The 115343-nt window shown below is 48.4% G+C and carries 108 protein-coding genes, 10 tRNA genes, 9 rRNA genes, 1 other RNA gene and 3 other annotated features (2 of these 131 cut by a window edge); of the genes, 117 read left to right on the forward strand and 11 right to left on the reverse strand.

The window, feature by feature from the left end; all coding sequences use genetic code 11:
* The 25 genes from NST70_RS00290 to rrf (NST70_RS00410) all read left to right on the forward strand — a co-directional run.
* On the forward strand, positions 1-461 hold the 3' portion of the coding sequence (locus tag NST70_RS00290) for a VWA domain-containing protein (RefSeq protein ID WP_014096556.1). It extends 277 nt beyond the left edge of the window; the window shows 461 of its 738 coding nt (coding positions 278-738); its start codon lies beyond the left edge, outside the window; its stop codon occupies positions 459-461.
* Positions 427-1416, forward strand: coding sequence for a serine/threonine protein kinase (locus tag NST70_RS00295; RefSeq protein WP_014096555.1), 990 nt, complete (start codon positions 427-429; stop codon positions 1414-1416). The genes NST70_RS00290 and NST70_RS00295 overlap by 35 nt, the downstream gene beginning before the upstream one ends.
* Before the next feature lie 457 nt (positions 1417-1873).
* Positions 1874-3310: a tRNA lysidine(34) synthetase TilS gene (gene tilS / locus NST70_RS00300; protein ID WP_014096554.1), complete on the forward strand. Its 1437-nt coding sequence runs from the start codon at positions 1874-1876 to the stop codon at positions 3308-3310.
* Positions 3294-3842, forward strand: a complete 549-nt coding sequence (gene hpt / locus NST70_RS00305) for a hypoxanthine phosphoribosyltransferase (RefSeq protein WP_014096553.1) — start codon at positions 3294-3296, stop codon at positions 3840-3842. The genes tilS and hpt overlap by 17 nt, the downstream gene beginning before the upstream one ends.
* 166 nt (positions 3843-4008) lie before the next feature.
* Positions 4009-6021 (forward strand): ATP-dependent zinc metalloprotease FtsH, encoded by a 2013-nt coding sequence (ftsH, locus tag NST70_RS00310; RefSeq protein WP_014096552.1) that lies wholly within the window; start codon positions 4009-4011, stop codon positions 6019-6021.
* Between the two features lie 151 nt (positions 6022-6172).
* Positions 6173-6943 (forward strand): type III pantothenate kinase, encoded by a 771-nt coding sequence (locus NST70_RS00315; protein ID WP_017550860.1) that lies wholly within the window; start codon positions 6173-6175, stop codon positions 6941-6943.
* A gap of 15 nt (positions 6944-6958) precedes the next feature.
* Entirely contained in the window at positions 6959-7840 is an 882-nt protein-coding gene (hslO, locus tag NST70_RS00320) for an Hsp33 family molecular chaperone HslO (RefSeq protein ID WP_017550859.1), read from the forward strand.
* A gap of 334 nt (positions 7841-8174) precedes the next feature.
* Positions 8175-9101: a cysteine synthase A gene (gene cysK, locus NST70_RS00325; RefSeq protein ID WP_014096549.1), complete on the forward strand. Its 927-nt coding sequence runs from the start codon at positions 8175-8177 to the stop codon at positions 9099-9101.
* Between the two features lie 227 nt (positions 9102-9328).
* On the forward strand, positions 9329-10165 hold the full coding sequence (gene folP, locus NST70_RS00330) for a dihydropteroate synthase (RefSeq protein ID WP_014096548.1): 837 nt from the start codon (positions 9329-9331) through the stop codon (positions 10163-10165).
* Entirely contained in the window at positions 10143-10511 is a 369-nt protein-coding gene (gene folB, locus NST70_RS00335; RefSeq protein ID WP_014096547.1) for a dihydroneopterin aldolase, read from the forward strand. Before folP ends, folB begins: the two co-directional genes overlap by 23 nt.
* On the forward strand, positions 10504-11022 hold the full coding sequence (gene folK, locus NST70_RS00340; RefSeq protein WP_017550858.1) for a 2-amino-4-hydroxy-6-hydroxymethyldihydropteridine diphosphokinase: 519 nt from the start codon (positions 10504-10506) through the stop codon (positions 11020-11022). The genes folB and folK overlap by 8 nt, the downstream gene beginning before the upstream one ends.
* 330 nt (positions 11023-11352) lie before the next feature.
* Positions 11353-12840, forward strand: coding sequence for a lysine--tRNA ligase (gene lysS / locus NST70_RS00345; protein ID WP_046721998.1), 1488 nt, complete (start codon positions 11353-11355; stop codon positions 12838-12840).
* A gap of 395 nt (positions 12841-13235) precedes the next feature.
* Positions 13236-14789: ribosomal RNA gene (locus tag NST70_RS00350) — 16S ribosomal RNA — on the forward strand.
* 318 nt (positions 14790-15107) lie between these two features.
* Positions 15108-18040 (forward strand): 23S ribosomal RNA (locus tag NST70_RS00355).
* 242 nt (positions 18041-18282) lie between these two features.
* Positions 18283-18398 (forward strand): 5S ribosomal RNA (gene rrf / locus NST70_RS00360).
* An 8-nt stretch (positions 18399-18406) separates the two neighbouring features.
* Positions 18407-18482 (forward strand) — tRNA-Val (locus NST70_RS00365).
* Between the two features lie 7 nt (positions 18483-18489).
* Positions 18490-18562: transfer RNA gene (locus NST70_RS00370), tRNA-Lys, on the forward strand.
* Between the two features lie 70 nt (positions 18563-18632).
* A tRNA-Gly gene (locus NST70_RS00375) sits at positions 18633-18707 on the forward strand.
* 12 nt (positions 18708-18719) lie between these two features.
* Positions 18720-18808 (forward strand) — tRNA-Leu (locus NST70_RS00380).
* 10 nt (positions 18809-18818) lie between these two features.
* Positions 18819-18892 (forward strand) — tRNA-Arg (locus NST70_RS00385).
* A 7-nt stretch (positions 18893-18899) separates the two neighbouring features.
* Positions 18900-18976, forward strand: a tRNA-Pro gene (locus tag NST70_RS00390).
* A gap of 9 nt (positions 18977-18985) precedes the next feature.
* A tRNA-Ala gene (locus NST70_RS00395) sits at positions 18986-19061 on the forward strand.
* 120 nt (positions 19062-19181) lie between these two features.
* Positions 19182-20735 (forward strand): 16S ribosomal RNA (locus tag NST70_RS00400).
* Between the two features lie 318 nt (positions 20736-21053).
* Positions 21054-23986: ribosomal RNA gene (locus NST70_RS00405) — 23S ribosomal RNA — on the forward strand.
* 408 nt (positions 23987-24394) lie between these two features.
* A 5S ribosomal RNA gene (gene rrf / locus NST70_RS00410) occupies positions 24395-24510 on the forward strand.
* Together the 16S, 23S and 5S rRNA genes with 7 tRNA genes alongside form the textbook arrangement of a ribosomal RNA operon.
* A 247-nt stretch (positions 24511-24757) precedes the next feature.
* On the opposite strand, the gene NST70_RS00415 is transcribed toward rrf (NST70_RS00410), so the two are convergent.
* Positions 24758-25684: a YaaC family protein gene (locus NST70_RS00415; protein ID WP_035183007.1), complete on the reverse strand. Its 927-nt coding sequence runs from the start codon at positions 25682-25684 to the stop codon at positions 24758-24760.
* A 122-nt stretch (positions 25685-25806) separates the two neighbouring features.
* Here NST70_RS00415 and guaB point away from each other — a divergent pair, with 122 nt between their 5' ends.
* The 6 genes from guaB (at position 25807) to NST70_RS00445 (ending at position 32375) form a co-directional block, all read left to right on the forward strand.
* Complete coding sequence (gene guaB / locus NST70_RS00420) at positions 25807-27273, forward strand: IMP dehydrogenase (RefSeq protein ID WP_013858032.1); 1467 nt, start codon at positions 25807-25809, stop codon at positions 27271-27273.
* Between the two features lie 246 nt (positions 27274-27519).
* On the forward strand, positions 27520-28839 hold the full coding sequence (locus NST70_RS00425; protein WP_014096543.1) for a serine hydrolase: 1320 nt from the start codon (positions 27520-27522) through the stop codon (positions 28837-28839).
* A gap of 143 nt (positions 28840-28982) precedes the next feature.
* Positions 28983-29864: a pyridoxal 5'-phosphate synthase lyase subunit PdxS gene (pdxS, locus tag NST70_RS00430; protein WP_013858035.1), complete on the forward strand. Its 882-nt coding sequence runs from the start codon at positions 28983-28985 to the stop codon at positions 29862-29864.
* 11 nt (positions 29865-29875) lie between these two features.
* Positions 29876-30448, forward strand: a complete 573-nt coding sequence (pdxT, locus tag NST70_RS00435) for a pyridoxal 5'-phosphate synthase glutaminase subunit PdxT (RefSeq protein ID WP_014096542.1) — start codon at positions 29876-29878, stop codon at positions 30446-30448.
* A gap of 51 nt (positions 30449-30499) precedes the next feature.
* Positions 30500-30716, forward strand: a binding site (T-box leader).
* A gap of 50 nt (positions 30717-30766) precedes the next feature.
* Entirely contained in the window at positions 30767-32047 is a 1281-nt protein-coding gene (serS, locus tag NST70_RS00440; protein ID WP_035190751.1) for a serine--tRNA ligase, read from the forward strand.
* Positions 32048-32285: 238 nt separating this feature from the next.
* A tRNA-Ser gene (locus tag NST70_RS00445) sits at positions 32286-32375 on the forward strand.
* Positions 32376-32547: 172 nt separating this feature from the next.
* On the opposite strand, the gene NST70_RS00450 is transcribed toward NST70_RS00445, so the two are convergent.
* From NST70_RS00450 to NST70_RS00465, 4 genes are all read right to left on the reverse strand, one after another.
* Positions 32548-33216 (reverse strand): deoxynucleoside kinase, encoded by a 669-nt coding sequence (locus NST70_RS00450; RefSeq protein WP_013858038.1) that lies wholly within the window; start codon positions 33214-33216, stop codon positions 32548-32550.
* Positions 33203-33841 (reverse strand): deoxynucleoside kinase, encoded by a 639-nt coding sequence (locus NST70_RS00455; protein WP_013858039.1) that lies wholly within the window; start codon positions 33839-33841, stop codon positions 33203-33205. The genes NST70_RS00450 and NST70_RS00455 overlap by 14 nt, the downstream gene beginning before the upstream one ends.
* A gap of 344 nt (positions 33842-34185) precedes the next feature.
* On the reverse strand, positions 34186-35475 hold the full coding sequence (locus tag NST70_RS00460; RefSeq protein WP_035190750.1) for a glycoside hydrolase family 18 protein: 1290 nt from the start codon (positions 35473-35475) through the stop codon (positions 34186-34188).
* 195 nt (positions 35476-35670) lie between these two features.
* The gene (locus tag NST70_RS00465) at positions 35671-35853 is read right to left on the reverse strand and encodes a hypothetical protein (protein WP_035190747.1); all 183 of its coding nucleotides are present in this window, start codon (positions 35851-35853) and stop codon (positions 35671-35673) included.
* Positions 35854-35966: 113 nt separating this feature from the next.
* Here NST70_RS00465 and tadA point away from each other — a divergent pair, with 113 nt between their 5' ends.
* From tadA to NST70_RS00530, 13 genes are all read left to right on the forward strand, one after another.
* Positions 35967-36476 carry a tRNA adenosine(34) deaminase TadA gene (gene tadA, locus NST70_RS00470; RefSeq protein ID WP_014096537.1) on the forward strand — a complete coding sequence of 170 codons (510 nt, stop codon included), beginning with the start codon at positions 35967-35969 and terminating at the stop codon, positions 36474-36476.
* Between the two features lie 87 nt (positions 36477-36563).
* An RNA gene (gene ffs / locus NST70_RS00475) (signal recognition particle sRNA large type) lies at positions 36564-36828 on the forward strand.
* A gap of 155 nt (positions 36829-36983) precedes the next feature.
* The gene (dnaX, locus tag NST70_RS00480) at positions 36984-38675 is read left to right on the forward strand and encodes a DNA polymerase III subunit gamma/tau (protein WP_342475478.1); all 1692 of its coding nucleotides are present in this window, start codon (positions 36984-36986) and stop codon (positions 38673-38675) included.
* Positions 38676-38691: 16 nt separating this feature from the next.
* Complete coding sequence (locus tag NST70_RS00485; protein ID WP_014096535.1) at positions 38692-39018, forward strand: YbaB/EbfC family nucleoid-associated protein; 327 nt, start codon at positions 38692-38694, stop codon at positions 39016-39018.
* A gap of 14 nt (positions 39019-39032) precedes the next feature.
* Positions 39033-39629, forward strand: coding sequence for a recombination mediator RecR (recR, locus tag NST70_RS00490; RefSeq protein ID WP_013858045.1), 597 nt, complete (start codon positions 39033-39035; stop codon positions 39627-39629).
* 20 nt (positions 39630-39649) lie between these two features.
* Entirely contained in the window at positions 39650-39862 is a 213-nt protein-coding gene (locus NST70_RS00495; protein ID WP_014096534.1) for a YaaL family protein, read from the forward strand.
* Between the two features lie 76 nt (positions 39863-39938).
* Positions 39939-40205, forward strand: coding sequence for a pro-sigmaK processing inhibitor BofA family protein (locus tag NST70_RS00500; RefSeq protein WP_014096533.1), 267 nt, complete (start codon positions 39939-39941; stop codon positions 40203-40205).
* A gap of 347 nt (positions 40206-40552) precedes the next feature.
* A 16S ribosomal RNA gene (locus NST70_RS00505) occupies positions 40553-42106 on the forward strand.
* A 102-nt stretch (positions 42107-42208) separates the two neighbouring features.
* Positions 42209-42285 (forward strand) — tRNA-Ile (locus NST70_RS00510).
* A 13-nt stretch (positions 42286-42298) separates the two neighbouring features.
* Positions 42299-42371 (forward strand) — tRNA-Ala (locus NST70_RS00515).
* An 89-nt stretch (positions 42372-42460) separates the two neighbouring features.
* Positions 42461-45393: ribosomal RNA gene (locus NST70_RS00520) — 23S ribosomal RNA — on the forward strand.
* A 242-nt stretch (positions 45394-45635) separates the two neighbouring features.
* Positions 45636-45751 (forward strand): 5S ribosomal RNA (gene rrf / locus NST70_RS00525).
* A gap of 299 nt (positions 45752-46050) precedes the next feature.
* Positions 46051-46524, forward strand: coding sequence for a DUF3969 family protein (locus tag NST70_RS00530; protein WP_342475481.1), 474 nt, complete (start codon positions 46051-46053; stop codon positions 46522-46524).
* Here the strand turns inward: NST70_RS00530 and NST70_RS00535 are convergent.
* Genes NST70_RS00535 through NST70_RS00545 form a run of 3 tightly spaced genes read right to left on the reverse strand, consistent with a single transcriptional unit; the run spans position 46485 to position 49191 of the window.
* Positions 46485-47285 (reverse strand): AAA family ATPase, encoded by an 801-nt coding sequence (locus NST70_RS00535; protein ID WP_168985736.1) that lies wholly within the window; start codon positions 47283-47285, stop codon positions 46485-46487. The genes NST70_RS00530 and NST70_RS00535 overlap by 40 nt on opposite strands.
* Entirely contained in the window at positions 47278-48630 is a 1353-nt protein-coding gene (locus NST70_RS00540) for a DDE-type integrase/transposase/recombinase (RefSeq protein WP_014096191.1), read from the reverse strand. The genes NST70_RS00535 and NST70_RS00540 overlap by 8 nt, the downstream gene beginning before the upstream one ends.
* 42 nt (positions 48631-48672) lie before the next feature.
* On the reverse strand, positions 48673-49191 hold the full coding sequence (locus NST70_RS00545; protein ID WP_225620988.1) for a DUF6431 domain-containing protein: 519 nt from the start codon (positions 49189-49191) through the stop codon (positions 48673-48675).
* A gap of 513 nt (positions 49192-49704) precedes the next feature.
* Between NST70_RS00545 and NST70_RS00550 the strand changes: the two genes are divergently transcribed.
* The 66 genes from NST70_RS00550 (at position 49705) to NST70_RS00875 (ending at position 104438) form a co-directional block, all read left to right on the forward strand.
* Positions 49705-50166, forward strand: coding sequence for a CtsR family transcriptional regulator (locus tag NST70_RS00550; RefSeq protein ID WP_328228661.1), 462 nt, complete (start codon positions 49705-49707; stop codon positions 50164-50166).
* Positions 50167-50185: 19 nt separating this feature from the next.
* Positions 50186-50731: a UvrB/UvrC motif-containing protein gene (locus NST70_RS00555; protein WP_014096530.1), complete on the forward strand. Its 546-nt coding sequence runs from the start codon at positions 50186-50188 to the stop codon at positions 50729-50731.
* The gene (locus NST70_RS00560) at positions 50731-51798 is read left to right on the forward strand and encodes a protein arginine kinase (RefSeq protein ID WP_014096529.1); all 1068 of its coding nucleotides are present in this window, start codon (positions 50731-50733) and stop codon (positions 51796-51798) included. Before NST70_RS00555 ends, NST70_RS00560 begins: the two co-directional genes overlap by 1 nt.
* Positions 51799-51814: 16 nt before the next feature.
* Entirely contained in the window at positions 51815-54265 is a 2451-nt protein-coding gene (clpC, locus tag NST70_RS00565; protein ID WP_342475485.1) for an ATP-dependent protease ATP-binding subunit ClpC, read from the forward strand.
* 232 nt (positions 54266-54497) lie between these two features.
* Positions 54498-55868 carry a DNA repair protein RadA gene (radA, locus tag NST70_RS00570; RefSeq protein WP_035182978.1) on the forward strand — a complete coding sequence of 457 codons (1371 nt, stop codon included), beginning with the start codon at positions 54498-54500 and terminating at the stop codon, positions 55866-55868.
* A gap of 346 nt (positions 55869-56214) precedes the next feature.
* Entirely contained in the window at positions 56215-57300 is a 1086-nt protein-coding gene (locus NST70_RS00575; RefSeq protein WP_014096525.1) for a PIN/TRAM domain-containing protein, read from the forward strand.
* A 66-nt stretch (positions 57301-57366) separates the two neighbouring features.
* A complete protein-coding gene (ispD, locus tag NST70_RS00580; RefSeq protein WP_014096524.1) occupies positions 57367-58047 on the forward strand; it encodes a 2-C-methyl-D-erythritol 4-phosphate cytidylyltransferase in 681 nt (226 codons plus the stop codon).
* 2 nt (positions 58048-58049) lie between these two features.
* Positions 58050-58526, forward strand: a complete 477-nt coding sequence (gene ispF, locus NST70_RS00585) for a 2-C-methyl-D-erythritol 2,4-cyclodiphosphate synthase (RefSeq protein WP_014096523.1) — start codon at positions 58050-58052, stop codon at positions 58524-58526.
* Between the two features lie 396 nt (positions 58527-58922).
* Positions 58923-60383 (forward strand): glutamate--tRNA ligase, encoded by a 1461-nt coding sequence (gene gltX / locus NST70_RS00590; RefSeq protein ID WP_061565121.1) that lies wholly within the window; start codon positions 58923-58925, stop codon positions 60381-60383.
* A 44-nt stretch (positions 60384-60427) separates the two neighbouring features.
* Positions 60428-60657: a binding site (T-box leader), on the forward strand.
* A 128-nt stretch (positions 60658-60785) separates the two neighbouring features.
* Positions 60786-61454 carry a serine O-acetyltransferase gene (gene cysE, locus NST70_RS00595; protein WP_014096521.1) on the forward strand — a complete coding sequence of 223 codons (669 nt, stop codon included), beginning with the start codon at positions 60786-60788 and terminating at the stop codon, positions 61452-61454.
* Positions 61435-62832: a cysteine--tRNA ligase gene (gene cysS / locus NST70_RS00600; RefSeq protein WP_061565122.1), complete on the forward strand. Its 1398-nt coding sequence runs from the start codon at positions 61435-61437 to the stop codon at positions 62830-62832. The genes cysE and cysS overlap by 20 nt, the downstream gene beginning before the upstream one ends.
* On the forward strand, positions 62829-63242 hold the full coding sequence (locus NST70_RS00605; RefSeq protein ID WP_026684124.1) for a Mini-ribonuclease 3: 414 nt from the start codon (positions 62829-62831) through the stop codon (positions 63240-63242). The genes cysS and NST70_RS00605 overlap by 4 nt, the downstream gene beginning before the upstream one ends.
* The gene (rlmB, locus tag NST70_RS00610) at positions 63242-63985 is read left to right on the forward strand and encodes a 23S rRNA (guanosine(2251)-2'-O)-methyltransferase RlmB (protein WP_035182964.1); all 744 of its coding nucleotides are present in this window, start codon (positions 63242-63244) and stop codon (positions 63983-63985) included. Before NST70_RS00605 ends, rlmB begins: the two co-directional genes overlap by 1 nt.
* A gap of 1 nt (position 63986) precedes the next feature.
* Positions 63987-64496: an NYN domain-containing protein gene (locus tag NST70_RS00615; protein WP_026104597.1), complete on the forward strand. Its 510-nt coding sequence runs from the start codon at positions 63987-63989 to the stop codon at positions 64494-64496.
* A gap of 111 nt (positions 64497-64607) precedes the next feature.
* On the forward strand, positions 64608-65213 hold the full coding sequence (gene sigH / locus NST70_RS00620) for an RNA polymerase sporulation sigma factor SigH (RefSeq protein WP_052123306.1): 606 nt from the start codon (positions 64608-64610) through the stop codon (positions 65211-65213).
* Between the two features lie 312 nt (positions 65214-65525).
* Positions 65526-65672: a 50S ribosomal protein L33 gene (gene rpmG, locus NST70_RS00625; protein ID WP_017551231.1), complete on the forward strand. Its 147-nt coding sequence runs from the start codon at positions 65526-65528 to the stop codon at positions 65670-65672.
* Positions 65673-65707: 35 nt separating this feature from the next.
* Positions 65708-65893 carry a preprotein translocase subunit SecE gene (gene secE, locus NST70_RS00630; RefSeq protein ID WP_017551230.1) on the forward strand — a complete coding sequence of 62 codons (186 nt, stop codon included), beginning with the start codon at positions 65708-65710 and terminating at the stop codon, positions 65891-65893.
* Positions 65894-66042: 149 nt separating this feature from the next.
* Positions 66043-66576 carry a transcription termination/antitermination protein NusG gene (nusG, locus tag NST70_RS00635; protein ID WP_061565123.1) on the forward strand — a complete coding sequence of 178 codons (534 nt, stop codon included), beginning with the start codon at positions 66043-66045 and terminating at the stop codon, positions 66574-66576.
* 360 nt (positions 66577-66936) lie between these two features.
* Positions 66937-67362 (forward strand): 50S ribosomal protein L11, encoded by a 426-nt coding sequence (gene rplK, locus NST70_RS00640; protein WP_014096513.1) that lies wholly within the window; start codon positions 66937-66939, stop codon positions 67360-67362.
* 107 nt (positions 67363-67469) lie between these two features.
* Positions 67470-68171 (forward strand): 50S ribosomal protein L1, encoded by a 702-nt coding sequence (rplA, locus tag NST70_RS00645; RefSeq protein ID WP_061565124.1) that lies wholly within the window; start codon positions 67470-67472, stop codon positions 68169-68171.
* A 46-nt stretch (positions 68172-68217) separates the two neighbouring features.
* Positions 68218-68364: a sequence feature (ribosomal protein L10 leader region), on the forward strand.
* Between the two features lie 35 nt (positions 68365-68399).
* Positions 68400-68900, forward strand: coding sequence for a 50S ribosomal protein L10 (gene rplJ / locus NST70_RS00650; protein WP_061566909.1), 501 nt, complete (start codon positions 68400-68402; stop codon positions 68898-68900).
* 48 nt (positions 68901-68948) lie between these two features.
* Positions 68949-69314, forward strand: coding sequence for a 50S ribosomal protein L7/L12 (gene rplL, locus NST70_RS00655; RefSeq protein ID WP_013858068.1), 366 nt, complete (start codon positions 68949-68951; stop codon positions 69312-69314).
* Positions 69315-69402: 88 nt separating this feature from the next.
* Positions 69403-70005, forward strand: coding sequence for a class I SAM-dependent methyltransferase (locus NST70_RS00660; protein WP_061577350.1), 603 nt, complete (start codon positions 69403-69405; stop codon positions 70003-70005).
* Positions 70006-70241: 236 nt separating this feature from the next.
* On the forward strand, positions 70242-73802 hold the full coding sequence (rpoB, locus tag NST70_RS00665) for a DNA-directed RNA polymerase subunit beta (RefSeq protein ID WP_046721145.1): 3561 nt from the start codon (positions 70242-70244) through the stop codon (positions 73800-73802).
* Positions 73803-73934: 132 nt separating this feature from the next.
* Positions 73935-77528: a DNA-directed RNA polymerase subunit beta' gene (gene rpoC / locus NST70_RS00670; protein ID WP_035182958.1), complete on the forward strand. Its 3594-nt coding sequence runs from the start codon at positions 73935-73937 to the stop codon at positions 77526-77528.
* A gap of 158 nt (positions 77529-77686) precedes the next feature.
* Positions 77687-77935: a 50S ribosomal protein L7ae-like protein gene (locus NST70_RS00675; RefSeq protein ID WP_014096505.1), complete on the forward strand. Its 249-nt coding sequence runs from the start codon at positions 77687-77689 to the stop codon at positions 77933-77935.
* A 96-nt stretch (positions 77936-78031) separates the two neighbouring features.
* Positions 78032-78451 carry a 30S ribosomal protein S12 gene (rpsL, locus tag NST70_RS00680; RefSeq protein WP_014096504.1) on the forward strand — a complete coding sequence of 140 codons (420 nt, stop codon included), beginning with the start codon at positions 78032-78034 and terminating at the stop codon, positions 78449-78451.
* Positions 78452-78487: 36 nt separating this feature from the next.
* Entirely contained in the window at positions 78488-78958 is a 471-nt protein-coding gene (gene rpsG / locus NST70_RS00685) for a 30S ribosomal protein S7 (RefSeq protein WP_013858074.1), read from the forward strand.
* A 49-nt stretch (positions 78959-79007) separates the two neighbouring features.
* A complete protein-coding gene (fusA, locus tag NST70_RS00690; RefSeq protein ID WP_026684118.1) occupies positions 79008-81086 on the forward strand; it encodes an elongation factor G in 2079 nt (692 codons plus the stop codon).
* Between the two features lie 124 nt (positions 81087-81210).
* Entirely contained in the window at positions 81211-82398 is a 1188-nt protein-coding gene (gene tuf / locus NST70_RS00695) for an elongation factor Tu (RefSeq protein ID WP_014096502.1), read from the forward strand.
* A gap of 320 nt (positions 82399-82718) precedes the next feature.
* Positions 82719-83027 (forward strand): 30S ribosomal protein S10, encoded by a 309-nt coding sequence (gene rpsJ, locus NST70_RS00700; RefSeq protein WP_013858078.1) that lies wholly within the window; start codon positions 82719-82721, stop codon positions 83025-83027.
* Positions 83028-83064: 37 nt separating this feature from the next.
* A complete protein-coding gene (gene rplC / locus NST70_RS00705; protein ID WP_017551220.1) occupies positions 83065-83694 on the forward strand; it encodes a 50S ribosomal protein L3 in 630 nt (209 codons plus the stop codon).
* Between the two features lie 24 nt (positions 83695-83718).
* The gene (rplD, locus tag NST70_RS00710) at positions 83719-84342 is read left to right on the forward strand and encodes a 50S ribosomal protein L4 (RefSeq protein WP_014096499.1); all 624 of its coding nucleotides are present in this window, start codon (positions 83719-83721) and stop codon (positions 84340-84342) included.
* On the forward strand, positions 84342-84626 hold the full coding sequence (rplW, locus tag NST70_RS00715) for a 50S ribosomal protein L23 (protein WP_026684117.1): 285 nt from the start codon (positions 84342-84344) through the stop codon (positions 84624-84626). Before rplD ends, rplW begins: the two co-directional genes overlap by 1 nt.
* A 35-nt stretch (positions 84627-84661) precedes the next feature.
* Positions 84662-85492: a 50S ribosomal protein L2 gene (gene rplB / locus NST70_RS00720; protein WP_014096497.1), complete on the forward strand. Its 831-nt coding sequence runs from the start codon at positions 84662-84664 to the stop codon at positions 85490-85492.
* Positions 85493-85552: 60 nt separating this feature from the next.
* Positions 85553-85831: a 30S ribosomal protein S19 gene (rpsS, locus tag NST70_RS00725; RefSeq protein ID WP_017551218.1), complete on the forward strand. Its 279-nt coding sequence runs from the start codon at positions 85553-85555 to the stop codon at positions 85829-85831.
* Between the two features lie 17 nt (positions 85832-85848).
* A complete protein-coding gene (rplV, locus tag NST70_RS00730) occupies positions 85849-86190 on the forward strand; it encodes a 50S ribosomal protein L22 (protein ID WP_013858084.1) in 342 nt (113 codons plus the stop codon).
* A gap of 3 nt (positions 86191-86193) precedes the next feature.
* Positions 86194-86850: a 30S ribosomal protein S3 gene (gene rpsC, locus NST70_RS00735; RefSeq protein WP_026104594.1), complete on the forward strand. Its 657-nt coding sequence runs from the start codon at positions 86194-86196 to the stop codon at positions 86848-86850.
* A gap of 2 nt (positions 86851-86852) precedes the next feature.
* Complete coding sequence (rplP, locus tag NST70_RS00740) at positions 86853-87287, forward strand: 50S ribosomal protein L16 (protein ID WP_013858086.1); 435 nt, start codon at positions 86853-86855, stop codon at positions 87285-87287.
* Positions 87277-87480 (forward strand): 50S ribosomal protein L29, encoded by a 204-nt coding sequence (gene rpmC / locus NST70_RS00745; protein ID WP_013858087.1) that lies wholly within the window; start codon positions 87277-87279, stop codon positions 87478-87480. The genes rplP and rpmC overlap by 11 nt, the downstream gene beginning before the upstream one ends.
* Positions 87481-87500: 20 nt before the next feature.
* A complete protein-coding gene (rpsQ, locus tag NST70_RS00750) occupies positions 87501-87764 on the forward strand; it encodes a 30S ribosomal protein S17 (protein WP_013858088.1) in 264 nt (87 codons plus the stop codon).
* 47 nt (positions 87765-87811) lie between these two features.
* Positions 87812-88180, forward strand: coding sequence for a 50S ribosomal protein L14 (gene rplN / locus NST70_RS00755; RefSeq protein WP_013858089.1), 369 nt, complete (start codon positions 87812-87814; stop codon positions 88178-88180).
* A gap of 38 nt (positions 88181-88218) precedes the next feature.
* Entirely contained in the window at positions 88219-88569 is a 351-nt protein-coding gene (gene rplX, locus NST70_RS00760) for a 50S ribosomal protein L24 (RefSeq protein WP_014096496.1), read from the forward strand.
* Positions 88570-88574: 5 nt separating this feature from the next.
* Complete coding sequence (rplE, locus tag NST70_RS00765) at positions 88575-89114, forward strand: 50S ribosomal protein L5 (RefSeq protein ID WP_014096495.1); 540 nt, start codon at positions 88575-88577, stop codon at positions 89112-89114.
* Between the two features lie 28 nt (positions 89115-89142).
* On the forward strand, positions 89143-89328 hold the full coding sequence (locus tag NST70_RS00770; RefSeq protein ID WP_014096494.1) for a type Z 30S ribosomal protein S14: 186 nt from the start codon (positions 89143-89145) through the stop codon (positions 89326-89328).
* A gap of 29 nt (positions 89329-89357) precedes the next feature.
* The gene (rpsH, locus tag NST70_RS00775) at positions 89358-89756 is read left to right on the forward strand and encodes a 30S ribosomal protein S8 (RefSeq protein WP_013858092.1); all 399 of its coding nucleotides are present in this window, start codon (positions 89358-89360) and stop codon (positions 89754-89756) included.
* A 29-nt stretch (positions 89757-89785) separates the two neighbouring features.
* Positions 89786-90322, forward strand: a complete 537-nt coding sequence (gene rplF, locus NST70_RS00780) for a 50S ribosomal protein L6 (RefSeq protein WP_017551217.1) — start codon at positions 89786-89788, stop codon at positions 90320-90322.
* Positions 90323-90353: 31 nt separating this feature from the next.
* Positions 90354-90716, forward strand: a complete 363-nt coding sequence (rplR, locus tag NST70_RS00785) for a 50S ribosomal protein L18 (protein ID WP_014096492.1) — start codon at positions 90354-90356, stop codon at positions 90714-90716.
* Between the two features lie 23 nt (positions 90717-90739).
* Positions 90740-91240 carry a 30S ribosomal protein S5 gene (gene rpsE / locus NST70_RS00790; RefSeq protein ID WP_013858095.1) on the forward strand — a complete coding sequence of 167 codons (501 nt, stop codon included), beginning with the start codon at positions 90740-90742 and terminating at the stop codon, positions 91238-91240.
* 13 nt (positions 91241-91253) lie between these two features.
* Positions 91254-91433: a 50S ribosomal protein L30 gene (gene rpmD, locus NST70_RS00795; RefSeq protein WP_014096490.1), complete on the forward strand. Its 180-nt coding sequence runs from the start codon at positions 91254-91256 to the stop codon at positions 91431-91433.
* 30 nt (positions 91434-91463) lie between these two features.
* A complete protein-coding gene (gene rplO / locus NST70_RS00800; RefSeq protein WP_013858097.1) occupies positions 91464-91904 on the forward strand; it encodes a 50S ribosomal protein L15 in 441 nt (146 codons plus the stop codon).
* Positions 91904-93196 carry a preprotein translocase subunit SecY gene (gene secY / locus NST70_RS00805; protein ID WP_179234124.1) on the forward strand — a complete coding sequence of 431 codons (1293 nt, stop codon included), beginning with the start codon at positions 91904-91906 and terminating at the stop codon, positions 93194-93196. The genes rplO and secY overlap by 1 nt, the downstream gene beginning before the upstream one ends.
* 49 nt (positions 93197-93245) lie before the next feature.
* Positions 93246-93896: an adenylate kinase gene (locus NST70_RS00810; RefSeq protein WP_035189293.1), complete on the forward strand. Its 651-nt coding sequence runs from the start codon at positions 93246-93248 to the stop codon at positions 93894-93896.
* A gap of 567 nt (positions 93897-94463) precedes the next feature.
* Complete coding sequence (infA, locus tag NST70_RS00815) at positions 94464-94682, forward strand: translation initiation factor IF-1 (RefSeq protein WP_013858101.1); 219 nt, start codon at positions 94464-94466, stop codon at positions 94680-94682.
* Between the two features lie 102 nt (positions 94683-94784).
* Positions 94785-94898, forward strand: coding sequence for a 50S ribosomal protein L36 (gene rpmJ / locus NST70_RS00820; protein WP_003156543.1), 114 nt, complete (start codon positions 94785-94787; stop codon positions 94896-94898).
* Between the two features lie 21 nt (positions 94899-94919).
* Positions 94920-95285, forward strand: coding sequence for a 30S ribosomal protein S13 (gene rpsM / locus NST70_RS00825; RefSeq protein ID WP_013858102.1), 366 nt, complete (start codon positions 94920-94922; stop codon positions 95283-95285).
* Between the two features lie 21 nt (positions 95286-95306).
* Positions 95307-95696, forward strand: a complete 390-nt coding sequence (gene rpsK / locus NST70_RS00830; protein WP_013858103.1) for a 30S ribosomal protein S11 — start codon at positions 95307-95309, stop codon at positions 95694-95696.
* 182 nt (positions 95697-95878) lie between these two features.
* A complete protein-coding gene (locus NST70_RS00835; protein WP_014096487.1) occupies positions 95879-96823 on the forward strand; it encodes a DNA-directed RNA polymerase subunit alpha in 945 nt (314 codons plus the stop codon).
* A gap of 48 nt (positions 96824-96871) precedes the next feature.
* A complete protein-coding gene (gene rplQ / locus NST70_RS00840) occupies positions 96872-97288 on the forward strand; it encodes a 50S ribosomal protein L17 (RefSeq protein ID WP_014096486.1) in 417 nt (138 codons plus the stop codon).
* Positions 97289-97813: 525 nt separating this feature from the next.
* On the forward strand, positions 97814-98662 hold the full coding sequence (locus tag NST70_RS00845) for an energy-coupling factor ABC transporter ATP-binding protein (RefSeq protein WP_035189294.1): 849 nt from the start codon (positions 97814-97816) through the stop codon (positions 98660-98662).
* Entirely contained in the window at positions 98638-99507 is an 870-nt protein-coding gene (locus tag NST70_RS00850; RefSeq protein WP_035189295.1) for an energy-coupling factor ABC transporter ATP-binding protein, read from the forward strand. The genes NST70_RS00845 and NST70_RS00850 overlap by 25 nt, the downstream gene beginning before the upstream one ends.
* Entirely contained in the window at positions 99504-100313 is an 810-nt protein-coding gene (locus NST70_RS00855) for an energy-coupling factor transporter transmembrane protein EcfT (RefSeq protein ID WP_014096482.1), read from the forward strand. Before NST70_RS00850 ends, NST70_RS00855 begins: the two co-directional genes overlap by 4 nt.
* Complete coding sequence (gene truA, locus NST70_RS00860) at positions 100310-101047, forward strand: tRNA pseudouridine(38-40) synthase TruA (RefSeq protein WP_014096481.1); 738 nt, start codon at positions 100310-100312, stop codon at positions 101045-101047. Before NST70_RS00855 ends, truA begins: the two co-directional genes overlap by 4 nt.
* 200 nt (positions 101048-101247) lie before the next feature.
* Positions 101248-101685 carry a 50S ribosomal protein L13 gene (gene rplM / locus NST70_RS00865; RefSeq protein WP_014096480.1) on the forward strand — a complete coding sequence of 146 codons (438 nt, stop codon included), beginning with the start codon at positions 101248-101250 and terminating at the stop codon, positions 101683-101685.
* 21 nt (positions 101686-101706) lie between these two features.
* Positions 101707-102099 (forward strand): 30S ribosomal protein S9, encoded by a 393-nt coding sequence (rpsI, locus tag NST70_RS00870; RefSeq protein WP_013858111.1) that lies wholly within the window; start codon positions 101707-101709, stop codon positions 102097-102099.
* A gap of 281 nt (positions 102100-102380) precedes the next feature.
* Positions 102381-104438, forward strand: a complete 2058-nt coding sequence (locus tag NST70_RS00875; protein WP_328220524.1) for a catalase — start codon at positions 102381-102383, stop codon at positions 104436-104438.
* A 173-nt stretch (positions 104439-104611) separates the two neighbouring features.
* On the opposite strand, the gene NST70_RS00880 is transcribed toward NST70_RS00875, so the two are convergent.
* The gene (locus NST70_RS00880) at positions 104612-106564 is read right to left on the reverse strand and encodes an alkaline phosphatase family protein (RefSeq protein WP_328220526.1); all 1953 of its coding nucleotides are present in this window, start codon (positions 106562-106564) and stop codon (positions 104612-104614) included.
* Between the two features lie 604 nt (positions 106565-107168).
* On the opposite strand from NST70_RS00880, the gene sat reads away from it, so the two are divergent.
* The 6 genes from sat to NST70_RS00910 all read left to right on the forward strand — a co-directional run bounded on the left by sat (position 107169) and on the right by NST70_RS00910 (position 113158).
* Positions 107169-108323 (forward strand): sulfate adenylyltransferase, encoded by a 1155-nt coding sequence (gene sat / locus NST70_RS00885; RefSeq protein ID WP_019722045.1) that lies wholly within the window; start codon positions 107169-107171, stop codon positions 108321-108323.
* Positions 108324-108356: 33 nt separating this feature from the next.
* Positions 108357-108962, forward strand: a complete 606-nt coding sequence (gene cysC / locus NST70_RS00890; RefSeq protein WP_035182946.1) for an adenylyl-sulfate kinase — start codon at positions 108357-108359, stop codon at positions 108960-108962.
* Positions 108963-109161: 199 nt separating this feature from the next.
* On the forward strand, positions 109162-110643 hold the full coding sequence (locus NST70_RS00895; RefSeq protein ID WP_014096474.1) for an amino acid permease: 1482 nt from the start codon (positions 109162-109164) through the stop codon (positions 110641-110643).
* A gap of 118 nt (positions 110644-110761) precedes the next feature.
* On the forward strand, positions 110762-111205 hold the full coding sequence (locus NST70_RS00900; protein ID WP_014096473.1) for a YbaK family protein: 444 nt from the start codon (positions 110762-110764) through the stop codon (positions 111203-111205).
* 91 nt (positions 111206-111296) lie between these two features.
* Entirely contained in the window at positions 111297-112010 is a 714-nt protein-coding gene (gene cwlD / locus NST70_RS00905) for an N-acetylmuramoyl-L-alanine amidase CwlD (protein ID WP_014096472.1), read from the forward strand.
* 95 nt (positions 112011-112105) lie between these two features.
* Positions 112106-113158, forward strand: coding sequence for an Mrp/NBP35 family ATP-binding protein (locus NST70_RS00910; protein ID WP_014096471.1), 1053 nt, complete (start codon positions 112106-112108; stop codon positions 113156-113158).
* 31 nt (positions 113159-113189) lie between these two features.
* Here the strand turns inward: NST70_RS00910 and gerD are convergent, their stop codons facing one another.
* On the reverse strand, positions 113190-113744 hold the full coding sequence (gene gerD / locus NST70_RS00915) for a spore germination lipoprotein GerD (RefSeq protein WP_014096470.1): 555 nt from the start codon (positions 113742-113744) through the stop codon (positions 113190-113192).
* Positions 113745-113998: 254 nt separating this feature from the next.
* On the opposite strand from gerD, the gene NST70_RS00920 reads away from it, so the two are divergent.
* A complete protein-coding gene (locus NST70_RS00920) occupies positions 113999-114634 on the forward strand; it encodes a KinB-signaling pathway activation protein (RefSeq protein ID WP_276210777.1) in 636 nt (211 codons plus the stop codon).
* 258 nt (positions 114635-114892) lie between these two features.
* Here NST70_RS00920 and NST70_RS00925 read toward each other — a convergent pair whose 3' ends face one another.
* Positions 114893-115343: the 3' portion of a C45 family peptidase gene (locus NST70_RS00925; RefSeq protein ID WP_340714039.1), read on the reverse strand. Its footprint extends 614 nt past the window's final position; the window shows 451 of its 1065 coding nt (coding positions 615-1065); the start codon falls outside the window, past its right edge; it ends in the stop codon at positions 114893-114895.

A 115343-nucleotide genomic window follows, 5' to 3' on the forward strand; every position in this document is an offset into this window, starting at 1 on the left:
GAATCGTGAACAAGGAATTAAAACATATTTTGGGAAGTAACGGATCCATTGAAGCACTGCCGCCTGAAAAACGCGGCGATGTGTTGGAGGTGGTAGATGAACTGGGGGAAACAGTGGATTTGGACATTCTCGTGCTCGTCGATACAAGCGCAAGTATGAAACCGAAGCTCGAGACTGTAAAAGAAGCTTTGCTTGATTTGTCTTTAAGCCTGAATGCGCGAATGGGGAATAACCAATTTTCAGTTTTTATATTTCCTGGGAAAAGGAAAGAAACGGAGAAACTGCTTGACTGGACACCGAAACTGGAATCGCTCGTGGCCATATTTCCGAAACTGCAGACAGGCGGGATTACGCCGACAGGGCCGGCCATTCATGAGGCGATCCGCCATTTTGACCGGAAAAGGAAGCTGAGGGGATATCATACGCATGATGACGGACAATACTTTGAAGAATCCATTTAATGATCCGCCGGGTACGGTTGTGACGGGGAAATGGCATAAAAACCGGTACAGATTGCTAAAGCGCCTCGGGGCCGGTGCAAATGGCGCTGTTTATCTGGCGGAATCGGCGGCCGGTCCGGTTGCATTAAAAGTCGGTGTGAGCACTGCCCAGGTGGCATCCGAGTCCAGCGTACTAAAAACCATATCCAAGGCCCGGGGGCAGTCCCTCGGGCCTTCCTTTTTGGAAGCGGATGACTGGGAGCGCGGGCGGGAGATCATTCCTTTTTATGTCATGGAATATATAGACGGCCCGGATCTGCTTTCCTTTGTCACCGGGAAAGGTTTTTCCTGGGCGGCAGTGCTTGTGATCCAGCTTCTTTCCGATTTACAACATTTGCATGAACAGGGCTGGATTTTCGGAGATTTGAAGCCCGAAAACTTGCTGGTTGGAACCCCTGGAAACAGGATCCGCTGCATTGATCCGGGCGGGATGACAAAGATCGGACGTTCAGTAAAAGAATTTACGGAGTTTTTCGACAGAGGTTACTGGGGGTTGGGATCGCGGAAAGCCGAGCCTTCCTATGATTTGTTTTCCGTTGCAATGGTAATGATCAATCTTGCCTATCCGAACCGGTTTTTAAAAAAACAGGCAAATGGTTTCCCACAACTGATGGCGGCGGTCAGGCAACATGCCGGGCTGTGCAAATTTGAGGCGGTGCTGCGGAAAGCGCTGGGGGGAGGATATCGGACAGCTTTTGAGATGAGGCAGGACATGCTTATGCTGCTGACTTCGCATAGAGAAAAGAAGAAAGCCAAAACAACGCACAGGCCGGAAAAATCAAAACTCGGACAGTCGCGGGCAAAAAGACGGAGGTTTAGAAAATTTAAAAAGTTCATGGCTGCCATGATGATCATCTTGATGATCTCTGTGTTATACTGGTATTATACTTACGGACAAATCAGCATCCCTTTTTAAATATCCACAAATTTATGCCGGAAAAATGCGGCGGCCTCCTAATCCGGGATTACAGCATGGCCGAAAATAAGTGCGCAGCGACAACGAGCGCAGCACTGGCAAGGATGGCAAGTCTATGCTTTTTTCAGGACGGGCGCCTTTTTATAAAGAAAGCATAAATTTCCGGCCGTTTGCCTTATGATGAAAATGCTATATAAAATGAACAAAATATTGCCGCTCTGTTGCCTGCCGCAAAAAGTAGTTCTCGTAGAAATCGATGGTCGGGCTTGATGGAAAAACTGAAGTTCCTTTTTATAGCGCAAATTTTACGCAAACGTCCATGCAAGCAAAAGGATGGAAATGAATATTCAGGATAAATACACCGGCACAAATTCTTTAAAGCAGAATATGTTTAGAAATTTGGAAACGCCCATGTTACAATGGAAATAACAAAACGGTACCGAAAAGGACAGGTTTTATGCTCGCATTTGAGGACAATGTATTCCATTTTATCAGGAAACACAGGCTGATTGAGGCGGGAGACCATTTGCTCGTAGCGGTTTCCGGCGGGCCGGATTCACTTGCGCTCCTCCACTTTCTCACTTCGCGAAGGGAGCGCTTCCGTGTAAAGATAACAGCCGCTCATGTTAACCATATGCTAAGGGGGGAAGCGTCCTGTAAAGACCTTTTGTTTGTCAAAAGCTTTTGCGAATCTCACCGTATCGGTTGTGAAGCGGCAGAAATCCCGGTGCTGGAAAAAGCGAAGGAAGAAGGCCTTGGCATTGAAGAAGCAGCGAGAAAATACCGGTATGCTTTTCTCGCTGAAGCAATGGAGAAAACCGGCGCCAATAAAGTTGTATTAGGCCACCACGGCGATGACCAGATGGAAACGGTACTGATGCGGCTTACAAGGGGCGCAGGCGGAAAGGGAAGGGCAGGCATTCCGTTTCGCCGGCCGTTTGCAAAGGGAGAAATCATCCGTCCGCTATTGGGCACGGCCAAAAAAGAAATCATAGATTACTGCGCCCATTATCATCTCGAACCACGCACCGATGAAAGCAACGCATCCCCCGACTTTGCAAGAAACCGGTTTCGTGCGTCCGTCCTGCCTTTTCTAAAGAAAGAAAACCCGCGGGCCCATTTGCATTTTCAAAGATTCAGCGAAGAGCTTTTGGAAGATGAAATCTATCTTTACGGGCTGGCGCAGGAAAAATTAAAGCAGATGGCGGAAACAGGGTCCGGAACTTGCACGCTCGATCTCCGGAAGTTCAAAGGGATGCCTATGCCTTTACAAAGGCGGGCGATTCATCTAATATTAAAATATCTTTACAATGAAGACATAAAAGACGTCACAGCGATACATACAGATGCCGTTTTAAAACTGGCTTCAGGCTCCAATCCGTCCGGGAGCGCCGATCTCCCCGGCGGCTTAAAGGCTGTAAGGGACTACGGGCGCATGGCCTTTTCTTTTGGGCGCCGCCCCGCCCGTTCTGCATATCAATATGTCTTGGATGAAGGGATGAAGATTGATCTGCCGAACGGGTATACGATAAAGCTTGTAAAAAGCAAAATTTCATATTCATCCCTGCCAAAGAATATGCTATTATTACACATAAACGACACTTCTCTCCCCCTTATTGTCCGTACAAGGAAACCGGGGGACAGAATTGAAGCAAAAGGACTAAATGGTTCAAAAAAGGTAAAAGATATATTTATTGATGAGAAAATTTCAAAGCCGGAGCGGGATTTGTGGCCGGTTGTAACCGATTCAAAAGGGAACATCCTGTGGCTTCCGAATCTGAAAAAAGCAAAGTTTGAATCCGGGCTTATTTTACCTGATGAAACCTACTATGTCGTGCACTATTGTAAGCAAACAACTTCTAGGGGGCAATCGCAAGATGAATCAGGATATTGAAAAAATCCTCATTACAGAAGAGGAAGTCCAGCGAAAAGTAAAGGAATTGGGGGAGCAGCTGACGAAAGAGTATGATGGCAGATTTCCGCTTGCGATCGGGGTATTAAAAGGCGCCATGATGTTTATGGCCGATCTTGTCAAGCATATGGATACATATTTGGAAATGGATTTTATGGACGTATCGAGCTACGGGAATTCTACTGTTTCATCCGGAGAAGTCAAAATCTTAAAAGACTTGGATACCTCGGTGGAAGGGCGCGATGTCCTGATTATCGAAGACATTATTGACAGCGGGATGACGCTCAGTTACCTGGTTGAATTGTTCCGTTACCGGAAAGCAAAATCCATTAAAATCGTCACATTGCTCGACAAACCATCGGGTCGGAAAGCGGACATCCAGGCTGACTATGTCGGATTCATTGTCCCGGATGAATTCGTTGTCGGATACGGCCTTGACTATGCGGAAAAATACCGCAACCTTCCGTATATCGGCATCCTGAAGCCAGCTGTTTATACCCATGAGGGGGAGTAAGAATTCCGAAAAAAGAGGACTATCATTGTGAAATTCAGGCTATATGTATGGAAAAGCAAACGGTCTGTGAAAAAAAGATGAAAAACGGGTGCAAAATATTGTTAAATTAAAAACCACTATAGTACTATTGAATATAGTTTTTTAAGACCGTGGGAGGAGGTAAGGAATGAATCGGATCTTCAGAAATACAATTTTCTACGTATTATTATTTGTCGTCCTGATCGGGATCGTAAGTTTTTTTAACCGCAGCAGCGAAACGACGGAAACGATATCCTATGATCAATTTGTTTCTTATTTGGATAATGGCAGTGTAAAGAGTATAACAACGCAGCCTTCAAGGGGCGTTTATGAGATCCGGGGCCTGCTGAAAGACGGCAATAAACAGTTTATTACGTATGTTATGGATGACCAGGCCATGCTGAACCGGATCGATAAAGCGGCGCACGATCAAAAAGTGAAAGTCGATGTCCTCCAGGCAAAAGAAACGAATGGATGGGTTTCTTTCCTGACATCCATTATTCCGTTTGTGATTATTTTCATTCTGTTCTTCTTCCTGATGAACCAGGCACAGGGCGGGGGCGGCCGTGTCATGAATTTCGGGAAGAGCAAAGCAAGGCTTTACAATGACGACAAAAAGAAAGTCCGTTTCCGTGACGTTGCCGGCGCGGATGAAGAGAAACAGGAACTTGTCGAAGTCGTCGAATTCTTAAAAGATCCACGCAAGTTTTCCGAACTGGGTGCCCGTATCCCGAAAGGCGTACTGCTTGTCGGGCCTCCGGGAACCGGTAAAACATTGCTGGCAAGGGCAGTTGCAGGTGAAGCAGGCGTTCCTTTCTTCTCCATCAGCGGTTCTGATTTTGTCGAAATGTTTGTCGGTGTCGGTGCAAGCCGGGTTCGTGATTTATTTGAAAACGCGAAAAAGAACGCGCCTTGTATTATCTTTATTGATGAAATTGACGCAGTCGGGCGCCAGCGTGGTGCAGGGCTCGGCGGCGGCCATGATGAACGTGAACAGACGTTGAACCAGCTGCTCGTTGAAATGGACGGATTTAGCGCCAATGAAGGAATCATTATTATTGCGGCAACAAACCGCCCGGATATTCTTGATCCTGCGCTTCTGCGGCCGGGACGCTTTGACCGTCAGATTACGGTTGACCGACCGGATGTCCACGGGCGTGAAGCTGTGCTGCGTGTCCATGCGCGCAATAAGCCGCTTGACCCGTCCGTCGATTTAAAAGCGATTGCCCAACGGACACCAGGTTTTTCCGGAGCCGATCTGGAAAACCTGCTTAATGAAGCAGCGTTGATTGCGGCAAGGGCTTCCAAGAAAAAAATTGACATGCAGGATATTGATGAAGCGACAGACCGCGTCATTGCCGGACCGGCGAAAAAGAGCCGGGTCATTTCGGAAAAAGAACGCAATATTGTGGCCTTCCATGAATCCGGGCATACCGTTATCGGGCTTGTGCTCGATGAAGCGGAAATTGTCCAGAAAGTGACCATTGTGCCGCGCGGACAGGCCGGCGGGTACGCGATGATGGTACCGAAAGAAGACCGTTATTTCATGACAAAACCAGAATTGCTCGATAAGATTACGGGGCTTCTCGGCGGCCGTGTATCCGAAGAAATTACGTTCGGTGAAGTGTCAACGGGCGCATCCAACGACTTTGAACGCGCAACCGGCATTGCGAGAAGGATGGTAACTGAATTTGGGATGAGCGATAAGCTTGGCCCTCTCCAGTTCGGGTCTTCGCAAGGCCAGGTATTTTTGGGCAGAGATATTAACAATGACCAAAATTATTCCGATAAAATTGCCTACGAAATTGATACAGAGATTCAAAATATCATTAAAACCTGTTATGAACGGGCACGGCAGATCTTGCTTGAACACCGCGATAAGCTGGAACTGATCGCAAAAACGCTGCTTGAAGTGGAAACATTGGATGCAAAACAAATCAAGCATCTGTTTGAACATGGCACGTTGCCTGAACAGCCTGCGAAATCCCAGGATCCGGCTGAAATCGGTGGAACCGAGCCGCGCGTGAACCTGCAGTCGAAGCAGGGCGGCATCAAAGAAGTGGATCCGGGTGCCGGAAATAATTCGGATACCGGGATGCCAGATGAAAAACGGCCGGGGAAACTGGGACCATCAAGACCGGCAGATGATGATCAACTTTGATAGGTTGCAAATCATTTAAAAAAGCACCGTCTGAAAAAAAAGGCGGTGCTTTTTTATGGCTAGGGAACCAAATGAAAGCATTCTCTAAATCACGGAGATTATGGTATGATGGTTGCATAAAAACTAACAGAAAAACAAAGTGGTGAGCATAATGTTATTGGTGATCGATGTGGGGAATACAAACATTGTATTAGGTGTATACGATAAAGATGAACTAAAATATCATTGGCGCATTCAAACCGTCCGGGATAAAACGGAAGATGAATACGGCATGTCTATGAAAGCCTTGTTCCGCCATGTCGGCATTCACTTTAACGATATTACTGGCATTATTATTTCTTCTGTGGTGCCTCCAATTATGTACGCACTGGAGCGGATGTGCAGCAAATATTTCCACGTTTCGCCGCTTATCGTCGGCCCAGGGGTGAAAACAGGGCTCGACATCAAATACGATAATCCGCGTGAGGTGGGGGCGGACCGGATTGTCAATGCGGTCGCCGGCATCCACGAATACGGCAGTCCGTTAATTATTGTCGACTTCGGGACAGCGACTACTTATTGTTATATTAACGAGGAAAAGCAGTATATGGGGGGGGCGATTGCGCCGGGCATCAGCATCTCAGCGGAAGCCCTGTACTCGAGAGCAGCCAAACTGCCCCGGATAGAAATCGCGAGCCCGGATGATATTATTGGCCGGAACACCGTTAGTGCCATGCAGGCAGGCATTGTTTTCGGCTATGTCGGACAGGTTGAAGGTATCGTGTCCCGGATGAAAGCAAAAAGTAAAAAAGACCCGGTCGTCATTGCAACAGGCGGGCATGCACCCCTCATTGCAAAAGAATCAAAAAGCATTGATATCGTCGACCAATTTTTGACTTTAAAAGGGTTGCACTTGATTTATAACCGAAACTTACAGCATTAAAGGAGGATTTTTCTTTTGGCGGATTATTTAATTAAAGCATTAGCGTATGACGGGCAGGTCCGGGCATACGCTGCGGAAACAACGGAAACCGTTGGAGAAGCCCAACGGAGGCACTACACTTGGCCGACAGCTTCCGCCGCGCTGGGCAGAACGTTGACAGCGGGGGCGATGATGGGGGCCATGCTGAAGGGGGATGAAAAAATTACGATCAAAGTGGAAGGCGGCGGACCGATCGGTGTCATTCTGGTAGACGCGAATGCACACGGGGAAGTCCGGGGCTATGTTACCAATCCGCAAACCCATTTTGATTTAAACAAAAAAGGAAAGCTGGATGTCCGGCGTGCAGTCGGGACAGATGGGACGCTTACCGTTGTAAAAGATCTCGGGCTTCGTGAGAATTTTTCAGGCCAGGTTCCGCTTGTATCCGGCGAGCTCGGCGAAGATTTTACGTATTATTTTGCCGCTTCCGAACAAGTGCCATCTGCAGTCGGTGTCGGTGTGCTGGTTAATCCCGACAACACGATTCTGGCTTCCGGCGGGTTTATCATCCAGTTGATGCCGGGAACAGACGAGAAAGTCATCTCGGAAATTGAAAATAAAATTTCTGATACCGCCCCGATTTCCGACCTTATCCGCCAGGGGCTTTCGCCGGAAGAAATATTGGCAAATCTGCTCGGCGAAGAAAATGTGCAGATATTGGAGAAAATGGCAGTACGGTTTGAATGCACCTGCTCCAAAGAAAAATTTGCTTCTGCTATGATCGGCCTCGGCAAACAGGAGCTCAGGGACATGATCGAGGAAGACGGGCAAGCTGAAGCCGTCTGCCATTTCTGTCGTGAAAAATACCATTTTAGCCGTGAAGATCTGGAACAAATGCTGGAAGAAGCAAAGGGGTAAGGCGAAAGCCGTGAGGGCAGGATGATTTTCGGCAAAACGGCCTTCCTTTTCAGATGAATGCGGGCCCCTTGAGCGCGAATGGGCAACTTTTAACCAAGTTGTCTAATCGGGGCTGGCCTGTTTGATTGACGGAAGCTTGCCCCCGTCCCGTTGCAATAGCCGTCGCTTGATCAAGAAGCCCAGCGTCAGTGGCTAAAAAAGCGATATTGCCGGCATTGTTTCTTAGGCACTTTGTCATAGAATAGCAAGGCATTTTGGTTGACAATTGCGTAAAAAGATGTTAATTTTTAGATATTAAACCAATAAAAATACTCGGAATATGGGGTGGATGATTTTGGCAAAGTATGTGAACTCTGTTGCTGAATTGGTCGGCAACACACCGGTTGTAAAAGTAAACCGTCTGACAAATGAAAATGATGCAGAAGTGTATTTGAAGCTGGAATATTTCAATCCGGCCAGCAGTGTAAAAGACCGGATTGCCCTCGCGATGATTGAAGACGCTGAACAAAAAGGACGCTTAAAACCGGGCGACACCATTGTTGAACCGACAAGCGGCAACACGGGAATCGGGCTTGCCATGATTGCGGCTGCAAAAGGATACAAAGCTGTCATTGTCATGCCGGAAACAATGAGTATGGAACGTCGCAGCCTACTGCGTGCATACGGGGCAAAGCTTGTTTTAACCCCGGGCTCTGAAGGCATTAAAGGCGCAGTAAATAAAGCGGAACAACTCGTGAAAGAAAACGGCTATTTTATGCCACAGCAATTCAAAAACCCGGCCAACCCGGAAATCCACCGTTTGACAACCGGTAAAGAAATCATTGAACAAATGGGAGATCAGCTCGATGCTTTTGTTGCCGGCGTCGGCACCGGCGGAACGATTACAGGGGCTGGCCAGGCGCTGCGCGAAGCTTATCCAGGTATCAAAATTTATGCTGTTGAACCGGATGACTCCCCGCTGTTGTCTGAAGGCAAACCGGGCCCGCACAAAATTCAAGGTATCGGCACCAACTTTGTCCCTGAAACACTTGATAAAGAAATTTACGATGAAATTATCCGTGTCACAACGGATCAGGCTTTCAAAGCGGCAAAAGATACAGCGGCAAAAGAAGGCATTCTCGGCGGGATTTCTTCCGGTGCTGCCGTTTACGCTGCCCTTGAAGTGGCGAAAAAACTCGGCAAAGGCAAAAAAGTGCTTGCCATCATTCCGGATACCGGCGAACGCTATTTGAGCACCCCGCTTTACCAGTTTGAAGATTAAAAACGATAAAACCCGCGGAGAAACGCCCCGCGGGTTTTTCTTTTCACAGCCTATCTATGCTGGTTTGAAACGCCAGCCTCTAGTTGGCATCCAGCAGCTTTTTTAGTAGGGCGCCCGGGGTGATCCCGGATCTGCTCCAGCGACCCACATCTTTGTATTCCGTATTAATCGATGGCCGCGGATGTGATAGACTATAATTATTGAACTGAAAAAGGGGAGAACAGCAGTTGAAGTGTGGTTCGTTTACGTTCGATTTTACCCGTAAAACCTATGTAATGGGCATATTAAATGTAACGCCCGATTCTTTTTCGGACGGAGGGAATTTTTTTCAGCCTGAGAAAGCGGTGGAACATGCGTATCAGATGGTAGAGGACGGTGCCGATCTGCTCGATATTGGCGGAGAGTCGACAAGGCCGGGGCATCAGCCGGTGTCAGCAGAGGAAGAACTGGAGAGAATCTTGCCGGTCATTCACGCGGTGGCAGGAAAAATCCAGGCGCCGCTTTCTGTCGATACGTATAAAGCGAGAACTGCGGAAGAAGCAATAAAAGCAGGCGCACATATCATCAATGATGTATGGGGGGCAAAACGGGATCCGGAAATCGCCGATGTTGCCGCACAGTACAACGTTCCGATTATTTTAATGCATAACCGCGAAAAGCCGCAGTATGAACATTTTATGCGGGACTGTCTGAACGATCTGTATGAAAGCATCACGATTGCAAAAAAAGCAGGCGTCGAGGACCGGCAAATCATCCTCGATCCGGGTATCGGGTTTGCGAAAGGTTTTCAGGAAGACATGGAAATGATGCGAAACCTCGACAAACTTGTTGGACTCGGCTATCCCGTTCTGCTTGCTGCCTCAAGGAAGCGCATGATCGGAAGCGTGCTCGGGCTGCCGACGGGCGAAAGAATGGAAGGCACTGGGGCGGTATGCTGCTTTGGCATCATGAAAGGCTGCCATATGGTCCGTGTCCACGATGTAAAACCTGTAAGCAGAATGGTGAAAATGATGGACGCCCTCGTCGGAAAAGGGGAACAGGATGGACAAAATTTATATTCATGATATGGAATTTTACGGTTACCACGGCGTATTGCCCGAGGAAAATAAACTGGGCCAGCGCTTCCGTGTATCCATCGTGCTTGGTTTGGACTTAAAGCAGGCGGGCGAAACCGACCGGCTGGAAGAAACCGTCAGTTATGCGGATGTCTATGCATGCGTGAAAAAAATTGTTGAAGGGCAGCCTTTCAAGCTCCTTGAAGCTGTCGCAGAAAAACTGGCTGCTTCCATTCTCGCTTTATACGAAAAAGTTGCGGAAGTCACAGTCAAAGTAACCAAACCGGACCCGCCCATTCCCGGCCATTACAAGTCCGTTGCGGTCGAAATTACAAGGAGAAGAAAGAATGGATAATCTCGCTTATTTGGCACTCGGATCCAATATTGAACCGCGATTTGATTATCTTCAGCACGCCATCCGGTTACTTAGAAACAACCCGGACATAAAGGTTTGCAAAGTTTCATCCATTTATGAAACCAATCCTGTCGGTTACACCGAGCAGGGACAGTTTTTAAATATGGCTGTTCAAATTGAAACGCGGTTATCCCCTTTTGACCTGCTCGCTGCCTGCCTTGAGATTGAAAAAAAGTTACGGAGAAAAAGGGAAATTCATTGGGGACCGCGGACAATAGACCTTGACATTTTGTTGTATAATCAGGAAAATATGAAAACAGAGAATCTTACCATTCCGCACCCGCGCATGCATGAACGGGCATTTGTTTTGGTTCCCCTCGCGGAATTGGACCATGCACTTTGCGACCCTGTAACCAAAACCCCGTATGCGGAACTGCTGAAAAAGTGCACAGACAAAGATGGTGTCCGGCTGTGGAAACAGATCACAGGGGATACTGCTTTCTTGCCATAAAGGGTACCCCCGGGCATTTTAAACAACCCGGCGGCGGCTTTATACTGAAATACGGATTGGTGTATAACCGGTACGGAAACAACGACAGGCCATGTAACGGAGTACTGCCGGAGGAATCCCGGCAGTACTTGCTTGTATACATACAAAGAAAAAACCTGGTGAAAGGATGTCTGAACGCGAAAGATTGTGTACAATAATAGAGGTATACGTCTATAATGGCTAATGTTGGGCGGCAGAACCTTTCATACTTGAAGAGGGCGGAAAATAAGGAAAGGCGTCTTTCCTTTTCTATCATATTGGCCGGCATTTTTAACGATTGGAGGAAAAAAGATGAGTGGCGAAAATATAAATGAACAGTATCTGGTCCGGAAAGAAAAAATGGAGGCGCTCCGCGAAAAAGGGGTGGACCCGTTCGGCAAGCGTTTTGAACGGACAACCGACACGGAAGAATTAAAACAAAAATACGGCGAATGCACGGAAGAACAACTGGAAGAAAAAGAGATTCCAGTTGCCATTGCCGGGCGGATCATGACAAAACGGCGGAAAGGAAGGGCCGGGTTTGCCCATATCCAGGACTTGAAAGGGCAAATCCAGTTTTATATTCGCCAGGACGCAGTCGGCGAAGAACAGTACGAGTTATTCAAAAGCACGGACCTTGGCGACATTGTCGGGCTTAAAGGCACGGTTTTCCGGACAAAAGTGGGCGAATTGTCCGTCAAAGTCAAAGAATTTATTCTGTTAACAAAAGCGCTGCGCCCGTTGCCGGATAAATTCCACGGCCTGCGGGACATCGAGCAGCGGTACCGTCAGCGTTATCTCGACCTGATTATGAGTGAAGAAAGTAAAAACACGTTCATTACAAGAAGCCGCATTATCCAGTCCATCCGCAATTATTTGGACAAGAACGGCTATTTGGAAGTCGAAACGCCGATGATGCATGCCATTGCAGGTGGGGCGGCTGCACGGCCGTTTATCACCCATCACAATGCGCTCGATATCGACCTTTATATGCGGATTGCGATTGAACTCCACCTGAAACGGTTGATTGTCGGCGGGTTGGAAAAAGTCTATGAAATCGGCCGCGTTTTCCGCAATGAAGGAATCGATACCCGCCATAACCCGGAATTCACGATGCTTGAGCTGTACGAAGCATATGCGGATTTTAACGATATTATGCAGCTGACTGAAAACATGATTGTGCACACAGCAAAAGAAGTACTCGGCACCACCGCCATCCGGTACGGCGAACATGAAGTAAATCTTGAACCGGAATGGTGCCGCCTGCATATGGTCGATGCAATTAAAGAATATACGGGCGTCGACTTCTGGAATGTGACAAGCACCGAAGAAGCAAGGGCACTTGCAAAAGAACACCATATTGAAATCACGGAACATATGGAATACGGGCATATCGTCAATGAATTTTTCGAGCAAAGGGTAGAAGAAAAACTGATCCAGCCGACTTTCGTTTACGGGCACCCGGTCGAAATCTCGCCGCTTGCTAGAAAAAATGAAAAAGACCCGCGGTTTACAGACCGGTTTGAACTGTTCATTGTCGGCCGTGAACATGCCAATGCCTTCACCGAACTGAATGACCCGATCGACCAGCGCGAACGTTTCGTGAACCAGCTGAAAGAGCGCGAGCAGGGGAATGACGAAGCGCACCAAATGGATGAAGACTTTATTGAAGCATTGGAATACGGCATGCCGCCAACAGGAGGACTCGGCATCGGCGTTGACCGGCTTGTCATGTTGCTGACCAATGCCCCGTCTATCCGGGACGTGCTGCTCTTCCCATTAATGAAAAGCAGGGATTAAGCAAAGCAAAACTTACAAAAAGCAGCGGGGCAGGAACCGCTGCTTTTTGAAAACATTATTTTAATATAATATTAACGTTCAAGTGGCCAGTTTCTTGGGAATGGATGTTTGTTATGGCCAACCATAAGCTTTTTTCCTGCTTTGGTGAAAGGAAGCAGGCTTCAGCTTGTTTGAAAAATAAATGGCGAAAAACTATTGCATTCGTGCCAAATGCATGGTATAGTAATATTCGTTGGCTAATTAAATGCCTACTGAAATACAGATTTGAAAAAGTTGTTGACAATAGTATTCGTTTGTAGTAGAATATTAAAGTCGCTTAGAAAGCAACACAGATTGTTCCTTGAAAACTGGACAAAACGAAACGTCAAATTCTTTTTGAGCTTTTATCAAACATCTTTACTGAGAGTTTGATCCTGGCTCAGGACGAACGCTGGCGGCGTGCCTAATACATGCAAGTCGTGCGGACCTTTTAAAAGCTTGCTTTTAAAAGGTTAGCGGCGGACGGGTGAGTAACACGTGGGCAACCTGCCTGTAAGATCGGGATAACGCCGGGAAACCGGGGCTAATACCGGATAGTTTTTTCCTCCGCATGGAGGAAAAAGGAAAGACGGCTTCGGCTGTCACTTACAGATGGGCCCGCGGCGCATTAGCTTGTTGGTGGGGTAACGGCTCACCAAGGCAACGATGCGTAGCCGACCTGAGAGGGTGATCGGCCACATTGGGACTGAGACACGGCCCAAACTCCTACGGGAGGCAGCAGTAGGGAATCTTCCGCAATGGACGAAAGTCTGACGGAGCAACGCCGCGTGAGTGAAGAAGGCCTTCGGGTCGTAAAACTCTGTTGCCGGGGAAGAACAAGTGCCGTTCGAACAGGGCGGCGCCTTGACGGTACCCGGCCAGAAAGCCACGGCTAACTACGTGCCAGCAGCCGCGGTAATACGTAGGTGGCAAGCGTTGTCCGGAATTATTGGGCGTAAAGCGCGCGCAGGCGGCTTCTTAAGTCTGATGTGAAATCTTGCGGCTCAACCGCAAGCGGTCATTGGAAACTGGGAGGCTTGAGTGCAGAAGAGGAGAGTGGAATTCCACGTGTAGCGGTGAAATGCGTAGAGATGTGGAGGAACACCAGTGGCGAAGGCGGCTCTCTGGTCTGTAACTGACGCTGAGGCGCGAAAGCGTGGGGAGCAAACAGGATTAGATACCCTGGTAGTCCACGCCGTAAACGATGAGTGCTAAGTGTTAGAGGGTTTCCGCCCTTTAGTGCTGCAGCTAACGCATTAAGCACTCCGCCTGGGGAGTACGGCCGCAAGGCTGAAACTCAAAGGAATTGACGGGGGCCCGCACAAGCGGTGGAGCATGTGGTTTAATTCGAAGCAACGCGAAGAACCTTACCAGGTCTTGACATCCTCTGACCTCCCTGGAGACAGGGCCTTCCCCTTCGGGGGACAGAGTGACAGGTGGTGCATGGTTGTCGTCAGCTCGTGTCGTGAGATGTTGGGTTAAGTCCCGCAACGAGCGCAACCCTTGACCTTAGTTGCCAGCATTCAGTTGGGCACTCTAAGGTGACTGCCGGTGACAAACCGGAGGAAGGTGGGGATGACGTCAAATCATCATGCCCCTTATGACCTGGGCTACACACGTGCTACAATGGATGGTACAAAGGGCTGCGAGACCGCGAGGTTAAGCCAATCCCAGAAAACCATTCCCAGTTCGGATTGCAGGCTGCAACCCGCCTGCATGAAGCCGGAATCGCTAGTAATCGCGGATCAGCATGCCGCGGTGAATACGTTCCCGGGCCTTGTACACACCGCCCGTCACACCACGAGAGTTTGTAACACCCGAAGTCGGTGAGGTAACCTTTACGGAGCCAGCCGCCGAAGGTGGGACAGATGATTGGGGTGAAGTCGTAACAAGGTAGCCGTATCGGAAGGTGCGGCTGGATCACCTCCTTTCTAAGGGGAAAAGCGTAGGGCGCTCGTTCATCGGCGTACGGATTTCGTAGTCTTCGACTGAGATAAAGGAAACACGATGAGCCTTAAAGGCGAATCGATGTTGACTTATCGTAGGGAGAAGACGTAGAAATACGCTAGCCGATAGCGCCCGGAGCTAGACAGAAAAGGAAAACTTCGTTTTCCAAAATCAAGTTTGACGTTTCCGTTTTGTTCAGTTTTGAAGGTTCAATCCTTCAACATGTGTTCTTTGAAAACCGGATAGGAGAAACAAACCAAGTAAACCGAGAATCGCTTATTTTTGGATTTAAACCTTTTTATGGTTAAGTTAGAAAGGGCGCACGGCGGATGCCTTGGCACTAGGAGCCGATGAAGGACGGTACAAACACCGATATGCTCCGGGGAGCTGTACGTAAGCTTTGATCCGGAGATTTCCGAATGGGGAAACCCCCTGTCTTTAATCGGACAGGATTCCTGCCTGAATCCATAGGGCAGGAAGGGCACACCCGGGGAACTGAAACATCTCAGTACCCGGAGGAAGAGAAAGCAATTGCGATTTCCCAAGTAGCGGCGAGCGAACAGGAAACAGCCCAAACCGGAAGGCTTGCCTTCCGGGGTTGTAGGACACTCATATGGGAGTTACAAAAGAACGGGGTAAGTGAAGCGGCCTGGAAAGGCCTGCCGGAGAAGGTAAAAGCCCTGTAACTGAAACTTCGTTCTCTCCCGAGTGGATCCTGAGTACGGCGGGACACGAGGAATCCCGCCGGAATCCGGGAGGACCATCTCCCAAGGCTAAATACTCCCTAGTGACCGATAGTGAACCAGTACCGTGAGGGAAAGGTGAAAAGCACCCCGGGAGGGGAGTGAAAGAGATCCTGAAACCGTGTGCCTACAAGTAGTCAGAGCCCGTTAACGGGTGATGGCGTGCCTTTTGTAGAATGAACCGGCGAGTTACGGTCTCATGCAAGGTTAAGCTGAAGAAGCGGAGCCGCAGCGAAAGCGAGTCTGAACAGGGCGAAAGAGTATGAGGCCGCAGACCCGAAACCAGGTGATCTACCCATGTCCAGGGTGAAGGCAAGGTAACACTTGCTGGAGGCCCGAACCCACGCACGTTGAAAAGTGCGGGGATGAGGTGTGGGTAGCGGAGAAATTCCAATCGAACTTGGAGATAGCTGGTTCTCTCCGAAATAGCTTTAGGGCTAGCCTCAAGCGAAGAGTTTTGGAGGTAGAGCACTGTTTGGACGAGGGGCCCTCATCGGGTTACCGAATTCAGACAAACTCCGAATGCCAAAAACTTATGCTTGGGAGTCAGACTGTGAGTGATAAGATCCATGGTCGAAAGGGAAACAGCCCAGACCGCCAGCTAAGGTCCCAAAGTATACGTTAAGTGGAAAAGGATGTGGCGTTGCTTAGACAACCAGGATGTTGGCTTAGAAGCAGCCATCATTCAAAGAGTGCGTAATAGCTCACTGGTCGAGTGACGCTGCGCCGAAAATGTACTGGGGCTAAACGTATCACCGAAGCTGCGGATGGACACCGTATGGTGTCCGTGGTAGGAGAGCGTTCTAAGGGCGTTGAAGCCGGACCGGAAGGACCGGTGGAGCGCTTAGAAGTGAGAATGCCGGTATGAGTAGCGAAAGAAGGGTGAGAATCCCTTCCACCGAATGCCTAAGGTTTCCTGAGGAAGGCTCGTCCGCTCAGGGTTAGTCGGGGCCTAAGCCGAGGCCGAAAGGCGTAGGCGATGGACAACAGGTTGATATTCCTGTACCGCCTCTTCACCGTTTGAACGATGGGGGGACGCAGGAGGATAGGGCAAGCGCGACACTGGTTGATCGCGTCCAAGCAGTTAGGCCGGTGCGGAGGCAAATCCTTCGCGCCAAGGCGGAGCTGTGATGGCGAGGGAAATTTTAGTACCGAAGTTCCTGATTCCACACTGCCAAGAAAAGCCTCTAGTGAGGTGAAAGGCGCCCGTACCGCAAACCGACACAGGTAGGCGAGGAGAGAATCCTAAGGTGAGCGAGAGAACTCTCGTTAAGGAACTCGGCAAAATGACCCCGTAACTTCGGGAGAAGGGGTGCTTTTTGGGGTGTATGCCCCGGGAAGCCGCAGTGAATAGGCCCAGGCGACTGTTTAGCAAAAACACAGGTCTCTGCGAAGCCGCAAGGCGAAGTATAGGGGCTGACACCTGCCCGGTGCTGGAAGGTTAAGGAGAGGGGTTAGCCGTCAGGCGAAGCTCTGAACTGAAGCCCCAGTAAACGGCGGCCGTAACTATAACGGTCCTAAGGTAGCGAAATTCCTTGTCAGGTAAGTTCTGACCCGCACGAAAGGTGTAACGATCTGGGCACTGTCTCAACGAGAGACTCGGTGAAATTATAGTACCTGTGAAGATGCAGGTTACCCGCGACAGGACGGAAAGACCCCATGGAGCTTTACTGCAGCCTGATATTGAATTTTGGTACAGCTTGTACAGGATAGGTAGGAGCCTTGGAAACCGGAGCGCCAGCTTCGGCGGAGGCATCGGTGGGATACTACCCTGGCTGTATTGAAATTCTAACCCGCACCCCTTACCGGGGTGGGAGACAGTGTCAGGCAGGCAGTTTGACTGGGGCGGTCGCCTCCTAAAAGGTAACGGAGGCGCCCAAAGGTTCCCTCAGAATGGTTGGAAATCATTCGCAGAGTGTAAAGGCATAAGGGAGCTTGACTGCGAGACTTACAAGTCGGGCAGGGACGAAAGTCGGGCTTAGTGATCCGGTGGTTCCGCATGGAAGGGCCATCGCTCAACGGATAAAAGCTACCCTGGGGATAACAGGCTGATCTCCCCCAAGAGTCCACATCGACGGGGAGGTTTGGCACCTCGATGTCGGCTCATCGCATCCTGGGGCTGTAGTCGGTCCCAAGGGTTGGGCTGTTCGCCCATTAAAGCGGTACGCGAGCTGGGTTCAGAACGTCGTGAGACAGTTCGGTCCCTATCCGTCGCGGGCGCAGGAAATTTGAGAGGAGCTGTCCTTAGTACGAGAGGACCGGGATGGACGCACCGCTGGTGTACCAGTTGTCTTGCCAAAGGCATCGCTGGGTAGCTATGTGCGGAAGGGATAAGTGCTGAAAGCATCTAAGCATGAAGCCCCCCTCAAGATGAGATTTCCCACAGTTTATACTGGTAAGATCCCTGAAAGATGATCAGGTTGATAGGTCCGGGGTGGAAGCGCGGCGACGCGTGGAGCTGACGGATACTAATCGATCGAGGACTTAACCAATAGAAAAGCGGAAGCGCCTTGGTCATCGGCGTACGGATTTCGGAGCTTTCGACTGAGATAAAGGAAACACGGCGAGCCCCTAAAGGCGAGCCGATGTTGACTTATCGTAGGGAGAAAGCGCAGAAATACGCTAGCCGATAGGCGCTGGAGCTAGACAATTCTCAAAGTTAGAAACGCGTTCTCCGTTTACAGTTTTTTCTCCCATCCGGTTTTCAGGGAACACATCCCAAAAATTATACAGGTCCGGTGATGATGGCGGAAAGGTCACACCCGTTCCCATCCCGAACACGGAAGTTAAGCTTTCCAGCGCCGATGGTAGTTGGGGGTTTCCCCCTGCGAGAGTAGGACGTTGCCGGGCCATAATACGGAGGATTAGCTCAGCTGGGAGAGCGTCTGCCTTACAAGCAGAGGGTCGGCGGTTCGATCCCGTCATCCTCCACCATAAATATGAGCCATTAGCTCAGTTGGTAGAGCATCTGACTTTTAATCAGAGGGTCGCAGGTTCGAATCCTGCATGGCTCATCATATTTAGCAGGAAATAAGAATTTCAGCCTGTTCAAAGACGGCCTGAAATTCTTTGACCTGAATTTTTGCGGAAGTAGTTCAGTGGTAGAACATCACCTTGCCAAGGTGGGGGTCGCGGGTTCGAATCCCGTCTTCCGCTCCATTTTTTTCTCTTGCCGGGGTGGCGGAATTGGCAGACGCACAGGACTTAAAATCCTGCGGTAGGTGACTACCGTACCGGTTCGACTCCGGTCCTCGGCACCATTCGATATATGCGCCCATAGCTCAATTGGATAGAGCGTTTGACTACGGATCAAAAGGTTAGGGGTTCGACTCCTCTTGGGCGCGCTATATACGGGAAGTAGCTCAGCTTGGTAGAGCACATGGTTTGGGACCATGGGGTCGCAGGTTCGAATCCTGTCTTCCCGACCATTCAAATTCGGGGCCTTAGCTCAGCTGGGAGAGCGCCTGCTTTGCACGCAGGAGGTCAGCGGTTCGATCCCGCTAGGCTCCACCAAAAAAAGTATTGACTTCTAAATAAATAAGTGTTATACTTTAAAAGTTGCTGTTTGTGATTGTTCCTTGAAAACTGGACAAAACGAAACGTCAAATTCTTTTTGAGCTTTTATCAAACATCTTTACTGAGAGTTTGATCCTGGCTCAGGACGAACGCTGGCGGCGTGCCTAATACATGCAAGTCGTGCGGACCTTTTAAAAGCTTGCTTTTAAAAGGTTAGCGGCGGACGGGTGAGTAACACGTGGGCAACCTGCCTGTAAGATCGGGATAACGCCGGGAAACCGGGGCTAATACCGGATAGTTTTTTCCTCCGCATGGAGGAAAAAGGAAAGACGGCTTCGGCTGTCACTTACAGATGGGCCCGCGGCGCATTAGCTTGTTGGTGGGGTAACGGCTCACCAAGGCAACGATGCGTAGCCGACCTGAGAGGGTGATCGGCCACATTGGGACTGAGACACGGCCCAAACTCCTACGGGAGGCAGCAGTAGGGAATCTTCCGCAATGGACGAAAGTCTGACGGAGCAACGCCGCGTGAGTGAAGAAGGCCTTCGGGTCGTAAAACTCTGTTGCCGGGGAAGAACAAGTGCCGTTCGAACAGGGCGGCGCCTTGACGGTACCCGGCCAGAAAGCCACGGCTAACTACGTGCCAGCAGCCGCGGTAATACGTAGGTGGCAAGCGTTGTCCGGAATTATTGGGCGTAAAGCGCGCGCAGGCGGCTTCTTAAGTCTGATGTGAAATCTTGCGGCTCAACCGCAAGCGGTCATTGGAAACTGGGAGGCTTGAGTGCAGAAGAGGAGAGTGGAATTCCACGTGTAGCGGTGAAATGCGTAGAGATGTGGAGGAACACCAGTGGCGAAGGCGGCTCTCTGGTCTGTAACTGACGCTGAGGCGCGAAAGCGTGGGGAGCAAACAGGATTAGATACCCTGGTAGTCCACGCCGTAAACGATGAGTGCTAAGTGTTAGAGGGTTTCCGCCCTTTAGTGCTGCAGCTAACGCATTAAGCACTCCGCCTGGGGAGTACGGCCGCAAGGCTGAAACTCAAAGGAATTGACGGGGGCCCGCACAAGCGGTGGAGCATGTGGTTTAATTCGAAGCAACGCGAAGAACCTTACCAGGTCTTGACATCCTCTGACCTCCCTGGAGACAGGGCCTTCCCCTTCGGGGGACAGAGTGACAGGTGGTGCATGGTTGTCGTCAGCTCGTGTCGTGAGATGTTGGGTTAAGTCCCGCAACGAGCGCAACCCTTGACCTTAGTTGCCAGCATTCAGTTGGGCACTCTAAGGTGACTGCCGGTGACAAACCGGAGGAAGGTGGGGATGACGTCAAATCATCATGCCCCTTATGACCTGGGCTACACACGTGCTACAATGGATGGTACAAAGGGCTGCGAGACCGCGAGGTTAAGCCAATCCCAGAAAACCATTCCCAGTTCGGATTGCAGGCTGCAACCCGCCTGCATGAAGCCGGAATCGCTAGTAATCGCGGATCAGCATGCCGCGGTGAATACGTTCCCGGGCCTTGTACACACCGCCCGTCACACCACGAGAGTTTGTAACACCCGAAGTCGGTGAGGTAACCTTTACGGAGCCAGCCGCCGAAGGTGGGACAGATGATTGGGGTGAAGTCGTAACAAGGTAGCCGTATCGGAAGGTGCGGCTGGATCACCTCCTTTCTAAGGGGAAAAGCGTAGGGCGCTCGTTCATCGGCGTACGGATTTCGTAGTCTTCGACTGAGATAAAGGAAACACGATGAGCCTTAAAGGCGAATCGATGTTGACTTATCGTAGGGAGAAGACGTAGAAATACGCTAGCCGATAGCGCCCGGAGCTAGACAGAAAAGGAAAACTTCGTTTTCCAAAATCAAGTTTGACGTTTCCGTTTTGTTCAGTTTTGAAGGTTCAATCCTTCAACATGTGTTCTTTGAAAACCGGATAGGAGAAACAAACCAAGTAAACCGAGAATCGCTTATTTTTGGATTTAAACCTTTTTATGGTTAAGTTAGAAAGGGCGCACGGTGAATGCCTTGGCACTAGGAGCCGATGAAGGACGGTACAAACACCGATATGCTCCGGGGAGCTGTACGTAAGCTTTGATCCGGAGATTTCCGAATGGGGAAACCCCCTGTCTTTAATCGGACAGGATTCCTGCCTGAATCCATAGGGCAGGAAGGGCACACCCGGGGAACTGAAACATCTCAGTACCCGGAGGAAGAGAAAGCAATTGCGATTTCCCAAGTAGCGGCGAGCGAACAGGAAACAGCCCAAACCGGAAGGCTTGCCTTCCGGGGTTGTAGGACACTCATATGGGAGTTACAAAAGAACGGGGTAAGTGAAGCGGCCTGGAAAGGCCTGCCGGAGAAGGTAAAAGCCCTGTAACTGAAACTTCGTTCTCTCCCGAGTGGATCCTGAGTACGGCGGGACACGAGGAATCCCGCCGGAATCCGGGAGGACCATCTCCCAAGGCTAAATACTCCCTAGTGACCGATAGTGAACCAGTACCGTGAGGGAAAGGTGAAAAGCACCCCGGGAGGGGAGTGAAAGAGATCCTGAAACCGTGTGCCTACAAGTAGTCAGAGCCCGTTAACGGGTGATGGCGTGCCTTTTGTAGAATGAACCGGCGAGTTACGGTCTCATGCAAGGTTAAGCTGAAGAAGCGGAGCCGCAGCGAAAGCGAGTCTGAACAGGGCGAAAGAGTATGAGGCCGCAGACCCGAAACCAGGTGATCTACCCATGTCCAGGGTGAAGGCAAGGTAACACTTGCTGGAGGCCCGAACCCACGCACGTTGAAAAGTGCGGGGATGAGGTGTGGGTAGCGGAGAAATTCCAATCGAACTTGGAGATAGCTGGTTCTCTCCGAAATAGCTTTAGGGCTAGCCTCAAGCGAAGAGTTTTGGAGGTAGAGCACTGTTTGGACGAGGGGCCCTCATCGGGTTACCGAATTCAGACAAACTCCGAATGCCAAAAACTTATGCTTGGGAGTCAGACTGTGAGTGATAAGATCCATGGTCGAAAGGGAAACAGCCCAGACCGCCAGCTAAGGTCCCAAAGTATACGTTAAGTGGAAAAGGATGTGGCGTTGCTTAGACAACCAGGATGTTGGCTTAGAAGCAGCCATCATTTAAAGAGTGCGTAATAGCTCACTGGTCGAGTGACGCTGCGCCGAAAATGTACCGGGGCTAAACGTATCACCGAAGCTGCGGATGGACACCGTATAGTGTCCGTGGTAGGAGAGCGTTCTAAGGGCGTTGAAGCCGGACCGGAAGGACCGGTGGAGCGCTTAGAAGTGAGAATGCCGGTATGAGTAGCGAAAGAAGGGTGAGAATCCCTTCCACCGAATGCCTAAGGTTTCCTGAGGAAGGCTCGTCCGCTCAGGGTTAGTCGGGGCCTAAGCCGAGGCCGAAAGGCGTAGGCGATGGACAACAGGTTGATATTCCTGTACCGCCTCTTCACCGTTTGAACGATGGGGGGACGCAGGAGGATAGGGCAAGCGCGACACTGGTTGATCGCGTCCAAGCAGTTAGGCCGGTGCGGAGGCAAATCCTTCGCGCCAAGGCGGAGCTGTGATGGCGAGGGAAATTTTAGTACCGAAGTTCCTGATTCCACACTGCCAAGAAAAGCCTCTAGTGAGGTGAAAGGCGCCCGTACCGCAAACCGACACAGGTAGGCGAGGAGAGAATCCTAAGGTGAGCGAGAGAACTCTCGTTAAGGAACTCGGCAAAATGACCCCGTAACTTCGGGAGAAGGGGTGCTTTTTGGGGTGTATGCCCCGGGAAGCCGCAGTGAATAGGCCCAGGCGACTGTTTAGCAAAAACACAGGTCTCTGCGAAGCCGCAAGGCGAAGTATAGGGGCTGACACCTGCCCGGTGCTGGAAGGTTAAGGAGAGGGGTTAGCCGTCAGGCGAAGCTCTGAACTGAAGCCCCAGTAAACGGCGGCCGTAACTATAACGGTCCTAAGGTAGCGAAATTCCTTGTCAGGTAAGTTCTGACCCGCACGAAAGGTGTAACGATCTGGGCACTGTCTCAACGAGAGACTCGGTGAAATTATAGTACCTGTGAAGATGCAGGTTACCCGCGACAGGACGGAAAGACCCCATGGAGCTTTACTGCAGCCTGATATTGAATTTTGGTACAGCTTGTACAGGATAGGTAGGAGCCTTGGAAACCGGAGCGCCAGCTTCGGCGGAGGCATCGGTGGGATACTACCCTGGCTGTATTGAAATTCTAACCCGCACCCCTTACCGGGGTGGGAGACAGTGTCAGGCAGGCAGTTTGACTGGGGCGGTCGCCTCCTAAAAGGTAACGGAGGCGCCCAAAGGTTCCCTCAGAATGGTTGGAAATCATTCGCAGAGTGTAAAGGCATAAGGGAGCTTGACTGCGAGACTTACAAGTCGAGCAGGGACGAAAGTCGGGCTTAGTGATCCGGTGGTTCCGCATGGAAGGGCCATCGCTCAACGGATAAAAGCTACCCTGGGGATAACAGGCTGATCTCCCCCAAGAGTCCACATCGACGGGGAGGTTTGGCACCTCGATGTCGGCTCATCGCATCCTGGGGCTGTAGTCGGTCCCAAGGGTTGGGCTGTTCGCCCATTAAAGCGGTACGCGAGCTGGGTTCAGAACGTCGTGAGACAGTTCGGTCCCTATCCGTCGCGGGCGCAGGAAATTTGAGAGGAGCTGTCCTTAGTACGAGAGGACCGGGATGGACGCACCGCTGGTGTACCAGTTGTCTTGCCAAAGGCATCGCTGGGTAGCTATGTGCGGAAGGGATAAGTGCTGAAAGCATCTAAGCATGAAGCCCCCCTCAAGATGAGATTTCCCACAGTTTATACTGGTAAGATCCCTGAAAGATGATCAGGTTGATAGGTCCGGGGTGGAAGCGCGGCGACGCGTGGAGCTGACGGATACTAATCGATCGAGGACTTAACCACGAAAAGCGGAAGCGCCTTGGTCATCGGCGTACGGATTTCGGAGCTTTCGACTGAGATAAAGGAAACACGGCGAGGTATCGAGCCGATGTTGACTTATCGTAGGGAGAAAGCGTAGAAATACGCTAGCCGATAGGCGCTGGAGCTGGACAACAGAAAAGCGGAGGTGCCTTGTTTAGCCCCGACAAGCGAATGTTCTGACCGGCATGGAGCCGTCTTTTGGCTCCGTGACGGGCAGGTTATTCGACCTCGAGGGGCTAGGCACCGGAGCTGGACAATAGAAAAGCGGAGGTGCCTTGCCAAAGGCGCTGGAGCTAGACAATTCTCAAAGTTAGAAACCAAAGCTATTCTCCGTTTACAGTTTTTTCTCCCATTCGGTTTTCAGGGAACACATCCCAAAAATTATACAGGTCCGGTGATGATGGCGGAAAGGTCACACCCGTTCCCATCCCGAACACGGAAGTTAAGCTTTCCAGCGCCGATGGTAGTTGGGGGTTTCCCCCTGCGAGAGTAGGACGTTGCCGGGCCAAATCAAAACCGCAGACGATTTGTCTGCGGTTTTTGCGTGTTAATGTACTCGGCTCATTGCTTTTTTTCGGAATGCAGGGCCGTTTTGCTTAAAGTTATTATATGAAGCGACAGAAAGGGATTTTTTAACTTTCGTGGTCTTCTTGATGACAGAAATCAGCCGAAAAGCACAGATAGCCGGTGAATCGTTCCATTTTGCTCTTGTCCATAAGCATCGGTTTCACCCTGACATTTGCATAGCTTGTTTTACTGCCTGCCGTTAAGAAACTGTAGGCAGAGGAACGGGCCTTTTTCGATTGCTGTCTGGAGAAAAAGGCGGATGGCCGGAAAGTCAATTGTTTCCCGGTTTTTAAGCAGCTCTGCCCACCATTCTGTTTCGTAGCGGGAAATCATGCTCAAATTATACAAAAGCAGGTAATGGACCAATATATCGGGAAGGTCGTTTTCCGGTTGTAATTTATACGGAAAGTAAATTTGATTTGTAAAGAAATGATAACGGAATGGCGGAGGGAGACAGCCGCGGGCGGAAAACGAGAAGGCGTCTTCTTCCGCTTCCATTTCCAAAAGTCTGTCCTGAAGTTTTTCGGACAAATATTGTGAAAACCTGCCCGCTGTCATATGATAGCCATCAAGGACCGCAAAAGGAAGCCGGTACTTCCCGTTCTTTTCTTCTACCGGCAAAAAATATTTCCGGCGGGGGAAGGCCGTTTCAAGTTCTGGGATTTGCCGAAGCAGGCTCTGCATGGTGTATTTATTGCCTTCGAGCGGGCCGAGTCCGAACATTTTATGGGCGAAATGGCCGCATAAACCGGTTTTTTGAATTTTAACCTCGTCTTCGCCAAACCGGTAGTTTTGTTTTTTCTTTTTTCGCGATGTCACCCCATGGGCAAGGACGGAAGTGGTTTCAGGATATAGCGGGTCGCATGACAGCAGGCAGGCTTTTAATAAATGAATGAAGCCGTAAAAAATCAAAACAGGCTGAATCGAAACGGGCGCCTGCACAGCCTGGCGGTAATAAGCTTCACCGTGTTCGAGATAATACATAAAAGCATAACAGTTCTCATAGCTTTTGGCGGCGCTTTGGCTAAAATCCGAAGCCTCATAGCGGGCTTTCAAATAGCGCTGCGTATATTCTGCGGATTGAAATAAAATCAAGTGATCCCATTGGTCCATAAAAGACAATATTTCGCCCTCCGAATTAACTGAATAGTATTATATGTTTTGGAGACCTTGACAGTATTATGTCCAATTGATAACCTACAAATAATATTTTTATCAATCCAGGAGGGGTTTGCATGTGGGAAACGAAGTTCGTAAAAGAAGGTCTTACGTTTGATGATGTATTACTGATTCCGGCAGAGTCGGAAGTGCTGCCGAAAGATGTCGATACAAGTGTCGCCCTAACGGAAACCTTGAAGTTGAACATTCCGATCATCAGCGCCGGCATGGATACGGTAACCGAAGCGGAAATGGCGATCGCCATGGCAAGGCAGGGCGGCCTCGGGATTATCCACAAAAACATGAGCATTGAACAACAGGCGGAGCAGGTGGATCGTGTCAAACGGTCGGAAAACGGCGTTATCACCAATCCGTTTTTCTTAACACCTGATGAGCAGGTGTTTGCAGCGGAACATTTAATGGGCAAATACCGGATTTCCGGCGTGCCGATCGTGAATAACCGTGACGAGCAGAAACTGGTCGGGATTTTGACCAACCGCGACATGCGTTTTATTGAAGATTACTCCACCCGGATTTCAGATGTGATGACGAAAGAGAATCTTGTGACGGCGCCTGTCGGTACGACGTTGAAAGAGGCGGAACAGCTTTTGCACCGGCATAAAATTGAAAAGCTGCCGCTTGTCGATGAGAACGGCGTATTAAAAGGGCTTATTACGATTAAAGATATCGAAAAGGTTATTGAGTTCCCAAATGCAGCCAAAGATGACCAGGGCCGCCTTCTTGTTGGTGCGGCAGTCGGCGTGACAAGCGACGTAATGAAACGGGTGGAATTGCTCGTTGAAGCGGGAGTGGATGCGGTTGTTATCGATACGGCGCACGGCCACTCAAAAGGGGTGCTGGAAACCGTCGCAAACATCCGCAAATCTTACCCTTCCTTAAATATTATCGCCGGAAATGTTGCGACGGCAGAAGGTACGAAAGCGCTGATAGACGCGGGCGCGGATATTGTAAAAGTCGGTATCGGGCCGGGCTCCATCTGTACGACAAGAGTGGTTGCCGGGGTTGGTGTACCGCAAATTACAGCGGTTTATGATTGTGCGACAGAAGCAAGGAAGTACGGAAAAGCGATTATTGCAGACGGTGGCATTAAATTCTCAGGCGATATTGTAAAGGCGCTGGCTGCCGGTGGACATGCTGTAATGCTCGGCAGCCTGCTTGCAGGGACCTCGGAAAGCCCAGGCGAAATGGAAATCTATCAAGGGCGGCAATATAAAGTTTACCGCGGCATGGGGTCCATCAGCGCAATGGAAAGCGGATCGAGGGATCGTTACTTCCAGGAAGGCGCGAAAAAACTGGTGCCAGAAGGAATCGAAGGACGCGTGCCGTTTAAAGGGAGCCTTCAGGATGTCATCTACCAATTAATCGGCGGGCTCCGGTCCGGCATGGGTTATTGCGGCGCGAAAGATATGATTTCATTGCGTGAAGAAGCGCAGTTTATCCGCATGACAGGGGCAGGCCTGCGGGAGAGCCATCCGCATGATATCCAGATTACAAAAGAAGCTCCGAATTATTCTTTGTCTTAACATCGATTTTGAATGGGAAAAAATGGCAGGCATAGGTTTCCTGCCATTTTTTTCTGCCATTTAATAGATTTGCAACTCTATATCTGGCTTGTCGGACTCGGAAAAATCGCCGCCATTCAGTACCCCCGGCTGCCCTGCATTTTCGGAAAAAGTTGACAAATGCGGCAAACACTATGCATCTACTTTTTCAACCGGAACTATGTTAAAATAGGCAAAGTGTATACATATCTTGATGGAGGGTTGAAAGTGAAAAAAAGCTTGCAAAAAATGGCGTTTGCGTTTCTGGCGCTGCTGCTAACGGCAGGGGTTGTGCAGCAGGTGCCGAAAACAGTCCATGCGCAGGATCAGTTGGATATTCATGCAAAAGCAGCCATCATTGTCGATGCGGATAACGGACAGATTTTGTATGAAAAAAATGCCAATCAGGCACTGGGCATTGCTTCCATGAGCAAAATGATGACGGAGTACTTGTTGCTTAAAGCCATTCATGAGAAAAAGGTTTCGTGGAACCAGAAAGTGACAATCAGCGATTATGCGTATCGCATTTCCCAAAACAGGGCACTTTCAAACGTGCCGTTAAGAAAAGGCGAAAAGTACACGGTTAAAGAGCTCTTCCAAGCGATGGCGATCTATTCGGCAAATGGCGCAACGATTGCGATTGCAGAAACGCTCGGCGGAACGGAAAAAAACTATCTGAACATGATGAACAAACAGGCGAAAGCATTCGGCCTCACCGATTATAAATTTGTGAACGCAACCGGGCTGAACAATGAGGATTTGCAAGGCATGCAGCCGGAAGGAACAGGCAGGACGGAAGAAAACCTTGTCTCAGCAAAATCCGTTGCAAAAATCGCCTACCATTTGATCCACGACTATCCGGAGATTTTACAAACAACGAGCACAGCTAAAATGAAATTCCGGGCCGGGACAGATGATGAAATTGCGATGCAGAACTGGAACTGGATGCTTCCGTCCCTTGTTTACGGGCGGCAGGGCGTTGACGGCTTGAAAACCGGGAACACCGACAATGCGGGATACTGCTTTACAGGCACGGCCAAGCAAAACGGCATGCGCATCATTACCGTTGTTCTTCATGCAGAGGATGCGAACGGGAACAGCACCATCAAGTCCCGGTTTGATGTCACAAACAAATTAATGGACTATGCTTTTAGTAATTTCACGGAAAAAACCCTTTACCCGAAAGGCTATCAGGTGAAAAAGACGGTAACGGTGAAGTCCGGCAAAGAAAAACAGGCTTCCGTTGTCACGAAGGCGCCGCTTAAAGTGGCTGTGAAAAACGGTGAAGGCAAAATGTATACCCCTGTTGTGAAATTTGATTCGAAGCAAATCAAGGCTCCGGTGAAAAAAGGGACAAAGGTTGGCACATTGTATGCCCGGCATAAAGACGGGCAGGAACTTGGCTATTTGTACGGCCCGAATACAGCGCATACCGCCTTGGTCACCAAAACTGATATTGAAAAAGCCAACTGGTTTGTGCGCATGATGCGCGGAATTGGCGGATTTTTCGGGGGCATTTGGGATCATACAGTCGGCAAATTATTTTAAGTAAAACAGGACAAGGGCGCTTGTCCTGTTTTTCACTTTAACGTGGAAAAATTAGTACCTTGACAAGCATTCGTTTTTGGTGTTAATTTAAATTATTATACATATAATAAGAATTTTTAATTTTATAAAGGGGCGTACAAAAAATGAAAACAGGAACAGATCTAGTGAAACGCGGGATGGCGGAAATGCAAAAGGGCGGCGTCATCATGGACGTGGTCAATGCCGAGCAGGCAAAACTCGCTGAAGAAGCAGGCGCTGTTGCCGTCATGGCATTGGAACGTGTTCCGTCTGATATCCGGAAAGCCGGAGGGGTTGCCCGTATGGCGGATCCTTCCATTGTGGAAGAAGTTATGAACGCCGTCAGCATTCCGGTAATGGCAAAAGCAAGGATCGGCCATATTGTTGAAGCGCGGGTGCTCGAAGCGATGGGCGTCGATTATATTGACGAAAGCGAAGTTTTAACGCCGGCCGACGATGAGTTCCATATCAATAAAAAAGAATTCACAGTGCCGTTTGTGTGCGGCTGCCGTGATTTGGGGGAAGCGGCTCGAAGAATCGGGGAAGGCGCCTCGATGCTCAGGACAAAAGGCGAGCCGGGAACCGGGAATATCGTTGAAGCGGTAAGGCATATGCGGAAAGTGAATGCGCAGGTCCGCAAAGTGGTCAACATGAACGAAGATGAACTGATGACGGAAGCTAAACAGCTCGGTGCCCCGTATGAAGTGCTGTTGCAAATTAAAAAAGAAGGCCGGCTGCCGGTTGTGAACTTTGCTGCAGGCGGTGTTGCAACGCCGGCGGATGCGGCGTTGATGATGCAGCTCGGTGCGGACGGCGTTTTTGTCGGATCGGGGATTTTCAAATCAGAAAACCCGGCGAAATTTGCGAAAGCGATTGTTGAAGCAACGACCCATTACCAAGATTACAAACTGATTGCCGAATTGTCGAAAGACCTTGGAACAGCAATGAAAGGCTTGGAAATTTCAACATTGCCGGCTGAAGCAAGAATGCAGGAGCGCGGCTGGTAAGGAGAATCAGCATGAAAAAAATTGGTGTACTCGGCCTCCAGGGGGCTGTGGAGGAACATATCCGCGCAGTGGAAGCCTGCGGTGCGGAAGGTGTTGTCATTAAGAAAAAAGAGCAGTTGGACGAAATCGGCGGGCTCATCCTGCCGGGCGGAGAAAGCACGGCAATGCGGCGGCTCATTGACCGCTACGGTTTTATGGCGGAACTGAGACAGTTTGCCGAAAGCAAGCCAGTCTTTGGCACATGCGCAGGGCTGATCCTGCTTGCAAAGCATATTGAAGGCCAGGAAGATGCACATATCGGGGCAATGGATATTACGGTGGCGCGCAATTCTTTCGGCCGCCAGCGGGAAAGTTTTGAAGAAACCATCCGTGTGAACGGCATCGCGGAAGATTTTCCAGCTGTTTTTATTCGCGCGCCCCATATCGTCTCCGTTTCAGATCATGTTGAAGTGCTGGCCGAGTGCCGCGGGCGGATTGTTGCGGTTCGCCAAGGAAATTTGCTCGGCTGCTCCTTCCATCCGGAGTTAACGGATGACCTGCGTATGACCGAATATTTTTTAAGTATGGCACGGATTCCGGTATAGTCTGTTGCAAAACGGATAAAATTGTAGTACATTAAGGTGTACGTGAAGACTGAAAAAGCAATGACAGGAACCAGTAGCAGAACGCTTTTCCTAAAGAGAGCCGGTGGGTGGTGGAAACCGGCGGAAAGCTTCTGTGAATCCATCCTTGAGCGGGTTGCTGAAAGCCGGGCGAGTAGGCATCCACGGGATAAAAACCCGTTATCCTTACAAAGCGGAAAACTCTTGTTTTCAATTTGGGTGGCAACGCGGGTTCACTCTCGTCCCTGTTTTCGGGGCGGGAGTTTTTTATTTGAATTTCGATAAAAGGAGAAGGATAGCATGTTGGACATCAAATTTTTGCGTGCGCATTTTGATGAAGTCAAAGAACGAATGCAGCACCGCGGAGAAGATTTGACCGATTTTGAGAAGTTCAGCGGGCTGGACCAAAGACGGCGCGAACTGATCATGGAAAGCGAAGCGTTGAAAAACAGACGGAATGAAGTCACGCAGCAAGTTGCGGCACTGAAACGCGAAAAGAAAGATGCAACAAAGCTGATCGAGGAAATGCGCGGCGTCGGTGAAAAAATTAAAGCACTGGATGCCGAGTTGAAACAAGTCGAATCAGAACTTGAAATGCTGATGCTTTCTATCCCGAACATTCCGCATGAAAGTGTGCCGGTGGGAGATAGCGAAGAGGACAATGTCGAAATCCGGAAATGGGGTGAAGTGCCGGCATTTGGATTTGAACCGAAACCGCATTGGGATATTGCCACTGACCTCGGCATCCTTGATTTTGAAAGGGCAGCCAAAGTGACCGGCAGCCGGTTCGTCTTTTACAAAGGGCTCGGCGCCCGCCTTGAACGTGCGCTTTATAATTTTATGCTTGATCTGCACGTCGAAGAACACGGCTATGAAGAGGTATTGCCGCCGTATATGGTGAACCGCGCCAGCATGACAGGAACGGGGCAGCTGCCGAAATTTGAAGAAGACGCTTTTCTTGTCAATGAAAAAGACTATTTTCTGATTCCGACTGCCGAAGTGCCGGTGACAAATTATCACCGTGATGAAATTTTAAACGGTGACGACCTGCCGATCAATTATGTGGCGTTCAGTGCCTGTTTTCGTTCGGAAGCGGGTTCTGCCGGGCGCGATACACGCGGGCTGATCCGCCAGCACCAGTTTAACAAAGTGGAACTTGTGAAATTTGTCAAACCGGAAGATTCCTATAATGAACTCGAAAAACTGACCGGCCATGCGGAAAAAGTGCTGCAGCTTCTGGGCCTGCCTTATCATGTGATGAGCATGTGCACGGCGGACCTCGGGTTTACGGCAGCGAAAAAATATGATATTGAAGTATGGATGCCAAGCCAGCACGTATACCGCGAGATTTCTTCGTGCAGCAACTTCGAAGCCTTCCAGGCAAGGCGTGCGAACATCCGCTTTCGCAGGGAACCCAATGCGAAACCGGAACATGTCCATACACTGAACGGGTCCGGACTTGCCATCGGGCGTACCGTCGCAGCCATCCTCGAAAATTACCAGCAGGCTGACGGCAGTGTGGTGGTGCCTGAAGTGCTCCGCCCGTATATGCGTACTGATATCATCAAACCGGAATCATAAAAAAATCCCCGGCTTTTTTACATGAAAAGCCGGGGATTTGAAACATGTTTTCCGGAAGCTTCCGCATTTTTTAGGGCGGGATTTTACTCAAAAGGGCGGACAAGAGAAAAACGGCCATATCTAAATGTGCGTTCCGGGGCCTTCCCTTGGCTAAAATTCAGATGGCTTTCCGCAGTAGAAAATCTTGATGTGCTTGACTTGTTTTGATCGTGTAGGTTATAATCTTTTTTGTCAAAATGGAGGAATACCCAAGTCTGGCTGAAGGGATCGGTCTTGAAAACCGACAGGCGGGTTACACCGCGCGGGGGTTCGAATCCCTCTTCCTCCGCTTGAAAAATGAAAAGGACTATGATTGAAAGCCTGCGGCACCCTGAAATGGCGGGAGCTGTGGGCTTTTTTCGTGGAGTAAGGACAAGACACCACATTTTTTGCATGCCCGTGATCCCTCCGTAAATCATTAAAAAGCCCGTTACGCGATGGTAACGGGTTTTTAGCCGCCATTATTTTTTTACGGCTGCTGCCTGTGCGAGCATGTAGCCGATCCGCTCGACAATCGGTTCGACGGCATCTTCATGTTCAAACAGGTCGTATTCGTCAATGTTCAGCCTGAGAACCGGGCAGGCATGGAAAGAGTCGATCCACTGCTCGTACCGTTTCTGCATTTCAATCCAGTATTCAACAGGGGTATCTTGTTCCATTGGACGGCCGCGTTTTTTGATCCGTTCCAAAATGTTTTCCAGCTTGCCTTCCAAATAAATCATCAGGTCGGGATGCGGAAAATACGGGGTCATCACCATGGCATCAAACAAGTTTGTATAGGTTTCAAAATCAATGGCAGACATATTGCCTTTTTCATAATGCATCCGGGCAAAAATGCCGGTATCCTCATAAATGGAGCGGTCCTGGATAAAACCGCCGCCGTATTCAAACATTTTTTTCTGCTCCTTGAACCTTTCCGCCAGAAAATAAATTTGAAGATGGAAACTCCACCGTTTAAAATCGCTATAAAATTTTTCCAAATACGGATTGGTGTCGACTTTTTCAAAGGACGCCCGGAAATGGAGCGCCTTCGCGAGCGCACGGGTTAAAGTCGATTTTCCGACGCCGACAGTACCTGCAATGGTGATCACAGCGTGGTTCGGAATTTGATATTTCTCACGAAGTTCCATGGGTATGTACTCCTTTTTGTAAGGTTTGCGCGATTTCTTGCAGCATGTATGTCAGGTCATGTTCATGCCGGATAAAATCAAGTGTATCACAGTCGAACTTTAATACCGGGATGTCCGGATGGCCGGCTTCGAAGCGGCTCATAAACCGGCCGTAGTCTGCGGATAGTTTTTGTAAATACGTTTCCTGCATATTTTTTTCAAATGCCCGCCCTCTTATTTCAATTCTCTTGAGGAGCGTTTCCAGGCTTGCGTGCAAATAAATGATGACGTTCGGCTGCGGCATATCGGCTGTTAAAATGCCGTAAATTTTCATAAATTTTTCAAACTCATGCGTTTTTAGCGTCCGCCGGGCAAAAATCAAGCTTTTAAAAATATGGTAATCTGCAACGACAGGCTGCCTATGCCGTTTAAGGTCTTCCAGCTGTTTGTAGCGATTGCAGAGAAAAAACATCTCGGTTTGGAAACCCCATTCTTCTTTATTGGTATAAAATTTTCCAAGAAAAGGATTTTCATCCACAATTTCTTTCAAAAGCTGAAACGAAAAGTATGATGAAATGGCTTTTGCCAATGACGTTTTGCCAACGCCGATCGGTCCCTCGATTGCAATAAACGGTACCCTTTTCATAACGCCCTCCCGCTGAAGCGATTGTTCATTGATGCACACTGTTGCTATTTTAGCACAAGTCTCCGCCGGTTGGCATGCGGGAAAAAAAGCGATCATGTGTCCCGGCGTTCTGCTTCCGGCTGTTTCCTGGGTTGGTTTTAACAAACATTTTCCAAAAAATGGAACTCAAATGTGACTGGTGCTTGCTCTGTGTATCGGATCAGGCCTGCATCCGGACCGTCCAGTTGGCGCCGGCATAAATGCGGGGAAAGGACTTCGCAATCCCGTCCGTGCGGCGCAGCGGGTTCCGGGTAAAAAGTAGCGGGATTCCGGGGCAAAAGAAAAAAGCAACGGAACCCGCTGCTTCAGGAAGGGCGTTTGACTACATCAAAGCGATCGGCGATTAACAGCCAGTTTTGCGGAAAAGAGAGGCCGAGTTTCCAGTAGCTCATGCCCCTTAACCCGAGTTCAGTAAGCAAATTAAATTTTGCCTCAATGGAACGGGCATCTTCAAACCAGACGGTGTGCCGCCGGTTGTTTTCATCTGTATAGTTAAAATGAGGGGCCTGGGATGTTGTGTCATACAGGATCGGCACATTGTGCGCACCCGCGAGCCGGATGGCCTGCTGCGGGCTGACGGCTCTTGCTGTTGTGCCAGTTTGATAGGGCAATGTCCAGTCATAGCCATACAGATTTTGCCCCATCAAAATCTTATTGGGCGGCATTTCTGTGATGGCATAGCGGAGCACATCCCGGACCGGCCCGATCGGAGACACCGGCATGGGCGGGCCGCCGCTATACCCCCATTCGTAGGTCATAATGACAACAAAATCGGCAATTTCGCCATGCGCCCTGTAATCGTGTGCCTCATACCAGCGCCCGGCCTGGGTGGCGCTCGTTTTCGGAGCGAGCGCGGTGGACATGAGCCAACCTTCCCGGCTGAAGCGCGTTTTTGCTTTTCTTAAAAACCGGTTGTAAGCTTCCCTGTCCTGCGGGCGCAAATACTCAAAGTCAAAATGAATATCACGGAAACCGAGCCGGCTTGCGGTTTGAACAATTTCATTTAAAAACCGGTTCTGGACGGTTTCGTCGTTCAAAAGGATCCGCCCGAGTTCATCGCTGAACTGGCCGTTTTCCTGATTACAGATCACCATCATTAAAATGGCGTTTTGGGCATCGGCAACCGCCCGCAAATTTCCAAGCGGCGGGGCAACAAGTGTGCCGTCTCGGTTTACCCGGAATGCAAACGGGGCAAGATAGGTCAAATACGGGGCCGCTTTTCGCGCACTTGTTTCAAGAGACGCTGAAACCGTGTTCCCGAATGGTTCAACATACGCATTAAATTCTGCTCTTTTTTTCGGGGAAGGCGGCAGATAAAGGCGCAACCCGGGCCGGAGCTGCTGATGGACAGAAATGCCGTTGATGCGGGCAAGTTCCTGGTAAGATATCCCTGCTTGTTGTGCAATGGAATATAAGCTGTCCCCCGGCCGGACCCAATAAAACCTCCCGGTGATCGGGATGACCATCGCCTGTCCGATGACAAGCCGGTCCGGATCCGGAAGTTCATTTGCCGAAATGATTTCTGAAACCGGGACGCTGTATCTTTGTGCAAGATTTGAGACCGTGTCATTTCTTTCGACAACATGGATTTGCAAACGAGTCCCCCCTCGTGTCAGCCATCGCTATTGTTATCTTTATGCGGCGTTTTTTAAAACATGCCCGCTTTTTATGTGCGCTTTTTCTCGCGGAATCATAAAGCAAACCTTTTTGCGGTATTGCTGAACGCCACGGCCGGTGGAAGCAAATGATTTTTTTCGGCGCTTCTTAACGTAACATAAAGGCGCTCTGGGTTAAGAAAGCGGAATTTTTTGTGGGGTTGCTTCGCATAGAGGAGGGGGCTTTAAGTGAAGGAAGCGAACGTTTTTTCGGCGCTTCTTAACGCAGGAGCCCTCTAAGTTGGGAAAGTGAACGTTTTTTGCAATGTTACCTAACATATAAGTGCTCAGTAACGAAAGAGCATCCAATTTCTTCATGTTAGGACCCTCCTGCCCGAAGAAAGCCGGTGTAAAACTTATGGCCAAACCCAGTGTGATTTTTTTCAAGGCTGTGTTACGATAAGGCTACGATACCTTTCGGAGGAGTTAGGATGGAAAATCGCGATGAATATTATATGCGCCTTGCCATTCAGGAAGCTGTAAAAGCACAGCGTCTCCGTGAAGTGCCAATCGGGGCGGTGATTGTGCTCGATGAAAAAGTGATTGCTGCAGCCCATAATCTGCGTGAAACCACCCAGCGTGCTGCCGCCCATGCGGAACTTCTGGCCATCGAAAAAGCATGTGAAGTGACCGGATCATGGCGCCTTGAAAATGCCGAGCTGTATGTCACACTGGAACCGTGCCCGATGTGTAGCGGTGCCGTTTTACAATCGCGGATCAAGCGGGTCGTTTACGGGGCAAAAGATCCGAAGGCGGGCTGTGCGGGAAGTTTGATGAACCTGCTTGAGGACGGCCGTTTTAACCACCGGAGTGAAGTCGTAAGCGGCGTGCTTGAAACGGAATGCGGAGAATTATTGCGGTCCTTCTTCCGGTCTTTAAGGGAGAAAAAAAAGAAGGAAAAACTTGCGGCAGAGGAAGATGGAAAAAGCTCCACCAATTAACAGGCGGGAGAGATTGCTTTTTTTTAAAAAGGCATGTATACTTAGTTATGCGTTAGTTTTTAACGCTTAAAACTGGTATCAATTTTGCCGCGCTAGGTGGGGAGGCAGCGGTGCCCTGTACCCGCAATCCGCTCTAGCGGGACTGAATCCCTTTCCGAGGCCGGCTGCTTGTAGGGCCAGCCTTAAGTAAGTGGTGTTGACACCCGGGTCCTGCGCAATGGAACCCCGCGAACCATGTCAGGTCCGGAAGGAAGCAGCATTAAGCGGGTCATTCCATGTGCCGCAGGGCAGCCTGGGTCGAGCTAACTGCTTAAGTAACGCTTATGAGGGTCGGTCGAAGAAAGGTGCGCGGCAGTTTCATTACATAAAAAACAAAACTCATCCTGATCCGGGATGGGTTTTTTCCATATTTAAATGCTTTTTAATTCAGGATGTAAAATCGCTTTTCCTAAGGTATAATAAAAGAAATGTATGAATCGGAAGCAAATCTGGCCGGGAGGATTGAACATGGCTTATCAGGCGTTATACCGCACATGGCGGCCGCAGCGGTTTGCGGATGTCGTCGGGCAGGAGCATGTGACAAAAACATTGCAGCACGCCCTCCTGCAACAGAAAACAACGCATGCTTATCTTTTCTCGGGCCCACGGGGTACAGGAAAAACAAGTGCCGCTAAAATTTTGGCAAAGGCGGTGAACTGCGAACATGCTCCGACTGGGGAACCGTGTAACGAGTGCGCTGTTTGCCGGGGGATTACAGACGGCACGATTCCAGATGTCATCGAAATTGACGCGGCGTCGAATACAGGCGTGGATGACATCCGCGATATCCGCGACAAAGTCAAATACGCGCCAAGTGTTGTAAAATATAAAGTATATATTATCGACGAAGTCCATATGCTGTCGATTGGCGCATTTAACGCGCTTTTGAAAACCCTAGAGGAGCCCCCGAAACACGTCATTTTTATTCTGGCAACAACCGAGCCCCATAAAATTCCGCTTACGATCGTTTCCAGATGCCAGCGGTTTGATTTTAAACGCATCACATCCCGTGATATTTTTAAACGCCTGGCTTATATTGCAGGCGAAACCGGTATTGCATATGATGAACAGGCGCTCAATATTATCGCCCATGCTGCGGAAGGTGGGATGCGGGACGCGCTCAGCCTGCTTGACCAGGCCGTCTCGTTTAGCGAGGGGAAAGTCAGAGTGGAAGATGCGCTCACGGTAACGGGTTCCATTTCTCAGAATGATTTTACCCGCCTTGCCCAGGCCATTCAAAAGAAGGATGCCGCAGAGTGCCTTGACCTTGTCGGTTCTCTTCTCCAGCAGGGAAAAGATCCCTCAAGGCTTGTGGAAGACTTCATTCTTTATTTCCGCGATCTGCTTTTGTATAAAACTGCCCCGCAGATGGAGGAAGCGGTTCAAAGGGTATATTTAGATGAGGCATTTAAAGAAATGAGCCGCTCGCTTCAAACGCAGGAAATTTACCGTTTTATTGACATCCTGAACCAAACGCAGCAGGATATGCGTTTTTCCAATATGGCCCGCGTTTATTTGGAAGTGGCTTTTATCAAACTGTGTGAAGAAAAAGCGCCGGATCCCGGGGAAAATGATCTCGTCCGGAAGCTTGCCGAAAAAATCGAACGGCTCGAATCAGAACTCGAGTCTCTCAAGCAAAACGGGGTTCCGGAGGCCGATGAAACGGAACCTGCGCCAAAACGGCAGGCTCAGAGAAAAATTCCGCGCACTTCGAAAGGTTTTAAGGTACAAGTCGGAAGGATTCATGATATATTAAAAGAAGCGACAAAAGAGGACCTCAAACGGATTAAAAACAGCTGGAACGATATGATTGAGACGCTCAACAGCAGGCAGATGCGGTCGCAGGCGGCGCTTTTAAACGAAGCGGAACCGGTGGCGGCGTCGCCGAACGCTTTTGTCATCAAATTCAAATATGAGATCCATTGCCAGATGGCGATGGAAAACGAGAAATTTTTACAAGCGATTTCGAGCGTGCTCAGTGAATTAACTGGAACCGGGTATCAGGCGGCAGGCGTTCCGGAAAATGAATGGAATACGATCAGGGAAAATTATATCCACCACCATAAAGAAGAAGCAGAGGAAGAAAAACCGCAGGATGATCCGGTTGTAACCGAAGCAATCAAATTGTTTGGGCCTGAATTAATTGAAATAAAAGACTAAAACTGGAGGGTTTCATATGCGAGGAATGGGCAATATGGGCAATATGCAAAAAATGATGAAACAAATGCAAAAGATGCAGAAAGAAATGATGGAGGCACAGGAGCAGCTTGGCGAACAGAAAGTGGAAGGTACGGCAGGCGGCGGCATGGTAACCGTTGTCGTTTCTGGCCATAAAAAAGTGCTGGAAGTGCGCATCAATGAAGAAGCCGTCGATCCGGACGATGTCGAAATGCTGCAGGACATGATCCTTGTCGCCACCAATGACGCCCTGGATAAAGCCGAACAGCTGACAGAGCAGACAATGGGCAAGTACACGAAAGGCTTCAATATTCCGGGATTTTAAAGGTGTGATCAACAATGCAATACCCTGAACCAATCACAAAATTAATGGAAAGCTTCATGAAACTGCCAGGCATTGGGCCGAAAACCGCGGCCCGGCTGGCATTTTTTGTTCTTGATATGAAGGAAGACAGCGTCCTTGCATTTGCCAAGGCGCTTGTCGATGCGAAACGGGACCTGACGTACTGTTCTGTTTGCGGGCATATCACCGATACAGATCCGTGCTATATTTGTGCCGATCCGCGCCGCGACAGAAGCGTGATCTGCGTTGTCGAGGAGCCGAAAGACGTCATTGCCATGGAAAAAATGAAAGAATACAACGGCCTTTACCATGTTCTGCATGGTGCCATTTCTCCAATGGACGGAATCGGCCCTGAAGACATCAGTGTGCCGGATCTGCTCAAACGCCTGCGCGATGAAACCGTCCAAGAAGTGATTCTTGCAACCAATCCAAATATCGAAGGCGAAGCAACAGCCATGTATATTTCGCGGCTTTTAAAACCGTCCGGCATTAAAGTGACACGGATTGCACACGGGTTGCCAGTGGGCGGAGATCTCGAGTACGCCGACGAAGTCACCTTATCAAAAGCACTGGAAGGCCGAAGAGAAATTTAACCTGACACGGGGTGGATACAATGTTCAGCAAGAAGCAAAAACTCAGGAAAGAATACGATGCGCTTCTTCTCGATTTGGTCACAAACGTAAAAAATGAATGGGTACAGCAAAACGCCCTCCAGCATCTAAGTTTTGAATTTAACGAAGAACTTTACTACCGCACCAAAGTGGCCGAAGCGAAGTATGTGTTTCTTTTTCGGGAAGTGAAAAGAAGAAACATCCGCCTCCAGTAAGGGTAGCACGGCTCAAGTTCTTTTTTGGACAACTCCTTCATAAAAATAAAGCAGCTGGAAAAAAGGGGTGATTCACTTGAGCTCAACCATCATCATTATTGCGATTGTCGGCCTGATCCTTTTGCTGCTGTTTTCCGCAGCTTTAACCAAACCGCTGCGATGGGCGGGAAAGTTATGCATCAAAGCCATCATCGGGGCTATACTCCTTTTCTTTTTAAACCAAGTGGGCGGCCGGTACGGACTGCATGTCCCAATCAATGCAGCCACCGTATCCGTTTCCGGGCTGCTCGGCATACCCGGGGTGATCGGCCTGACTGTCATCCAGACATGGATTCTGTCTTGACAAAAGCAGCGCTCGAACCGCCATCAGCAGACAACCAGCGCCAAAGAAATGATCCATCATTTCTTTGGCGTATTTTTTATGTTCATTCGAAGAAACTAGAAGCTTAGGCTGAAAGAAGCATGGGCGCCCACGAAAAAGCAGGCATATAAAAAAAGGATTGACTACACTTCGTTATACTAGTATAATAGTTTTCGTCGCCGCATCCGGCATCAAACTTCTTAAAAAAGTAGTTGACATGTTGGTTGCGTCGTGGTATGATATAAAAGTCGCTGAAAAACAAAGCGATTGTTCCTTGAAAACTGGACAAAACGAAACGTCAAATTCTTTTTGAGCTTTTATCAAACATCTTTACTGAGAGTTTGATCCTGGCTCAGGACGAACGCTGGCGGCGTGCCTAATACATGCAAGTCGTGCGGACCTTTTAAAAGCTTGCTTTTAAAAGGTTAGCGGCGGACGGGTGAGTAACACGTGGGCAACCTGCCTGTAAGATCGGGATAACGCCGGGAAACCGGGGCTAATACCGGATAGTTTTTTCCTCCGCATGGAGGAAAAAGGAAAGACGGCTTTTGCTGTCACTTACAGATGGGCCCGCGGCGCATTAGCTAGTTGGTGGGGTAACGGCTCACCAAGGCAACGATGCGTAGCCGACCTGAGAGGGTGATCGGCCACATTGGGACTGAGACACGGCCCAAACTCCTACGGGAGGCAGCAGTAGGGAATCTTCCGCAATGGACGAAAGTCTGACGGAGCAACGCCGCGTGAGTGAAGAAGGCCTTCGGGTCGTAAAACTCTGTTGCCGGGGAAGAACAAGTGCCGTTCGAACAGGGCGGCGCCTTGACGGTACCCGGCCAGAAAGCCACGGCTAACTACGTGCCAGCAGCCGCGGTAATACGTAGGTGGCAAGCGTTGTCCGGAATTATTGGGCGTAAAGCGCGCGCAGGCGGCTTCTTAAGTCTGATGTGAAATCTTGCGGCTCAACCGCAAGCGGTCATTGGAAACTGGGAGGCTTGAGTGCAGAAGAGGAGAGTGGAATTCCACGTGTAGCGGTGAAATGCGTAGAGATGTGGAGGAACACCAGTGGCGAAGGCGGCTCTCTGGTCTGTAACTGACGCTGAGGCGCGAAAGCGTGGGGAGCAAACAGGATTAGATACCCTGGTAGTCCACGCCGTAAACGATGAGTGCTAAGTGTTAGAGGGTTTCCGCCCTTTAGTGCTGCAGCTAACGCATTAAGCACTCCGCCTGGGGAGTACGGCCGCAAGGCTGAAACTCAAAGGAATTGACGGGGGCCCGCACAAGCGGTGGAGCATGTGGTTTAATTCGAAGCAACGCGAAGAACCTTACCAGGTCTTGACATCCTCTGACCTCCCTGGAGACAGGGCCTTCCCCTTCGGGGGACAGAGTGACAGGTGGTGCATGGTTGTCGTCAGCTCGTGTCGTGAGATGTTGGGTTAAGTCCCGCAACGAGCGCAACCCTTGACCTTAGTTGCCAGCATTCAGTTGGGCACTCTAAGGTGACTGCCGGTGACAAACCGGAGGAAGGTGGGGATGACGTCAAATCATCATGCCCCTTATGACCTGGGCTACACACGTGCTACAATGGATGGTACAAAGGGCTGCGAGACCGCGAGGTTAAGCCAATCCCAGAAAACCATTCCCAGTTCGGATTGCAGGCTGCAACCCGCCTGCATGAAGCCGGAATCGCTAGTAATCGCGGATCAGCATGCCGCGGTGAATACGTTCCCGGGCCTTGTACACACCGCCCGTCACACCACGAGAGTTTGTAACACCCGAAGTCGGTGAGGTAACCTTTACGGAGCCAGCCGCCGAAGGTGGGACAGATGATTGGGGTGAAGTCGTAACAAGGTAGCCGTATCGGAAGGTGCGGCTGGATCACCTCCTTTCTAAGGAAATTAAGGAAAACTTCGTTTTCCAACATTAAGTTTGACGTTTCCGTTTTGTTCAGTTTTGAAGGTTCAATCCTTCCTTATATTTCCTTTCATTAAGGGCCTGTAGCTCAGCTGGTTAGAGCGCACGCCTGATAAGCGTGAGGTCGATGGTTCAAGTCCATTCAGGCCCACCATTCCTTAATGATTGGGGCCTTAGCTCAGCTGGGAGAGCGCCTGCTTTGCACGCAGGAGGTCAGCGGTTCGATCCCGCTAGGCTCCACCTTTATAAATGTGTTCTTTGAAAACCGGATAGGAGAAACAAACCAAGTAAACCGAGAATCGCTTATTTTTGGATTTAAACCTTTTTATGGTTAAGTTAGAAAGGGCGCACGGTGAATGCCTTGGCACTAGGAGCCGATGAAGGACGGTACAAACACCGATATGCTCCGGGGAGCTGTACGTAAGCTTTGATCCGGAGATTTCCGAATGGGGAAACCCCCTGTCTTTAATCGGACAGGATTCCTGCCTGAATCCATAGGGCAGGAAGGGCACACCCGGGGAACTGAAACATCTCAGTACCCGGAGGAAGAGAAAGCAATTGCGATTTCCCAAGTAGCGGCGAGCGAACAGGAAACAGCCCAAACCGGAAGGCTTGCCTTCCGGGGTTGTAGGACACTCATATGGGAGTTACAAAAGAACAGGTTAAGTGAAGCGGCCTGGAAAGGCCTGCCGGAGAAGGTAAAAGCCCTGTAACTGACACTTCGTTCTCTCCCGAGTGGATCCTGAGTACGGCGGGACACGAGGAATCCCGCCGGAATCCGGGAGGACCATCTCCCAAGGCTAAATACTCCCTAGTGACCGATAGTGAACCAGTACCGTGAGGGAAAGGTGAAAAGCACCCCGGGAGGGGAGTGAAAGAGATCCTGAAACCGTGTGCCTACAAGTAGTCAGAGCCCGTTAACGGGTGATGGCGTGCCTTTTGTAGAATGAACCGGCGAGTTACGGTCTCATGCAAGGTTAAGCTGAAGAAGCGGAGCCGCAGCGAAAGCGAGTCTGAACAGGGCGAAAGAGTATGAGGCCGCAGACCCGAAACCAGGTGATCTACCCATGTCCAGGGTGAAGGCAAGGTAACACTTGCTGGAGGCCCGAACCCACGCACGTTGAAAAGTGCGGGGATGAGGTGTGGGTAGCGGAGAAATTCCAATCGAACTTGGAGATAGCTGGTTCTCTCCGAAATAGCTTTAGGGCTAGCCTCAAGCGAAGAGTTTTGGAGGTAGAGCACTGTTTGGACGAGGGGCCCTCATCGGGTTACCGAATTCAGACAAACTCCGAATGCCAAAAACTTATGCTTGGGAGTCAGACTGTGAGTGATAAGATCCATGGTCGAAAGGGAAACAGCCCAGACCGCCAGCTAAGGTCCCAAAGTATACGTTAAGTGGAAAAGGATGTGGCGTTGCTTAGACAACCAGGATGTTGGCTTAGAAGCAGCCATCATTCAAAGAGTGCGTAATAGCTCACTGGTCGAGTGACGCTGCGCCGAAAATGTACCGGGGCTAAACGTATCACCGAAGCTGCGGATGGACACCATTTGGTGTCCGTGGTAGGAGAGCGTTCTAAGGGCGTTGAAGCCGGACCGGAAGGACCGGTGGAGCGCTTAGAAGTGAGAATGCCGGTATGAGTAGCGAAAGAAGGGTGAGAATCCCTTCCACCGAATGCCTAAGGTTTCCTGAGGAAGGCTCGTCCGCTCAGGGTTAGTCGGGGCCTAAGCCGAGGCCGAAAGGCGTAGGCGATGGACAACAGGTTGATATTCCTGTACCGCCTCTTCACCGTTTGAACGATGGGGGGACGCAGGAGGATAGGGCAAGCGCGACACTGGTTGATCGCGTCCAAGCAGTTAGGCCGGTGCGGAGGCAAATCCTTCGCGCCAAGGCGGAGCTGTGATGGCGAGGGAAATTTTAGTACCGAAGTTCCTGATTCCACACTGCCAAGAAAAGCCTCTAGTGAGGTGAAAGGCGCCCGTACCGCAAACCGACACAGGTAGGCGAGGAGAGAATCCTAAGGTGAGCGAGAGAACTCTCGTTAAGGAACTCGGCAAAATGACCCCGTAACTTCGGGAGAAGGGGTGCTTTTTGGGGTGTATGCCCCGGGAAGCCGCAGTGAATAGGCCCAGGCGACTGTTTAGCAAAAACACAGGTCTCTGCGAAGCCGCAAGGCGAAGTATAGGGGCTGACACCTGCCCGGTGCTGGAAGGTTAAGGAGAGGGGTTAGCCGTCAGGCGAAGCTCTGAACTGAAGCCCCAGTAAACGGCGGCCGTAACTATAACGGTCCTAAGGTAGCGAAATTCCTTGTCAGGTAAGTTCTGACCCGCACGAAAGGTGTAACGATCTGGGCACTGTCTCAACGAGAGACTCGGTGAAATTATAGTACCTGTGAAGATGCAGGTTACCCGCGACAGGACGGAAAGACCCCATGGAGCTTTACTGCAGCCTGATATTGAATTTTGGTACAGCTTGTACAGGATAGGTAGGAGCCTTGGAAACCGGAGCGCCAGCTTCGGCGGAGGCATCGGTGGGATACTACCCTGGCTGTATTGAAATTCTAACCCGCACCCCTTACCGGGGTGGGAGACAGTGTCAGGCAGGCAGTTTGACTGGGGCGGTCGCCTCCTAAAAGGTAACGGAGGCGCCCAAAGGTTCCCTCAGAATGGTTGGAAATCATTCGCAGAGTGTAAAGGCATAAGGGAGCTTGACTGCGAGACTTACAAGTCGGGCAGGGACGAAAGTCGGGCTTAGTGATCCGGTGGTTCCGCATGGAAGGGCCATCGCTCAACGGATAAAAGCTACCCTGGGGATAACAGGCTGATCTCCCCCAAGAGTCCACATCGACGGGGAGGTTTGGCACCTCGATGTCGGCTCATCGCATCCTGGGGCTGTAGTCGGTCCCAAGGGTTGGGCTGTTCGCCCATTAAAGCGGTACGCGAGCTGGGTTCAGAACGTCGTGAGACAGTTCGGTCCCTATCCGTCGCGGGCGCAGGAAATTTGAGAGGAGCTGTCCTTAGTACGAGAGGACCGGGATGGACGCACCGCTGGTGTACCAGTTGTCTTGCCAAAGGCATCGCTGGGTAGCTATGTGCGGAAGGGATAAGTGCTGAAAGCATCTAAGCATGAAGCCCCCCTCAAGATGAGATTTCCCACAGTTTATACTGGTAAGATCCCTGAAAGATGATCAGGTTGATAGGTCCGGGGTGGAAGCGCGGCGACGCGTGGAGCTGACGGATACTAATCGATCGAGGACTTAACCAATAGAAAAGCGGAAGCGCCTTGGTCATCGGCGTACGGATTTCGGAGCTTTCGACTGAGATAAAGGAAACACGGCGAGCCCCTAAAGGCGAGCCGATGTTGACTTATCGTAGGGAGAAAGCGCAGAAATACGCTAGCCGATAGGCGCTGGAGCTAGACAATTCTCAAAGTTAGAAACGCGTTCTCCGTTTACAGTTTTTTCTCCCATCCGGTTTTCAGGGAACACATCCCAAAAATTATACAGGTCCGGTGATGATGGCGGAAAGGTCACACCCGTTCCCATCCCGAACACGGAAGTTAAGCTTTCCAGCGCCGATGGTAGTTGGGGGTTTCCCCCTGCGAGAGTAGGACGTTGCCGGGCAAACAGAAGGCCAGCTGAATCAGCTGGCCTTTTTGAATGTGTAAATAAGGGAGATATAAAAATTTCCATAAGAAAAACGACAAAGATTTACCTTTTGAATCTGATTATATTACTAACCTGATAATAATTTTTTAAAAATTTTAAAAATATATTGACGGCGGTAATAAAATTGTGCATAATTAGGGCTTGCTGAATAAGCAAAATTCCTAGATTTGGCAAGGATGCTAACAGGTTCGGAAAAAATTAAATGCAAGGATTTTATAAAATGTTAAAACTAAGAAAGGCTGGAGTGTTAAAAAATGATTAATAAAAATACCGAAGAAAAAGATATATTGTTGAATGTTTTAGGTATAATCGAGGCTGTATATAATAAGAAAATTTCGATAGAAGAAGCTGAGAAAAGATATTTTAATTACCGTATCATTGATTCTTTGAAGGAAAAAAATTACTCAAATGAATTAATAGAAATTTTGGAACTGGGTACAGAAATTGATGATATTAATGATTTACTACCTGACAAGTTAGATGAAAACATAATTGATTTAAAAAATAGAGTTCTTCTTTTGTTAGATAGAGAAATAAAAGTGTTACTGGCGCCCCAAAATGGCAGGAAATTGACGGTGTTATTTGTCCAGAAATTGACGGAATTGTTGTCAATTAAGGGGGAAGCCAGTTTGCGCTTTATTGTGGCTTCCCCTATGAGTTTAATACTTAAATTTAAATCATTGTCATTTCACGAAAGTTCCCCTTCAATCACACGTTTTACCATATGATCGTCAATGATTCGATGCCTGTTTTGTGCTCCGTAAAGTAGACAGTGGGTACAAATCTTGTTGATGATCCTTGCGGCTCCCCCGGAAAAACGATGGATTTCATCTAAAGCTACATCTGTGAAAATTTGCTCAGTTACTCCTGAATATTGTAAATGCATGGCAATATATTCTGCAGATTGAGCTCTGTCGTAATGCCCCAGTTTGAATTGAATATCAATCCTTTGGCGGATTGCTGTGAAGGATTGGAGGCGCAGGCGGTCCCATAATTCACTTTGTCCGACAAGAATCAGGCTCATAGGGCTTTGGGCATCCATTTTGAAGTTCAGCAGGAATCTGACTTCCTCCAACATTTCCCGATCAAGAAGATGGGCCTCGTCCACGACCACTACCGGCTGAACACCATGAATTCCTCTCATAAGCTCAATTTCCCGATGAAGCTGCCGTTTTGCATCGCCTCTATAAAATTTAGACTCGCACCCGAGTTGTTCCAACAACCCTTTGTAAAAATGCCGAGGCGTTAATTTGGAATCAGACAAGTACAGTACTTTATATTGTCCATCATCAAGCCGGTCAACAAATTTACGGATAGTCGTCGTTTTCCCAGTCCCACAATCGCCTGTTAAAACCGCGAATAACTGCCTTTCAGCCGTATATTTTAACCGCCCCAGTATTTCCTGCATCATAGGAGAATCATAAAGCTTTTTAGTCGGAATATCCCGTGAAAAAGGCGTATGAGTCATACCGTAGAAGGCTTCAAACATTCTCACCGTCCTCCTTCCATACAGCCCGGAAGGAGACGGCTGGTGTTTGTTCCATCTGTCGTTCCTGATACTTTTGTTCCGCAGCTTTTAATAATCTTGATGAATCGGCTTCCTGTGGCTGAAGATGATCAGGAAGGGGTGGCCTTTTCCCTGACCTTTCACCAATTTCAAGTTTATGAGCTTTCCATGGCGAATACCCTTCAAACTCAATGGTGAGTTCCTCCAGATCCGCAGGATCATAGATAACTTCGACTTTCTGCCCAATAAATGCCAGGCCTACTTCGTATTTTTGATCCATGAAACTGATACAGCCGGATTTATCTACCTTGCGTGTTTCGCAATGCAGGAATGCATCCGCCAACGTATCTGGCTCAATGAAACGAAGTGCTTTTCTGTCACTCCTAAATGCCGATCTTGGGCTTATCTTTTCCCCAAGCGCAGAATGCGGCTTCTCCTGATAACACTCTGTCAGCCAGACTTGAAACAGTTCATTTAACCGTTCTAATGTCTTCGGCTTTTCTAGTGAGACTTCCCCCAGAAAAGAATCAATGAGCCGGTTGAATTTTTCAACCTTGCCTTTGCTTTCTGGCGAAAATGGCTTCGCGTAAACCAGCCGGGTTCCAAGTTTTGAACAGGTTCTCCCCATCCATTTCGTCCTGTATTGTTTGCCATTATCAAAGTAAACGGCTTCGGGAGCACCATATTTTTGCACTGCTTGTCGAAAAGCATCCTCCACAATCCGGGAATCAAGTGTCGGATAAAATTCACCGTGTAAAACATACCTCGTCGCATCATCAATAATGGCGACCAAGTATACCTGCTTCTTGGCACCATTTGGGCCAATCGGTAAATACGGGCCATATTTGATATCAGACTGCCAAAGCTGATTCCGATGTCTTTTTTGAAACCTTCTGGCTGCCACTCCTGATTGCGAATAAAGCCTCATCTGCCTGGAACTGTATCCTCTCTCTGATAGCTTTTCCTGAAGGGTTGAACGTTTGATTTGCCCGGGTTCTGCAAGACCTTCCCATTCAAGTATCTGTATGATTTGTGAAACACTTCGGCTGGGGGCCTCTCTTCTAAGTAGAATGGCCTGTTCTATGATATGTGGCGGGACTGCCTCAGGCTTGGTTTGGGACTGCTTTCCTTTGGGCTTCAATCCTGAAAATCCTTCTTTTCGAAACTGCGTTAAATAACGCCTGATAGTCCTTTCAGAAAGGCCGGAGGCCTTACAAATTTGTTCCTTTAATTCCTTCGCTTTTCCGGCATCCAATCCATCCGCCAATAATGGAGAAATGAGTTGAAACCTTTGGGCTGCCATTTCATCTGCTTTCTTGTGATCCATTCATGATAGACTCCTTTCCTATTTATCTACCATGAGTGTAAATCAACCCCCGCCGGACAAGAATGCAGAACGGGTATGTACCCATAAATAAAAATTTACAACGGGTCGGACAACACGCGCCAGCCATCCGGAGGCATTGCCCACCAATCGCCCTAATCTTTGGAGTGCGGTCCCCGAAGTTTCGGGCAAAACTTTCAGGTCGTCCCCATCTTGTTTGGTCTGATGTTTAATGGAAACAAGGCAATGGATCCAGTATTCTACATAAAAATAAAACCAGTCTATCCAACGATAAAGTGTTGATTCATCTGCCGGAATATCATGATTGGAACGATTAGTCAAAACCGTTTCAATACATTCCGATTTATATCTTTTATAAGGCACCAGAAATTCTGGAAGTTCGTGATGAATCTTTCCACATTGTTCACATTGTAAACGTCTGATATTATAAATATGCTTCTTTCCAGATCTATCAATGGCTTTTCGATCTCTTGTCCCAATAACCTTCATATGTTTACCACAACAAGGGGAAGGTACTTTTTCCGCACCCCTAACCAAAAACACCAAGTTGAGTATTTTCAATTAGCTTATAATCTGATACAATAACCATAATCGTTATTTTTGGTGGGACATTCCCCGTATAGCTGATGGTACAGTTATACATCATGGGGGATGTCCTTTTCCTTTCTCAAGAATAAATACGAGGACATTATACTCGTCAAATTCCGGACAGGCAATACCGTCAACTTTCGGTTATTTTTGGATGTCAGAAACAATAAAAGCATAAAAATAGTCCCCGCAGACACAAGGGCTTTTTAATTTGTCCTGCCGTAGCAGTAAAAGCTTTTCAAAGCGCTTGACCTCCAATGAACCCGCACCCGCAATCTGTCTGGGTTAATCTTTACCGCTCGCTGCACACGCAGTCCCATCGGGTGGTCCGTGAACATCCGATTGTCTCCCCAAACAGAAATGCTGAAAAAAGGGGCAGTTTTCCTAGTTGCATTTTCTGTAAGGAATCCTGTATAATTAAAGTCAAATATAGTCAAAGTCAAAAGAAGGTGTCAGGAGGTGGCTTTGATGAAAAATATATCGGATATCATAGAGGAATATTTGAAACGGATTCTGGAGCTGAATGAAACAGAAATCCTTGAAATAAAACGCAATGAGATTGCCGATAAGTTCCAATGTGTCCCCTCACAAATTAATTATGTCATCAATACGCGGTTTACGATTGAAAGAGGGTATATTGTTGAAAGTAAAAGGGGCGGCGGCGGCTATATCCGAATCATGAAAGTGCGGCCTGAAAGCGATGCGGAACTGATTGACCAGCTGCTTGTGCATATCGGCAATGTCATCTCCCAGTCGAATGCGGAAGCCATCATTCTCCGCCTCGTTGAAGAAGAGGTGATCTCAAGGCGGGAGGCAAAAATCATGCTCAGCGTGATGGACCGCTCCGTGCTCTACATCCAGTTGCCGGAACGGGATGAACTGCGTGCCAGAATGTTGAAATCGATGTTAACGACCTTAAAATACAAGTAACAATAGAGGTGAGTATGCCGTGATTTGCCAGGAATGCAATGAAAGGCCGGCAACGATGCATTTTACTAAAATTATAAACGGTGTGAAAACGGAATTCCATCTTTGCGAGAAGTGCGCGCAGGAGAAGGGGGAAAAGTTTTCATCGGATTGGGGGAAAACCTTTTCCTTCGATAATCTGCTCGCGGGCCTTTTTAATTTTGATCCGGCCATCCAACTTTTCAAACAGGAAACAGCACCTGACCCGGATGTGCTTCGCTGCAACCATTGCGGGATGACATTGAACCAGTTTTTAAACACAAGCCGGTTAGGCTGCCCGCATTGCTATGAGACGTTTCAGCACCAGCTTGTTCCGATTTTGCAGCGCCTTCATGGCGGCAACGTTGCGCATGAAGGAAAAATACCTGCACGGATTGGCGGTGCCATTTATACAAAGAAAAAATTGCAGGAATTAAAGGCGGCGTTGCAGGAAGCCATCAGCCAGGAAGAATTTGAAAAAGCAGCAGAACTCCGCGATCAAATTCGCGCACTTGAAGGTTCTTCTCAAGCAAAAGGAGGGGAACAATAATGTCTTTAGAACATTTTTTGCACAAAGCGTCCAGCTCCTGGATGAACGAGCAAGGGCCTGAATCGGAAATTGTGCTGACGACACGGGTTCGTCTGGCAAGAAATTTAAAAAATTACCGGTTCCCGTCCTTGTTTACCAGCGAGGAAGCAAGGGAAATTATGAAAACAATCCAGGATATCGCCCGAAATCATTTTCCGGCTGAAATGCAGGCTGAATTTTTAAAAATGGACGAATTAAAACCGCTCGAAAAAAGGGTGCTTGTGGAGAAACACCTGATTAGCCCGCAACTTGCCGAAGAAGCGGGTGACGGGGCAGTTATTTTGTCAAGCGGCGAAGATATTAGTATTATGATAAATGAGGAAGATCATTTACGCATACAATGTCTTTCTCCAGGGCTTCAATTGCATGAAACGCTTCAGAAAGCCAATCAGCTTGATGACCTGCTTGAAAATTGGGTCGATTATGCTTTTGATGAAACGCTCGGTTACTTAACCAGCTGCCCGACAAATGTCGGAACGGGCATCCGCGCATCGGCCATGATGCATTTGCCGGGACTTGTGCTGACACAGCAAATTAAACAAATCATTCCGGCGATTCATCAGCTTGGTTTGGTGGTAAGAGGAATATATGGCGAAGGAAGCGAAGCCATCGGAAATATTTTTCAAATTTCCAACCAGGTGACACTCGGAACATCGGAAGACAATATTGTCTCGGATTTAACCAGTGTCATCCGGCAGATCATTACACAGGAAAGATCGGCAAGGGAAGCATTGGTGCAGACTTCAAACATACAATTAGAAGACAGGGTTTACCGTTCGCTCGGTGTCCTGCAAAACAGCAGGATCATTGAAACAAAAGAAGCGGCCCGTTGTTTGTCCGATGTCCGGCTGGGAATTGATCTGGGCTATATTCAAAACATTTCGAAACAAATTTTAAATGAATTGATGATTTTAATGCAGCCGGGTTTTTTACAGCTTTATGCCGGAAGAGCGCTCAGCCCGTATGAAAGGGATATCCGGAGGGCTACACTGATAAGAGAACGTTTGAGGCTTGAGGAGACCAAATGAACAGGAGGAATGACAGATGATGTTTGGAAGATTTACAGAGAGAGCCCAGAAAGTGCTGGCCCTTTCCCAGGAAGAAGCAATCCGCCTGAAACATAACAATATCGGAACGGAACATATTTTGCTCGGACTTGTCCGCGAAGGGGAAGGCATCGCGGCAAAAGCGCTGTACGGCCTGGGTTTAAGCGCCGAAAAAATCCAGGAAGAAGTGGAAACCCTGATCGGGAACGGCCAGGAAATTTCCCAAACGATCCACTACACGCCAAGGGCCAAAAAAGTGATTGAACTGTCAATGGATGAAGCGAGAAAACTCGGGCACTCCTATGTTGGAACGGAACATATCCTCCTCGGGCTGATCCGTGAAGGTGAAGGCGTGGCGGCACGCGTGCTGACAAATCTCGGCGTTAGCTTAAATAAAGCAAGGCAACAGGTGCTCCAATTATTGGGAAACAGTGAAGCGTCCGTACAGGGCGGTTCGGCGGCCAGCGTCAGCACACCGACACTGGACAGTCTGGCCCGCGATTTAACAGCGATCGCACGGAAAGATTCCCTTGATCCTGTAATCGGGCGCAGCAAAGAAATTCAACGCGTCATTGAAGTACTGAGCCGGAGGACAAAAAACAACCCTGTCCTTATCGGGGAACCGGGCGTTGGGAAAACGGCCATTGCAGAAGGCCTTGCCCAGCAAATTGTGCATAATGAAGTGCCGGAAACGCTGCGTGACAAACGGGTTATGACGCTTGATATGGGTACGGTTGTGGCCGGTACAAAATACCGTGGCGAATTTGAAGACCGCCTGAAAAAAGTCATGGATGAAATCCGCCAGGCCGGTAATATCATTCTTTTCATCGATGAATTGCATACCTTAATTGGGGCCGGCGGTGCGGAAGGAGCCATTGATGCTTCCAATATTTTAAAACCGTCGCTTGCCCGCGGCGAACTGCAGTGCATCGGGGCTACAACACTGGATGAATACCGGAAATATATTGAAAAAGATGCTGCACTGGAAAGAAGGTTCCAGCCGATCCAGGTCGATGAGCCGACGATTGATGAGTCGATCCAGATTTTAAAAGGGCTGCGCGATCGCTATGAAGCACACCATCGCGTCTCGATTACCGATGAGGCGATCGAAGCCGCTGTAAAACTTTCGGACCGCTATATCGCAGATCGGTTCCTGCCGGATAAAGCGATTGACTTAATCGATGAAGCCGGATCGAAAGTGCGTCTTCGTTCCTTTACAACGCCGCCGAATTTGAAAGAACTGGAATTGAAACTGGAAGAGGTACGCAAGGAAAAAGATGCGGCCGTCCAGAGCCAGGAATTTGAAAAAGCGGCTGCGTTAAGGGATACCGAACAGAAACTGCGCGAACAGCTGGAGGAAACGAAGAAAAACTGGAAGGCAAAACAAGGCCAGGAAAACAGTGAAGTCACAGTCGATGATATAGCGCTTGTTGTTTCGAGCTGGACGGGAGTTCCGGTGACGAAACTGGCACAAACCGAAACGGAAAGGCTTCTGCACCTTGAAGAGATCCTTCATTCCCGGGTGATCGGGCAGGAAGAAGCGGTACTTGCAGTGGCGAAAGCAGTCCGCCGTGCACGGGCAGGATTAAAAGATCCGAAACGCCCGATCGGTTCCTTCATTTTCCTCGGGCCAACAGGGGTCGGAAAAACAGAACTGGCGCGGGCGCTTGCGGAAGCGATGTTCGGCGATGAGGATGCCATGATCCGGATCGACATGTCCGAATACATGGAGAAACATTCGACTTCCCGCCTCGTAGGTTCGCCGCCTGGATATGTCGGTTTTGAAGAAGGCGGGCAGCTGACGGAAAAGGTACGGAGAAAACCGTATTCGGTTGTGCTGCTTGATGAAATTGAAAAAGCGCACCCGGATGTGTTCAACATTTTGCTCCAGGTACTGGATGACGGCCGGCTGACCGATTCCAAGGGCCGCACGGTTGATTTTAGCAATACGATTGTCATCATGACATCGAATGTCGGCGCAGATGCTTTAAAACGCAACAAGAGCGTCGGGTTCACCATTCAGGATACCGTCGAGGCCGATTATAAAGACATGAAGGACAAAGTGCTCGAGGAACTGAAAAAAGCGTTCCGGCCTGAGTTTTTGAACCGTGTTGATGAAACCATTGTGTTCCATTCGCTCGAGAAGAAACAGTTGAACGAAATTGTCACGTTGATGGCGAAAGAATTGTCGGACCGGTTAAAAGAGCATCATATCGAACTTGTGCTGACGGATGCCGCAAAAGAAAAAGTGGCGGAAAAAGGCTACGATCCGGAATACGGCGCGCGGCCGCTGCGCAGATCGATTCAGAAAAACATCGAAGACCGCCTTTCGGAAGAAATGCTGAAAGGCAATATAAAAGAAGGGCAAAAGGTATTGGTCGATGTAAAAGACGGCGAATTTACTTTTGCCAGTGTGGCAGAGTCGGAAGCTGTATCGTCCAATTCTTAATGCCGAAAGCAGGAAAGGGTACAATGGTTTTGGCGATTGTACCCTTTTTTTCACATATATAAAATTTCGCGCCAAAATCAATGGCGATTAGGATAACATTGCTTCTGGCAACACATAAAGAAGGAGTAATGTTTCTTTCAACCTATGTGGCGGTTTCTTATACGATTTTAATTCAATTTCAAGATACTTTGTTTACACTTATACACATAGATATGAGGGAAAGGGGTTTAAGATGGCAAAAAAAACCGTGAAGTTTGTTTGCCAAAACTGCGGCTACGAGTCGCCAAAATGGATGGGAAAGTGCCCGCAATGCAGCCAGTGGAACCAGATGGTGGAGGAAGCGGAGACGCCAAAACGGAGGGGCTTTTTTTTACATCCGGAGCCTGGAAATGAAACCAAAGCGGCACCTATTACGTCTATAGAGTCTAAAGAAGAAAAAAGGACAAAAGTGGATTTTGGAGAGCTGAACCGTGTCCTCGGAGGCGGCATTGTTGCCGGATCACTTGTTTTGATCGGCGGGGATCCCGGGATCGGCAAATCAACGCTGCTTTTGCAAGTGTCATCACAACTGGCAAAGCACGGGTTAAATGTACTGTATATTTCCGGGGAGGAATCGGCGAAACAGACGAAGTTAAGGGCGGATCGGTTAAACATCCATACCGACCATCTTTATGTGCTGCCGGAAACGGACCTTTCCGTGATCCAGCAGGCGATAGATGAACTGAATCCCGGCTTTGTTGTCATTGATTCCATCCAGACGATTTACCATCCGGAAATCCAGTCTGCGCCGGGCAGTGTGTCGCAAGTGAGGGAAACGACTGCACAGCTGATGCGGACGGCAAAAACAAAAAACGTGGCCATCTTCATTGTCGGCCACGTGACAAAAGAAGGCTCCATTGCCGGTCCGCGCGTGCTTGAACATATGGTGGATACGGTCCTGTATTTTGAAGGTGAACGCCATAACGCCTACCGGATATTAAGGGCGGTCAAAAACCGCTTTGGTTCGACGAATGAAATTGCGATTTTGGAAATGAAAGAATCCGGTTTGGAAGAAGTCCAGAACCCTTCCGAAATTTTTCTGGAAGAACGGACAAAAGGTGCAGCCGGTTCTACCGTGGTGGCTTCCATTGAGGGGACGCGCCCGGTCCTTGTCGAGATCCAGGCGCTGTTGGCCCCGACGTTTTTCAATATGCCGCGGCGGATGGCATCCGGGATTGACTATAACCGTGTCACGCTGATTATGGCGGTGCTTGAAAAACGGGCCGGTCTTTTGATTCAGAACCAGGATGCTTATTTAAAAGTCGCCGGCGGCCTGAAAGTGGATGAACCGGCAGTGGATTTGGCAGTTGCTGTCAGCGTGGCATCCAGTTTTCGCGACAAGCCGACAAATGCGGATGACTGCATTATCGGAGAGGTCGGGCTGACGGGGGAAGTCAGGCGGGTGTCCAGGATTGAGCAGCGCGTCCAGGAAGCGGCAAAACTTGGTTTCCGGCGGGCGATCATCCCGAAAAATAATATGGGCGGGTGGACGCCGCCAAAAGAGATTCAAGTGATCGGCGTCTCCACAATCCAGGAAGCTTTGCAAGCGGCACTCGGCGGATGAGAAAGGGAACAAATTTCCGTGCCTTCTATGTGTTCTTTGGATCAGTGCGTGAGGGTACCGGAGGAAGCGGAAGGCACTGGGAAGTGAAGGAAAGCGTGGAAAAAAACGGAACCCACTTGATAAGCAAATAACTGCCGCAAATCTGCGTTTACAGGATCCGTTATGATGTAAAGACAGAAAAGACAGCGGCTGGCAGGATACAAATTTTAAAAGAAAGCAGGGGATGTGCATGAAGCCTGAAAATGCCCGGAGAAAACCGCGGCGATTAACTGGCTCGGTAGGGAAAAATACGAAGGCAAACGTTTTAAACCATATTTTTTGTTTATAATGTATAAAGGAGGTGAACATGTTGTTAAGACGGCTTATACAAATTTGTTTGGTACTGATTGGCGGCACGCTCGGTGTTTTCCTGCTGCCTGATTTTTACAAGCTTGTGAAAGTGGATTATGTGTTAATCAACAACCCGTATGTTTCAGCGCTGTTGGGGGCTATTATCTTTTATCTTATTACTTTCTGGTCCATTCATTATATCGTTGATTTTGTCGATTGGTTTGAGGATTCACTGGTAAAAGTCCCGATGACGGAAATTTTTTCCGGCACCTTTGGCCTTGTGCTCGGCCTGATTATTGCTTATCTGGCAAGCATTCCGGTGCGGGGAATTCCGATTGTCAATACAATTGTGTCGATTACACTTACAGTATTGCTCGGTTATATCGGATTTCAGGTCGGTTTTAAGAAAAGAGAGGAAATTTTCAATTTGTTTTTCAACCGGCAGCATAGACGGAAAGGCGGGACAGAGCAAGAAGGGCATCCGCAGCCTGGAAAACAGGTGAAGATTCTTGATACAAGCGTTGTCATCGACGGACGGATTGCGGATATTTGCCAGACCGGTTTTCTTGACGGGCCGATTGTGATTCCGCTCTTTGTGCTTGAAGAATTGCAGCATATTGCCGATTCTTCGGATGCTTTGAAAAGAAACCGGGGCCGGCGTGGGCTTGATATCTTGAACCGGATACAGAATGAACTGCCGATCGAAGTGCAAATGTATGAAGGCGATTTTGAAGATATCCAGGAAGTTGACAGCAAGCTCATTAAACTGGCAAAATTGATGAACGGGATTGTCGTGACGAATGATTATAATTTAAATAAAGTATGTGAATTCCAGAAAGTCAAGGTGCTCAATATCAATGACCTTGCCAACGCCGTAAAACCGGTTGTGCTCCCCGGCGAAGAGCTCAATGTGCAACTCATTAAAGACGGGAAAGAGCATCACCAGGGGATTGCCTATTTGGATGACGGCACGATGATTGTTGTCGAAGAAGGCAAAAATTACATTGGCAAACGCATTGATGTGCTCGTGACAAGCGTCCTGCAGACTTCGGCGGGCCGGATGATTTTTGCCAAGCCGAAACTGCTTGAAAAAGCGTTATAATGCAGCCTGGAACACCCGCGGCGCCGGACGCGGGAAGTTCATACAGGATGCCGGGGGAGATTGGATTTGACAGATTATGAGGTGATTATACCGGCAGCCGGATCGGGGAAGCGGATGGGCGCAGGGTTCAACAAATTATTTCTTGAACTGAACAAGCGCCCGGTCATTGCGGTTACAGCAGAAGTTTTTTTGGCCGATCCGTCCTGCAAAAAGTTGATACTTCCCGTGCAGCCGCATGATAGGGAAGAGATGAAGCGTATTTTGCCCCGCTCGGAAAAAATAGTATTTGCCCGCGGCGGTTCTGAACGGCAATATAGCGTACGGAACGGGCTGGAACTTGCCGGAAGCTGCAGTGTCATTCTTGTGCATGACGGTGCAAGGCCGTTTATCAGCGCCGGATCCATTGCAGCGCTGGCGGCAATGGCCGGGGAAAAAGGGGCGGCGATAGCGGCTGTTCCGGTAAAAGACACGATCAAAAGAGCAAAAGACCAGATTGTAACCGAGACGATTGAGCGGAGCAGCTTGTGGCAGATCCAAACGCCACAAGCTTTTCGCACGTCTGTCTTGAAAAAAGCGCATGAAGCGGCGGAACGGGACGGCTTTCTCGGAACGGATGAAGCCTCACTGGTCGAACGGATCGGCCATCCTGTACATATTGTGCCGGGAAGTTATGATAATATTAAAATTACGACACCGGAAGATCTTTATTTCGCAGAAGCGATTTTAAAAAAGCAGGGGGGAGGATGAAGATGTTCAGGATCGGACAAGGCTTTGACGTGCACCGGTTCGGGGAGGGACGTCCCTTGATGATTGGGGGAGTTGAAATTCCATATGAAAAAGGTTTGCTCGGCCACTCCGACGCGGATGTGTTGCTTCATGCCGTAGCGGATGCCTGTCTCGGGGCCATTGGGGAAGGGGATATCGGCCGGCATTTTCCGGATACAGATGCGGCATTTAAAGATGCGGATTCTGCGGCGCTTTTGGCGCATGTTTTTCAGCTTGTGAAACAAAAAGGATACAAGCTCGGCAATCTTGATTGCACGATTATTGCCCAAAAGCCGAAAATGGCGCCCTATATCGGGAAAATGCGGGAAACGATCGCGCGCATTTTGGAAGCGGAGATCGGGCAGGTCAATGTCAAGGCGACCACGACGGAAAAACTCGGCTTTGCCGGGCGCGAAGAGGGCATTGCGGCGCAGGCGGCGGTACTGCTGGAGCAGGCTTAACCGGCGTGGCTGCAAGGGTGCTGGAACAAGCCGGGCAGTTTAGGGCGCGTACTGCCTGCAAGAACCTTTTAACCGGTGTATGGCAGCAGATGTTTCGTCGAAAATGGTGTAACGGAGCCGGGCGGCTGTTTACGGGAACCCGTTTTTCGCTGGAACAAGTATAGTTGGGGTATAGCTGCAAAAGAGTGGGCGCGATCGGGACAAGCCAGGCGGTTTAGGTCCCGTAATGCTGCTGGAACAAGCATAACAGCAGAGATTTTGCCTGCAAGGTGTGTGATTAACATCACGTAAAACATCTTTCATCCGCCGGGCCGGAACGAGCCACCGGTTTACGGCTTTTTCAGACGGTGATACAATAAAATAAGACAAAAAGCGACAATTTAAAGGAGAATCGACATGGCAAACGAAATCAGAGTACGGTACGCTCCGAGCCCGACCGGTTTTTTGCATATCGGGAATGCCCGTACCGCATTATTCAATTATTTATTTGCGCGCAGCAAAGGTGGAAAGTTCATTATCCGGATTGAAGATACCGACCAGAAGCGGAATGTGGAAGGCGGCGTGGAAAGCCAGCTGAAATATTTGAAATGGCTCGGCATCGACTGGGACGAAAGCATTGATGTCGGCGGCGAATACGGGCCTTACCGCCAGTCGGAACGCCTCGATATTTATAAAAAATATTATGAAGATCTGCTTGACCGCGGGCTGGCTTATAAATGCTATTGTACGGAAGAAGAACTGGAAGCCGAACGTGAAGCCCAGCTTGCACGCGGGGAAATGCCGCGTTATTCCGGGAAATGCCGCCATCTGACAGAAGAAGACAGGAAGCGGCTTGAAGCGGAAGGCCGGAAACCGAGCCTCCGTTTCCATGTTCCGGAAGGCAAAGTGTATACGTTCAACGATATCGTAAAAGGCGAAGTATCTTTTGAATCGGACGGAATCGGCGACTTTGTCATCGTTAAAAAAGACGGGATGCCGACTTATAATTTTGCGGTTGCGATCGATGATCATTTAATGAAAATTTCCCACGTGCTCCGGGGGGACGACCATATTTCCAACACGCCGAAACAGCTGATGATTTATGAAGCATTCGGTTTTGAACCGCCGGTATTCGGCCACATGACGCTGATTGTCAATGAGCACCGGAAAAAACTGAGCAAACGCGACGGAAGCATCATTCAGTTTATTGAGCAGTACGCGGAACTCGGTTATTTGCCGGAAGCGTTGTTTAATTTTATTGCCATGCTCGGCTGGTCACCGAAGGGCGAGGAAGAAATTTTTTCGCGGGAAGAATTTATCCAGATTTTTGACCCGGAACGGCTGTCGAAATCGCCTGCTTTGTTTGACCGCCAAAAATTGGCATGGATGAACAACCAGTATATGAAAAAGCTCGATTTGGATAAAGTTGTGGAGCTTGCGTTGCCGCATCTTGTAAAAGCAGGGCTCGTTCCGGAAAACCGGACACCTGAAGAAGAACAATGGGTGCGCAAACTCATCTCTCTCTATCAGGAACAAATGAGCTACGGCGCGGAAATTGTCGAATTGTCGAAACCGCTCTTCTTTACGGATGAAATCACATATGACGACGAAGCAAAGGCGATTTTGTCGGGAGAGCACGTTCCGGAAGTGCTCCGTGCATTCCTTGAAGAACTGGACAGAATCGAACCATTTGAAGCAGGCGAAATCAAAAAAGCGATCAAAGCAGTGCAAAAAGCAACCGGACAAAAGGGGAAAAAGCTGTTTATGCCGATCCGTGTTGCCGTTAGCGGCCAGACACACGGCCCGGAACTGCAAAGCCTGATCGAACTGCTCGGCAGGGAAAAAGTAAAGAAACGCCTTGAAAGAATCACGGGTTAACATTTTTTCGAAAATAGGATATGATATGGTTAAAATAGATGTATGAAAAAGCGTTGAGAAGGAGAAGTAGGAAGAGGACGCTTCAAAGAGAGAACCATCGCCGGCTGAAAGTGGTTTAAGCCCCTCCTTTTCTGAAATGCACCTTCGAGCCTGTATCTGAACGCGTTTGCCAGTAGGATGCAGCGGGGGCCGCCCGTTAACAGGGAAAGTTGGGCAGCGGGCAAGGCCTGCCGCCAAACAGAGTGGAACCGCGCGATCAAGAAGCGTCTCTGTCCGTTGCAGAGGCGCTTCTTTTTTAAATTGCAGGTCCGATGACACATCCGGCTGATGGAAATGCAAAGCGGAAGAAATTTTATAAACGGACGGGGAATGGGAAAAAAACAAGCGAAAGGGGAGTAGCACATGTTTAAGCGGTTGAAGGAAGACATTGAAGTGGTTTTTGATCAGGATCCGGCAGCACGGACGTATTTTGAAGTGATCTTGACTTACTCCGGTCTTCATGCCATCTGGGCACACCGGATTGCGCACTTTTTTTATAAAAAGAAAATGTTTTTTATCGCCCGGGTGATTTCGCAGCTCAGCCGCTTCTTTACCGGAATTGAAATCCACCCCGGTGCACAAATCGGCAGGCGGTTTTTCATCGACCACGGCATGGGGGTTGTGATCGGGGAAACGTGCGAAATCGGCGATAACGTGACGGTTTACCAGGGCGTTACGCTCGGCGGCACCGGGAAGGAAAAGGGCAAGCGCCATCCGACAATTAAAGACAATGCGTTAATCGCAAGCGGGGCGAAAGTTTTAGGTTCGATTACGATTGGGGAAAATGCAAAAATAGGGGCAGGTTCTGTCGTATTAAAGGATGTCCCCCCCAATTCGACAGTGGTCGGCATTCCTGGCAGGGTCGTCGTCCAGGACGGCGTCAAAATTAAAAAAGATTTAAAACATAATGAGCTGCCTGACCCTGTTGCAGACCGCCTGAACAGCATGCAGCAGGAAATCGAGGCTTTGCGGTCGGAATTGGAACAACTGAGAAAGGAAGGGGCAAGAATGTATGAGCATTCAGATATATAATACGTTAACAAGAAAGAAGGAGCCGTTTATCCCGCTTGAAGAGGGGAAAGTGAAAATGTATGTATGCGGCCCGACTGTCTATAATTATATCCATATTGGAAATGCGCGGCCGGCGATCGTATTTGACACGGTCAGACGATATTTGGCATTTCGGGGTTATGATGTAAACTATGTGTCGAATTTCACCGATGTGGACGATAAACTCATTAAAGCCGCAAAAGAACGCGGAGAAGAAGTGCCGGCTTTAAGCGAACGGTTTATCAAGTCTTATTTTGAAGATATTGATGCGCTCGGTTGCTGCCATGCAGACGCCCATCCGCGCGTGACGGAAAATATGGATGCGATTATCGCGTTTATTGAAAAATTAATTGAAAAAGGCCATGCCTATGAATCAGGCGGTGATGTTTACTACCATACGAGAAGTTTTCCGGACTACGGTAAATTGTCTCATCAATCGATTGACGAATTGAAATCAGGTGCGAGAATTGAAGTAGGGGAAAAGAAAGAAGACGCCCTTGATTTTGCCCTTTGGAAAGCGGCAAAAGAGGGGGAAATTTCGTGGGACAGTCCGTGGGGGAAAGGCCGGCCGGGATGGCATATTGAATGCTCGGCCATGGCGAAGAAATATCTTGGCGATACGATCGACATCCACGCGGGCGGGCAGGACCTGACTTTTCCGCACCACGAAAATGAAATTGCCCAGTCAGAAGCTTTGACAGGCAAACCGTTTGCTCGTTACTGGATGCATAACGGCTATATCAATATTGATAACGAGAAAATGTCGAAGTCGCTCGGAAACATTGTGCTTGTCCATGACATCATCGAGCGGCACGATCCACAAGTTTTGCGCTTTTTCATGCTGTCGGTGCATTACCGCCATCCGATCAACTACAGCGAGGAACTGCTTGCCAATGCGAAGGCAGGGCTTGAACGGATCAAAACGTCGTACCAAAATGTAAAGCACCGGCTTGAATCCAGTGCAAATCTGGCAGAAGATGATGAAAAATGGCTGGAACAGGTCCGTTCGCTCCATCGCCAGTTTATCGAGGCAATGGATGATGATTTCAATACGGCAAACGGTATTTCTGTTTTGTTCGAACTGTCGAAGCAGGCCAATTATTACTTGCGGGGAAAAAATACGACAGAAACTGTTCTCCGGGCATTTATGAAAGAGTTTGAAACGATTTCCGGCGTTCTCGGCCTGAAGCTCGAGGAAGAAGTGCTTTTGGACGAAGAAATTGAAGCGCTGATTGAAAAACGGAATGAAGCAAGAAAGGCACGCAATTTCCAACTGGCTGACGAAATCCGTGACAAGTTGAAAAGCATGAATATCATTCTTGAAGATACGCCTCAAGGGGTGAGATGGAGACGCTTATGACGGTCACCCTTGATCCGAAACAACTGAACAGCCTCGCGCTTGCTTATATGGGAGATGCGGTATATGAAGAATATATCCGGCACCATGTCCTTTTGCAGGGAAAAACGAAGCCGAACCGCCTTCACCGGGAAGCGATCCGCTTTGTTTCCGCGAAGGCGCAGGCTCAAGTTTTAAAACAGATGATGAACGAAGATCTTTTAACGGAAGAAGAAACCGCTGTTGTCCGGCGTGGCAGAAATGCAAAATCGGGCACGGTTCCGAAAAATACGGATGTCCAGACATACCGGCACAGCACTGCATTTGAAGCGCTGATCGGCTATCACTATTTATCCGGCAGCCGGGAGCGGATGGAGGCGCTGATTGAAAAAGCAATAGGCATTGTCGAAGACCAGAAAGGAGGGGCGCGCTGATGGACCAGGAATACATTGCTGGCAAAAACCCGGTGCTGGAAGCGTTAAGAGCGGGCCGGGAAATCAACAAAATCTGGGTTGCGGAAGGTTCACAAAAAGGCGCCATGAAGCAGGTGATGGAGCTTGCAAGGGAAAGAAAAGTGACCGTCCAATTTGTCCCGAAAAAAAAGATTGACCAGGTGGCTGACGGGGCGCATCAGGGTGTACTGGCGCTCGTTGCCGCTTACCGGTATGCAGAAACAGGCGATATGTTCAAACTTGCCAAAGAGCGGAATGAACACCCGTTTATCCTGATCCTCGATGAATTGGAGGATCCGCATAATCTCGGCTCGATTTTACGGACGGCTGATGCGGTCGGCGCACACGGCGTCATTATCCCGAAAAGGCGCTCGGTCGCATTAACAGCAACGGTGGCGAAAGCTTCAACCGGCGCGATTGAACATATCCCGGTGGCGCGGGTAACAAACCTTTCGCAAACGATTGCCGGCTTAAAGCAGCAAGGGCTGTGGATTGCGGGAACCGATGCTTCCGGGACGACCGATTACCGGCAAATGGATGCCGATCTGCCGCTATGTCTTGTCATCGGCAGTGAAGGGAAGGGGATGAGCAGGATCGTAAAAGAAGCATGCGACTTTCTGATCCGCCTTCCGATGGCAGGGCATGTGACTTCGCTCAACGCGTCCGTTGCTGCCGGCCTGCTCATGTATGAGGTTTACAGGAAGCGCCATCCGCTTGGTGAATAAAATGAATATTTTGCTGGTGGACGGCTATAACATCATTGGCGCCTGGCCGGAACTGCAAAAATTGAAACAAAAAGACCTTGGCGCCGCCAGAGACCGGCTTGTTGAGATCATGGCGGAATACCAGGGCTATACGGATGACAAAGTCATCGTCGTTTTTGATGCTTACGGGGTGAAAGGCCTGGAAAAAAAGTACCGCTATCACAAAGTGGAAGTCATTTTTACAAAAGAAAATGAAACAGCAGATGAACGGATTGAAAAAATGGCCATTAAACTGAACAACATCCGCACGCAGATTTATGTGGCCACATCCGATTTTACTGAGCAGTGGCAAATATTCGGCCAGGGCGCTTTAAGAATTTCAGCACGCGAACTGTTGACCAAAGTGGAAGTGATTGAACAAAAGATTAAAAGAAATGTAAAATCAATTCAAGAGGAAAAGCCGGCAACAAGAATACCGTTAAGCCAGGAGGTCATGGAAATTTTCGAAAAATTACGCAGGGGGAAAAGATGAGCGGTTGACGATTGAAAATTCTGTACTGTATAATAGCTTTTATCGAATGCTCATGGGGGGATATAGGTGAACCTGAACATTGAGGCAGCATATGAAGAAAGATATGGCACGATGCAGGACGAAGAGTTGGTTGAACGGATACACAACGGCGAAAGCGAAGCGCTGGATTACTTGATCCAAAAATACAGAAACTTTGTCAGGGCAAAAGCGCGTTCTTACTTTATCATCGGGGCCGACCGCGAGGATATTATCCAGGAAGGCATGATCGGGCTGTATAAGGCCATACGCGACTACAGAGAGGACAAGCTCACGTCTTTCAGGGCTTTTGCTGAATTATGCATCAACCGGCAAATGATTACCGCAATTAAGACTGCCACCCGCCAAAAGCACATACCGCTTAATTCTTACATTTCCCTGGACAAGCCAATTTATGATGAAGAATCCGACCGTACGTTGATGGATGTCATCACCGGCGCGAAAATTTCCAATCCTGAAGAATTGATTTTAATCCGCGAAAAATATGTCCATATAGAAGTAAAAATATCCGAGCTGTTAAGCGATCTGGAAAGAAAAGTGCTCGCCCTTTACCTGGACGGGCAGTCCTACCAGGAAATTTCAGAAGAATTGAACCGCCATGTAAAATCAATTGATAACGCTTTACAACGCGTCAAAAAGAAGCTGGAGCGCCTGTTGGAAAGGAGGGAGCTGACTTACTGAAAAGGTGTTGTAAGCCGTATTTCCGCCAGGCCGTTTTTCCCGGATGCAAGTGCGGCATTAAGGCGTACAAAAAGCTATCTTTCAATGCCTGGTATTCAATGCTTTCGGGAAAAACCCGGCACATCCCTTCTTCTGCTACTGATTGACACAAGCTTTCTGCCGTGTTATGTTGATTTGTAGGATTTTATGTTTTGATACGATACCGGTACGGAACCGGCGGCGCCCAAAAGACTCTCCCGGTTTTCCGGGAGAGGTTCTTTACAGCGGCAGGTTCCGTTAACGCCGTAAGACCATAAGACAGCTGGTGATGAGATGCAGAAAAAAATGGTACTTGCCTGTTCGGTTTGCGGTTCGCGCAATTACACGACCACAACGGGCAACGGAAAGGCTGAAAGAATGGAATTAAAGAAGTTTTGCAAGCACTGCAACGAACACACCATCCACCGCGGCACAAAATAACAACGAACATGAGCTTACTTGGAGGTCTTAAATACATGTCCATCACAAAATTTTTTCGTAATGTAGCTTCCGAAATGCGAAAAGTCAGCTGGCCGGGGCGCAAAGAGCTGGTCAAATACACGATTACAGTCCTTGTAACGGTTGCTTTCCTGACATTGTTCTTTATTGTCATCGATCTCGGCATTTCCGCAGTGATCCGGTGGGCTGAAAACTCATTGTAAAATGATCATTTTACACTTGAATATCCAATGATAAAACATGGTATAATGGGAGTATCATAAGCAACGACTCAAACCCGGTTAGCGGGTTTTTTCATTTGCCCAAAAAATCAAAAGACCAACAGGGAGGGACGGACATCAAGTCCTATTAGATGGAAAAAAACTGGTATGTTGTCCATACGTATTCAGGCTATGAAAATAAAGTCAAAACCAATTTGGAAAAGCGCGTGGAATCAATGGGGATGCAGGATAAAATTTTCCGGGTAGTGGTACCGGAAGAAGAAGAACTTGAAGTGAAAAATGAGAAGAAAAAAGTGGTGAAACGAAAAGTTTTCCCGGGCTATGTCCTGGTGGAAATGGTGATGACGGATGATTCCTGGTATGTCGTCCGGAACACGCCGGGCGTCACCGGTTTTGTTGGGTCGTCGGGAGGCGGTTCCAAGCCGACGCCGCTCTTGCCAGAAGAAATTAATACCATCTTGAAACGGATGGGCATGGAAGAAAAACGGGCCGATGTGAACTTTGAAATCGGCGAGACGGTGACGGTAAAAGAAGGGCCGTTTGCGAATTTTGCCGGCAAGATTGTGGAAATGGACCGCGACAAAGGCAGGGCAAAAGTCATGGTCAATATGTTCGGGCGGGATACGCCGGTAGAGCTTGTTTTTGAACAAATTGATAAAATATAACGGGATAAAACTTGAAATCCATATGCTGAGATGTTAATATGTTATAAGTCAGTATGTTCTTTGCGGATGGCCCGCCTGACCGGGCACCCGCATGAACAGACACAATGCAATCACATGATTCTTATGATACACTCGTGACACGGTCATGAGATGAATTGGCTTCGGATATGGCTTGCCTTTTCGGCACGCCAATTGTCCGGCTAACCGCAGGAACTTGCGGGGATAGCCTGCGTAGACAGCGGAGCATGTTTCGGTGTCTGCAGGAAGCTCGCGGCTTCAGCCGTGGGGGGTTCAATCAAACAGATGAGTGGGAGGGCTCAGCCCCTGTTACCACATCACGGACTTAAGGAGGTGTGTCTCGTGGCTAAAAAAGTAGTAAAAATTGTTAAATTGCAGATTCCTGCCGGTAAAGCAAATCCTGCACCGCCTGTTGGTCCTGCACTGGGCCAGGCCGGCGTCAATATTATGGGATTTTGTAAAGAATTCAACGCTCGTACTGCAGATCAGGCAGGCTTGATTATACCTGTTGAAATCACGGTATTTGAAGACCGTTCATTTACATTCATCACAAAAACCCCGCCAGCTGCAGTTCTGCTGAAAAAAGCAGCCGGCATTGAATCCGGTTCCGGCGAGCCGAACCGTACAAAAGTGGCAACTGTGAAGCGTGACAAAGTGCGTGAAATCGCAGAAACAAAAATGCCTGACTTAAATGCGGCAAGTGTTGAAGCGGCAATGCGCATGGTGGAAGGCACGGCGCGCAGCATGGGGATTACGATCGAAGACTGATCCATGCAGTACTGGTTATGTCCAACGGGGTTGCGATGCGATACTGGCTCGCAACCTTTTTCGTGGGAGGTTATTCCGTTAAAACCACATTCGAGGAGGAAATACAAATGGCGAAAAAAGGAAAAAAATATGTTGACGCTTTGAAACTCGTTGACCGTTCCAAAGCTTACCCGGTTCAGGAAGCCATTGAACTGGTGAAAAAAACAAGTTTTACAAAATTTGATGCAACAGTTGAAGCTGCATTCCGCCTCGGCGTTGACCCGAAAAAAGCGGACCAGCAAATCCGCGGTGCTGTCGTGCTTCCAAACGGAACAGGGAAAACCCAGCGCGTGCTTGTTTTTGCAAAAGGCGAAAAAGCAAAAGAAGCGGAAGCAGCCGGTGCGGATTATGTCGGCGATACAGACTACGTCAACAAAATCCAGCAGGGCTGGTTTGATTTTGATGTCATCGTGGCAACGCCGGATATGATGGGCGAAGTTGGTAAACTCGGGCGCATCCTTGGGCCTAGAGGATTAATGCCGAACCCGAAAACCGGCACGGTAACATTTGATGTGACAAAAGCGGTCCAGGACATTAAAGCCGGTAAAGTCGAATATCGTGTTGACAAAGCGGGCAATGTCCATGCCCCGATCGGGAAAGCCTCTTTTGAACCGGAAAAGTTGGTTGAAAACCTGTCAACCTTGTTTGACACATTGATGAAAGCAAAACCGTCAGCTGCAAAAGGCACTTACATGAAGAATGTTTCTGTCACATCGACCATGGGGCCTGGCATCAAAGTAGACCCGTCTTCTTTTGTGGCAGCAAAATAATGATTTGACATGCTGCCTGCGGGCTGCTATAATTAAGAACGGTTTTAAAAAGTAAACATTTGTACCGTAGACAGCAGGTGCCGGAGGGCTTAATTTCCTGCCGAGGTAATGCGTATAAATCCGGGGGCGCCTTAAGGCCTCCGCATGCATGAAACCTCCATGTCTCGGGATATGGAGGTTTTGTTTTGGTATAAATGTTCATCAAGAATATCTGTAGGAGGTGTCAAGATGGGCAGTGCAATTGAACAAAAGAAACAACTGGTGGATGAAATCACCGATAAATTCAAATCAAGTACAGCCGTTGTGGTTGTCGATTACCGCGGTTTAAACGTGGCTGAAGTAACTGAGCTGCGTAAACAGCTGCGCGAAGCGGGCGTTGAATTTAAAGTGTATAAAAACACGATGACGCGCCGTGCTGTAGAAGCAGCCGGGATGGACGGATTGAACAGCGCGCTGACCGGCCCGAATGCGATCGCATTCAGTACGGAAGACGTGGTTGCGCCTGCGAGAATCCTTAATGATTTCGCAAAAGACCACGAAGCTTTGGAAATCAAAGCAGGTGTCATTGAAGGCAATGTTGCAACCGTTGATGAAATCAAAGCACTCGCAAAGCTTCCTTCACGCGAAGGCCTGCTTTCCATGCTTCTCAGCGTACTGCAGGCGCCAATCCGCAACTTTGCTCTTGCTGCAAAAGCAGTCGCAGATCAAAAAGAAGAACAAAGCGCATAAGTTTTACGGAATATACTTTAAAAAAATATCTTGTAGGAGGATATGAAAATGACGAAAGAAGAAATCATCTCTGCTGTCAAAGAAATGACAGTGCTTGAATTGAACGATCTTGTGAAAGCCATTGAAGAAGAATTCGGCGTAACCGCTGCTGCACCGGTTGCTGTTGCTGGCGGCGCTGCAGGCGGGGAAGCTGCTGCAGAAAAAACGGAATTTGATGTTGTGCTGACTGAAGCCGGCGCACAAAAAATCAAAGTCATCAAAGTTGTCCGCGAAATCACAGGCCTTGGCCTTAAAGAAGCAAAAGAACTTGTTGACAATGCTCCAAAACCGCTTAAAGAAGGCGTAGCGAAAGAAGAAGCCGAAGAACTTAAAGCGAAACTTGAAGAAGTTGGAGCCGGCGTAGAAGTGAAGTAAGGCCCTTTTTAAAGAAAAAGCCCGCATTTGGCGGGCTTTTTTCAACATCTCTTCTTCCTGAATCCTCCAAGAAAGAGTGGGACTTTTCATGGCTGAACATTACTACTCGCAAAACCCAGAAGCAAAGCATCAACCGATAGATTTCAGCTTTACATTGAGAGGGCATGCCTTTCATTTTCAAACAGACCAAGGGGTTTTTTCAAAAAAAGAAGTCGACTTCGGCTCCCGCGTTTTGCTCGATCTTGTGGCCATGCCTGAAACGGAAGGGCCGGTCCTTGATATGGGTTGCGGTTACGGACCGATCGGCCTCGCGCTTGCAAAATCTTTTCCCGACCGCCATGTGCATATGGCGGATATTAATACAAGAGCGGTCGAGCTGGCAAAGAAAAATGCTGCCCGGAACCATATTTCAAATGTTTCCATATACGAAAGCAATCTTTTTGAAAATGTGAAAAGCGGCCCGTTTGCCTTGATTGCCACAAATCCCCCGATCCGCGCCGGAAAGCAGATTGTGCACCGGATTTTTGAAGAAAGTTACCAATATCTCGCAAACAACGGCGAACTTTGGGTGGTCATCCGGAAAAAGCAGGGGGCCCCTTCTGCCAGGAAAAAATTAGAAAGCATATTTGATGAGGTAAATTGTGTTGGAAAAGAAAAAGGATATTTTGTTTTTAAAGCCAAAAAAATTTGACTCCCGATTTCATATATGTTAAAATCATAAAATGCCAATAGATTAAGGTTCTTTATGCAATCTAAGCTATACTTGTCAAGTATATATTTTGGATGAATTGGAAAATACTTATAAAATCATAAGCTCGTCATGCGATATGTGGTTTTTTCATAAAAAACCCTTTTTCTTTTTGCCTTAGCTTTATTGTTGTTTGACGAAAGATGCAAACAAAACGCTTGATTTGAGGGGTGAATCAGTTGTCACATCAACTAGTTCAGTATGGACGGCACCGCCAGCGCAGAAGTTACGCGCGCATCAAAGAAATTTTAGAGCTGCCAAACCTTATCGAAATCCAAACCGCATCTTACCAATGGTTCCTTGACGAAGGTTTGCGTGAAATGTTCCAGGACATCTCTCCGATCGAGGATTTTGCCGGAAACCTGTCGCTGGAGTTTATTGACTACAGCCTCGGCGAACCGAAATATTCCATCGACGAATGCAAAGAACGCGATGTAACATACGCTGCTCCGCTTCGTGTAAAGGTGCGCCTTGTCAATAAGGAAACAGGTGAAGTAAAAGACCAGGACGTGTTCATGGGCGATTTCCCGTTAATGACCGAAACGGGGACTTTCATCATTAATGGCGCAGAACGTGTTATTGTATCCCAGCTTGTCCGTTCCCCTAGTGTTTATTTTAACAGCAAAATGGACAAAAACGGGAAATACGGCTACACCGCAACGGTAATTCCGAACCGCGGCGCCTGGCTTGAATATGAAACAGATGCGAAAGATGTGGCCTACGTCCGCATCGACCGCACAAGAAAACTGCCGATTACGGTTCTCCTCAGGGCGCTCGGTTTCGGCTCCGACCAGGAAATGATTGATCTGATCGGTGATAATGAGTACTTAAGAAATACGCTTGAAAAAGATAATACCGAAAGCACGGAAAAAGCGCTTCTTGAAATATATGAACGCCTCCGTCCGGGTGAACCCCCGACTGTTGAAAACGCAAAAAGCCTGCTGATTTCGCGTTTCTTTGATCCGAAACGCTATGATCTGGCCAATGTCGGGCGTTATAAAATGAATAAAAAGCTTCACCTGAAATTCCGCCTTTTCGGGCAACGGCTGGCTGAATCGATTGCAGACCCTGAAACCGGCGAAATCATCGCGGAGGAAGGAACTATTTTAGACCGGCGTACGCTTGATAAAATTGTGCCTTTTCTCGAAAAAGGGCTGAAGTTTGAAACGTACAGCCAAACTGGCGGCGTTGTTGATGATGATATTACATTGCAGTCCATCAAAATTTATGCCCCGATTGACGATAACGAAAAAGTGATCAATGTAATCGGAAATGCTTATGTTGATGAAAGCATTAAACATATTACACCTGCGGATATTGTGGCTTCCATCAGCTACTTCTTTAATTTGCTGCATGGCGTCGGCAATACGGATGATATCGACCACCTCGGTAACCGCCGTTTACGGTCTGTCGGCGAATTGCTGCAAAACCAGTTCCGCATCGGTCTTTCCCGGATGGAACGCGTTGTTCGTGAAAGAATGTCGATCCAGGACATTAACACCATCACGCCGCAGCAGCTGATCAATATCCGTCCGGTCATTGCGGCCATTAAAGAATTTTTCGGCAGTTCGCAGCTGTCCCAGTTCATGGACCAGACAAACCCGCTTGCGGAACTGACCCATAAACGCCGGCTGTCGGCACTCGGCCCGGGCGGTTTGACCCGTGAGCGCGCCGGGATGGAAGTGCGTGACGTGCACTATTCCCACTACGGCCGCATGTGCCCGATTGAAACGCCTGAAGGCCCGAACATCGGCTTGATTAACTCTTTATCAACCTATGCAAAAGTGAACCGTTTTGGTTTTATTGAAACGCCTTACCGCAGGGTTGATCCGGATACAGGGCGTGTTACGGAGCATATTGATTATTTAACGGCCGATGAAGAAGACAATTATGTCGTCGCACAGGCGAACGCACAGCTGGATGAAAACGGCTTTTTCGTTGACGATGAAGTATATGCACGTTTCCGCGGTGAAAACATTGTTGTCAAAACAGACCGCGTTGATTATATGGACGTTTCGCCGAAACAGGTTGTATCGGCTGCAACGGCATGTATTCCGTTCCTTGAAAACGACGACTCGAACCGTGCCCTGATGGGGGCAAACATGCAGCGCCAGGCTGTTCCGCTTATGAACCCGCAAGCGCCGATTGTCGGCACCGGGATGGAATATGTCAATGCGAAGGACTCCGGCGCAGCACTTATCTGCAAATATGACGGTATTGTCGAACATGTGGAAGCCAGGGAAATCTGGGTGCGCCGCGTCATCGATGTCGACGGCCAGGAAGTAAAAGGCGACCTTGACAAATACCGCCTGCAAAAATTCAAACGTTCCAACAATGGCATGTGCATTAACCAGCGCCCGATTGTGAAAAAAGGCGACCGTGTGGTAAAAGGCGAAATTTTAGCGGATGGCCAGTCAATGGACCACGGCGAACTTGCCCTTGGCCAGAACGTACTCGTTGCTTTTATGACATGGGAAGGCTATAACTACGAAGATGCCATCATCATGAGCGAAAAACTTGTAAAAGAAGATGTGTATACTTCTATCCATATTGAAGAATACGAATCTGAAGCCCGTGATACAAAACTCGGACCGGAAGAAATGACCCGTGACATCCCGAACGTCGGGGAAGATGCTTTGAAAAACCTTGACGAACGCGGGATTGTCCGGATCGGTGCCGAAGTAAAAGACGGCGATTTGCTTGTCGGAAAAGTCACCCCGAAAGGCGTTACGGAACTGACAGCGGAAGAACGGCTGCTCCACGCGATTTTCGGTGAAAAAGCGCGCGAAGTCAGGGATACATCGCTTCGCGTTCCGCACGGCGGCGGCGGCATCGTGCTCGACGTCAAAGTGTTTACACGTGAAGCGGGGGATGAACTCCCGCCTGGCGTGAACCAGCTTGTCCGCGTCTATATTGTACAGAAACGGAAAATCCACCAGGGCGACAAAATGGCCGGGCGCCACGGGAACAAAGGGGTTATCTCCCGGATTCTTCCGGAAGAAGATATGCCTTTCCTCCCGGATGGTACACCTGTCCAGATCATGTTGAACCCGCTCGGCGTGCCTTCCCGGATGAATATCGGCCAGGTGCTTGAACTTCACCTTGGCATGGCGGCCAAAAAACTTGGCCTCCACGTGGCGACGCCTGTATTCGACGGCGCGCGCGAAGAAGATGTATGGGAAACGATTGAAGAAGCCGGCATGGCACGCGATGCAAAAACGGTTCTTTATGACGGCCGCACCGGTGAGCCTTTCGACAACCGTGTGTCTGTCGGGATTATGTATATGATCAAGCTCGCCCACATGGTTGATGATAAACTGCATGCCCGCTCAACAGGCCCTTACTCGCTTGTCACCCAGCAGCCGCTCGGCGGTAAAGCGCAGTTCGGCGGCCAACGGTTTGGCGAAATGGAAGTATGGGCGCTTGAAGCCTATGGCGCAGCCTATACGCTCCAGGAAATCCTGACCGTTAAATCGGACGATGTTGTCGGACGTGTGAAAACTTATGAAGCGATCGTCAAAGGGGAAAACGTCCCTGAACCGGGTGTCCCGGAATCGTTCAAAGTGCTGATTAAAGAACTTCAAAGTTTGGGACTTGACGTGAAGATTCTTTCCGGCGACGACGAGGAAATTGAAATGCGTGATCTCGAAGACGACGATGACCTGAATCAGGCCGATACGCTGAATATTGCGCCTGAGACAAAAGAAGAACCGGAAGGAATCGGGGCATCCAAAGACTAATCGTTTATGTTGCTGGGAACAAACAGAGGCTTTTGCCCGGATTGTATGCCTTCGTACAATCCGGCTTCTGTTTCTGTTTCTTCTGCGTGTGTTTTAAGGTATGAACCTAAAGACGAAAGGGAGGCTGGCCCCTTGCTGGATGTAAATAATTTTGAGTACATGAAAATCGGTCTTGCTTCACCGGATAAAATCCGATCCTGGTCGTACGGTGAAGTCAAAAAACCGGAAACAATCAACTATCGGACGTTAAAACCTGAAAAAGACGGGCTTTTTTGTGAACGGATTTTCGGACCGACGAAAGACTGGGAATGCCATTGCGGAAAATATAAACGCGTCCGTTACAAAGGCGTGGTTTGTGACCGCTGCGGCGTGGAAGTAACAAGATCAAAAGTGCGCCGGGAAAGAATGGGACATATTGAACTTGCCGCCCCTGTTTCGCATATTTGGTACTTCAAAGGGATTCCAAGCCGCATGGGCCTTGTCCTTGACATGTCCCCGCGTGCCCTGGAAGAAGTCATTTACTTCGCATCTTACGTTGTCACGGAAGCAGGCGACACTTCTTTGGAAAAGAAACAGCTTCTTTCCGAAAAAGAATACCGTGCTTACCGTGAAAAATACGGCAATAAATTCCAGGCAGGCATGGGTGCGGAAGCCATTAAAAAGTTGCTCCAAGATGTAGATGTCAACAAAGAATGCGAAATGCTGAAAGAAGAGCTGAAAGTTGCCCAGGGGCAGCGCCGTACACGCGCCATCAAACGCCTTGAAGTACTGGAAGCTTTCCGTAATTCCGGCAATAAACCGGAATGGATGGTGCTGGACGTTCTCCCGGTCATTCCGCCTGAACTGCGGCCAATGGTACAACTGGAAGGCGGCCGCTTTGCGACATCCGACTTAAATGATCTGTACCGCCGTGTGATCAACCGGAATAACCGCCTGAAACGCCTGCTTGATCTTGGCGCGCCAAGCATCATTGTCCAAAATGAAAAACGGATGCTGCAGGAAGCCGTTGATGCTCTGATTGACAACGGCCGCCGTGGACGTCCGGTAACCGGCCCGGGGAACCGCCCGTTAAAATCGCTTTCCCATATGCTGAAAGGGAAACAGGGTCGTTTCCGTCAAAACCTGCTCGGGAAACGGGTTGACTATTCCGGCCGTTCCGTTATTGTTGTCGGCCCGAACCTGAAAATGTATCAATGCGGCCTGCCGCGCGAAATGGCGATCGAACTGTTCAAGCCGTTCGTAATGAAAGAACTGGTTGAAAAAGGCCTCGCCCATAATATTAAAAGTGCAAAACGGAAAATTGAACGTTTGCAGCCTGAAATTTGGGATGTCCTTGAAGAAGTCATTAAAGAACACCCTGTCCTGTTGAACCGTGCGCCTACTTTGCACAGGCTCGGGATCCAGGCGTTTGAACCGACGCTTGTGGAAGGCCGTGCGATCCGTCTTCATCCGCTCGTATGTACGGCTTACAACGCGGACTTTGACGGCGACCAAATGGCGGTTCACGTTCCGTTATCCGCCGAAGCACAGGCGGAAGCACGCATGCTGATGCTTGCCGCACAAAATATTTTGAACCCGAAAGACGGGAAACCGGTTGTTACCCCGTCCCAGGACATGGTACTTGGCAACTACTACTTAACGCTTGAACGTGAAGATGCAGTCGGTGAAGGATCTGTCTTCAAAGATGTAAACGAAGTGTACACGGCTTATTACAACGGCTACGTGCATTTCCATACGAGAATTGCCATTTATGCCGGATCGCTGAACAATCCGACGTTCACGGAAGAGCAAAACAAGAAGCTGTTGATTACCACAGTCGGGAAAGTGATCTTCAATGAAATTTTGCCGGAGAGCTTCCCGTATATTAATGAACCGACGACAACAAATCTTGAAGAAAAAACGCCGGATAAATACTTTGTTGATCCTTCGATTGACGTAAAAGCGCATATTAAAGAACAGCCGTTAATTCGCCCGTTTGTAAAGGGCTTCCTTGGCAGCATCATTGCCGAGGTGTTCAAACGGTTCAAGATTACGGAAACATCCAAGATGCTTGACCGCTTAAAAGATCTTGGCTTCCATTATTCGACCAAAGCTGGTATTACCGTTGGTGTTGCGGATATCGTCGTTTTAGGCGAGAAAGAAAAAATTCTTTCGGATGCCCAGAAAAAAGTCGATACAGTCATGAAACAGTTCCGCCGCGGTTTAATTACCGAAGACGAACGCTATGACCGTGTTATTTCGATCTGGAGCGGGGCTAAAGATACGATCCAGGGCAAACTGATGGAATCGCTCGATAAACGGAACCCGATTTTTATGATGAGTGACTCGGGGGCCCGGGGTAACGCGTCGAACTTTACACAGCTTGCCGGTATGCGCGGTTTGATGGCCAACCCGGCCGGCCGGATTATTGAATTGCCGATTAAATCGAGCTTCCGTGAAGGCTTAACTGTGCAAGAGTACTTTATTTCGACACACGGTGCCCGTAAAGGCCTTGCTGATACAGCCCTTAAGACGGCAGACTCGGGTTATCTGACACGCCGGCTTGTTGATGTGGCGCAGGATGTTATCATTCGTGAAGACGACTGTGGCACAGACCGCGGGCTTTTGATCAGTGCGTTGAAAGAAGGAAATGAAATCATTGAATCGCTTGAAGAACGGTTAACCGGCCGTTATTCAAGAAAAACGATCAAGCATCCCGAAACAGGCAAAGTCATCATTGAGGAAAACGGCTTTATTACTGAAGATATCGCGAAAGAAATTGTCGATGCCGGCTATGAAAAAGTCTGGATCCGTTCGGCCTTCACTTGCAACACCCGCCATGGTGTATGTAAAAAATGCTACGGCCGCAACCTTGCCACCGGCCAAGAAGTGGAAGTCGGCGAAGCAGTCGGGATTATTGCCGCCCAATCGATCGGCGAACCTGGTACACAGCTGACGATGCGTACATTCCATACAGGCGGTGTTGCCGGGGATGACATTACACAAGGTCTTCCGCGTATTCAGGAATTGTTTGAAGCTCGGAACCCGAAAGGCCAGGCTGTTATTTCCGAAGTGGAAGGTGTTGTCACTTCCATCAGCGAAGGGCGCGACCGTCAATATGAAATTGTCATTCAGGGCGCTGTCGAAACGCGCACTTATACAGCCCCTTATACTTCCCGCTTGAAAGTGGCGGTAGATGACCACGTCGTGCGCGGGCAGGAACTGACGGAAGGTTCCATTGACCCGAAAGACCTGTTGCGTGTCACGGACGTCACAACCGTACAGGAATACTTGCTCCGTGAAGTACAGAAAGTTTACCGGATGCAAGGGGTGGAAATTGGCGACAAACATATTGAAGTGATGGTCCGCCAAATGCTGAGAAAAGTAAGGGTGCTCGATGCCGGCGATACGGATGTCCTGCCGGGAACATTGCTTGATATCCATCAGTTCGGTGAAGCGAATGAAAAGGCGCTCAAGGAAGGCAACCGCCCTGCAACAGGCCGTCCTGTTCTGCTCGGGATTACAAAAGCTTCCCTGGAAACCGATTCGTTCTTATCGGCAGCCTCCTTCCAGGAAACGACCCGCGTGTTAACCGATGCGGCGATCAAAGGGAAACGCGATGAACTGCTCGGCTTGAAAGAAAACGTCATTATCGGGAAACTTGTTCCTGCAGGGACGGGCATGACCCGCTACCGCAAAACGGTTCCTGAACTGGTGAAAAAGGAAGAAGAAGTGCCGGCTGAATAATCGGCGGCAGCACCGGCAAAAACCGGTGCTGCACCTTTTTCTGTTTTTTAGCAAAAAACCATGGCCTTTTTTACACAGGATGTTGACTTTGGATTTTCAAAGTGATAATATATTCAAGGTGCTCCTATGAATACCTGTATACTTTGGAGGATATTGCGATGTCTTATGAAAAAGTAAATCAGGCGAAAAGAATTGTTGTAGGGACAAAACAAACAGCGAAAGCGATAAAGTCCGGAAATGTGGATGAACTGCTCGTTGCCAGAGATGCTGATCCGAATATTACGGGCAAAGTCATTTCCGTTGCCGAACAATTCAATGTGCCGGTTACGTATGCCGAGTCGAAAAAACAACTTGGAAAAGTGTGCGGCATTGAAGTCGGAGCTGCAGCTGTTGCACTTATTTATTAAACACTTTTTGCGGGAGAAACCGCAAAAATTTGTTTTTGCCATTAAATGAACCACCTGGATGTGTGGACTTAAATTGTTCGAAGGGAGGAAAAACAGATGCCTACTATTAACCAATTGGTGCGCAAACCTCGTAAATCAAAAATCGAGAAATCTAAGTCACCTGCGCTGAATAAAGGCTATAACAGTTTCAAAAAAATCAATACCGATCTTTCTTCACCCCAAAAACGCGGTGTATGTACGCGTGTTGGGACGATGACGCCGAAGAAACCGAACTCGGCGCTTCGTAAATATGCCCGTGTCCGTTTAACAAACGGGATTGAAGTAACGGCTTATATCCCTGGTATCGGCCATAACCTGCAGGAACACAGCGTTGTTTTAATCCGCGGTGGACGTGTAAAAGACCTGCCTGGTGTACGTTACCACATCGTGCGTGGCGCGCTTGACACTGCCGGTGTTGACAACCGGAAACAAGGCCGTTCCAAATACGGGACGAAAAAACCGAAAGAAAAGAAATAATAAGAACGATAACCATACTTGAAAGGAGGATCATTTATGCCACGTAAAGGACCTGTCGCAAAACGCGACGTATTACCGGATCCGATTTACAATTCGAAACTGGTCACACGTTTAATCAACAAAATGATGATCGACGGCAAGAGAGGGAAAGCCCAGACGATCCTGTATTCTTCCTTTGATATTATTCGTGAACGCACTGGCAAAGATCCAATGGAAGTTTTTGACCAGGCATTAAAAAACATTATGCCTGTACTTGAAGTAAGAGCTCGCCGTGTCGGCGGTGCAAACTATCAGGTGCCGGTTGAGGTGCGCCCGGAACGCCGGACAACTTTAGGGCTTCGCTGGCTGGTCAATTATGCCCGCCTCCGCGGAGAAAAAACAATGGAAGAACGACTGGCGAACGAAATCATGGATGCGGCCAACAATACAGGCGCTGCCGTGAAAAAACGCGAAGATACGCATAAAATGGCGGAAGCAAACAGAGCGTTCGCGCATTATCGCTGGTAATATTCCGATACTCCTACATTACACCTATTAAGGAAGGAGAAAGTACGAGATGCCAAGAGAGTTCTCCTTAGAAAAGACTCGTAACATCGGTATCATGGCGCATATCGATGCCGGTAAAACTACAACAACCGAGCGCATCCTTTATTATACCGGCCGTATTCATAAAATCGGCGAAACGCATGAAGGTGCGTCTCAAATGGACTGGATGGAGCAGGAACAGGAGCGCGGGATTACGATTACTTCCGCTGCTACTACAGCACAATGGAATGACCACCGCATCAACATCATTGACACCCCGGGACACGTGGACTTTACCGTTGAAGTTGAACGCTCCCTTCGTGTCCTTGACGGTGCGGTTGCTGTCCTCGATGCCCAGTCCGGCGTTGAGCCTCAGACCGAAACCGTTTGGCGCCAGGCAACGACTTACGGTGTACCACGGATTGTATTCGTCAATAAGATGGATAAAATCGGGGCTGATTTCTTATATTCTGTCAGCACCCTGCATGATCGTCTGCAGGCAAATGCGCATCCGGTCCAATTGCCGATCGGTGCCGAAGACAACTTTGTAGGGATCATTGACCTTATTGAAATGAACGCTACTTTCTACGGTGATGATCTCGGCACGAAAATTGAAGTACGCGAAATTCCGGATGAGTACCGTGACCAGGCGGAAGAATATCATGAAAAACTGCTTGAAGCAGTTGCTGAAGTTGATGAAGATATTATGGAAAAATATCTTGGCGGAGAAGAGATTTCAAAAGAAGAACTGAAAGCTGCGATCCGCAAAGCAACCTGTAATGTTGAATTCTTCCCGGTACTGTGCGGCTCGGCATTTAAAAACAAAGGTGTCCAATTAATGTTGGATGCGGTTGTTGACTATTTGCCTGCGCCGACGGATGTTCCTTCCATCAAGGGGACGCTTCCGGATACAGGGGAAGAAGTATTCAGGCATTCCAGCGATGATGAGCCATTTGCGGCTTTGGCCTTCAAAGTCATGACAGACCCGTTCGTTGGTAAACTGACATTCTTCCGTGTTTATTCAGGTACATTAAGCGCCGGTTCTTATGTCAAAAACTCGACAAAGGACAAACGCGAACGCATCGGGCGTATTTTGCAGATGCACGCAAACCACCGGAAAGAAATTGACAAGGTTTATGCCGGAGATATTGCTGCTGCTGTCGGTTTAAAAGACACGACAACAGGCGACACGCTTTGCGACGATAACAATCCGGTCATCCTTGAATCGATGGAATTTCCAGAACCGGTTATCCAGCTGTCGGTTGAACCAAAATCGAAGGCCGACCAGGATAAAATGACGACTGCGCTGCAAAAACTGCAGGAAGAAGACCCGACTTTCCGTGCCCATACGGATCCGGAAACAGGACAAACGATCATCGAAGGAATGGGTGAGCTTCACCTCGATATCATCGTCGACCGGATGAAACGCGAATTTAAAGTCGAAGCCAATATCGGTGCGCCACAAGTTGCATATCGTGAAACATTCCGCAAATCGGCACAAGTCCAAGGTAAGTTCGTACGCCAGTCTGGCGGCCGCGGGCAATACGGGGATGTGTGGATTGAATTTTCACCAAACGAAGAAGGAAAAGGCTTTGAGTTTGAAAATGCGATTGTCGGCGGTGTCGTTCCGCGCGAATACATTCCGGCGATTCAATCCGGTCTTGAAGATGCCATGCAGCGCGGTGTAATTGCCGGTTATCCGCTCGTTGACATTAAGGCAAAACTGTATGACGGTTCTTACCACGATGTTGACTCGAGTGAAATGGCGTTTAAAGTGGCTGCTTCCCTTGCATTAAGGAATGCAGCATCCAAATGTGATCCGGTCCTGCTCGAACCTGTGATGAAAGTGGAAATCGTCATTCCGGAAGAATATCTCGGCGACATCATGGGACAAGTTACAGCCCGCCGCGGTCGTGTAGAAGGAATGGAAGCACGCGGAAATGCCCAGGTTGTCCGTGCTATGGTTCCATTGTCCGAAATGTTCGGTTACGCAACAGCACTTCGTTCCAGCACGCAAGGACGCGGTGTCTTCACTATGACATTTGATCATTATGAAGAAGTGCCGAAGTCTATTGCGGAAGAGATCATCAAAAAAAATAAAGGCGAATAATTGATTTCTTGCCTTCAATGAAGTATAACTTTACTAGATTGGTTCAAAGCGCTTTAAAGCTGTCCTTTCAGCTTTAAAGCATCCATATACTTACTCAATCCAAAATATTAAGGAGGATTTCCTGATGGCTAAACAAAAATTTGACCGTTCTAAAGAACACTGTAACATTGGAACAATCGGTCACGTTGACCATGGTAAAACGACTTTGACTGCTGCAATTACTGCTGTTCTTGCAAAACAAGGGAAAGCAGAAGCAAGGGCATATGACCAAATTGACGGTGCTCCGGAAGAACGCGAACGTGGTATTACCATCAACACTGCACACGTTGAATATGAAACGGAAAAACGCCACTACGCACACGTTGACTGCCCTGGACACGCTGACTATGTGAAAAACATGATCACGGGTGCTGCACAAATGGACGGTGCGATTCTGGTTGTATCCGCTGCTGACGGCCCAATGCCGCAAACACGTGAACACATCCTTTTGTCCCGCCAAGTTGGTGTGCCTTACATCGTTGTATTCCTGAACAAATGCGACATGGTGGACGACGAAGAATTGCTTGAACTTGTTGAAATGGAAGTTCGTGACCTTCTTTCTGAATACGACTTCCCTGGCGATGAAGTGCCGGTTATCAAAGGTTCTGCTTTGAAAGCTCTTGAAGGCGACCCTGAATACGAAGCAAAAATCCTTGAATTGATGGATGCTGTTGACGAATACATCCCGACTCCGCAACGTGACACAGACAAACCGTTCATGATGCCGGTTGAAGACGTATTCTCCATCACCGGCCGTGGTACAGTTGCAACCGGTCGTGTAGAACGCGGTCAATTGAAAGTTGGCGATGTTGTTGAAATCATCGGTTTGAACGACGAACCGAAACAAACAACGGTTACCGGCGTTGAAATGTTCCGCAAACTGCTCGACTATGCTGAAGCAGGCGACAACATCGGTGCACTTCTCCGCGGGATTGCACGTGAAGAAGTCCAACGTGGTCAAGTTTTGGCGAAACCGGGTTCTATTACACCGCATACAAAATTTAAAGCACAAGTTTACGTATTAACGAAAGAAGAAGGCGGACGTCACACTCCTTTCTTCTCTAACTACCGTCCGCAATTCTACTTCCGTACAACGGATGTTACCGGCATTATTACGCTGCCTGAAGGCGTTGAAATGGTTATGCCTGGTGATAACGTTGAAATGAGCGTTGAATTGATTGCCCCTATCGCGATCGAAGAAGGAACAAAATTCTCGATCCGTGAAGGCGGCCGTACAGTTGGCGCCGGTTCTGTTTCCGCTATCGAAGCTTAATCGGTTATTAAAAAAAGCCCGGCCAGGTTATCCCGGCCGGGCTTTTTCCATGCTTACGAGTCCGGGTTGCAGCAATATTTTCCAAAACTTGATGTTGCGCCACAAGGCCTGTATAATAAAAAAAGTTGCTGAAATCAGCAGTATATCAAAGTTTATGTTGCATTACACCCGGTTTTTGTGTATAATTTTTTATGTTGGTCTTTGACTGCGATGAAGTGGGAGGTTGCTGGCACACCCGGCCGCTTTGCCATGGCGCGTGGGCCAGGAAAATTTCCATGGAGAATGTCTATTAGCAAATAGGCGAAAAAGGAGGGAAAATAATGGCAAAACAAAAAATTCGCATTCGATTAAAAGCATACGATCACAGAATTCTGGATCAGTCTGCAGAGAAAATTGTAGAAACAGCAAAACGATCAGGTGCAAACGTCTCCGGACCGATTCCGCTTCCGACTGAGAAATCTGTTTACACCATTCTGCGTGCTGTCCACAAGTACAAAGATTCTCGTGAACAATTTGAAATGCGTACACACAAACGTTTGATTGATATCGTAAATCCAACCCCGCAAACGGTTGATTCACTGATGCGGTTGGATCTGCCATCCGGCGTTGACATTGAAATTAAACTTTAATGATAAAACATGACATATTTAACAGGAGGTGTGACTGATGACCAAAGGAATCTTAGGAAGAAAAATCGGTATGACCCAAGTTTTTGCCGAGAACGGCGATCTTATTCCTGTCACTGTAATTGAAGCAACACCAAACGTTGTGCTGCAAAAGAAAACAGTTGAAACGGACGGCTATGAAGCGATCCAGCTCGGATTTGCCGACAAACCGGAACGCCTGGCAAACAAACCGGAAACAGGGCATGTTTCGAAAGCCAATACGGCACCTAAGCGCTTCATCCGCGAATTCAGCGGCGTAAACACAAGTGATTTTGAAGTTGGTCAAGAAGTCAAAGTAGATATTTTTGCAGAAGGTGACATTGTAGATGTTACCGGTGTTACAAAAGGAAAAGGATTCCAAGGCGTCATTAAACGCCACGGACAACACCGCGGTCCTATGGCTCACGGTTCGCGTTACCACCGCCGTCCCGGTTCAATGGGTCCGATTGCGCCAAACCGCGTCTTCAAACAAAAAGCACTCCCTGGACGCATGGGAGGAGAACGGGTTACCGTTCAAAATCTGCAAATCGTCAAAGTGGATGCAGAACGCAATCTGCTTTTGATTAAAGGTAACGTTCCTGGTCCGAGAAAAGCTTTGGTTACAGTTAAAGCAGCTGTAAAAGCAAAATAATTGTAAAGAAAGGAGGAAACAGGAATGCCAAAAGTAGCTCTATACAACCAAAACGGTTCCCAAGTCGGTGAAGTGGAATTAAACGACGCTGTATTCGGCATCGAACCGAATGAACATGTTTTATTTGAAGCGATCATCATGCAGAGGGCATCGCTCCGCCAAGGTACTCACAAAGTAAAAGGCCGTTCTGAAGTACGCGGCGGCGGACGTAAACCATGGCGGCAAAAAGGTACAGGACGCGCACGCCAAGGATCGATTCGTGCCCCGCAATGGCGCGGAGGCGGTACGGTTTTCGGGCCTGTTCCACGCAGCTACAGCTACAAACTGCCGAAAAAAGTACGCCGTCTTGCGATTAAATCCGCTCTATCGTCAAAAGTACGGGAAAACAATATTTTGGTTCTGGACGCATTAAATTTTGATGCGCCAAAAACAAAAGATTTTATTGCTGTCCTGAAAAATTTGTCCGTGGATAAAAAAGCACTTGTTGTCACAGACGGATTGAACGAAAATGTGGTATTGTCTGCACGCAACATTCCGGGTATTACGGTTGTTGAAGCAACAGGCGTAAATGTTTTGGATGTTGTAAACCATGATCAATTGATCATGACAAAATCCGCTGTTGAAAAAGTAGGGGAGGTGCTTGGTTAATGGATGCACGTGATGTTTTGAAGCGCCCCGTGATTACTGAACGTTCAATGGAATTGACGGCAGATAAGAAATATACATTTGAAGTAGATGTCAAAGCGAATAAAACAGAAATCAAAGATGCTGTGGAAGAAATTTTCGGCGTCAAAGTTGCGAAAGTGAATGTTGCGAACTACAAAGGCAAGTTCAAACGCATGGGCCGTTATACTGGCTATACTAACAAGCGCCGCAAAGCAGTTGTTACGCTAACACCTGACAGCAATGAAATTGAAATCTTTGAGGTTTAAATACGTTCCATCAAACTTGAAGAGGAGGGAAAAACATGGCGATCAAAAAATACAAACCAACCTCTAATGGGCGTCGCGGCATGACGGCTTTGGATTTTGCGGAGATCACGACGGATAAGCCTGAAAAATCACTGCTTGCTCCGCTTTCGAAAAAAGCAGGCCGCAACAACCAGGGGAAATTAACTGTTCGTCATCAGGGCGGCGGTCATAAGCGTCAATACCGGATTATCGACTTCAAACGCGATAAAGATGGTATACCAGGGCGCGTTGCCACAATTGAGTATGACCCGAACCGCTCATCTAATATTGCTTTGATTCACTATGCAGATGGTGAAAAACGATACATTCTTGCACCAAAAAATTTAACTGTCGGCATGGAAATTATGTCCGGACCGGATGCAGATATTAAAGTCGGAAATGCACTTCCGCTTTCTGACATTCCTGTTGGTACGGTCATCCATAATATTGAATTGAAACCGGGCAAAGGTGGCCAATTGATCCGTTCTGCCGGTACTTCTGCACAAGTGCTTGGTAAAGAAGGCAAATATGTGCTTGTCCGCCTGAATTCCGGTGAAGTGCGCATGATTCTTGCAACTTGCCGCGCAACGGTCGGCCAGGTTGGTAACGAACAGCACGAACTGGTCAACATCGGTAAAGCAGGCCGCAAACGCTGGATGGGTGTACGCCCGACTGTCCGCGGATCTGTTATGAACCCGAACGATCACCCGCACGGCGGTGGTGAAGGAAAAGCACCAATCGGACGCAAATCACCAATGTCACCATGGGGTAAACCGACACTTGGTTACAAAACGCGCAAGAAGAAGAATACTTCAGATAAATTTATTGTACGGCGCCGTAAAAAATAACGCTGTTGAACTACGGTTCACAGCTTGAACCGTAGCTCTAATCAGGAAGGAGGACTATTCATGAGTCGCAGTCTGAAAAAAGGGCCTTTCGTTGACGATCACTTAATGGTGAAAGTGGAAAAATTGAACGAATCCAACAAGAAGCAAGTGATCAAAACGTGGTCACGCCGTTCGACGATTTTCCCTGCATTTGTCGGCCACACAATCGCTGTCTATGACGGCCGTAAACATGTTCCGGTATACATCACGGAAGATATGGTCGGCCATAAGCTCGGTGAGTTTGCTCCGACACGCACATTCAAAGGTCACGCCGGTGACGATAAGAAGACAAGACGCTAACGGGAGGAGGTATTCCAATGCAAGCAAAAGCTGTCGCGAAAACAGTCCGTATTGCTCCTCGTAAGGCACGCCTGGTAATTGATTTAATTCGAGGAAAGCAAGTAGGAGAAGCGCTTTCGATTTTGAAATTTACGCCTAAAGCTGCTTCGCCGGTTATTGAAAAAGTACTCAACTCTGCGATTGCGAACGCAGAACACAACTACGATATGGACGCAAATGACCTTGTTGTGGAAAAGGCTTATGTCGATGAAGGGCCTACATTGAAACGTTTCCGGCCGCGTGCAATGGGACGCGCAAGCCAGATCAACAAACGCACGAGCCATATTACGATTGTAGTATCAGATCAAAAGGAGGGATAATTGGTGGGTCAAAAAGTAAATCCTATCGGTTTGCGAATCGGAGTGATTCGTGACTGGGAATCGAAATGGTACGCAGAAAAAGATTACGCCGATCTATTGCACGAAGACATTAAAATTCGTGAATATATCGCAAAGCGCCTTGCGGATGCTTCTGTTTCTGGCGTGGAAATTGAACGTGCTGCAAACCGTGTCAACATTACAATCCGTACGGCAAAACCGGGCATGGTGATCGGTAAAGGCGGTTCGGAAGTAGAAGCATTGCGTAAAGCGCTGAATGCTTTAACAGGAAAAAGAGTCCACATTAACATTGTCGAAGTTAAAAAAGCAGATATTGATGCAAAACTTGTTGCGGAAAACATTGCCCGCCAGCTGGAAAACCGCGTTTCTTTCCGCCGTGCGCAGAAGCAGGCGATTCAACGCGCCATGCGTGCCGGTGCAAAAGGAATCCGGACGCAGGTTTCAGGACGTTTGGGCGGTGCGGATATTGCCCGTGCAGAACATTACAGCGAAGGTACAGTTCCGCTTCATACGCTTCGTGCGGATATTGACTATGCACATGCTGAAGCAGATACAACTTACGGAAAACTGGGCGTAAAAGTTTGGATTTACCGTGGGGAAATCCTTCCTGCTAAGAAAAAAACCGAGGAAGGGGGAAACTGATCATGTTGATGCCTAAACGTGTAAAATACCGCCGTGAACACCGCGGAAAAATGCGCGGCCGTGCAAAAGGCGGCACTGAAGTTGCATTTGGCGAATATGGTTTGCAGGCTTTGGAAGCTTCCTGGATTACAAACCGCCAAATCGAAGCTGCCCGTATTGCGATGACACGTTATATGAAACGTGGCGGTAAAGTATGGATAAAAATTTTCCCTCATAAACCATATACAGCAAAACCGCTTGAAGTCCGGATGGGTTCCGGTAAAGGTGCGCCTGAGGGCTGGGTGGCTGTTGTGAAACCGGGCAAGATTTTGTTTGAAATTGCCGGTGTTCCTGAAGAAGTTGCACGCGAAGCTTTACGCCTTGCGTCCCACAAGCTGCCGATTAAATGCAAGTTCGTAAAACGTGAAGAAATTGGTGGTGAATCTAATGAAAGCTAAAGAAATTCGTGACTTAACCACTGCCGAAATTGAACAAAAAGTAAAGTCGCTGAAGGAAGAGCTGTTCAACCTTCGCTTCCAGCTTGCGACTGGACAATTAGAGAACACTGCCCGCATTCGTGAAGTTCGTAAATCGATTGCCCGCATGAAAACCGTCATTCGTGAAAGAGAAATTGGAATTAACAACCGATAATGGGAGGAGGTTCGCGATACATGAGTGAACGCAACCAACGCAAAGTATACACCGGCCGTGTCGTATCCGACAAAATGGATAAAACCGTTACTGTTCTTGTAGAAACTTACAAAAAACATTCTCTGTACGGCAAACGCGTAAAATACTCGAAAAAATTCAAGGCACATGATGAAAATAACGAAGCCAAAGTCGGCGATATCGTAAGAATCATGGAAACACGCCCGTTATCTGCTACAAAACGTTTCCGCCTGGTGGAAATCGTTGAAAAAGCAGTCATTATCTAATTTGTATCAGTTCGGATACGGTTGATTCCGAAGGGAGGTAAACGAGGATGATCCAACAAGAAACCCGTTTAAAAGTAGCTGACAACTCAGGTGCACGTGAAGTTTTAACGATTAAAGTATTAGGCGGATCCGGCCGAAAAACTGCGAATATCGGAGATGTCATCGTTGCTACGGTAAAACAAGCAACACCTGGAGGCGTTGTTAAAAAAGGCGATGTGGTGAAAGCTGTTGTGGTCCGTACAAAGAGCGGAGTGCGCCGCAGCGATGGTTCTTATATCCGTTTCGATGAAAATGCATGCGTCATTATCCGTGACGACAAGAGCCCTCGCGGCACGCGTATTTTCGGGCCGGTTGCACGCGAACTGCGCAACAACAATTTCATGAAAATCGTATCACTGGCTCCGGAAGTACTTTAATCGATATAGTTTGTGACAATCAAGGAGGTGCGATTGTAATGCATGTCAAAAAAGGTGACAAGGTAATGGTGATCTCCGGCAAAGATAAAGGCAAGACCGGGACGATCCTTGCGGTATATCCGAAAAAAAACCGTGTGATTGTGGAAGGCGTGAACGTTGTCAAAAAACACGCAAAACCTTCCCAGGCAAACCCTCAGGGCGGTATTCTCGACATGGAAGCGCCCATTCACGTGTCAAATGTGATGCCGATTGACCCGAAAACAAATGAGCCGACACGTGTCGGATATGAAATAAGGAACGACAAAAAAGTGCGTGTAGCAAAAAAATCCGGTGAAGTTCTAAGCGTGCTTAAGGAAATTAAGAAAAAGCCTGAAGAAGAAGGGAGGTAAGCGACATGAACCGCCTAAAAGAAAAATACGAAAAAGAAGTTATTCCTGCTTTAACAAGCAAGTTTCAATATACATCCGTTATGCAAGTGCCTAAAGTTGAAAAGATCGTGATCAACATGGGTGTTGGTGATGCTGTTCAAAACGCAAAAATGCTCGACAATGCAGTAGAAGAATTAACATTGATTTCCGGCCAAAGACCGGTTGTGACAAGAGCGAAAAAATCAATCGCAGGTTTCCGCCTTCGTGAAGGGATGCCGATTGGCGCAAAAGTAACGCTTCGCGGCGAGCGCATGTACGAATTCCTCGATAAACTGATTTCAGTTTCGCTTCCGCGTGTGCGCGACTTCCACGGCGTATCGAAAAAATCGTTTGACGGCCGCGGAAACTACACACTCGGCATTAAAGAGCAACTGATCTTCCCTGAAATTGATTACGACAAAGTCAGCAAAGTGCGCGGGATGGACATCGTCATTGTCACCACTGCGAACACGGACGAAGAATCACGTGAACTGTTAGGCCTGCTCGGAATGCCATTCCAAAAATAAAGCGGACGCTAAAAAGGGAGGCGAAAACGTGGCTAAAAAATCAATGATTGCGAAACAAAAACGTGAACCGAAGTATAAAGTTCAGGCTTATACGCGGTGCGAACGATGCGGCCGGCCGCATTCCGTCATTCGTAAATTTAAACTTTGCCGTATTTGTTTCCGCGAACTTGCATATAAAGGTCAAATTCCTGGCGTGAAAAAAGCCAGCTGGTAAAACCCGAATTTGGGAAGGAGGTAAAAGAAATGGTCATGACTGATCCGATTGCAGATTTGCTTACGCGTATCCGTAATGCAAATACAGTGCGTCATGAAAAATTGGAAGTCCCGGCTTCCAAGATTAAGAGAGAGATCGCCGAGATTTTAAAACGTGAAGGTTTCGTGCGTGATGTTGAATATATCGAGGATAACAAACAAGGGATTATCCGGATCTTCCTGAAATACGGCGCAAACAACGAACGCGTCATTACAGGGATCAAGCGTATCAGCAAACCGGGCCTGCGCGTATACGCAAAAGCAGGTGAAGTGCCGAAAGTGCTGAACGGACTTGGCATCGCAATTGTTTCTACTTCTCAGGGCGTTTTAACCGACAAAGAAGCACGGAAAAACAATGTCGGCGGAGAAATTTTAGCATACGTTTGGTAATTATTTGACGTTGAACGGAGGTGTAAATTATGTCACGTATAGGAAAAAAACCGGTTGAAATTCCATCCGGCGTTACGGTAACCATTAACGGAGATACAGTTACGGTTAAAGGGCCTAAAGGTGAGCTGACCCGCAGCTTCAACCCTGATATTAACATTACCGTAGAAGACAATATCATTCACGTAACACGCCCTTCAGACAGCAAAAACCACCGCGCTTTGCACGGAACGACCCGCGCACTGCTCGCAAACATGGTGGACGGCGTGTCGAAAGGCTTCGAAAAATCTTTGGAACTGGTCGGGGTTGGATACCGCGCCCAAAAACAAGGCAAAAAACTCGTATTGAACGTCGGCTACTCCCATCCTGTTGAATTTGAACCGGAAGAAGGCCTGGAAGTCGAAGTGCCTTCCAATACAAAAATTGTCGTAAAAGGCGTAAGCAAAGAACGCGTCGGCGCATTTGCCGCCAACATTCGCGATGTCCGTCCGCCTGAACCTTATAAAGGCAAAGGGATTCGTTACGAAGGCGAATATGTACGCAGAAAAGAAGGTAAAACCGGTAAATAATGCCGCCTAGGATGAGAAAGGAGTGAATTCGATGATCACGAAGCCGGATAAAAATCAAGTACGCAAAAAAAGGCATGCACGCGTCCGCGCAAAATTAAGCGGAACGGCTGAACGTCCGCGCCTGAATATCTATCGTTCCAACAAAAATATTTATGCCCAATTGATTGATGATGCAAATGGCGTCACACTGGCCAGCGCTTCCACGCTCGATAAAGAGTTGAGCCTTGAGTCAACCGGCAATGCGGAAGCTGCACAAAAGGTGGGCGAATTGATTGCAAAGCGCGCAATGGAAAAAGGCATCAAAGAAGTTGTTTTCGACCGCGGCGGATACCTCTATCATGGCCGTGTCAAAGCGCTTGCCGATGCAGCCCGTGAGAACGGATTACAATTTTAATCAAAAAGGAGGGGAAATTTTACATGCTACGTATTGACCCAAACAAACTTGAGTTAGAAGAACGTGTTGTTACGATTAACCGCGTTGCCAAAGTGGTAAAAGGGGGACGCCGTTTCCGCTTTTCCGCACTTGTCGTTGTTGGCGACCGGAACGGACATGTCGGATTTGGAACCGGCAAAGCGCAGGAAGTGCCGGATGCGATCCGCAAAGCTGTTGAAGATGCGAAGAAAAATCTTGTTGAGGTACCGATTGCGGGTACAACAATTCCGCACGAAGTTGTTGGCCACTTCGGTGCAGGCAAAATCTTGCTGAAACCGGGTTCCCCTGGTACCGGTGTTATCGCCGGCGGCCCTGTCCGTGCGATCCTTGAACTTGCGGGTATTGCGGATATTACGTCCAAGTCGCTTGGTTCAAACACACCGATTAACATGATCCGTGCTACAATGGACGGCATTAAACAATTGAAGCGTGCGGATGAAGTTGCGAAACTGCGCAATAAATCTGTCGAAGAATTATTAGGTTAAGGAGGGAACGCTCATGGCAAAATTGAAAATCACCCTCACCCGCAGTGTCATCGGCCGCCCGCAGGATCAGCGCGAAACGGTAAAAGCGCTCGGCCTGCGCAAAGTCAACCAGACTGTTGAGAAAGAAGACAATGCTGCAATTCGCGGCATGATCAATAAAGTGTCCCATCTTGTTTCCGTATCGGAACAATAATTTTCGATTTTAAGATAAGGAGGTGCAACCATGAAACTTCATGAATTAAAACCTGCAGAAGGATCCCGTAAAAAACGCAACCGTGTCGGTCGTGGTATTGGTTCCGGCAACGGAAAAACAGCCGGCAAAGGGCACAAAGGTCAAAACGCTCGTTCCGGCGGCGGTGTACGCCTCGGTTTTGAAGGCGGTCAAACCCCGTTGTTCCGCCGTTTGCCAAAACGTGGTTTTACGAACATTAACCGTAAAGAGTATGCCATTGTGAACCTTGACGTTTTAAACCGTTTTGAAGACGGCACGGAAGTAACGCCTGCCCTTTTATTGGAAACAGGTGTGATCAGCAAGGAAAAATCGGGTGTAAAAGTGCTTGCAAACGGCAAACTTGAGAAAAAATTGACCGTAAAAGCACATAAATTCTCCTCTGCTGCCAAAGAAGCCATAGAAGCTGCCGGCGGTACAGCCGAGGTGATTTAATGTTCAAGACAATCGCCAATTTTATGCGTGTGGGTGAGATAAGAAATAAAATTATTTTCACCCTCCTCATGCTGGTCGTATTCCGCATAGGGGCCTTTATTCCTGTTCCTTATGTGGATGCTTCCGTTTTGGATGCCTCCACCCAAAACGGTTTAGTCGGTTTTCTAAACACTTTTGGGGGCGGTGCGCTGAGGAACTTTTCCATTTTTGCAATGGGCATTATGCCATATATCACATCTTCCATTATCGTGCAGCTCTTGCAAATGGATGTTGTGCCGAAGTTTGCCGAGTGGGCAAAACAGGGTGAAGTGGGGCGTCGTAAGCTGAATGAGTTTACACGCTATTTTACGGTTATCCTGGCTTTGATTGAAGGCTTCGGCATGTCATATGGCTTTAATAATTTGGCGCAGGGGGCACTGATTACGAAGTCCGGTTTTTGGACGTATTTGATTATCGCACTTACGCTGACAGCCGGCACCACATTTTTAATGTGGCTCGGCGAACAAATTACGGCCAAAGGTGTTGGAAACGGGATTTCCATTTTGATTATGGCCGGCATCATCGCCGGGATTCCGACAGCCATCAACCAGATTTACGCACAGCAAATTGAAAATGCCGGTTCCCAGCTGTTTTTGAAGATTGTTTTGCTGGCTTTTCTTGCATTAATCATTCTGGCCATTGTGGTCGGAGTCATCTATTTCCAGCAGGCATCGAGAAAGATACCGGTCCAGTATGCCCAGCACATTTCCGGCAGGGCAACAACCGGCAGGCAATCAACGCATTTGCCTTTAAAGGTCAATGCCGCCGGGGTCATTCCGGTTATCTTTGCGATTTCGTTCATTATTGCGCCGCAGACGATCGCTTCGTTTTTCGGTTCCAGCAGTGTGGCGAGCACCATCCAGTATATTTTTGATTATACAAAACCGGTCGGAGCTTTGATTTATGTGGCATTGATTATCGCTTTCTCGTATTTCTATGCATTCGTACAAGTCAATCCGGAGCAGCTTGCCGACAATTTAAAAAAACAAGGCGGCTATATTCCGGGGATTCGCCCGGGCAAAAACACACAGCAATATGTCACTTCGGTTTTATACCGGCTGACATTTGTCGGTTCGATCTTTCTTGCTGTGATTGCCATTCTGCCTGTCATTTTCACGAATGTCATCGGGCTCCCGGCTTCCGCCAGAATCGGCGGCACAAGCCTGCTCGTTGTGATCGGGGTTGCGCTTGAAACGATGCTGCAACTGGAAGCACAGCTTGTTAAACGCCATTACAGAGGCTTTATCAAATAAAAATGGTTTCGTTTTTTTGAGACCATGTCAGGAATAAGGGGGCTGTACGATGAATCTAGTGTTAATGGGCCTTCCCGGAGCCGGTAAAGGGACTCAAGCCGAAAAAATCATTGATAAGTATGCCATTCCTCACATTTCCACCGGAGACATGTTCCGGGCGGCAATAAAGGAAGAAACGGAGCTGGGGCTTAAAGCCAAGTCCTTTATGGACAAAGGCGAACTGGTCCCTGACGAAGTAACGATCGGGATCGTGCGCGAACGGTTAAGCAAGGATGACTGCAAAAATGGCTTCCTGCTTGACGGTTTCCCGCGGACGGTTGCCCAGGCAGAAGCTTTGGAAAATATTTTAAGCAGCCTTGGCAAACAGCTTGACTATGTCATCAATATTGAGGTGGACCGGGAGATTCTGACAGAGCGGCTGACCGGCCGGAGAATCTGTGAACATTGCGGTGCGACTTACCATCTCGTGTTTAATCCGCCAAAAACGGAGGGCGTTTGCGACAAATGCGGCGGCCCGCTGTACCAACGGGCGGACGACAACGCAGAAACTGTCGGGAACCGGCTCGATGTCAATATAAAACAAACCCGGCCGCTACTGGACTTTTATGAGGAAAAAGGCTATTTGCGGAATGTAAACGGCCAGCAGGATATTCATCAAGTTTTTGCGGATATCGATCAATTGCTGAGCCAACTGGGTTAAACGTGAACGACTTGGTGAATTCATGAGAGCCGCAATCACGTTGGATGGAAACCACCTTTGGAAGTTTTAACCGGCCGGCTTTTCGGCCATGTCCTGACGGTAAAAAACTTTTCAAGTTTGATGCAATTTCCGCTTAAAAAGGTTATAATGGTTTTCGTGGCATTTTCACCGCTGGATATTTCACGGGTGAAATGACGGCTCTGTTTTATTGGCGATTTGCTTCATCCGTTAACTTGTAATCAATAGATGAGGAAGGCGGCTTCCGTTGTCAGGATTGCCAGTAAGCGTCATTCGAACGTCTCTCATGCAATTCAATTCTGTGCAAATGGCTTTCGTTCGTTCACATGTATGCCGGACATGGGATTGGTCAAGACTGACATGAAAGAACCATGTAACCTTGGGAACGTTTATCAGCTCTTGCCGGCCCCTCGGATCAGCCGGTTTACGTGAATATGCAGCAGGCCGACCGCTTCCTGAAGAGGGAGTTTTGGCGAGCCTGATCGTTTTAAGGTTTTGGAAAAGTATCATTGCCAGGTCCTAAATGTTAGGAGGAGGGAGAAAAGTTCGATGGCGAAAGATGACGTTATTGAAGTTGAGGGCATTGTGAGCGAAACTTTGCCGAATGCCATGTTTAAGGTAGAATTAGAAAATGGTCACACTGTTCTTGCACATGTGTCGGGAAAAATCCGGATGAACTTTATCCGCATTTTGCCGGGTGATAAAGTAACAGTTGAACTGTCTCCGTATGATTTGACCCGCGGTAGAATTACGTACCGCTTTAAATAATGTAGATACACGGCTTTTTCGGTGAAACGGAAAGTCTGCCTGGGGAATCTGTTTGGAAAAAAGGTACCGGGCTTGTACTCCGTATATTAAGGAGGGTAAACCATGAAAGTTAGACCATCTGTGAAGCCGATCTGCGAAAAATGCAAGGTTATCCGCAGAAAAGGCAAAGTAATGGTAATCTGTGAAAATCCGAAACACAAACAAAAACAAGGATAAATTTGAAGGAGGTGCACCTGTATGGCTCGTATTGCCGGTGTTGACATTCCACGTGATAAACGTGTTGTTATTTCTTTAACATACATTTACGGAATTGGTAAATCAACTGCACAAAAAATTCTTGCTGAGGCCGGAATTTCTGAAGATACACGCGTCCGCGACTTAACAGAGGATGAAGTAAACAAAATTCGTGACATCGTGGACAGGCTGAAAGTAGAAGGAGACCTTCGCCGTGAAGTTTCTCTGAACATTAAACGCCTGATGGAAATCGGATCTTACAGAGGTCTCCGCCACCGCCGCGGTCTTCCTGTTCGCGGGCAAAACACAAAAAACAATGCCCGTACACGCAAAGGCCCGCGTAAAACGGTTGCCGGTAAGAAGAAATAATAAGCAAAGGAGGTTGTTCATATGGCACGCAGAACAAATACGCGTAAACGCCGCGTAAGAAAGAATATTGAATCAGGAGTCGCTCATATTCGTTCCACTTTTAACAATACAATCGTTACGATCACGGATGTGCATGGGAATGCTGTTGCATGGTCCAGTGCCGGTGCGCTCGGTTTCAAAGGTTCCCGTAAATCAACGCCGTTTGCTGCACAAATGGCTGCTGAAACAGCCGCGAAAGCATCGATGGAACATGGGATGAAGTCTTTGGAAGTAACTGTAAAAGGACCTGGTGCAGGCCGTGAAGCCGCCATCCGTGCCCTGCAGGCTGCCGGGCTTGAAGTTACAGCCATTAAAGACGTAACACCTGTGCCGCATAATGGTTGCCGCCCGCCAAAACGTCGCCGTGTCTGATTCTTTTTGTATAGATTTTGTATCCTTGTCAATAATGGGATATGATGCATAATCTGCAAAAAAAATGATTTGAATGATCCAGTTGTTATGCATAATAGGGAATTTTGCATGGGGAATTTCGAATAGGGCTCTTTCTGGGGTGCTATACGGGGTTTCGACGTTTTGAAGGAGGGTTAATTTGAATGATTGAAATTGAAAAGCCAAAAATTGAAACGGTTGAGGTCAGCGATGACGCTACTTATGGCAAGTTCGTCATAGAACCGCTTGAGCGTGGATATGGTACTACTTTGGGTAACTCCTTACGTCGTATCCTATTATCCTCACTCCCGGGTGCCGCTGTCACTTCCATCCAAATCGATGGCGTGATGCACGAATTCTCGACAGTTGAAGGCGTTGTTGAAGATGTGACCAGCATTATTTTGAACCTCAAAAAGCTGGCATTAAAAATCTATTCCGATGAGGAAAAAACGCTTGAGATTGATGTGCAGGGAGAAGGCGCTGTGACAGCAGCCGATATTACGCATGACAGCGATGTGGAGATTTTAAATCCGGATCTCTATATTGCGACGGTTGCCGAAAACGGGCATTTGCGTATGCGCATGACCGCCAACCAAGGCCGCGGCTATGTTCCTGCTGATCAAAATAAGCGGGAAGACCATCCAATTGGTGTCATTCCAATAGATTCTATTTATACCCCGGTTCAACGCGTGAACTACCAGGTCGAAAATACCCGGGTAGGGCAAATCAGCAATTATGATAAGCTCTCACTGGATGTCACGACTGACGGGAGCATCGGCCCGAAAGAAGCAATTGCTTTGGGCGCCAAAATTTTAACCGAGCATTTGAACATCTTCGTCGGACTGACAGATGAAGCACAAAATGCGGAAATTATGGTGGAAAAAGAAGAAGACCAGAAAGAAAAAGTGCTTGAAATGACAATTGAGGAACTTGATCTTTCAGTCCGTTCTTATAACTGCCTGAAACGTGCCGGCATTAATACCGTTCAGGAACTGGCCAATAAAACGGAAGAAGATATGATGAAAGTCCGGAATCTTGGCCGCAAGTCCCTTGAAGAAGTCAAAGCAAAGCTCGAAGATTTGGGCTTGGGTTTGCGTAAAGACGACTGAGCCGGTTAGAAGGCAAAGCGATTAATCCAACATAAGGGAGGGAACTTCATGCCTTACAGAAAGTTAGGACGCACAAGCGCCCAACGTAAAGCATTACTGCGCGATTTGGCAACAGACCTTATCATTAATGAACGTATCGAAACAACTGAAGCACGCGCAAAAGAATTACGCTCGGTTGTTGAAAAATTAGTTACGCTTGGAAAACGCGGTGATCTTCATGCCCGTCGCCAGGCTGCTGCATTTGTACGCCATGAAACAGCTGACGAAGAAACAAAACAGGATGCTGTTCAAAAATTATTCTCGGTCATTGCAGAACGTTACGCGGATCGCCGGGGCGGCTACACCCGCATCTTGAAAGTAGGCCCGCGCCGCGGAGATGGTGCACCGGTTGCCATTATTGAATTCGTTGAAAAAGAAAAGCAAGATCAGAATCAAGAGCAAGATCAAGAGCAAGTAAACGAATGATTTTCTTGAGGGCTGGACAGTTGAAAGGTTCTTAACTGCTTCTTTGCCCTTTTTCTATCTTTTTTCGGTTTGTAATTGCAGCAGCTCTAGGACAGTCTGTGATTGCAAAACCTTTTCGTTTATGTGTGATGCAATAAACTGTGAGTGTTACGATGGGCGCATTTTGTGCCCGTCTAGCTCTTGCACCCCTTTTTATTTCTGTGCGCCGGATTGTTAACGTCTACACTGAAGAGGGGTGCAGGCTTTTTTATTATGGGGATATTTTACCCGCCAAACTGCACGACAATACGGTAAAATATAAATACAAGCAAACGGGTGAAACATTGGTTATCATCGTTCGGAAGAGAAGCCGTTTGTAAACGGGCTGTTGCTGACGCGTGGCGAGGCGCATAAAGGCTGGGTAAACACCCAAGCAATTTTGCGGCGCCGCCATCAGGATGGAAATGAAGTTGAAGAGAATAGCGAAGGATTGCTTAGCATGTTTTAACCGTGCTAAAAAGCAGGTTACAGAGGAGGAATCCGGCATTGGCAGACAGCACGAACGTGATCATTGACATCGACCAGGTTTCCTTCCGTTACCCGGAACAGGAAACGTATGCACTAACAAATATTTCTTTTCAAGTTTATAAAGGCGAGTGGCTGGCCATTGTCGGGCATAACGGATCCGGAAAGTCTACGCTGGCGAGGCTCTTAAACGGCTTGCAGTTTCCCGGAAAGGGCACGATAACGGTTTCCGGCCTCAAGTTGTCGGATGAAAATGTCTGGGAGATCAGAAGGCGCGTCGGCATGGTGTTTCAAAATCCCGACAACCAGTTTGTCGGTACAACCGTTCAGGATGATGTCGCATTCGGGCTGGAAAATCACGGTGTGCCGCGTGAGGAAATGGTGAAACGCGTCCATGATGCCTTAAAGCGGGTGCGGATGTCGGACTTTGTGGACCGCGAACCGCACCATTTATCAGGCGGGCAAAAACAACGGGTGGCGATCGCCGGGATCATCGCGCTAAAGCCGGAAGTGATCATTTTGGATGAAGCCACGTCCATGCTCGATCCGGTCGGCCGCAAAGAAGTGCTGGAGACGATTCGACAGCTGAAACAAGAAGCAGGGCTGACCGTCATTTCGATTACCCATGATCTTGAAGAAGCTGCCCAGGCGGAACGGATGATCGTGATGAACCGCGGCGAGGTCTACCGGGAAGGCACACCGCGTGACATTTTTCAAATGGATGAGACATTGACTGCGCTTGGCCTTGATATTCCGTTCCCGGTCAAAATGGCAAAAGCGCTAAAAGCAAGGGGCTTGGACTTACCGGAAATTTATTTAACAGATGAAGAATTGGTGGATGCACTATGGACATTGCATTTGAACAAGTAGAATACCGGTATCAGCCGAATACGCCGTTTGAAAGGCTTGCACTCTATGACATTTCCCTCGCCATCCCGTCCGGCCGCTATATCGCCGTGATCGGGCATACCGGCTCAGGTAAATCGACGCTGCTGCAGCATTTGAATGCCCTGCTTCAGCCGACAAAAGGAAAAGTAACAATCGGCAGCCGGGTGATTGAAGGCGGAAAAAAGGAAAAAAACTTGAAGGCGATCCGGCAAAAAGTCGGGATTGTGTTCCAGTTTCCTGAACACCAGCTGTTTGAAGAAACGGTGGAAAAAGACATCTGTTTCGGCCCGAAGAATTTCGGCGTTCCGGAAAAAGAAGCGAAACAGCGGGCGAGGGAGCTCATCCGGCTTGTCGGGCTTTCAGAAGAGATTCTTGCAAAATCGCCGTTTGACCTGTCAGGCGGGCAAATGCGGCGAGTTGCCATCGCTGGTGTGCTTGCGATGGAACCGGACGTGCTTGTGCTGGACGAGCCGACTGCCGGGCTTGATCCGCGCGGGCGCCACGAGATGATGGGCATGTTTTACGAATTGCACCAGAAGAAGCATTTAACGACTGTGCTTGTTACCCACAGCATGGAAGATGCCGCCCTATATGCCGATGAACTCGTCATTTTGCATCAGGGGAAATTGATGAAAAAAGGCGCACCCCGTGACATCTTTTCCGATCCCGGGTTGCTTGAAAAATGGGGATTAAGCGTGCCGGAGATTGTCCGCTTCCAGACCATGCTCGAGGAAAAAACCGGTATGAAGTTCAATAAGACATGCCTGACAGTGGAAGAACTTGCGGAAGCATTGCAATCGGTTTTGAAACGGGGTGGGCGCGTATGATGGAAAAAATGATTTTCGGGCGCTATATTCCGGGCGATTCCGTCATTCACCGGATGGATCCACGTTCAAAATTGATTTTTGTATTTGTCTTTATTTGTATTGTATTTTTGGCCAATAATGCGGTCACCTACGGGATTCTGGTAATCTTTACCTTGCTTGTGATGCTGGTTTCAAGAGTTCCTGTCCGCTTTTTTATTAAAGGGTTATTGCCGATTTTATGGCTGGTCATTTTTACTTTTTTTCTGCAGCTATTTTTCAATCGCGAGGGCAGCCTTGTTTTCCATTATGCATTTATTCATATTTATAGTGAAGGGATCCGGCAGGGTGTGTTTATTTCGCTCAGGTTTATGCTGCTGATCTTTTTAACATCGCTTTTGACGCTGACGACAACGCCGATTTCGCTGACAGACGGGATTGAAATGCTGCTTGCGCCGCTCCGGAAAGTAAAATTTCCGGTCCATGAACTGGCATTAATGATGTCCATTTCCCTGCGGTTTATTCCGACATTAATGGACGAGACGGAAAAAATCATGAAGGCGCAGATGGCCCGGGGTGTCGATTTTTCCGGCGGGAGTATAAAAGACCGGGTGAAAGCCATTATTCCTCTATTAATTCCGCTGTTTGTCAGTTCGTTCAAACGTGCGGAAGAGCTGGCAACGGCAATGGAGGCCCGGGGTTACCAGGGCGGAGAGGGGCGGACGAAATACCGCCTGCTCGTCTGGCGTACGGCTGATACGCTGTCCATTTGTGCGCTGGCCGTCGTTATTGTCCTGCTCGTGCTGTTTCGTGACGGGGGGATTTTATGAAGCGCGTAAAATGTACGGTCAGTTACGATGGTTCCCGATTCGCGGGGTACCAGGTCCAGCCGGGGCAGCGGACGGTCCAGCAGGAAATTGAAAAGGCGCTGGCCACTCTTCATAAAGGCCGCCACGTGAAAACGGCGGCTTCAGGAAGGACGGATGCCGGCGTGCACGCGATGGGGCAGGTGATCCATTTCGATACGGATCTTTCTATTCCGGAAACAAGCTGGCCGGCCGCTTTAAACAGCCTGCTTCCAGGCGATATTTCGGTCTCGAAAGCGGCATATGCGGACCCTGCTTTTCACGCCCGCTACTCGGTAAAAGAGAAGGAATACCGCTACCGGATCTATTTTTCTCATGTCCGCAGTCCGTTTAAGCACCGTTACGCGTTAAGGGTCTGGTATTCGCTTGATATCGAGGCGATGGAAGCAGCAGCTGAGACCGTGCTCGGCACCCATGATTTTACGAGTTTTTGTTCAGCGAAAACAGAGGTGGAAGACAAGATTCGTACGTTAAAAGAGATTCGGTTTTTGCAGCAGGACGATGAATTGGTGATCTGTTTTAAAGGAAACGGTTTTTTATACAATATGGTACGGATCTTAACCGGCACTTTGCTTGAAATCGGAAGTGGCAAACGCGACCCCGGTGAAATGCGCGAAATCCTTGAAAAACGGAACCGGATTTATGCGGGCAAAACTGCGCCGCCGGAAGGGTTGTATTTATGGAAAGTATCTTATTGACGGAGCATGAATCCGCATGATCAAAAGAAGATAAAAACAACCGGGCCAGGCGTAACATTCGCTTGACATTCTTGCCCCAAAACGATAATATAACCTATGGTATTGTTTTTTTAACTCCACGATAAGCCCCGGAAACTTATTGTGATAATGACAATAGATCATGACTGTGTTTTTGTGAATATTTTTTAGGAGGGTAACTCATGCGTACGACTTATATGGCAAAAGCAAACGACGTTGAACGTAAATGGTACGTAGTGGATGCTGAAGGCAAGACCCTTGGGCGCCTCGCTTCTGAAGTGGCATCCATTTTACGCGGCAAACATAAACCAACTTTCACACCGCACGTGGATACGGGCGATCATGTGATCATCCTGAATGCTTCTAAAGTAGAATTGACAGGCAAAAAACTGGAAGACAAAATTTACTACCGCCACAGCCAGTTTGCAGGCGGTTTGAAACAACGTACAGCAGGCGAAATGCGAACGAAATATCCGGAAAAAATGCTGGAACTGGCTATTAAAGGCATGCTTCCGAAAGGTTCTCTTGGACGCCAAATGTTTAAAAAATTACATGTGTATGCTGGTACAGAGCATCCGCATGAAGCACAAAAACCGGAAGTTTACGAACTTCGCGGATAATTTTAAAAGGAGGGCATTATTTTGGCACAAGTACAATACGCCGGAACTGGACGCCGCAAAAGTTCTGTTGCACGTGTCCGCTTAGTTCCTGGAAATGGCAATATTACGGTGAACGGGCGTGATGTAAAAGATTACATTCCGTTCGAAGCTTTAGTTGAAGTGATTAAACAACCATTGAATATAACAGAAACAAACGGCAGCTACGATGTTCTCGTAAACGTAAGAGGCGGCGGTTTCACAGGCCAAGCTGGCGCAATCCGCCACGGTATTGCCCGCGCATTGCTGCAGGCTGATCCTGAATACCGTGCAGTGTTAAAACGCGCAGGCCTTCTGACACGTGACGCCCGTATGAAAGAACGGAAGAAATACGGTCTCAAAGGCGCTCGTCGTGCACCTCAGTTCTCGAAACGTTAAATTATTGGCATTTCAAAGGCTCTCTTCACTTATGTGGGGAGGGTCTTTTTTATGTCCAAAAAAACCCGTGACCACATGTGACGCAGCAAATGCAAGAAGACTGTTATAACAATAAACTTCCGTACCGAAAAGATTCGAGAGGAGATAGTTCATATCTTAGATATTCAAGCAATACTGGGACAAGTTGCTCCTTGTAGATTGAAAAGGGTGATCCGGCATAATTTACCGGATTGCAACGTATGAATATATTAGTTTGAAGTTTATTTGTGAAGGGTGATCACATGGATGAAGCAACAAACGACAGGAAGAAAGTGAGCGTGAATAGAAAGGATGAGCAACTAGAACAGTTCCGTGTTAACAATGTAGGTAAGAAACTTACAACCAATGAGTCGGTAAAGATTTCAAATGATGAACAGACTTTAAAAGCTGGAGTCCGCGGCCCTACATTAATGGAGGACTTTTATTTTTTTGAAAAACAGATGCATTTTGACCATGAACGGATACCGGAAAGAGTTGTTCAAGCAAGAGGTTTCGGGGCACATGGGGAATTTGAATTGTATAAGTCAATGAAACAATATACAAAAGCTTGCTTTCTACAGAAACCCGGGGAAAAGACACCCGTATTTGTTAGATTTTCCAACATGCAAGGAAATAAAGGGTCAAGTGATACGACATTGGGTCCACGCGGCTTTTCAACTAAGTTTTATACAAGGGAAGGGAATTACGATTTATTAGCGCTCTCATTCCCTGTATTCATTCTTAACGATGCCTTTAAGTTAGCGGATGCGATACATGCGCTTAATCCGAAGCCACATAATGATATCCCACAAGCCTCACCCGCTCATGATAATTTTTGGGATTTTGTTGCCAATAATCAAGCTTCTGCTCATTTCATTATGTGGGCAATGTCTGATCGAACCGCTCCCAGAAGTTGGCGAATGATGCAAGGGTTCAGTATTAATACCTTTCGATTTGTAAACGATGATGGAAAAGCTACTTTTGTAAGATTTCAATGGAAGCCTGTCCTTGGCGTTCATTCATTACTAATCGATGAAGCGCAAATTATTGGTGGGGTGGACCCCGACTTCCATCGAAGAGACCTGTGGGAGTCCATTGAGCTTGGAGCTTACCCTGTATTTGAATTAGGTGTACAAATGATTGATGAGGATGATGAATTTAAGTATGGTTTCGATATTTTAGACCCTACCAAATTATGGCCGGAAGAAATGGTTCCCGTAGAAATTATCGGGAAAATGACATTAAATAAAAATGTTGATAATTTCTTTGCGGAGGTAGAACAGGTAGCGTTTAATCCAGCAAATGTGATCCCGGGAATAGATTTTTCCAATGATCCGGTTTTACAAGGCAGATTATTTGCTTATCGGGATACACAAATGCACCGACTTGGCGGGCCAAACTTCAATGAAATACCGATCAATCGTCCCATCTGCCCGGTTCACAATAACCAGCAAGGCGGGTATATGCAACAAAAAATCAATGTTGGAAAAATAAACTATCATAAAAATTCCTTAGCGCATAATACTCCTGCCACTTCCAGTCCGGCAGAAGGCGGGTATGTGCATTACAAGGAGAAGGTAGAGGGGCACAAGATTAAAGCGGAAAGCAAATCGTTTAAAGATTACTTTTCGCAGGCCAGACTGGTTTGGAATAGTATGTCGTCTGTTGAGAAGCAGCATATTACACAAGCATTTTGCTTTCAGCTCGGAAACGTGAAAAGCCAATCAGTTCGCCAGCAAGTCGTTGATATGTTTGCCAATGTTGATGAAGGTTTGGCAACCACTATTGCTGAATATGTTGGTGTGAATCGTTCGAGCGGGGTGCAAGTTCCAGTTACAGCAAGTTCCCTGGCTCTTAGCATGATGAATACGCCAAAATATCCATATTCGCTTAAAGTGGGCGTTCTAATCGGCAATCATTTTAATGGGAAAGAGGTAAAAACTGTCATTGGTCTCTTGCGGAAATATGGTGTTTCTATCGACTTTGTTGGTGAAAAGTTTGGAACGGTGACAGGGACAGATGGCACGAAATTCAAAGTGAATAAAACATTTCTAACAACAAATCCCAACCTGTTTGATTCACTCTATATCGTTGGCGGAAGTTCCGGAAATGAAATAAGGTTCAGTCAGGATATCATGCGTTTTGTAAGTGAAGCATACAAACATTATAAACCGATTGGTGTTGCAACAACTGCACATACTTATATGAAAGCAACAGAGAAGAATAACTTACTCGGGGTCGTTTTTGCCGCAAATAATCCTTACTTCGGTGAGGAGTTTGTCTCTGCTATCGCTCAGCAACGTTTTTGGAATAGAAAATAATATAGTTATTTATATGGGGGCACGCTCGTTCTAGCCTCTCCTGAATAATAATTGAGCATATAAATATTTTGTAAAGATGATAAAATTGATAATCCTTCGACTACATTTTAAACATCAACCATAAAAAAACAGCAAAGCCGCCGTAAGCAGCGGCTTTGCCCTCTCTCCCGCCATTATGGCACCAGTTCTTTTATTTCCTTCCCGTCCACAAAGAAAGGCGCAGGCACGTTCATCATCCGGTAAAGCGTCGGGGCAATGTCGATTAAAGAAAGTCGGCGCGATACCTTTTTATGCGGAATGCCTTTTCCATATACAAGCAGCACCGGGCGCAGATCGCTCCTTTCTGGGTTGCCACCGTGGTTCCCAAGTTCGGACGGGGCATGGAAAGAGGAAGAGATGTCCGAATCCATCATGTAACCTCTCGCTGCGACAAGCGTCACATCACCGGCGTGTGGGTGATGAAACCATTCACTTTTTTTGCTTTGCGCTTTGATCACGGACTCGTACGGCCGGGCCGGGTCATTTTTTACCGTATCATACAGGGACGATATGGTTTCTTTTGTAGTGGACCAGCTGCTATGCCCGTTTGTTATGCCTTGCCACCAGTCCGAAAGATAGAAACCCGCCAGTTTGGATTTTGAAGCAAGGATGCGTGGATCGCGGACAGACGAAAAAATTCTTGCCACCTCCTGCTGCACATTCCCGTAATCTTGTTTAGAAACAATTCCGCCTTTCTCCCTTCCTTTCAAATTGATGTAGACATGGGCCATCGTGCCAGAAGCAACTGCATACGCTTTTGTCCGGTTCAAATCAATTTCTCCGTTTTTCTTTAAAACAAGCAGACCGTGTTTTTTAAGCTCGTAATTCGGAGAGAGCCCGGTGTGCATCGGTTCCATGCCGTGGTCTGACACAACAAACAATTTGTCATTTTCCCCGAGTGACTGCAATGTTTTTCCAACTGTATGGTCGGCCAATTGATACGCCCAACGGACCCGGGCCGCATATGTTTTTGCTTTTTTATCGGAATAGCCGGGCTGGCGCGGGTCTGTTGACAAATAGGCATGTTCTTCATGGTCGATTTGCGGCTCATAAAACATGAGCAGATCCGGTTTATAGCGATCCTTAATGAATAAGGAGACATTTTGCACCCATTGGGCAAAGCGGGTGGAGATGTCTTCATATTCTGTCCGGGTAATCCAGCCTTTTTTGAGGGCAGCCAAGTCTTCATCCACAGGGAAAAATCCGAACAGGCTGTTTATCGTTTTGGCAAAATCCCCCGGTCCCTTGATTGCGGCAGATGTGACCGCTGTCCGGTACATTTCCGCTTTCGACAGGGTGCGGTCGGTTTTTTTCATCTTGAACCAGAAGCCGGCCGGTTGATGATTTTCATTTAACGTGAAACTGCCCCATTGATTGACACCCACTCGCGCATCTTTATCTTCAATCGTTTTGTTGTCCGAAAAATAGAAAAGGTCATACGCATCATGGTGAAGAGCGGCAGCCAGCACATGAATGGTCCGGTTCTTTGCTCCCTTAAGTTTTAACCGGTAAACGGCTTCTTTTAGCGGTTTCCGGCTTTTCGGGGCATTGTTCCATCCTTTGGCGGGACGGAATGTAAGATGGACAAGGTCACTTTTTGCAAAAGTATCCTTGTAATAGATGGCGTAATCGGCATGCGCCTTTGAAACTTCCGGGTTGGAGCCGGGAAAGCAGATCGTCGCCGTCACTTTTCCGTATTTGCGTGCTTCTGACCAGATGGCCGGGACGTCCAGTGCAGACCAGAAGGCGTCCTCTGTTTCCGTCAGTTTAAAATTTTTATTGTGAAATGCGTTGCTGACCAGGCCGGTTTTCTCCGGCTTGGCCCCTGTTGCAATGGAAGCATGGGAGGCGGCGGTGAGGGACGGATAAACCGCTGTAATGTCTTTGGCATCAAATCCATGCTTCATAATTTTGTTTAAATGCGGCAGTTCCTTTTTATGTTCGTGGACATAATCGTTTTTCATGCCGTCAAAAGACACGACAACAATGGTCCCTTTTTCAGATGCAGCCAGGGGTCGGCCCGGAACAAGCGCACAAAGGAGGGCGGCCGGCAGGATGTACTGAAGCAAACGGCTGAATCGTTTCATGGACCTTTTCTTCCTTCCTTTCTTATATGTACTGTCAGCATTCTATTTTCCCTGGATGGCTGCAGGTAAACAAAGCGCGGGAACAGGGAAGAGGCTAACTTGTTCATCATTTTATAAGCCTCTTCATGATGGCATCGCGATCTCTGCCAGCGGCAACTTAGGACCCATTCTCCATCCGAACTTACGGATTAAAGCGGATCATTGTTTCACACGAACAACGATTTGATCATACACTTGATTGTCACTGTAAATTGCCGGCACCTTTCATTTGCCATAGCTGGAAGACGAAACGAAGCTGAGGCAGAAAATCAATCTTTTCTTCCCCCGGCACTGCAAACAAGCCTTGACGATTTGATGCAGCGTGTAGACATCACGGAGATACTTGCTTGCCCTTGAAGGAAGTCTTTCAGTCCAGGGCATATCATGAGCGGTCGAGAAGCTATACCAGGATTATTTAAATGATTACGGCGAGCTGTACCGTGATCCGCCAAGATCTGCAAAAAAATAAATGCAAAAATAATCTGTTTAATGCTAAAATAAATATTATGGAAGTATTCCAATTGTTTTTATAGGAAAAATGCAAACGAGTGGAGGAAATTGGAACATGGCTTTTTCAACGAGCATCCCGCACGGCGGTATATTGGTAAACCGGGAAAACCACAGTGCGGAAGCTTTAAAACAGGCAGAACAATTACCGGCATTAACCGTTTCCGACTGGAGCATCTCCGACCTGGAACTGATCGGCATCGGCGGCTTCAGCCCGCTGACCGGGTTTATGGGGAAGCAGGATTATGAAACGGTTGTGGAAAATATGCGGCTTTCAAACGGCCTTATCTGGAGTATTCCGATTACGCTTCCCGTAACAGAAGAGGAAGCGGAAAGGTTTGAAACCGGCGAAACGCTCGCATTAAAAGGTGCAGACGGCGTGATCTACGGCACGCTCACACTGGAAGAAAAGTATACAGTGGACAAAGAACGGGAAGCAAGGCTCGTGTACGGGACAACCGACCCGGCGCACCCCGGCGTTAAACGCTTATATGAAAACGGGGATGTGTATCTTGCAGGGCCGGTTACGCTTTTAAACCGCCCGAATCATGACGAGTTTGCCGCTTATTATAAAGATCCGAAAGAAACAAGGGCATTGTTCGCATCCCTCGGCTGGAAAACGATTGTCGGCTTCCAGACGCGCAACCCGGTCCACCGCGCCCATGAATACATTCAGAAAAGCGCGCTTGAAATCGTTGACGGGCTGCTTTTAAACCCGCTTGTCGGCGAGACAAAAAGCGATGATATTCCGGCGGATATCCGGATGGAAAGTTACGAAGTGATTTTGAAACATTATTATCCAAAAGATCGTGTGCGCCTTGTTATTTACCCTGCCGCCATGCGCTATGCAGGCCCGCGGGAAGCAATCCTGCATGCGCTCGTCCGTAAAAATTACGGCTGCACCCATTTCATTGTCGGCCGGGACCATGCCGGTGTCGGCGATTATTATGGGACGTATGAAGCACAGGAACTGATCAGCACTGTGGAGCAGGAACTGGGCATCACCATTTTAAAATTTGAGCATGCGTTTTACTGCACGAAATGCGGCAATATGGCCACAACGAAAACCTGTCCGCACGGAAAAGAAGACCATATTCATTTGAGCGGGACAAAAGTGCGCGAAATGCTGCGCGCCGGCCAAAAACCGCCGAAAGAATTTTCCCGGCCGGAAGTGGCAGAAGTGCTGATCAAAGGGATGAAAGTGCACAATTAAACGTCCGCAAATCATAAGGAGGGAACCGGCCGCATGGCGAAAGCAACCAATATCACATGGCATGAAACCCAAATTAAAAAAGAAGACCGCCGGAGGTTAAACGGGCACTCCAGCGCAGTCCTCTGGTTTACCGGGTTATCCGGGGCGGGGAAATCCACGCTGTCCGTCGCCGTTGAACAGGAACTCCACGGGCGGGGGATCCGCACGTATATCCTCGATGGCGATAATATCCGCCACGGGTTGAATAAAAATCTCGGGTTTTCCCCGGAAGACCGGAAAGAAAATATCCGCCGCATCGGAGAGGTATCAAAACTGTTCGTGGATGCCGGCGTAATGGTGCTGACGGCGTTCATTTCACCGTACCGTGCTGACAGGGACATGGTGCGCGAACTGGTCGAAGATAATGAATTCGTAGAGATTTACGTGAACTGCCCGCTGGAAGAATGTGAACAGCGGGACCCGAAAGGCTTATACAAAAAAGCCCGCAATGGGGAAATACAAAATTTTACCGGTATAGATGCCCCTTATGAAGCCCCGGAACATCCGGAACTTGTCGTGGAAACCGACAAACAGCCGTTGGAACAGGCTGTCGGGCAGGTGATCCGCTTTTTGGAAGAAAAAGGGTACATCGAAAAGTAGCCGGTCTTATAAACGGCAAACGTGCAGCAGGTGCAAAACCTTGCTGCACGTTTTTCTACATAGGGATGTAAGATTATGCAACAAAATGCTGGAAATATGCAAAATCCTGTTTTCATCCGGAATTTTTTGTGCTATGGTATGGACGTTGTGATTTATTTTAACCAGATGCGTATGATAGATAAATGGAGATGAACATACGATGGCAACACAAAAATCCGGCCTGAAACGGCGTTTAAAGGCGCGGCATCTGACCATGATATCACTCGGCGGCTCGATCGGGACCGGGCTTTTTCTCGGAAGCGGCGCCGCGATTTACCAGGCGGGTCCGGGGGGAGCGCTGCTTGCCTATTTGGTTATCGGTGTGATGGTCTATTTTATTATGACAAGCCTCGGGGAACTGGCTTCATTTATGCCGACAAGCGGGGCATTCAGTACGTATGCAACCCGCTTTATTGATCCGGCGCTCGGTTTTGCGCTCGGCTGGAATTACTGGTACAGCTGGGCCATTTGTCTTGCAGCGGAACTGTCGGCATCGACGCTGGTCATGAAATTTTGGTTTCCGCACAGCCCCAGCTGGTTGTGGAGCGGCCTGTTTTTGCTCGTGATTTTTCTTTTGAACATTTTGTCCGTGAGAGGCTATGGCGAAGGAGAGTACTGGTTTTCCTTTGTCAAAGTGGCGACCATTATCCTTTTTATTGTTACCGGCTTTTTGATGATATTTGGCATATTGGGCGGGGCACCGGCCGGCTTTAAAAACTTTACAATCGGGGATGCGCCTTTCCACGGTGGTGCGCTTGCCGTGCTTGGCGTGTTCATTACAGCCGGATTTTCATTCCAGGGGACGGAAATTGTCGGCGTTGCAGCCGGGGAAAGCGAGAATCCGCGCAAAAACGTGCCGAAAGCAATCAAAAGCATTTTCTGGCGCATTTTGTTGTTTTATGTCCTTGCAATTCTTGTCATCGGGCTGATTATCCCTTATACGACAAAAAGTTTGCAAAGTACGGATGTAATGGTGAGCCCGTTTACGCTTGTCTTTAAAAAAGCGGGGCTTGCATTTGCTGCATCCCTGATGAATGCGGTCATTTTAACGGCTGTGCTGTCGGCGGGAAACTCGAGCCTGTATGCTTCCACAAGGATTTTGTATGCAATGGCCCATGAAGGCCAGGCGCCGAAGTTTTTCGGCAAACTGAACAAACGCGGTGTGCCGGTCGCAGCCCTTGTTGCCACGGCCATTGTCGGCGCGCTTGCATTTCTCGCATCCGCATTCGGGGACGGCGCCATTTATATCTGGCTGTTGAATGCAGCGGGCGTCACGGGCTTTATTTTCTGGCTCGGGATTGCCGCCAGCCATTACCGTTTCCGGAAAGCGTATCTCGCCCAGGGACGTTCACTTGACGATCTCCCTTACCATGCGAAATGGTACCCGTTCGGCCCGATTTTTGCGCTGATTGTCGGCGTGATCGTTATTCTTGCGCAGGATTATCAGGCATTCCTCGGCGGCCGTATCGACTGGATGAGCGCCATTGCCGCGTATCTCGGCATCCCGCTTTTTGCCATCATGTGGCTCGGCTACAAGCTCGTAAAGCGGACAAAAGTCATCCCGCTTGAGGCATGCCGGATTGATGACCGGGGATTTGACCAGGAGCCGGAGCATACTGAAAAAAAGGATGCGCGCTCCTGAGCGGTGTGTTGGCTTAAAGCGCGCGCCCATGTTGCGATATCGATTCCTTGTTTGGAAATCATTATAAAGTATCGACGCCTCTACGCCCGCGTACAATACCGGTAAGGAGTGGGTAGAGATGAATGAAGTCATTACCACCCTGTCTGCGAAAAGACGGGAGAGGCAAATGAAGGCGGAACGCAATTTGCTCCGCGAACTGCCGGTTGAAGTGCTGAAGAAAAGCTTCCAGTCCCATTTCGGTTCGTTCCGGATCAACGGGGGAGCGTGGATGGAGCAGGGGATCGAAGAAGGGTGTTACGATGTCGCCATTGAAGCCTATTTATTGGGCGGCCATTACAGCCGGTTCGGGTATTACGGCGAGCCGGCCGAGCAGGCAAAGAAACGGTGCGAAACCGAATTAAAGCATATTACAGATACTCTGTACAATTTTTGGCTTTATTGGACATTCGGCAATGATACGATGCAGGAGTCCATTTACTATACATGCGAGCAGTTTGCCGACTACTTTTGGTCTTACGGCTTTAAAAAAGGCGAACAAAGGCGGAAACTGCGGCTTCATTAGGGGATGCCCGTTTGCGGCTCCCTTTTTTGCAGTTCTATTTTCCTCCCTTGTCCCATAACTTTTCAATAAGGACAGGGAGAGGGAGATTGTGATGAAACGGAAAATCAAAATTGCGGGGTTTCTGCTTGGTGTCACCCTTTTATTTTTACTTGTGCAGTTTGAGTTTTTCCAAAAAGATACGTGGCGCCCGTGGAATCTGCCGCTTTCCGGGAAAATCATCTATCTGGATCCGGGGCACGGGGGGCCGGACGGCGGGGCAACGGGAGATGAAGTGCTGGAAAAAGATGTTGCCTTAAGTGTGGCGGCCAAAATCAAAGACTATCTTCAGCAGCAGGGCGCGCTTGTTATTATGACGCGCGAAACGGATACAGACCTTGCTGATAACGAGACAAAGGGCTACAGCCGCCGCAAAGTGGAGGATTTAAGAAAAAGGCTTTCCCTGATCAACGAGTCGGAAGCGGATCTTTTTATCAGCATCCATCTGAACGCCATTCCGCAATCACAGTGGCACGGCGCCCAGACTTTTTACGCCCCGACTATGATTGAAAATAAAAGGATCGCCACGTTTATCCAGGCGGAGCTGGTCCGGAATCTCGAAAATACAAACCGGGCTTCCAAAACATTGTCTAATGTGTATTTGCTGAAGCATGCGAAAAAACCGGGCTGCCTTGTGGAAATCGGGTTTTTGTCCAATCCCGGGGAGCGGGAGCAACTAAAGTCCGACGCATACCAGACAAAGGTGGCAGCATCCATTTATGAAGGGATTATGCGCTACTTTACAAAAGAAAAGGATTTAAAGAACTGACAAGCATCCGGAGCCGTTCCAGCGCAAAACACTGCCATTGTATGGTATACTGGAATCAAGCTGGAAACGACTTCATTTTAAGGATGGTGTAGAAAATGTTGACGGAACAACAGGTTTACGACGTGTTAAAAGGGTTTGAAGATCCTTTTTTACATAAAACGCTCGAAGAAACAAAAGGGATCCTCGAAATCAAAATCAAAGAAGAGATCCAGCATGTCAGTGTCAAAGTGGCGATTGCCAAAACCGGCACAAGCGAACAGCTGCAGCTGCAGATGGCCATTGTGAAAGCATTGAAAGGGATTGGCGCGAATACAGTCGGCATCCGTTTCGGCGAACTGCCGAAAGAAACGCTCGACCGGTTCCGCGATTTGTTGCAGGAAGACAACAAAAACCCGCTCGGCTCCGCCAAAACGGAATTTATCGCCATTGCAAGCGGCAAGGGCGGCGTTGGGAAATCGACCGTTTCCGTCAATTTGGCGGTTGCACTCGCCCGCCTTGGGAAAAAGGTCGGCCTGATTGATGCCGATATTTACGGATTCAGCGTGCCGGACATGATGGGCATTATGCAGCGTCCGGTTGTCCGCGGAGAAAGAATTATCCCGGTGGAACGGTTCGGGGTCAAGGTCATTTCGATGGGCTTTTTTGTAGAAGACAATGCGCCGGTGATCTGGCGCGGGCCGATGCTTGGCAAAATGCTGAACAATTTCTTCCATGAAGTGGAATGGGGCAACCTCGATTATTTGCTGCTTGACTTGCCGCCGGGCACCGGGGATGTGGCGCTCGATATCCATTCGATGCTGCCGCGCTGCAATGAGATTATCGTGACAACCCCGCATCCGACTGCGGCTTTCGTTGCGGCACGGGCCGGCGCGATGGCACTCCGGACGGAACACAATTTGCTCGGTGTCATTGAAAATATGGCTTATTTTGAAAGCAAGGTGACCGGCGAACGCGAGTATGTATTTGGTCGCGGCGGCGGGGAAAAACTTGCCGAAGAATTGCGGACCGAAGTGCTCGGTCAGCTCCCGCTTCAGCAGCCGGACTGGAATGAACATGATTTCGCGCCGTCCATCTATGCCGAAGACCACCGGCTCGGAAAAATTTATACGGAAATCGCACAAAAAATTGTGGACAAGCTGAAAAAATAAATGTGGAAAGCGGCGGAGCCAAATCCCGCCGCTACTTTTTGTCTTTCATCGTTTTCGCCGCTTTCAGCAGACTGTCTTCCATTTTCGCTTTAAAAGCCGGGTCATTAAACGTATCGATGACAACCTCCTGCATGGTTTTCCGCATTTCTTTGCTCTTTAGCATCGTTTGCACTTCTTTTTCGTAAGCCGGGTCTTTTAAAATATCCATCATCATTGCCTGGTAATCCGGATCCTTCATCAAACTTTTCAACAGCGCTTTGTTTTCAGTTTTCATGCTGTCTGCAACCGCGGCGGCAAATTTCGGATCCTGCATGGCTTCTCTCCAAAAAGCCTTGCCTTTATCGGAAGTTAATGTTTGTTCGATCGCTTCTTTCATGTACGCCTTGTCAATGACCAGATTCTTTTTCATTCCGTCGCTTGTAATCACGTCCTGCAGCGCTTTTTTTCCTTCATCGGTTTTCAATATGTCAATGACCATTTTTTTCGTCTGGTTATAATCCGCTTGCCCGCCTGTTGAAGCCTCGCCCGAGCAGGCTGTAAGGGCAGCGCAAAGGCTGATCAGGAGCAAAACGGTTCTTGGTTTCATGCTTTTGGCTCCCTTCTTCATTCTATCTTTAATATGTGAAGTTCTTTTCGGATTATGCGCTCGGCGGGGAGGCTTAAAAGCACTGGAATTTTTTCCCGGGACCGGAGCCTGATCGTGCTACAGCTCTGCAAAAACCGGCTTCATCGTGCGGATTGGTAAAACAGTACAGTTGGGAAAGCCGGCATGATGTGCTGGATTTTTCTCATGATTCTCTGTTACAATAAAGGTACTTTAAAGGCAAAGGGGGATGGGGATTGACAAGCCGGAACTGGGTTCGTTTCTTTTTTGCCGCTCTTGCCATCGGAGGGGTGTCAGCCGGGATTCTCGGGTTTTTCGTCCGCTGGCCGGAAATGGCGCCTTATTTTGCACATGCGGATCTTTTGTCCATCGCTGGCGCGTTTTTCTGGTTTGCGGGGTTGGGCTTGATTTTCAGTCTTGTCAGTCAGGTAGGTTTCTTCGCCTGGTTAACCGTGCACCAGCTCGGGCTTGACATTTTCCGTTCGCGGCTTGTTTGGCAGGCCATTCAGCTTGTTGCAGCCTGTTATGTACTGTTCGATTTTGTGTACTTCCGCGCGGATACCCGCCAGTCCCTGCTGTTTGCAGCACTGATCCTTGTGTCCGCGTTTGTGGCGGCAGCTGCTAAGACGAAGCAGGCAAAAAGTGCAGGGGCTTTTATTCCTGCCTTGTTTTTCATGGTGGCAGTGACCATTCTCGAGTGGGTGCCAGCTTTGCGTGTCAATAGCATATCCTCGCTTTATCTTATGCTTTTCCCGCTTCTCATCTGCAATGCTTACCAGCTGCTTGCGCTCCCGCATTTTTTAAAGCGCTCCCAAAAGGAAAAAGAGGAGAAAGCATTGCGCAAGATCGGAGAAGAAAAGACGGCAAATTAAAACCGGAGCCTGATGGGGTATCCGGTTTTTGCTGCCTGGGCAGTAAATGCATAAAAATTTTCTCAGCTGGCGTACAATATACACGATAACAGTGGGAACGCTTGAAACGCCCGCGGCCCATGAAAAAAGCAATAGAAGAGTCCATGGCTTCTGCTCCATACGACACAGAGCACCGGATGATTCCATTTTTGCAACCGCAGCATTTTTCCGGTAAAGGATGCCGCGGCCGGAATCCATGGTTCATGACCGCGGTTTCGATCATTTTTGAAACCAGTCGGCCCCTTTGTCCATATGGAGGAAGGGGATATCCGTATCCACTTCGCCGGTGATCTTTTCAATGGGCAAGTCTTCTCCTGACAGCCATTTGGCAAAGTCAATTTTCACCGGCTCGCAGTCACCGCCTAAAGCGAACCAGGCTTCCATTTGCTTTGGCAGGTAAGCGGAAGTATGGATTGTGCCCGCCCAGCTAGCGTATAGTTCTGAAAAAACGCCTTTATCCCGGCTATTTAATAATTGAAACGCGTCCCGGGCGCTGGATAGATGCCCTTTTTCCTGTTCCAAAATGGCGGTTCTGCGCATCGAATCGCTGAGATGATGCCGGTTTTCTTTGCTGAGGGTTTCAAAATGATTGGTGCAAATATCTCCGTTCCGCACGGCGACCGCGCGCGGAGAGGCTTCGACAATCCGGGTTTCCCCGCTTTTATCATAA

Origin of the sequence: Weizmannia sp. FSL K6-0777, from assembly GCF_038593185.1 — a bacterium.
Classification (GTDB): Bacteria; Bacillota; Bacilli; order Bacillales; family Bacillaceae_C; genus Weizmannia; species Weizmannia faecalis.

Bases quoted from the DNA above. Each gene is read 5' to 3' on its own strand.
- NST70_RS00295 (WP_014096555.1), top strand. From the start codon at position 427: ATGATGACGGACAATACTTTGAAGAATCCATTTAATGATCCGCCGGGT.
- tilS (WP_014096554.1), top strand. From the start codon at position 1,874: ATGCTCGCATTTGAGGACAATGTATTCCATTTTATCAGGAAACACAGG.
- hpt (WP_014096553.1), top strand. From the start codon at position 3,294: ATGAATCAGGATATTGAAAAAATCCTCATTACAGAAGAGGAAGTCCAG.
- ftsH (WP_014096552.1), top strand. From the start codon at position 4,009: ATGAATCGGATCTTCAGAAATACAATTTTCTACGTATTATTATTTGTC.
- NST70_RS00315 (WP_017550860.1), top strand. From the start codon at position 6,173: ATGTTATTGGTGATCGATGTGGGGAATACAAACATTGTATTAGGTGTA.
- folB (WP_014096547.1), top strand. From the start codon at position 10,143: ATGGACAAAATTTATATTCATGATATGGAATTTTACGGTTACCACGGC.
- folK (WP_017550858.1), top strand. From the start codon at position 10,504: ATGGATAATCTCGCTTATTTGGCACTCGGATCCAATATTGAACCGCGA.
- lysS (WP_046721998.1), top strand. From the start codon at position 11,353: ATGAGTGGCGAAAATATAAATGAACAGTATCTGGTCCGGAAAGAAAAA.
- NST70_RS00415 (WP_035183007.1), bottom strand. From the start codon at position 25,684: ATGGACCAATGGGATCACTTGATTTTATTTCAATCCGCAGAATATACG.
- guaB (WP_013858032.1), top strand. From the start codon at position 25,807: ATGTGGGAAACGAAGTTCGTAAAAGAAGGTCTTACGTTTGATGATGTA.
- pdxS (WP_013858035.1), top strand. From the start codon at position 28,983: ATGAAAACAGGAACAGATCTAGTGAAACGCGGGATGGCGGAAATGCAA.
- pdxT (WP_014096542.1), top strand. From the start codon at position 29,876: ATGAAAAAAATTGGTGTACTCGGCCTCCAGGGGGCTGTGGAGGAACAT.
- serS (WP_035190751.1), top strand. From the start codon at position 30,767: ATGTTGGACATCAAATTTTTGCGTGCGCATTTTGATGAAGTCAAAGAA.
- NST70_RS00450 (WP_013858038.1), bottom strand. From the start codon at position 33,216: ATGGAACTTCGTGAGAAATATCAAATTCCGAACCACGCTGTGATCACC.
- NST70_RS00455 (WP_013858039.1), bottom strand. From the start codon at position 33,841: ATGAAAAGGGTACCGTTTATTGCAATCGAGGGACCGATCGGCGTTGGC.
- NST70_RS00465 (WP_035190747.1), bottom strand. From the start codon at position 35,853: ATGAAGAAATTGGATGCTCTTTCGTTACTGAGCACTTATATGTTAGGT.
- tadA (WP_014096537.1), top strand. From the start codon at position 35,967: ATGGAAAATCGCGATGAATATTATATGCGCCTTGCCATTCAGGAAGCT.
- dnaX (WP_342475478.1), top strand. From the start codon at position 36,984: ATGGCTTATCAGGCGTTATACCGCACATGGCGGCCGCAGCGGTTTGCG.
- NST70_RS00485 (WP_014096535.1), top strand. From the start codon at position 38,692: ATGCGAGGAATGGGCAATATGGGCAATATGCAAAAAATGATGAAACAA.
- recR (WP_013858045.1), top strand. From the start codon at position 39,033: ATGCAATACCCTGAACCAATCACAAAATTAATGGAAAGCTTCATGAAA.
- NST70_RS00495 (WP_014096534.1), top strand. From the start codon at position 39,650: ATGTTCAGCAAGAAGCAAAAACTCAGGAAAGAATACGATGCGCTTCTT.
- NST70_RS00530 (WP_342475481.1), top strand. From the start codon at position 46,051: ATGATTAATAAAAATACCGAAGAAAAAGATATATTGTTGAATGTTTTA.
- NST70_RS00535 (WP_168985736.1), bottom strand. From the start codon at position 47,285: ATGTTTGAAGCCTTCTACGGTATGACTCATACGCCTTTTTCACGGGAT.
- NST70_RS00540 (WP_014096191.1), bottom strand. From the start codon at position 48,630: ATGGATCACAAGAAAGCAGATGAAATGGCAGCCCAAAGGTTTCAACTC.
- NST70_RS00550 (WP_328228661.1), top strand. From the start codon at position 49,705: ATGAAAAATATATCGGATATCATAGAGGAATATTTGAAACGGATTCTG.
- NST70_RS00560 (WP_014096529.1), top strand. From the start codon at position 50,731: ATGTCTTTAGAACATTTTTTGCACAAAGCGTCCAGCTCCTGGATGAAC.
- clpC (WP_342475485.1), top strand. From the start codon at position 51,815: ATGATGTTTGGAAGATTTACAGAGAGAGCCCAGAAAGTGCTGGCCCTT.
- radA (WP_035182978.1), top strand. From the start codon at position 54,498: ATGGCAAAAAAAACCGTGAAGTTTGTTTGCCAAAACTGCGGCTACGAG.
- NST70_RS00575 (WP_014096525.1), top strand. From the start codon at position 56,215: ATGTTGTTAAGACGGCTTATACAAATTTGTTTGGTACTGATTGGCGGC.
- ispF (WP_014096523.1), top strand. From the start codon at position 58,050: ATGTTCAGGATCGGACAAGGCTTTGACGTGCACCGGTTCGGGGAGGGA.
- gltX (WP_061565121.1), top strand. From the start codon at position 58,923: ATGGCAAACGAAATCAGAGTACGGTACGCTCCGAGCCCGACCGGTTTT.
- cysE (WP_014096521.1), top strand. From the start codon at position 60,786: ATGTTTAAGCGGTTGAAGGAAGACATTGAAGTGGTTTTTGATCAGGAT.
- cysS (WP_061565122.1), top strand. From the start codon at position 61,435: ATGAGCATTCAGATATATAATACGTTAACAAGAAAGAAGGAGCCGTTT.
- NST70_RS00605 (WP_026684124.1), top strand. From the start codon at position 62,829: ATGACGGTCACCCTTGATCCGAAACAACTGAACAGCCTCGCGCTTGCT.
- rlmB (WP_035182964.1), top strand. From the start codon at position 63,242: ATGGACCAGGAATACATTGCTGGCAAAAACCCGGTGCTGGAAGCGTTA.
- NST70_RS00615 (WP_026104597.1), top strand. From the start codon at position 63,987: ATGAATATTTTGCTGGTGGACGGCTATAACATCATTGGCGCCTGGCCG.
- sigH (WP_052123306.1), top strand. From the start codon at position 64,608: ATGCAGGACGAAGAGTTGGTTGAACGGATACACAACGGCGAAAGCGAA.
- rpmG (WP_017551231.1), top strand. From the start codon at position 65,526: ATGCAGAAAAAAATGGTACTTGCCTGTTCGGTTTGCGGTTCGCGCAAT.
- secE (WP_017551230.1), top strand. From the start codon at position 65,708: ATGTCCATCACAAAATTTTTTCGTAATGTAGCTTCCGAAATGCGAAAA.
- nusG (WP_061565123.1), top strand. From the start codon at position 66,043: ATGGAAAAAAACTGGTATGTTGTCCATACGTATTCAGGCTATGAAAAT.
- rplA (WP_061565124.1), top strand. From the start codon at position 67,470: ATGGCGAAAAAAGGAAAAAAATATGTTGACGCTTTGAAACTCGTTGAC.
- rplJ (WP_061566909.1), top strand. From the start codon at position 68,400: ATGGGCAGTGCAATTGAACAAAAGAAACAACTGGTGGATGAAATCACC.
- rplL (WP_013858068.1), top strand. From the start codon at position 68,949: ATGACGAAAGAAGAAATCATCTCTGCTGTCAAAGAAATGACAGTGCTT.
- NST70_RS00660 (WP_061577350.1), top strand. From the start codon at position 69,403: ATGGCTGAACATTACTACTCGCAAAACCCAGAAGCAAAGCATCAACCG.
- NST70_RS00675 (WP_014096505.1), top strand. From the start codon at position 77,687: ATGTCTTATGAAAAAGTAAATCAGGCGAAAAGAATTGTTGTAGGGACA.
- rpsL (WP_014096504.1), top strand. From the start codon at position 78,032: ATGCCTACTATTAACCAATTGGTGCGCAAACCTCGTAAATCAAAAATC.
- rpsG (WP_013858074.1), top strand. From the start codon at position 78,488: ATGCCACGTAAAGGACCTGTCGCAAAACGCGACGTATTACCGGATCCG.
- fusA (WP_026684118.1), top strand. From the start codon at position 79,008: ATGCCAAGAGAGTTCTCCTTAGAAAAGACTCGTAACATCGGTATCATG.
- tuf (WP_014096502.1), top strand. From the start codon at position 81,211: ATGGCTAAACAAAAATTTGACCGTTCTAAAGAACACTGTAACATTGGA.
- rpsJ (WP_013858078.1), top strand. From the start codon at position 82,719: ATGGCAAAACAAAAAATTCGCATTCGATTAAAAGCATACGATCACAGA.
- rplC (WP_017551220.1), top strand. From the start codon at position 83,065: ATGACCAAAGGAATCTTAGGAAGAAAAATCGGTATGACCCAAGTTTTT.
- rplD (WP_014096499.1), top strand. From the start codon at position 83,719: ATGCCAAAAGTAGCTCTATACAACCAAAACGGTTCCCAAGTCGGTGAA.
- rplW (WP_026684117.1), top strand. From the start codon at position 84,342: ATGGATGCACGTGATGTTTTGAAGCGCCCCGTGATTACTGAACGTTCA.
- rplB (WP_014096497.1), top strand. From the start codon at position 84,662: ATGGCGATCAAAAAATACAAACCAACCTCTAATGGGCGTCGCGGCATG.
- rpsS (WP_017551218.1), top strand. From the start codon at position 85,553: ATGAGTCGCAGTCTGAAAAAAGGGCCTTTCGTTGACGATCACTTAATG.
- rplV (WP_013858084.1), top strand. From the start codon at position 85,849: ATGCAAGCAAAAGCTGTCGCGAAAACAGTCCGTATTGCTCCTCGTAAG.
- rplP (WP_013858086.1), top strand. From the start codon at position 86,853: ATGTTGATGCCTAAACGTGTAAAATACCGCCGTGAACACCGCGGAAAA.
- rpmC (WP_013858087.1), top strand. From the start codon at position 87,277: ATGAAAGCTAAAGAAATTCGTGACTTAACCACTGCCGAAATTGAACAA.
- rpsQ (WP_013858088.1), top strand. From the start codon at position 87,501: ATGAGTGAACGCAACCAACGCAAAGTATACACCGGCCGTGTCGTATCC.
- rplN (WP_013858089.1), top strand. From the start codon at position 87,812: ATGATCCAACAAGAAACCCGTTTAAAAGTAGCTGACAACTCAGGTGCA.
- rplX (WP_014096496.1), top strand. From the start codon at position 88,219: ATGCATGTCAAAAAAGGTGACAAGGTAATGGTGATCTCCGGCAAAGAT.
- rplE (WP_014096495.1), top strand. From the start codon at position 88,575: ATGAACCGCCTAAAAGAAAAATACGAAAAAGAAGTTATTCCTGCTTTA.
- rpsH (WP_013858092.1), top strand. From the start codon at position 89,358: ATGGTCATGACTGATCCGATTGCAGATTTGCTTACGCGTATCCGTAAT.
- rplF (WP_017551217.1), top strand. From the start codon at position 89,786: ATGTCACGTATAGGAAAAAAACCGGTTGAAATTCCATCCGGCGTTACG.
- rplR (WP_014096492.1), top strand. From the start codon at position 90,354: ATGATCACGAAGCCGGATAAAAATCAAGTACGCAAAAAAAGGCATGCA.
- rpsE (WP_013858095.1), top strand. From the start codon at position 90,740: ATGCTACGTATTGACCCAAACAAACTTGAGTTAGAAGAACGTGTTGTT.
- rpmD (WP_014096490.1), top strand. From the start codon at position 91,254: ATGGCAAAATTGAAAATCACCCTCACCCGCAGTGTCATCGGCCGCCCG.
- rplO (WP_013858097.1), top strand. From the start codon at position 91,464: ATGAAACTTCATGAATTAAAACCTGCAGAAGGATCCCGTAAAAAACGC.
- secY (WP_179234124.1), top strand. From the start codon at position 91,904: ATGTTCAAGACAATCGCCAATTTTATGCGTGTGGGTGAGATAAGAAAT.
- NST70_RS00810 (WP_035189293.1), top strand. From the start codon at position 93,246: ATGAATCTAGTGTTAATGGGCCTTCCCGGAGCCGGTAAAGGGACTCAA.
- infA (WP_013858101.1), top strand. From the start codon at position 94,464: ATGGCGAAAGATGACGTTATTGAAGTTGAGGGCATTGTGAGCGAAACT.
- rpmJ (WP_003156543.1), top strand. From the start codon at position 94,785: ATGAAAGTTAGACCATCTGTGAAGCCGATCTGCGAAAAATGCAAGGTT.
- rpsM (WP_013858102.1), top strand. From the start codon at position 94,920: ATGGCTCGTATTGCCGGTGTTGACATTCCACGTGATAAACGTGTTGTT.
- rpsK (WP_013858103.1), top strand. From the start codon at position 95,307: ATGGCACGCAGAACAAATACGCGTAAACGCCGCGTAAGAAAGAATATT.
- NST70_RS00835 (WP_014096487.1), top strand. From the start codon at position 95,879: ATGATTGAAATTGAAAAGCCAAAAATTGAAACGGTTGAGGTCAGCGAT.
- rplQ (WP_014096486.1), top strand. From the start codon at position 96,872: ATGCCTTACAGAAAGTTAGGACGCACAAGCGCCCAACGTAAAGCATTA.
- NST70_RS00850 (WP_035189295.1), top strand. From the start codon at position 98,638: ATGGACATTGCATTTGAACAAGTAGAATACCGGTATCAGCCGAATACG.
- NST70_RS00855 (WP_014096482.1), top strand. From the start codon at position 99,504: ATGATGGAAAAAATGATTTTCGGGCGCTATATTCCGGGCGATTCCGTC.
- truA (WP_014096481.1), top strand. From the start codon at position 100,310: ATGAAGCGCGTAAAATGTACGGTCAGTTACGATGGTTCCCGATTCGCG.
- rplM (WP_014096480.1), top strand. From the start codon at position 101,248: ATGCGTACGACTTATATGGCAAAAGCAAACGACGTTGAACGTAAATGG.
- NST70_RS00875 (WP_328220524.1), top strand. From the start codon at position 102,381: ATGGATGAAGCAACAAACGACAGGAAGAAAGTGAGCGTGAATAGAAAG.
- NST70_RS00880 (WP_328220526.1), bottom strand. From the start codon at position 106,564: ATGAAACGATTCAGCCGTTTGCTTCAGTACATCCTGCCGGCCGCCCTC.
- sat (WP_019722045.1), top strand. From the start codon at position 107,169: ATGGCTTTTTCAACGAGCATCCCGCACGGCGGTATATTGGTAAACCGG.
- cysC (WP_035182946.1), top strand. From the start codon at position 108,357: ATGGCGAAAGCAACCAATATCACATGGCATGAAACCCAAATTAAAAAA.
- NST70_RS00895 (WP_014096474.1), top strand. From the start codon at position 109,162: ATGGCAACACAAAAATCCGGCCTGAAACGGCGTTTAAAGGCGCGGCAT.
- NST70_RS00900 (WP_014096473.1), top strand. From the start codon at position 110,762: ATGAATGAAGTCATTACCACCCTGTCTGCGAAAAGACGGGAGAGGCAA.
- cwlD (WP_014096472.1), top strand. From the start codon at position 111,297: ATGAAACGGAAAATCAAAATTGCGGGGTTTCTGCTTGGTGTCACCCTT.
- NST70_RS00910 (WP_014096471.1), top strand. From the start codon at position 112,106: ATGTTGACGGAACAACAGGTTTACGACGTGTTAAAAGGGTTTGAAGAT.
- gerD (WP_014096470.1), bottom strand. From the start codon at position 113,744: ATGAAACCAAGAACCGTTTTGCTCCTGATCAGCCTTTGCGCTGCCCTT.